Source organism: Sphingopyxis sp. H115 (assembly GCF_001468465.1).
Classification (GTDB): domain Bacteria; phylum Pseudomonadota; class Alphaproteobacteria; order Sphingomonadales; family Sphingomonadaceae; genus Sphingopyxis.
This window is the reverse complement of record NZ_LNSA01000002.1, coordinates 164,205-268,408: the sequence shown is the minus strand read 5'-3', so window position 1 is coordinate 268,408 and position 104,204 is coordinate 164,205. Positions and strand designations below refer to the sequence as shown.

The 104,204-nt window shown below is 65.1% G+C and carries 105 protein-coding genes and 1 pseudogene (1 of these 106 only partly in view); 44 read left to right on the top strand and 62 right to left on the bottom strand.

All coding sequences use genetic code 11. The annotated features are described in order from the left end of the window. Positions 1-56: 56 nt before the first annotated feature. Genes ATE71_RS23000 through ATE71_RS02955 form a run of 3 tightly spaced genes read right to left on the bottom strand, consistent with a single transcriptional unit; the run spans position 57 to position 2,268 of the window. The gene (locus tag ATE71_RS23000; protein WP_268801403.1) at positions 57-182 is read right to left on the bottom strand and encodes a hypothetical protein; all 126 of its coding nucleotides are present in this window, start codon (positions 180-182) and stop codon (positions 57-59) included. Then, positions 179-1,696 carry a PepSY-associated TM helix domain-containing protein gene (locus tag ATE71_RS02960; RefSeq protein WP_082665042.1) on the bottom strand — a complete coding sequence of 506 codons (1,518 nt, stop codon included), beginning with the start codon at positions 1,694-1,696 and terminating at the stop codon, positions 179-181. Before ATE71_RS02960 ends, ATE71_RS23000 begins: the two co-directional genes overlap by 4 nt. Further along, a complete protein-coding gene (locus ATE71_RS02955; protein WP_058801935.1) occupies positions 1,693-2,268 on the bottom strand; it encodes a hypothetical protein in 576 nt (191 codons plus the stop codon). Before ATE71_RS02955 ends, ATE71_RS02960 begins: the two co-directional genes overlap by 4 nt. A gap of 90 nt (positions 2,269-2,358) precedes the next feature. On the opposite strand from ATE71_RS02955, the gene ATE71_RS02950 reads away from it, so the two are divergent. Beyond that, positions 2,359-4,695, top strand: a complete 2,337-nt coding sequence (locus tag ATE71_RS02950; RefSeq protein ID WP_082665041.1) for a TonB-dependent receptor — start codon at positions 2,359-2,361, stop codon at positions 4,693-4,695. Between the two features lie 27 nt (positions 4,696-4,722). Here ATE71_RS02950 and ATE71_RS02945 read toward each other — a convergent pair whose 3' ends face one another. From ATE71_RS02945 to ATE71_RS02935, 3 genes are all read right to left on the bottom strand, one after another. Next, a complete protein-coding gene (locus tag ATE71_RS02945) occupies positions 4,723-5,901 on the bottom strand; it encodes a low temperature requirement protein A (protein WP_058801933.1) in 1,179 nt (392 codons plus the stop codon). Continuing rightward, a complete protein-coding gene (locus tag ATE71_RS02940; protein ID WP_058801932.1) occupies positions 5,898-6,164 on the bottom strand; it encodes a hypothetical protein in 267 nt (88 codons plus the stop codon). The genes ATE71_RS02945 and ATE71_RS02940 overlap by 4 nt, the downstream gene beginning before the upstream one ends. Before the next feature lie 128 nt (positions 6,165-6,292). Further along, positions 6,293-7,066: an SDR family oxidoreductase gene (locus ATE71_RS02935; RefSeq protein ID WP_058801931.1), complete on the bottom strand. Its 774-nt coding sequence runs from the start codon at positions 7,064-7,066 to the stop codon at positions 6,293-6,295. A gap of 121 nt (positions 7,067-7,187) precedes the next feature. Between ATE71_RS02935 and ATE71_RS02930 the strand changes: the two genes are divergently transcribed. Further along, entirely contained in the window at positions 7,188-8,048 is an 861-nt protein-coding gene (locus tag ATE71_RS02930) for a helix-turn-helix transcriptional regulator (protein ID WP_058801930.1), read from the top strand. Positions 8,049-8,066: 18 nt separating this feature from the next. Here the strand turns inward: ATE71_RS02930 and ATE71_RS02925 are convergent, their stop codons facing one another. From ATE71_RS02925 to ATE71_RS02895, 7 genes are all read right to left on the bottom strand, one after another. Then, on the bottom strand, positions 8,067-10,739 hold the full coding sequence (locus ATE71_RS02925; protein ID WP_235587880.1) for a TonB-dependent receptor: 2,673 nt from the start codon (positions 10,737-10,739) through the stop codon (positions 8,067-8,069). 192 nt (positions 10,740-10,931) lie between these two features. Continuing rightward, positions 10,932-13,436 (bottom strand): DNA ligase D, encoded by a 2,505-nt coding sequence (gene ligD, locus ATE71_RS02920; protein WP_058801929.1) that lies wholly within the window; start codon positions 13,434-13,436, stop codon positions 10,932-10,934. Then, positions 13,423-13,920 (bottom strand): MgtC/SapB family protein, encoded by a 498-nt coding sequence (locus ATE71_RS02915; RefSeq protein ID WP_058801928.1) that lies wholly within the window; start codon positions 13,918-13,920, stop codon positions 13,423-13,425. Before ATE71_RS02915 ends, ligD begins: the two co-directional genes overlap by 14 nt. Then, the gene (locus ATE71_RS02910) at positions 13,920-14,795 is read right to left on the bottom strand and encodes a Ku protein (RefSeq protein WP_058801970.1); all 876 of its coding nucleotides are present in this window, start codon (positions 14,793-14,795) and stop codon (positions 13,920-13,922) included. Before ATE71_RS02910 ends, ATE71_RS02915 begins: the two co-directional genes overlap by 1 nt. 121 nt (positions 14,796-14,916) lie before the next feature. Next, positions 14,917-17,109: a TonB-dependent receptor gene (locus ATE71_RS02905; RefSeq protein ID WP_058801927.1), complete on the bottom strand. Its 2,193-nt coding sequence runs from the start codon at positions 17,107-17,109 to the stop codon at positions 14,917-14,919. A 40-nt stretch (positions 17,110-17,149) separates the two neighbouring features. Next, the gene (locus ATE71_RS02900) at positions 17,150-17,329 is read right to left on the bottom strand and encodes a hypothetical protein (protein ID WP_058801926.1); all 180 of its coding nucleotides are present in this window, start codon (positions 17,327-17,329) and stop codon (positions 17,150-17,152) included. Beyond that, positions 17,326-18,492, bottom strand: a complete 1,167-nt coding sequence (locus ATE71_RS02895; protein WP_058801925.1) for a PepSY-associated TM helix domain-containing protein — start codon at positions 18,490-18,492, stop codon at positions 17,326-17,328. Before ATE71_RS02895 ends, ATE71_RS02900 begins: the two co-directional genes overlap by 4 nt. A gap of 223 nt (positions 18,493-18,715) precedes the next feature. Here ATE71_RS02895 and ATE71_RS22390 point away from each other — a divergent pair, with 223 nt between their 5' ends. Further along, positions 18,716-19,177, top strand: coding sequence for a hemerythrin domain-containing protein (locus ATE71_RS22390; protein ID WP_058801924.1), 462 nt, complete (start codon positions 18,716-18,718; stop codon positions 19,175-19,177). Here ATE71_RS22390 and ATE71_RS02885 read toward each other — a convergent pair. Both ATE71_RS02885 and ATE71_RS22690 read right to left on the bottom strand, forming a co-directional pair. After that, entirely contained in the window at positions 19,164-20,798 is a 1,635-nt protein-coding gene (locus ATE71_RS02885) for a ShlB/FhaC/HecB family hemolysin secretion/activation protein (protein ID WP_058801923.1), read from the bottom strand. The genes ATE71_RS22390 and ATE71_RS02885 overlap by 14 nt on opposite strands. Before the next feature lie 8 nt (positions 20,799-20,806). Beyond that, positions 20,807-21,784, bottom strand: a complete 978-nt coding sequence (locus ATE71_RS22690) for a hypothetical protein (RefSeq protein WP_201022916.1) — start codon at positions 21,782-21,784, stop codon at positions 20,807-20,809. 364 nt (positions 21,785-22,148) lie between these two features. Between ATE71_RS22690 and ATE71_RS02875 the strand changes: the two genes are divergently transcribed. Both ATE71_RS02875 and ATE71_RS02870 read left to right on the top strand, forming a co-directional pair. Beyond that, positions 22,149-24,434 carry a TonB-dependent receptor gene (locus ATE71_RS02875; protein ID WP_058801921.1) on the top strand — a complete coding sequence of 762 codons (2,286 nt, stop codon included), beginning with the start codon at positions 22,149-22,151 and terminating at the stop codon, positions 24,432-24,434. Between the two features lie 94 nt (positions 24,435-24,528). Then, positions 24,529-24,798: a DUF3297 family protein gene (locus ATE71_RS02870; protein ID WP_058801969.1), complete on the top strand. Its 270-nt coding sequence runs from the start codon at positions 24,529-24,531 to the stop codon at positions 24,796-24,798. Between the two features lie 142 nt (positions 24,799-24,940). Here the strand turns inward: ATE71_RS02870 and ATE71_RS02865 are convergent, their stop codons facing one another. The 3 genes from ATE71_RS02865 to ATE71_RS02855 all read right to left on the bottom strand — a co-directional run bounded on the left by ATE71_RS02865 (position 24,941) and on the right by ATE71_RS02855 (position 30,057). Beyond that, entirely contained in the window at positions 24,941-25,525 is a 585-nt protein-coding gene (locus ATE71_RS02865; protein ID WP_058801920.1) for a CHAP domain-containing protein, read from the bottom strand. Between the two features lie 164 nt (positions 25,526-25,689). After that, a complete protein-coding gene (locus ATE71_RS02860) occupies positions 25,690-28,044 on the bottom strand; it encodes a putative bifunctional diguanylate cyclase/phosphodiesterase (protein WP_058801919.1) in 2,355 nt (784 codons plus the stop codon). 261 nt (positions 28,045-28,305) lie between these two features. Next, entirely contained in the window at positions 28,306-30,057 is a 1,752-nt protein-coding gene (locus ATE71_RS02855; RefSeq protein WP_058801918.1) for a fatty acyl-AMP ligase, read from the bottom strand. A gap of 181 nt (positions 30,058-30,238) precedes the next feature. Here ATE71_RS02855 and ATE71_RS02850 point away from each other — a divergent pair, with 181 nt between their 5' ends. The 4 genes and pseudogenes from ATE71_RS02850 to ATE71_RS23145 all read left to right on the top strand — a co-directional run. Beyond that, a complete protein-coding gene (locus ATE71_RS02850; protein ID WP_058801917.1) occupies positions 30,239-30,811 on the top strand; it encodes a regulatory protein RecX in 573 nt (190 codons plus the stop codon). A 36-nt stretch (positions 30,812-30,847) separates the two neighbouring features. Next, positions 30,848-31,312 (top strand): DUF192 domain-containing protein, encoded by a 465-nt coding sequence (locus tag ATE71_RS02845; protein WP_152998615.1) that lies wholly within the window; start codon positions 30,848-30,850, stop codon positions 31,310-31,312. Positions 31,313-31,372: 60 nt separating this feature from the next. Beyond that, positions 31,373-31,759: an NADH:ubiquinone oxidoreductase subunit NDUFA12 gene (locus ATE71_RS02840; protein ID WP_058801916.1), complete on the top strand. Its 387-nt coding sequence runs from the start codon at positions 31,373-31,375 to the stop codon at positions 31,757-31,759. Further along, positions 31,731-32,171 (top strand): annotated as a pseudogene (locus ATE71_RS23145) (DUF2155 domain-containing protein); the annotation flags it as partial. The gene ATE71_RS02840 and the pseudogene ATE71_RS23145, both read left to right, overlap by 29 nt. A 35-nt stretch (positions 32,172-32,206) precedes the next feature. On the opposite strand, the gene aat reads toward ATE71_RS23145, so the two are convergent. Both aat and ATE71_RS02830 read right to left on the bottom strand, forming a co-directional pair. Continuing rightward, positions 32,207-32,992, bottom strand: coding sequence for a leucyl/phenylalanyl-tRNA--protein transferase (gene aat / locus ATE71_RS21570; RefSeq protein WP_152998614.1), 786 nt, complete (start codon positions 32,990-32,992; stop codon positions 32,207-32,209). Continuing rightward, on the bottom strand, positions 32,989-33,822 hold the full coding sequence (locus ATE71_RS02830) for a class I SAM-dependent methyltransferase (RefSeq protein WP_058801914.1): 834 nt from the start codon (positions 33,820-33,822) through the stop codon (positions 32,989-32,991). Before ATE71_RS02830 ends, aat begins: the two co-directional genes overlap by 4 nt. 78 nt (positions 33,823-33,900) lie before the next feature. Here ATE71_RS02830 and ATE71_RS02825 point away from each other — a divergent pair, with 78 nt between their 5' ends. Continuing rightward, positions 33,901-34,089 (top strand): hypothetical protein, encoded by a 189-nt coding sequence (locus ATE71_RS02825; RefSeq protein ID WP_058801913.1) that lies wholly within the window; start codon positions 33,901-33,903, stop codon positions 34,087-34,089. A gap of 3 nt (positions 34,090-34,092) precedes the next feature. On the opposite strand, the gene ATE71_RS02820 is transcribed toward ATE71_RS02825, so the two are convergent. The 7 genes from ATE71_RS02820 to ATE71_RS21975 form a co-directional block, all read right to left on the bottom strand. Next, entirely contained in the window at positions 34,093-35,589 is a 1,497-nt protein-coding gene (locus ATE71_RS02820) for a CpaF family protein (protein ID WP_058801912.1), read from the bottom strand. A gap of 193 nt (positions 35,590-35,782) precedes the next feature. Next, the gene (locus tag ATE71_RS02815; RefSeq protein ID WP_058801911.1) at positions 35,783-36,040 is read right to left on the bottom strand and encodes an ATP synthase F1 subunit epsilon; all 258 of its coding nucleotides are present in this window, start codon (positions 36,038-36,040) and stop codon (positions 35,783-35,785) included. Between the two features lie 46 nt (positions 36,041-36,086). Beyond that, entirely contained in the window at positions 36,087-37,622 is a 1,536-nt protein-coding gene (gene atpD / locus ATE71_RS02810; RefSeq protein ID WP_082665039.1) for a F0F1 ATP synthase subunit beta, read from the bottom strand. Between the two features lie 24 nt (positions 37,623-37,646). Then, positions 37,647-38,522 carry a F0F1 ATP synthase subunit gamma gene (locus tag ATE71_RS02805; RefSeq protein ID WP_058801910.1) on the bottom strand — a complete coding sequence of 292 codons (876 nt, stop codon included), beginning with the start codon at positions 38,520-38,522 and terminating at the stop codon, positions 37,647-37,649. Between the two features lie 57 nt (positions 38,523-38,579). Continuing rightward, the gene (gene atpA / locus ATE71_RS02800; RefSeq protein WP_058801909.1) at positions 38,580-40,109 is read right to left on the bottom strand and encodes a F0F1 ATP synthase subunit alpha; all 1,530 of its coding nucleotides are present in this window, start codon (positions 40,107-40,109) and stop codon (positions 38,580-38,582) included. Between the two features lie 38 nt (positions 40,110-40,147). Then, positions 40,148-40,714, bottom strand: coding sequence for a F0F1 ATP synthase subunit delta (locus ATE71_RS02795; RefSeq protein ID WP_058801908.1), 567 nt, complete (start codon positions 40,712-40,714; stop codon positions 40,148-40,150). Positions 40,715-40,841: 127 nt separating this feature from the next. Beyond that, complete coding sequence (locus ATE71_RS21975) at positions 40,842-41,381, bottom strand: hypothetical protein (protein ID WP_152998613.1); 540 nt, start codon at positions 41,379-41,381, stop codon at positions 40,842-40,844. 32 nt (positions 41,382-41,413) lie between these two features. Between ATE71_RS21975 and ATE71_RS02785 the strand changes: the two genes are divergently transcribed. Next, the gene (locus ATE71_RS02785) at positions 41,414-42,091 is read left to right on the top strand and encodes a dienelactone hydrolase family protein (RefSeq protein ID WP_058801906.1); all 678 of its coding nucleotides are present in this window, start codon (positions 41,414-41,416) and stop codon (positions 42,089-42,091) included. 31 nt (positions 42,092-42,122) lie between these two features. Next, a complete protein-coding gene (locus ATE71_RS02780) occupies positions 42,123-42,911 on the top strand; it encodes an alpha/beta hydrolase (protein WP_058801905.1) in 789 nt (262 codons plus the stop codon). A 4-nt stretch (positions 42,912-42,915) separates the two neighbouring features. Here ATE71_RS02780 and ATE71_RS02775 read toward each other — a convergent pair whose 3' ends face one another. After that, positions 42,916-44,454 (bottom strand): S1C family serine protease, encoded by a 1,539-nt coding sequence (locus tag ATE71_RS02775; RefSeq protein ID WP_058801966.1) that lies wholly within the window; start codon positions 44,452-44,454, stop codon positions 42,916-42,918. Between the two features lie 102 nt (positions 44,455-44,556). Between ATE71_RS02775 and ATE71_RS02770 the strand changes: the two genes are divergently transcribed. Next, positions 44,557-45,027: a DUF1203 domain-containing protein gene (locus tag ATE71_RS02770; RefSeq protein WP_058801904.1), complete on the top strand. Its 471-nt coding sequence runs from the start codon at positions 44,557-44,559 to the stop codon at positions 45,025-45,027. Further along, positions 45,024-46,058, top strand: coding sequence for a bifunctional DNA-binding transcriptional regulator/O6-methylguanine-DNA methyltransferase Ada (ada, locus tag ATE71_RS02765; protein ID WP_152998612.1), 1,035 nt, complete (start codon positions 45,024-45,026; stop codon positions 46,056-46,058). The genes ATE71_RS02770 and ada overlap by 4 nt, the downstream gene beginning before the upstream one ends. 63 nt (positions 46,059-46,121) lie before the next feature. Here ada and ATE71_RS02760 read toward each other — a convergent pair whose 3' ends face one another. Then, positions 46,122-47,648, bottom strand: a complete 1,527-nt coding sequence (locus tag ATE71_RS02760) for a tetratricopeptide repeat protein (RefSeq protein WP_160328000.1) — start codon at positions 47,646-47,648, stop codon at positions 46,122-46,124. A 180-nt stretch (positions 47,649-47,828) separates the two neighbouring features. Between ATE71_RS02760 and ATE71_RS02755 the strand changes: the two genes are divergently transcribed. Further along, positions 47,829-48,587 (top strand): isocitrate lyase/PEP mutase family protein, encoded by a 759-nt coding sequence (locus ATE71_RS02755; protein WP_058801902.1) that lies wholly within the window; start codon positions 47,829-47,831, stop codon positions 48,585-48,587. Positions 48,588-48,593: 6 nt separating this feature from the next. On the opposite strand, the gene ATE71_RS02750 is transcribed toward ATE71_RS02755, so the two are convergent. From ATE71_RS02750 to ATE71_RS02740, 3 genes are all read right to left on the bottom strand, one after another. After that, positions 48,594-50,117 (bottom strand): hypothetical protein, encoded by a 1,524-nt coding sequence (locus ATE71_RS02750; RefSeq protein WP_152998611.1) that lies wholly within the window; start codon positions 50,115-50,117, stop codon positions 48,594-48,596. Positions 50,118-50,184: 67 nt separating this feature from the next. Beyond that, a complete protein-coding gene (locus ATE71_RS02745; protein ID WP_058801900.1) occupies positions 50,185-52,353 on the bottom strand; it encodes a primosomal protein N' in 2,169 nt (722 codons plus the stop codon). A gap of 159 nt (positions 52,354-52,512) precedes the next feature. Further along, complete coding sequence (locus ATE71_RS02740) at positions 52,513-52,908, bottom strand: YkvA family protein (RefSeq protein WP_082665038.1); 396 nt, start codon at positions 52,906-52,908, stop codon at positions 52,513-52,515. 23 nt (positions 52,909-52,931) lie between these two features. On the opposite strand from ATE71_RS02740, the gene ATE71_RS02735 reads away from it, so the two are divergent. After that, positions 52,932-53,915 (top strand): dipeptide epimerase, encoded by a 984-nt coding sequence (locus tag ATE71_RS02735; protein WP_058801899.1) that lies wholly within the window; start codon positions 52,932-52,934, stop codon positions 53,913-53,915. On the opposite strand, the gene ATE71_RS02730 is transcribed toward ATE71_RS02735, so the two are convergent. The 3 genes from ATE71_RS02730 to ATE71_RS02720 all read right to left on the bottom strand — a co-directional run bounded on the left by ATE71_RS02730 (position 53,912) and on the right by ATE71_RS02720 (position 55,276). Beyond that, positions 53,912-54,304 (bottom strand): hypothetical protein, encoded by a 393-nt coding sequence (locus tag ATE71_RS02730; protein WP_058801898.1) that lies wholly within the window; start codon positions 54,302-54,304, stop codon positions 53,912-53,914. The two genes, ATE71_RS02735 and ATE71_RS02730, sit on opposite strands and share 4 nt — an antisense overlap. Positions 54,305-54,345: 41 nt before the next feature. Then, positions 54,346-54,810 (bottom strand): pyridoxamine 5'-phosphate oxidase family protein, encoded by a 465-nt coding sequence (locus tag ATE71_RS02725; RefSeq protein ID WP_058801897.1) that lies wholly within the window; start codon positions 54,808-54,810, stop codon positions 54,346-54,348. Positions 54,811-54,880: 70 nt separating this feature from the next. Beyond that, entirely contained in the window at positions 54,881-55,276 is a 396-nt protein-coding gene (locus ATE71_RS02720; protein WP_058801896.1) for a VOC family protein, read from the bottom strand. An 83-nt stretch (positions 55,277-55,359) separates the two neighbouring features. Here ATE71_RS02720 and soxR point away from each other — a divergent pair, with 83 nt between their 5' ends. Next, complete coding sequence (gene soxR, locus ATE71_RS02715) at positions 55,360-55,830, top strand: redox-sensitive transcriptional activator SoxR (protein WP_058801895.1); 471 nt, start codon at positions 55,360-55,362, stop codon at positions 55,828-55,830. 55 nt (positions 55,831-55,885) lie between these two features. Here soxR and ATE71_RS02710 read toward each other — a convergent pair whose 3' ends face one another. From ATE71_RS02710 to ATE71_RS22685, 8 genes are all read right to left on the bottom strand, one after another. Then, entirely contained in the window at positions 55,886-56,176 is a 291-nt protein-coding gene (locus tag ATE71_RS02710) for a putative quinol monooxygenase (protein ID WP_058801894.1), read from the bottom strand. 14 nt (positions 56,177-56,190) lie between these two features. After that, on the bottom strand, positions 56,191-56,775 hold the full coding sequence (locus ATE71_RS02705; RefSeq protein ID WP_058801893.1) for a carboxymuconolactone decarboxylase family protein: 585 nt from the start codon (positions 56,773-56,775) through the stop codon (positions 56,191-56,193). 15 nt (positions 56,776-56,790) lie between these two features. After that, positions 56,791-57,972: an acetyl-CoA C-acyltransferase gene (locus ATE71_RS02700; protein ID WP_058801892.1), complete on the bottom strand. Its 1,182-nt coding sequence runs from the start codon at positions 57,970-57,972 to the stop codon at positions 56,791-56,793. Between the two features lie 65 nt (positions 57,973-58,037). Continuing rightward, complete coding sequence (locus ATE71_RS02695) at positions 58,038-58,496, bottom strand: MaoC family dehydratase (protein WP_058801891.1); 459 nt, start codon at positions 58,494-58,496, stop codon at positions 58,038-58,040. A gap of 78 nt (positions 58,497-58,574) precedes the next feature. Further along, positions 58,575-59,789, bottom strand: a complete 1,215-nt coding sequence (locus ATE71_RS02690; protein ID WP_082665037.1) for a mechanosensitive ion channel family protein — start codon at positions 59,787-59,789, stop codon at positions 58,575-58,577. Positions 59,790-59,815: 26 nt separating this feature from the next. Then, positions 59,816-60,826: a DNA topoisomerase IB gene (locus ATE71_RS02685; protein WP_058801890.1), complete on the bottom strand. Its 1,011-nt coding sequence runs from the start codon at positions 60,824-60,826 to the stop codon at positions 59,816-59,818. An 80-nt stretch (positions 60,827-60,906) separates the two neighbouring features. Then, a complete protein-coding gene (locus ATE71_RS02680; RefSeq protein WP_058801962.1) occupies positions 60,907-62,289 on the bottom strand; it encodes a putative O-glycosylation ligase, exosortase A system-associated in 1,383 nt (460 codons plus the stop codon). After that, on the bottom strand, positions 62,282-62,446 hold the full coding sequence (locus tag ATE71_RS22685; RefSeq protein WP_201022915.1) for a hypothetical protein: 165 nt from the start codon (positions 62,444-62,446) through the stop codon (positions 62,282-62,284). The genes ATE71_RS02680 and ATE71_RS22685 overlap by 8 nt, the downstream gene beginning before the upstream one ends. A gap of 65 nt (positions 62,447-62,511) precedes the next feature. Here ATE71_RS22685 and ATE71_RS02675 point away from each other — a divergent pair, with 65 nt between their 5' ends. Continuing rightward, positions 62,512-63,720, top strand: coding sequence for a TIGR04063 family PEP-CTERM/XrtA system glycosyltransferase (locus ATE71_RS02675; RefSeq protein ID WP_058801961.1), 1,209 nt, complete (start codon positions 62,512-62,514; stop codon positions 63,718-63,720). Positions 63,721-63,806: 86 nt separating this feature from the next. Continuing rightward, on the top strand, positions 63,807-64,610 hold the full coding sequence (locus ATE71_RS02670) for a hypothetical protein (RefSeq protein ID WP_235587878.1): 804 nt from the start codon (positions 63,807-63,809) through the stop codon (positions 64,608-64,610). Here ATE71_RS02670 and ATE71_RS22780 read toward each other — a convergent pair. Beyond that, a complete protein-coding gene (locus ATE71_RS22780) occupies positions 64,607-64,765 on the bottom strand; it encodes a hypothetical protein (RefSeq protein ID WP_235587877.1) in 159 nt (52 codons plus the stop codon). The genes ATE71_RS02670 and ATE71_RS22780 overlap by 4 nt on opposite strands. Before the next feature lie 164 nt (positions 64,766-64,929). Next, positions 64,930-65,208, bottom strand: coding sequence for a hypothetical protein (locus ATE71_RS02660; RefSeq protein ID WP_321164261.1), 279 nt, complete (start codon positions 65,206-65,208; stop codon positions 64,930-64,932). A 121-nt stretch (positions 65,209-65,329) separates the two neighbouring features. On the opposite strand from ATE71_RS02660, the gene ATE71_RS02655 reads away from it, so the two are divergent. After that, positions 65,330-66,004: a helix-turn-helix transcriptional regulator gene (locus ATE71_RS02655; protein WP_058801886.1), complete on the top strand. Its 675-nt coding sequence runs from the start codon at positions 65,330-65,332 to the stop codon at positions 66,002-66,004. A 24-nt stretch (positions 66,005-66,028) separates the two neighbouring features. On the opposite strand, the gene ATE71_RS02650 is transcribed toward ATE71_RS02655, so the two are convergent. Further along, a complete protein-coding gene (locus ATE71_RS02650; RefSeq protein ID WP_058801885.1) occupies positions 66,029-66,334 on the bottom strand; it encodes a hypothetical protein in 306 nt (101 codons plus the stop codon). 178 nt (positions 66,335-66,512) lie between these two features. Between ATE71_RS02650 and ATE71_RS02645 the strand changes: the two genes are divergently transcribed. Further along, positions 66,513-67,799: a methyl-accepting chemotaxis protein gene (locus ATE71_RS02645; RefSeq protein WP_082665036.1), complete on the top strand. Its 1,287-nt coding sequence runs from the start codon at positions 66,513-66,515 to the stop codon at positions 67,797-67,799. Between the two features lie 114 nt (positions 67,800-67,913). Next, on the top strand, positions 67,914-68,639 hold the full coding sequence (gene aqpZ, locus ATE71_RS02640) for an aquaporin Z (protein ID WP_058801884.1): 726 nt from the start codon (positions 67,914-67,916) through the stop codon (positions 68,637-68,639). A gap of 36 nt (positions 68,640-68,675) precedes the next feature. Here aqpZ and galU read toward each other — a convergent pair whose 3' ends face one another. Next, a complete protein-coding gene (gene galU / locus ATE71_RS02635; protein ID WP_058801883.1) occupies positions 68,676-69,539 on the bottom strand; it encodes a UTP--glucose-1-phosphate uridylyltransferase GalU in 864 nt (287 codons plus the stop codon). Positions 69,540-69,637: 98 nt separating this feature from the next. Here galU and ATE71_RS02630 point away from each other — a divergent pair, with 98 nt between their 5' ends. Next, entirely contained in the window at positions 69,638-70,438 is an 801-nt protein-coding gene (locus ATE71_RS02630) for a hypothetical protein (RefSeq protein ID WP_160327999.1), read from the top strand. Positions 70,439-70,450: 12 nt separating this feature from the next. On the opposite strand, the gene ATE71_RS02625 is transcribed toward ATE71_RS02630, so the two are convergent. The 5 genes from ATE71_RS02625 to ATE71_RS02605 form a co-directional block, all read right to left on the bottom strand. Continuing rightward, positions 70,451-70,957 carry an OmpA family protein gene (locus ATE71_RS02625; protein WP_058801881.1) on the bottom strand — a complete coding sequence of 169 codons (507 nt, stop codon included), beginning with the start codon at positions 70,955-70,957 and terminating at the stop codon, positions 70,451-70,453. A 31-nt stretch (positions 70,958-70,988) separates the two neighbouring features. After that, positions 70,989-72,212, bottom strand: coding sequence for a diguanylate cyclase (locus ATE71_RS02620; RefSeq protein ID WP_058801880.1), 1,224 nt, complete (start codon positions 72,210-72,212; stop codon positions 70,989-70,991). After that, positions 72,209-72,697 (bottom strand): YfiR family protein, encoded by a 489-nt coding sequence (locus ATE71_RS02615; RefSeq protein ID WP_235587876.1) that lies wholly within the window; start codon positions 72,695-72,697, stop codon positions 72,209-72,211. Before ATE71_RS02615 ends, ATE71_RS02620 begins: the two co-directional genes overlap by 4 nt. Before the next feature lie 186 nt (positions 72,698-72,883). Further along, positions 72,884-73,420: a peptide-methionine (S)-S-oxide reductase MsrA gene (gene msrA / locus ATE71_RS02610; RefSeq protein ID WP_058801878.1), complete on the bottom strand. Its 537-nt coding sequence runs from the start codon at positions 73,418-73,420 to the stop codon at positions 72,884-72,886. A gap of 52 nt (positions 73,421-73,472) precedes the next feature. Next, complete coding sequence (locus ATE71_RS02605) at positions 73,473-74,351, bottom strand: M48 family metalloprotease (protein WP_160327998.1); 879 nt, start codon at positions 74,349-74,351, stop codon at positions 73,473-73,475. 157 nt (positions 74,352-74,508) lie between these two features. Between ATE71_RS02605 and ATE71_RS02600 the strand changes: the two genes are divergently transcribed. The 4 genes from ATE71_RS02600 to rpsI all read left to right on the top strand — a co-directional run bounded on the left by ATE71_RS02600 (position 74,509) and on the right by rpsI (position 77,514). Beyond that, positions 74,509-75,558 carry a COX15/CtaA family protein gene (locus ATE71_RS02600; protein ID WP_058801876.1) on the top strand — a complete coding sequence of 350 codons (1,050 nt, stop codon included), beginning with the start codon at positions 74,509-74,511 and terminating at the stop codon, positions 75,556-75,558. Beyond that, a complete protein-coding gene (locus ATE71_RS02595; RefSeq protein WP_058801875.1) occupies positions 75,555-76,355 on the top strand; it encodes a hypothetical protein in 801 nt (266 codons plus the stop codon). The genes ATE71_RS02600 and ATE71_RS02595 overlap by 4 nt, the downstream gene beginning before the upstream one ends. 182 nt (positions 76,356-76,537) lie before the next feature. After that, complete coding sequence (gene rplM, locus ATE71_RS02590; RefSeq protein WP_054586551.1) at positions 76,538-77,017, top strand: 50S ribosomal protein L13; 480 nt, start codon at positions 76,538-76,540, stop codon at positions 77,015-77,017. Then, positions 77,017-77,514 carry a 30S ribosomal protein S9 gene (gene rpsI, locus ATE71_RS02585; RefSeq protein WP_058801874.1) on the top strand — a complete coding sequence of 166 codons (498 nt, stop codon included), beginning with the start codon at positions 77,017-77,019 and terminating at the stop codon, positions 77,512-77,514. Before rplM ends, rpsI begins: the two co-directional genes overlap by 1 nt. A 191-nt stretch (positions 77,515-77,705) precedes the next feature. Here the strand turns inward: rpsI and ATE71_RS02580 are convergent, their stop codons facing one another. Genes ATE71_RS02580 through ATE71_RS02565 form a run of 4 tightly spaced genes read right to left on the bottom strand, consistent with a single transcriptional unit; the run spans position 77,706 to position 81,604 of the window. Then, the gene (locus ATE71_RS02580) at positions 77,706-78,752 is read right to left on the bottom strand and encodes a phosphotransferase family protein (RefSeq protein WP_235587875.1); all 1,047 of its coding nucleotides are present in this window, start codon (positions 78,750-78,752) and stop codon (positions 77,706-77,708) included. Continuing rightward, positions 78,749-79,855 (bottom strand): hypothetical protein, encoded by a 1,107-nt coding sequence (locus tag ATE71_RS02575; protein ID WP_058801872.1) that lies wholly within the window; start codon positions 79,853-79,855, stop codon positions 78,749-78,751. Before ATE71_RS02575 ends, ATE71_RS02580 begins: the two co-directional genes overlap by 4 nt. Positions 79,856-79,904: 49 nt before the next feature. Next, positions 79,905-80,753, bottom strand: coding sequence for a metallophosphoesterase family protein (locus ATE71_RS02570; RefSeq protein ID WP_058801871.1), 849 nt, complete (start codon positions 80,751-80,753; stop codon positions 79,905-79,907). Next, entirely contained in the window at positions 80,750-81,604 is an 855-nt protein-coding gene (locus ATE71_RS02565) for a diacylglycerol/lipid kinase family protein (RefSeq protein ID WP_058801870.1), read from the bottom strand. Before ATE71_RS02565 ends, ATE71_RS02570 begins: the two co-directional genes overlap by 4 nt. A gap of 99 nt (positions 81,605-81,703) precedes the next feature. Here ATE71_RS02565 and ATE71_RS02560 point away from each other — a divergent pair, with 99 nt between their 5' ends. The 3 genes from ATE71_RS02560 to ATE71_RS02550 are packed head-to-tail and all read left to right on the top strand — an operon-like array spanning position 81,704 to position 84,182. Further along, on the top strand, positions 81,704-82,630 hold the full coding sequence (locus tag ATE71_RS02560; RefSeq protein WP_058801959.1) for an alpha/beta hydrolase: 927 nt from the start codon (positions 81,704-81,706) through the stop codon (positions 82,628-82,630). Next, positions 82,627-83,421 (top strand): nucleotidyltransferase family protein, encoded by a 795-nt coding sequence (locus ATE71_RS02555; RefSeq protein ID WP_058801869.1) that lies wholly within the window; start codon positions 82,627-82,629, stop codon positions 83,419-83,421. Before ATE71_RS02560 ends, ATE71_RS02555 begins: the two co-directional genes overlap by 4 nt. Further along, complete coding sequence (locus ATE71_RS02550) at positions 83,418-84,182, top strand: sugar phosphate nucleotidyltransferase (protein WP_058801868.1); 765 nt, start codon at positions 83,418-83,420, stop codon at positions 84,180-84,182. The genes ATE71_RS02555 and ATE71_RS02550 overlap by 4 nt, the downstream gene beginning before the upstream one ends. Here ATE71_RS02550 and ATE71_RS02545 read toward each other — a convergent pair. From ATE71_RS02545 to ATE71_RS02525, 5 genes are read right to left on the bottom strand one after another with little or no spacing between them, the layout of a single operon-like run. Continuing rightward, positions 84,170-84,598 carry an HIT family protein gene (locus ATE71_RS02545; protein WP_058801867.1) on the bottom strand — a complete coding sequence of 143 codons (429 nt, stop codon included), beginning with the start codon at positions 84,596-84,598 and terminating at the stop codon, positions 84,170-84,172. The genes ATE71_RS02550 and ATE71_RS02545 overlap by 13 nt on opposite strands. Continuing rightward, on the bottom strand, positions 84,595-85,698 hold the full coding sequence (locus tag ATE71_RS02540; protein ID WP_058801866.1) for a CDP-alcohol phosphatidyltransferase family protein: 1,104 nt from the start codon (positions 85,696-85,698) through the stop codon (positions 84,595-84,597). Before ATE71_RS02540 ends, ATE71_RS02545 begins: the two co-directional genes overlap by 4 nt. Beyond that, the gene (locus ATE71_RS02535) at positions 85,695-86,834 is read right to left on the bottom strand and encodes a hypothetical protein (RefSeq protein ID WP_058801865.1); all 1,140 of its coding nucleotides are present in this window, start codon (positions 86,832-86,834) and stop codon (positions 85,695-85,697) included. Before ATE71_RS02535 ends, ATE71_RS02540 begins: the two co-directional genes overlap by 4 nt. After that, complete coding sequence (locus tag ATE71_RS02530; RefSeq protein ID WP_058801864.1) at positions 86,834-87,553, bottom strand: HAD-IB family phosphatase; 720 nt, start codon at positions 87,551-87,553, stop codon at positions 86,834-86,836. The genes ATE71_RS02535 and ATE71_RS02530 overlap by 1 nt, the downstream gene beginning before the upstream one ends. Then, positions 87,550-89,094, bottom strand: coding sequence for a lipopolysaccharide biosynthesis protein (locus ATE71_RS02525; RefSeq protein WP_058801863.1), 1,545 nt, complete (start codon positions 89,092-89,094; stop codon positions 87,550-87,552). Before ATE71_RS02525 ends, ATE71_RS02530 begins: the two co-directional genes overlap by 4 nt. A 128-nt stretch (positions 89,095-89,222) precedes the next feature. Between ATE71_RS02525 and ATE71_RS02520 the strand changes: the two genes are divergently transcribed. The 4 genes from ATE71_RS02520 to zapE are packed head-to-tail and all read left to right on the top strand — an operon-like array spanning position 89,223 to position 92,606. Next, positions 89,223-90,005 carry a succinate dehydrogenase iron-sulfur subunit gene (locus tag ATE71_RS02520; RefSeq protein WP_058801862.1) on the top strand — a complete coding sequence of 261 codons (783 nt, stop codon included), beginning with the start codon at positions 89,223-89,225 and terminating at the stop codon, positions 90,003-90,005. Continuing rightward, a complete protein-coding gene (locus ATE71_RS02515) occupies positions 90,005-90,982 on the top strand; it encodes an MBL fold metallo-hydrolase (RefSeq protein ID WP_058801861.1) in 978 nt (325 codons plus the stop codon). Before ATE71_RS02520 ends, ATE71_RS02515 begins: the two co-directional genes overlap by 1 nt. Next, a complete protein-coding gene (locus ATE71_RS02510; protein WP_152998607.1) occupies positions 90,979-91,470 on the top strand; it encodes a PaaI family thioesterase in 492 nt (163 codons plus the stop codon). The genes ATE71_RS02515 and ATE71_RS02510 overlap by 4 nt, the downstream gene beginning before the upstream one ends. Further along, a complete protein-coding gene (gene zapE / locus ATE71_RS02505; protein WP_058801860.1) occupies positions 91,467-92,606 on the top strand; it encodes a cell division protein ZapE in 1,140 nt (379 codons plus the stop codon). Before ATE71_RS02510 ends, zapE begins: the two co-directional genes overlap by 4 nt. Here zapE and ATE71_RS02500 read toward each other — a convergent pair. Further along, positions 92,559-93,602, bottom strand: a complete 1,044-nt coding sequence (locus ATE71_RS02500) for a polysaccharide deacetylase family protein (RefSeq protein WP_058801859.1) — start codon at positions 93,600-93,602, stop codon at positions 92,559-92,561. The genes zapE and ATE71_RS02500 overlap by 48 nt on opposite strands. A 41-nt stretch (positions 93,603-93,643) precedes the next feature. Between ATE71_RS02500 and ATE71_RS21965 the strand changes: the two genes are divergently transcribed. From ATE71_RS21965 to ATE71_RS02455, 10 genes are all read left to right on the top strand, one after another. Beyond that, positions 93,644-93,868, top strand: coding sequence for a hypothetical protein (locus tag ATE71_RS21965; RefSeq protein WP_152998606.1), 225 nt, complete (start codon positions 93,644-93,646; stop codon positions 93,866-93,868). Between the two features lie 113 nt (positions 93,869-93,981). Beyond that, positions 93,982-94,944, top strand: coding sequence for a malate dehydrogenase (mdh, locus tag ATE71_RS02495; protein WP_058801858.1), 963 nt, complete (start codon positions 93,982-93,984; stop codon positions 94,942-94,944). Then, positions 94,941-95,222 carry a hypothetical protein gene (locus tag ATE71_RS02490; RefSeq protein ID WP_058801857.1) on the top strand — a complete coding sequence of 94 codons (282 nt, stop codon included), beginning with the start codon at positions 94,941-94,943 and terminating at the stop codon, positions 95,220-95,222. Before mdh ends, ATE71_RS02490 begins: the two co-directional genes overlap by 4 nt. Then, the gene (gene sucD / locus ATE71_RS02485) at positions 95,222-96,112 is read left to right on the top strand and encodes a succinate--CoA ligase subunit alpha (RefSeq protein WP_058801856.1); all 891 of its coding nucleotides are present in this window, start codon (positions 95,222-95,224) and stop codon (positions 96,110-96,112) included. Before ATE71_RS02490 ends, sucD begins: the two co-directional genes overlap by 1 nt. 82 nt (positions 96,113-96,194) lie before the next feature. Continuing rightward, a complete protein-coding gene (locus ATE71_RS02480; RefSeq protein ID WP_058801957.1) occupies positions 96,195-99,017 on the top strand; it encodes a 2-oxoglutarate dehydrogenase E1 component in 2,823 nt (940 codons plus the stop codon). A gap of 33 nt (positions 99,018-99,050) precedes the next feature. Next, complete coding sequence (odhB, locus tag ATE71_RS02475) at positions 99,051-100,289, top strand: 2-oxoglutarate dehydrogenase complex dihydrolipoyllysine-residue succinyltransferase (RefSeq protein ID WP_058801855.1); 1,239 nt, start codon at positions 99,051-99,053, stop codon at positions 100,287-100,289. A gap of 41 nt (positions 100,290-100,330) precedes the next feature. Beyond that, positions 100,331-101,728: a dihydrolipoyl dehydrogenase gene (lpdA, locus tag ATE71_RS02470; protein ID WP_058801854.1), complete on the top strand. Its 1,398-nt coding sequence runs from the start codon at positions 100,331-100,333 to the stop codon at positions 101,726-101,728. A gap of 22 nt (positions 101,729-101,750) precedes the next feature. Beyond that, complete coding sequence (locus tag ATE71_RS02465) at positions 101,751-103,088, top strand: amidohydrolase (RefSeq protein ID WP_058801853.1); 1,338 nt, start codon at positions 101,751-101,753, stop codon at positions 103,086-103,088. Between the two features lie 9 nt (positions 103,089-103,097). After that, a complete protein-coding gene (locus ATE71_RS02460; RefSeq protein WP_268801402.1) occupies positions 103,098-103,718 on the top strand; it encodes a trimeric intracellular cation channel family protein in 621 nt (206 codons plus the stop codon). 36 nt (positions 103,719-103,754) lie between these two features. Then, positions 103,755-104,204, top strand: partial view of an oxygenase MpaB family protein gene (locus ATE71_RS02455; protein ID WP_058801852.1) — the start only. Its footprint extends 879 nt past the window's final position; the window shows 450 of its 1,329 coding nt (coding positions 1-450); the start codon lies at positions 103,755-103,757; its stop codon lies beyond the right edge, outside the window.

The window sequence follows — 104,204 nt, the reverse complement described above, 5'->3', positions numbered from 1 at the left end:
GATTTGGGGGTGGGAGAATGGCGGGAGGTCGGGTGACCATGGACTTTCGCGGCCGCTCAATCTCCCCATGATCGCGGCGCGCGCAGGGGCGAGAGGCCGGCGCTCGCTGCGGCGACCAGATCATCGCCGCTTTCGAGCGAGGCTTCACGGGCGCCCGGCGGGTTCGCACGGGGAATGATCATATCGTCGCGGCCGCTGTCGATTCGGCCGGGCGGCTGCGCGCGCGAAGGCTGGGCACGAGCAGAAGCACGCTGCCCGCGACCAGCACGAGGTTGACGATCCATGCCATCGGGTCGGCGGCGGCGAGGCCTTCGCGCAGCGCCAGGTGAACCGCGACCGCGAGCAGGGTCAGCGTGGCAGTCGCGATGCGGCCGACGCGCGCGAGACTCGGCGCGGCGAGGCGGATCGCGGCGGCGAAAAAGAGGAGGCTGACGGCGAGCCATGTGCCAATCGCGGCGGGCGCGCTTGCGGTCGCGATGGCGGCGACGGTGGCGGCGGCAAAGCCTGCGGGCTGGCCCCATACGGTCGCGGCCCAGGCGCGTTCCCATCGCGGTGCCGGGCGGCCTCTGTCGCGGCGCCGCGCGAGCCAGATGTTGACCCCGCTCGCGGCGAGATAGGTGAGACCGAGCCCGAGCGCGAAATAGATGATCTTGACGATCCCGCCGCCGAACCAGCCGAAATGGAGCTGGCCCATGCCGCCGAGCAAATCTTCGCCGAGATTATTGTCGGCCGCCTTTTGCACATTGTAGAGGCTCGCATCGCGGCGGAAGGCATAGCTGTCGGTGCCTGCCATGCGGTCGGGCTGCTTGACGTTGAACAGCGCGGCGCCGCCTTGCTCGGTCGGATGCTCGGTAAAGATATAGGTGATGCGGCCGCCGTCCTGCGGCAGCTTGGCGAACATGGGCTTGAGGTCGAGCACCGGCGCGGGGCGCGGGTCGTCAACTGGCGGCGGCGGGAAGAAGAGCGCATAGACCTTGTTCGCATCGCCGTTGAACATCGCCATGCCGAGCACCCCGACGATGATCGTCGTGAGGCCGAGGAAAGCGCCGGTGAGCGAGATGATGATGTGAAAGGGCAGCGCCCATACACCGAGCCGGTTGTGGAGATCGGCCTCCTGCAGCCGCTTCGACCCGCCGAGCCGGAGGTGGAAGGCGTCGCGGAAGATACGCGGGTGCGCGAGGATGCCCGAGACGAGCGAGGACAGGAGCGCGACGCCAATCAGCCCGACGAGGAAGACGCCCCAGGTGATGGGGAGGTGGAGGTTGATGTGGAGGCGCGTGATGAACTCGGTCCACGCGAAATCCTGTCCGGCGGCGATCTTGCCCGCCGCGTCGGCGAGAAATTCGCGGTCGGTGTCGGCATCGACGTGGAGGAGGAGGCGCGGGAAGTCGGGCGAGGGAAGCGTGATATAGACATGCTCGACCCCGGGGCCGCCCGCGGCGATCGCGCCAGCGAAGGCGGTCTGCACCGCGTCGGGGCTGGCGGTCGCGAGGTGCGGGCCGGCGGCGCTTTCCCAGCGCTGGAACTCATGCGCAAAGACCGCGATGCTGCCCGACAGGCAGATGAGGTAGATGAGCGCGGCGAAGGCGAGGCCGAGGCTGCTGTGGCCGCGGAGCACCGCGCGAACGAAGCCCGCGGGGATGCGCCCCATCAGATCCTTTTTCTTCGTGGGCTTCGGGGCGGGAGCGGCGGTCATGCGAAGCCCTTCACGATGGCGGCGGTAAAGCTGATAATCGCGACGCCGGTGAGCACGGCGGTCGCGCGGAGGATGCGGTTGTCGGCGAGCGTCCATGCCATGCAGCCGCCCCAGATCAGGGGGACGAGGAGCCCGCCGACGACGAGCCGCGTCTGCTGTTCGCCGGGGACAAGCGCGGCCCAGGCGATGCCGACGCCCATCGCGGCGATCATGCCGATCGGGCCCGCGAGCAGCCAGCGCAAGGTCTCGCGGCCTTTGGTCGTCGCGCGATCGGAGGGTTCGGGGGCGAGGCTTTCGCGCTCGGCGCGCGCTTTCGCCTGGCGGACGGTGTAGTTCGCGGCGACGACGGCAAGCGCGGCGACGGGGACGATCGCGAGCGCGACGAAGGGGCCGCGTGCGGGGCCGAGGAGCCAGGCGGGGAGGATCGTAGCGGCGACGATGAGCAGCCAGCCGAGGGCGACGAGCCCGGTCTGCCGCTGCCTCGCCTGCCACGAGCGGCGGAGCAGCCATGCGCCCGCGCCCGCCGCGACGGCGATCAGCAGCGACGGCAAAAGCGCCGGCGTGTCTTCCATATGTCCCCCTTACGCGTTCAGACACACTATTGACTCGCATTCGCAATAGCAATAGCGGCCCCTCGTTAGCGAAGCGGGGAGCTAAAGACAATGACGAAGAATTTCCGGCCGGTACTGGCCCTGATGCTCGCGGGCGCGGCGATGCCCGTTCATGGCCAAGAGACCGCAATGGCGGCGGCGACGGCCGCCGGTGCCGAAGCGGGCGCTGCGGGCGAGCACAGCGAGATCGTCGTCACCGGCATGAAGTTCGACCGCTCGTTGCAGGACACGCCCGAGAGCGTGAAGGTGTTCACGGCCGAAGAGATCGACCGGCAGAATCTGGTCAGCGTCTACGATCTGATCGACCGCACCGCGAACCTGTCGTCGACCTTTGCCGAATCGGGTTTTAATATCCGCGGCATTTCGAACAAGAATGTCTCGGGCTACGGCTTCGGCAATCTTGCGACCATCTATCTCGACGGGTCGCCTTTGCCGACCGAGGCGGCAGGGGGCGGACCGCTCGACCTGTGGGATCTCGAGCAGGCGGAAATCTTGCGCGGGCCGCAGTCGACTCTACAGGGGCGCAACGCGCTCGCGGGCGCGATCATCCTCAAGACCACCGACCCCAGCTTCGACTGGCGCGGCAAGGCGCGCGCGATGATCACCGACGCCGACGGCGAATATCGCCTTGCCGCTGCGATCGGCGGGCCGATTATCGACGATGTGCTCGCGTTCCGCGTCGCGGGCGAACTGGCTCGCGGGGACGGGTTGATCAAGAACCAGCTGACCGGCGGTCATTATGCGAAGACGGACAGCGAGGTGGTGCGCGCCAAATTGCTGTTCACCCCGGCGGGTGCCGACGGGCTTCAGGTCAAGCTCGCCTACCTCTATGATCGCCATTACGGCAATGATGGGCGCGGCTATGTGTTCAGCGACGTTCCAGGCGCGTGGAGCAACCGTCATGTCGAGGCCAACCGACCGACCTTCACGCGGACGAGCACCGACCTGTTCACCGCCGACCTGTCGCTGCCGCTCGGCAATATCTTCACCTTGTCGTCGGTGAGCACGTACAACCACCTCAAGACCTTTTCGACCTATGACGGCGAATTGCGTCCCGAGGACGAGGCCTATGGCGACTTCGCGACCGACCAGAAGATTTTCAGCCAGGAGGTACGGCTGAACTTCGATACCGGCCCGCTGCAGGGGCTGGTCGGCGGCTATTATTCGCGGCTGAAGAATCCGCGGTCCGATTCGAACAGTACGTTCAGCCTCGATCCCGATGTCGATCTGGGGCTGACGCCGCAGGTCGCGGCGCTGCTCCAGAGCCAGTTCGGGCTGCCGGCCGACCAGGCGCTGGGGCTCGCGCAGCTCGCGCGCAGCTATTACCCGCCGCGCGTCTTCATCTCGTCGGACCAGCGCTATGCGGTCGATATCGAAACGATGGCGCTGTTCGGCGACGCGAGCCTCGAGGTCGCGCCGGGGCTCAAGCTGCTCGTGGGCTTCCGCTACGACCATGAGCGGCAGAAGGTCGCGAACGACAATGTCGTCGTGCTCAATACGGTGCTGCCCGACCCGGCCGCCGCGCCCGACCCGACGCTGGGGCTGATCCTCCAGCAGATCAACGCGCTGCTGCTCCAGACGGTCGCCGATGCGAACAGCGTCGGCCCCGAATCGACGACCACTTACAAGGCGTTCCTGCCCAAGGGCGGGGTGTCGTGGGAGATCGCGCCCGACAAGACATTGAGCGCCATCGTCCAGCGCGGCTATCGCTCGGGCGGCAGCGCGGTCAATCCCGGGCGCGCGACGACGCATGTCTACGATCCCGAATATACGTGGAATTACGAGCTGTCGCTGCGCACCCAATGGTTCGACCGGCGGCTGACCTTCAACGCCAACGCCTTCTACATCGACTGGAAGGACCAGCAGGTCTATGTCCAGCTGTCCGACAATGTCTATGATTATGAGACGCAGAATGCAGGCAGTTCGCGTGTCTGGGGTTTCGAAGTCGAAAGCGATTTCGACGTCACCGATCGCCTCAACATCTATGGCTCGGTCGGCTATGCCAACAGCAAATTCCTCGATTTCGAGACGACGGGCGGGCAGGTGCTCGACCTGTCGGGCTTCGAATTTGCCAATGCGCCCCGCTGGACATGGGCGGCGGGGTTCGACTGGCGTGACCCGTCGGGTTTCAATGCCAACCTCAACGTCAATTATCGCGGCCCGCAGTTCCAGGACATCCGCGACCAGAGCGGCGGCCGCGGCGTGCCGGGCCGCACGCTCGTCAACGCGAAGATCGGGTACGCCAACGAAAATTTCGGCGCCTATCTGGTCGCCACCAATATCTTCGACGACGAATATTACGACTATCAATATGAGAATGGCGGCCGGATGCAGGCATTGTTCGGCGAGCCGCGGATGATCGGGCTGACCTTCGAAGGGCGGTTCTGACCGGCGGGGCGCTGTCGCCGTTGCCGGTCAGCGCCCGCCGACGGGTGGTGCCGTCCGGCGCGCCAGGCGTTCCCAGACCGCGACCGCCGCGAGAAGCAGCGTCGTGCACCATCCCATAACCAGCAGATTGGCATTAAGCCCGACAGGCGCAAGCGCCAGCGCCGCGACGATTCCGGCTAGGTGTGAGGCCGGTATGCGGCCATGGACGACGCGGCGGTAAATCGCGCTACCCGCGAGATAGAGCGTCGGCCCGGCTGCGATCACCAGCACTTGCGGCAGCTTTGCGTGGCCGTCGGGAAGCTCCATCGCGAGATCGTTGCCGACCGCACAGACGATGATACCCGCGACGAGGATCGCGTGGACATAGTTGAACCAGGCGCCGATACGTCCCGGATCGTCCGAGGTCGTGATCTTTGCCGTCGCGTCCTTGCTCGAGGTGCCGAAATAGAGCCACCAGAGCGCGAGCGTGCCGAGGAAGGTTGCGCCGAGCGCCGAGAGGATCGGCGCATTCCACGTTGCGCCCTCCGCCAGCGTCGCGCCGGTCGCGATCAACGTCTCGCCGAGCGCGAGGATCACGAACAGTTGGCAGCGCTCGGCGAGATGGCCGCCCTCGATCGTCCACTCGCTTGTGCGCGATCGCCCGAGCCCCGGAAACGCGAAGCCCGTCATGGGCGCGACATATTCGAGGATCACCGCGATCCCCCAGAGCGCGAGCCTCTGTTCGGGTCCCGCCAGCGCCCCGGCGATCCAGAAACAGGCCGAGACGGCAAACCATGCCGCCATGCGGAGATAATTGGCGGCCAGCGGATTCGATCGATCGAGCGCGAAGACTATGAAGAGCGTACGGCCGAGTTGAAGCGCCACATAGCAGCCGGCAAACACGAGGCTCCGGTTACCAAAGGCATCGGGGATGGCGGCCGACATGATGAGCGCGAACAGCATCAGCAGGAAGAGAAGGCCGCGCATCCACGGATGTTCGGGGTCGAACCAGTTGGTGACCCAGCAGGTATATTGCCAGCCGAGCCAGACCGCGAACCAGAGGATCAGCGTTTCGACCGCGCCGACCAGGCTCAAATGGTGGAGCAAGAGATGGCTGAGCTGGGTGACCGCGAAAACATAGACGAGGTCGAAGAACAATTCTTCGAAGGTCACGCGCGCGTGGTGGCCGCTGCGGTCGCGCAGGATCAACCGGCGGAACGGAGTCATCGCGAGAAGCGCCAGATTGCAACGGCGGCGAGGGCGGCGGGAATCAGGAAGACGATGAACAGGATCGGCAATTCCTCGCGCGCCGAATAGCCGGCCTTTGTCACCCCGACCCACATGTTGAGCAAGGCGACCGCCAACCAGACGGGGATGAAATATTTCGCCGCAAGCGCGAGGTCGGGGCGTGTCCCGCCCCACAAATGGCCGAAGAGCAGGAACAGCCCGAGCAGCACCGCGCCGCCTGTGATGACCAGCAGCATATGCATGACATTTTCCCCTTCGAAATCCGCCCCGGCTTAATCCCGCGCGTTCGCAGCGAAAAGAGGGACGGACGGCGCGGCGGCGCGCCGTCCGTCCGGCTGTCCCGGCCGCGTCGCGGCGGCCGGGGGAGGGGTCATTTGGTCGTGTAGCCGCCGTTGACGAGGATCGTCTGGCCGGTCATCCACCAGCCGTCCGAAACGAGCATGCGGATCCACGGCACGATATCCTCGATGTCGGTGAGCCCGGTCTTCGTGAAGGCCGAGAGCGCCGCCGCCGACTTATGATAGGCCTGTGCGTCGGCTTCTTCGGCGGGATAGAAGAAGGGCGTGTCCATCGGCCCGGGGCCGATCGCGGTGACCGAAATGCCGCGCGCGCCGAACTCCTTCGACGCGGCGCGGGTGAAATGCTCAACTGGCGCCTTGGTCCCCGCATAAGCGGCGTAGAAGGGGGTGTAGGCGCCGAGCAGCGACGTCACGAGCGTGCAGACCTTGCCATTGTCGTTCACATGCTTGCCCGCCTCTTTCAAGAAGAAGAAGGCGGTTTTCGAATTGACTGCGGTCATTTCGTCATATTCGCCCTCGCTGATGTCGGTGAAGGGTTTTTTCAGCACCTTGCCGACGGTGTTGATCGCGATGTCGGGGCGGCCGATCGCGGCGATCATGTCGGCGAACAGCTTTTCGACGGCCGCGGCGGATGTGAGGTCGGCCTGGAATGCCACGGCTTCGGAACCCGCCGCGCGGACCGCGGCGAGCGTGGCTTCGGTTTCGGCGGCCGACGCGGGGCTGTTGTAATGGATCGCGATCGCCTTTGCGCCGTGCGCCGCGAGGTCGCGCGCGATCAGCCCGCCCAGATTCTTGCCGCCCCCGGCGATGAGGACGGTCTTACCCTTGATGCTGTGATCGGCCATTTTGGTCTCCTTGGCTGTTGTTTTTCCAAGGCTAAGCCGCTTTCGCCTTGCCCGCTTTCAAAATCCGGCACAGATTCGGGAAATCGTCATGGCGAGTCGTGGGGGCTTGCAAGGTGGGTGATTGACCGAAGCCGCAACCGTCTGGGATGGCATCCGGCCGCGATCGGGGCGCGACGTCGTCGCCCGGCATCAGGCGCAGATCGGTCGGCTGGGTGTGCTGGCCGCCACCGAAAATCTGGCTTCGCCGACCGACTGGGCCTTTGAAGAAGCGCATCATGTCGTCGTCGTCCATCTCGGCGGGCGGCTCGACCGGATGGATTGCGAATTTTCGGTCGGACCTTCAGGGTCCGTGATGCCGGCACGCGGCGATATATGGATTATCCCGGCCGCGTGCCGCTATGCCGCGCTGGCGCAGGGCGACCGTGCCGAGTTCGTCGAACTGAGCGTGCCGACGGCGCTGCTCGCCGATGCGCCGATGGCGGCGCGCGTGAAGCATCGCGACGATTTCGTCTTTCGCGCGGGCGCACGCCTTGCCGAGCTTGTTTGCCGGTCGGACGACGATCTGGCGCGGATGGCGGCGCACGAGGTCGGCGACGCGCTCGAGCGGCACCTGGGAACGCACTACGGCTATCGCGCGCGGGCGGCGCGCCACCGGGCGCTGTCGGCGTCGGATCGCAACCGGCTGGCCGATGCGGTACGCGGCCAACTCGACGGCGAGCATAGTCTGGCCGCGCTCGCGGCGCTGGTCGGCATGGATATCCGGCGCTTTACCGATGCCTTTCACGACGCCTTCGGCCTGTCGCCCTGGCAATATGTGATGCGCGCGCGGCTCGACGAGGCGGCGCGGCAGCTGTGGCATGGCGCGGAGCCGGTGACCGAGGTGGCGCTGGCGACGGGTTTTGCCTCGCCGAGCCATTTTGCGACCGCCTTTGCGCGGCGCTTCGGGGTGCCGCCGTCGCGCTACCGTGCCGCAGCACGATAGCGCGGGCGGCTCGGTGCGTCAGAACTTCAGGCGCGCTCCGACGTAGAATTGACGGCCGTTGTCATAGATCGCGCGCGGGCGGTCGCGGGTGCCCGAATATTGCTCTATCTTTTCGTTTGTCAGGTTCACCGCGTCGGCGGTGAGCGCGACATTGTCGGTGATGTTGATGCTGACCGACGCGTCGAGCGACGAGAGCGCGGCCTGGTTGAGCGGCGCCGCGCGGTCGATGTCGATGAAGAATTTCGACCGGTAGTTATACGACAGCCGCGCGCTGACGAGGTCGTTTTCGAAATAGCCCGTGAGGTTGAGCGAATGTTTCGAATTGCCCGGGATCGGATCGCCGTTGTTCGCCTTGGCGTCGGAGTAGGTGTAGTTGACCACCGCGCCGAAACCGCCCCAGATCGGGCGCGACACCTGGAATTCGAAGCCCTGGTTGCGCCCGCCGTCGCCGTTGCTGCGCCGGTTGATCTGATAGGGACAGTTGAAAAGGTTCGGATTGGCGCCGCCCGCCGCGACGCAGCCTGCGGGCTCTGACCCCGGCACGAAGACGCTCGGCAGGATTTCGGTCGAGGTCGTGTTGACGATATACGACTGGATATCCTTGTAGAAGGCGGCGAGCGCGACGATCGTCTCGCGGTCGGGATAGAATTCGATCGACAGGTCGTACTGGTTGGCGCGGTAGGGATCGAGGTTCGGATCGCCGCCGCGCCCGGTCAGCAGCGTGCCGTTGAGATCGACGCCGGGGGTGATGTCGACGAAGTCGGGGCGCGTCACCGTCTTGCCCGCCGCGAAGCGCAGCACGACCTGATCCGACAGGTCGACCGACAGGTTCGCGCTCGGCAGGATGTCGGTGTAGGAGCGTTTCGCGCGCGACGGGGTGAAGCCGCCGAACGGGTTGGTGAATTCGGGATCGGTGCCGCCGATGATGAAGCCATTCGAAGTCTGCTTGGTTTCGATCACGCGCACGCCGACATTGCCGCGCCAGCCGTCGCCGCCGAATTTGGCGAGGCCATAGCCCCCCCATGCCTTTTCGTTGATCGAATAGGCGTTGCCGGGGACGAGGAAGCGGTCGTTGCTCGGCGACGTCGACGCGCCATAGATCGCGCGGAGCTTCGCGGGATCGACACGCCAGTAATCGCGCAGCGTGCCGGGAGCGGCGATATTATCGAGGAAGTCGCCGGGCATGCCGCCGCCGGTCGCGAAATCGGCCGAGGTGCACGGCGCGCCGTTGCAGCGAAGCCCGGGCGTGAAGACGCCGCCGTTGGTAGCGAAGCGTTCGGCGACGCGGTCGTGGTCGGTATATTTGAGCCCGAATTTGAGCGCGGTGAGCGGGCCCCATTCGACCTCCTTCTCGACGTCGAAATAGACATATTTCTCTTCATCGTCGTTGGTGACCGACTGGATGCGTCCGAAGTCGGGGCGAATTCCGGCGGGATCGAGCGGATCGGGGTTCGCGAAGCTGACTTCGGGGCGGCCGCTGGTGAGGTCGTAGCTGAAGGCGCCGGGGCCGGCGAATTCGATGAAATTCTCGTTGCTCGTGTCGCCGTTCGCCTTGGTCCAGCCCGCCTTGAAATGGACCGAGAGGCTGTCGGTCGGACGGTAGGTGAGGTCGAAATCGGCCGAGACGGTCTTGGCGACCGCCTGCCGGTCGATCGCGTCGTAAACGACGCCGAAGCCCGTCGTGCCGCCGTTCGCCGAGGCGATGTCCCCCGACACCGCGACGCCGTCCTGCACCACGGCATTGCTGATCGTGCCGCCGCCGGCGAGCGCCTGTTCGCCCCACGCGATATAATTCTGGTTGAAATTGTCGGCGTTGAAACGCGAGTAGAGACCGGTGATGTTGACTTCGAGCTGATCCGACGGGCGGAACTGGATGCCGATATTGGCCCCATAGCGTTCGCGGTCCTGTTCGAACAAGGTCGAGCCGATCAAGGTCGGGACGAGCGCGTCGCCGCCACCGACGGGGAAGGAGCGGTAGCCGAAGATTTCGAGCCCGTCGCGGCGCGTGCGGCGCTTCTGGTAGATCGCACCGACGAGCACGCCGAACGTCTCATCGGCATTTTTCCAGCTGACGAGCCCCGACACCTGCGGATCGACCTTGCCCGAGAGGTCCGAATAGGCCGCCTGTACCGACGCCGAGAGGGTGAGCGGATCGAGGTCGAGCGGATTGCGCGTGATGACGTTGATCGTGCCGCCGACGCCGCCTTCCTCGACGTCGGCCTGCGGGCTCTTGTAAACCTCGAGGCGGCCGATGATCTCGGCGGGCAGGGTGAGATAGTTGAAGCTGCGCGTCGAGGCGACCTGGTCGAGGATGAACCAGTCGGCGGTCGCGACGCTGTGGCCATTGAGGAGGGTCTTGGTGAGGTTCGGCGCGGTACCGCGCAGCGAGACGCGCTCGCCCTCGCCGAACTCGCGGTTGACGACGATGCCGGGGACGCGCTGGAGCGCTTCGGCGACATTCTTGTCGGGGAACTTGCCGACATCCTCGGCGGTGACGACATCGGCGATCACCGACAGGTCGCGCTTGGCGTCGATCGCTTCGCGCAGCGATCCGCGGATGCCAGTGACGACGATTTCGCTCTCGGCTGCAGCGTCTTCGGCGGGCGCGTCGGTCTGCGCCTGCGCGGCGGAAGCGGCCAGCAGCATCGTACCAATGCTCGCCGAAGCAAGCCAATATCGGATATTGGTCATGTCAAATTCCCTCCACATGGATGCCAATCAGCTATATTTGCTGATTTACAACGGAATTTATACGGACCAATTTCAGGGTCAATCTCGCTTCATCGCGAAATATGACCCATTCAAGCTGCCGCATAGCTATTTTTGGTAATATATTGGTTCTGCCAAAATGCTTATTGGCGTTCTAACCAGTTTGGGGGCGACTCAATGGTCGGGAAGGCGCTGGTTTGCGAAGCCCCAACCCTTGAGGTCGGCGTCGGCGGCGCGTTCGAGCAGCGCATCGGCATCGCCGATCGTCCAGTGCCCCGCCTTTTCGATATCGCCCAGCGCATCCCAGCCGACCGGCACCGCGACGGGGGCGTTTTCGCGCGCGCGGACAGAATAGGGCATGATCGCGGTGCTGCCGCGCTGGTTGCGCAGCCAGTCGATGAAGATCTTGCCCTTGCGCTTTGCCTTGCTCATCGTCGCGACATAGCGGTCGGGCTCGGCGAGGCTCAGCGCCTCGGCGAAGCGTTTCGAAAAATCCTTGTGCGCGTCCCAGCTGTGCCCCGGATCCACCGGCACGACGACATGCACGCCCTTGCCGCCCGACAGCATCGCGAAGCTGACGAGCCCGATGTCGGCGAGCTGGCGGCGGATATCGAGCGCGGCCTTCTTGACATCGGCGAAGGCGAGCCCCTCGTCGGGGTCGAGGTCGAACACCATGCGGTCGGGCTTTTCGAGCGCGTCGACATGGCTGGCCCAGCCGTGGAATTCGATCGTCCCCATCTGGATGCAGGAGAGAATGCCGTCGGCATCCTCGACATAGAGATAATCCTCGTGCCCCCCATCCTTCTCCTTGATCGGGACGTGGTGGACATGCTCGCCGAAGCTCCCCGAGTCATGCTTCTGGAAAAAGCATTTCTTCGCGCGTCCTTGCGGACAGCGAACGAGGCTGATCGGGCGGCGCGCCATGTGCGGCAGCATCAGCGGGGCGATCGCGGCATAATAGTCGGCAAGGTCGCCCTTGGTCGCCTTCGCTTCGGGGAAGATGATGCGATCGCGGCTGCTGATCGTCACATCGCTCGCGGGCTCGGGCGCGGGCTGTTTGGTTTCGGAGGTCACCTGTTTGGCCTCCTTGTCGCTGCGCAGGCCCAGAAAGCTCGCGTGGCGGACCGAACCGCTCGCGGTAAATTCGGCGAAGGCGATTTCGGCGACAAGATCGGGCTTGAGCCAATGCGCCTTGCGCGCAGCGGCCATATCGACATCGAGCGGCGGCGTCTTGCGTTCGAGCCGCGCGAATGTCTTCGCGAGCGCGGCCATCGTGTCGGTATCGAAGCCGGTGCCGACATTGCCCTTGTAGACGAGCTCGCCCTTCTCCCGCTGCGCAAGAAGGAGCGAGGCAAAGGGGCGGCCCTTCGCCGACGAGGGGTTCCAGCCGACGATGACGAACTCCTGCCGCCGCGTGCATTTGACCTTCACCCAGCTTTTGTTGCGGCGGCCGACGTAAACGGCGTCGGCGCGCTTCGAGATGATGCCTTCCTGCCCGGCGCCGCACATGGCGGCATAGAGCCTTTCGCCCGCGCCGATGACATGGTCGGCGACCGCGACCGGGGGCTTCGCGTCACGCAAAAGGGCCTCGAGCCTCTCCTTGCGTTCGAGATTGCCGAGTTTGGCGAGCGACTTGCCGTCCGCTTCGAGCAGGTCGAAGGCGAAAAAGTGAAGGTCGGTCGCGTCGTCCTGCGCGCCGTGGCCGCGTTTGAGCACCGCCTGGAGCGAGGAGAAGTCGGGATTGCCGTCCTTGCCATAAGCGACGATTTCGCCGTCGATCAGGCAAGGCGGCAGGTCGAGCGCGGCGATGTGCCGGACGAGCGGGGCGAATTTGTCGGTCCAGTCGAGGCCGTTCCGTGTGTAGACGCGCACGTCCGATCCCGACGCGGCGATTTCGGCGCGGTAGCCGTCGTATTTGATCTCGTGGAACCAGCCGTTGCCCGATGGCACCGCATCCACGAGCGTCGCGAGTTGAAGCGGGCGGAACTTCGGTGGCTTGGCGCGGGACTTGATTTTCGCAACCTTAAGATTGTGCGTAGCGGCCGCCCGCATCTTTTTCGTGAAGGCCGCGCCCTTCGCGCCCTTCAGCGATTGCTCGCCGCCCTCGTCGCCCGCGATCTCGGCCATGGTGCGGCCGGTGAGGATGCTCGTTAGCTGGCGCCCGACGAGGTCGTCGCTGCCGCCGGCGTAGGCATCGTCGACTTTCCGCAGCAGCCAGTTTTCGCGTTTCTCTCCGGGGCGCGGTTTCATGCGGACGAGCAGCCATTCGCCCTTCATTCGCTCGCCGTCGAGAGTGAAATGGAGATGGCCCTTCTCCAGATCCTTTGCGCTTTTGCCCTCGATCGGCGCCCATGTGCCCTTGTCCCACAGCATCACGCTGCCGCCACCATATTCGCCCTTGGGAATCACGCCCTCGAACTCGGCATAGCTTATCGGATGGTCTTCGGTGCGTATCGCGAGGCGCTTGTCGGCGGGGTCGGCGCTCGGTCCCTTGGTCACCGCCCAGCTTTTGAGCACCCCGTCGACCTCGAGCCGGAAGTCGTAATGCAGCCGCGTCGCGTCGTGCTTCTGGACGATGAAGCGGTTGCCTCCTTCCTTCTGAACCTTGCCTGCGGGCTCGGGAGTCAGTTTGAAATCGCGCTTGGCGTTATATTGGGCGAGAGGGTCAGCGCGGGGCATTCCCATCTTCCTTGGGGCCGTCCTCTGCCTCGGGCAGCCAGCGTTCGACGAAGCGCAGCAGGATGAGCAGCATGAGCGCGAGCCCGGCGGCGATGAACACCACGGCGAAATAGCCCGCGCCGCTCGCAATACCGATCGCGGCGGTCAGCCAGATATGCGCGGCGGTGGTGAGGTTGCGCACTTCGCCGCCCTTAACGATGATCAACCCTGCCGCGATGATGCCGATGGCTGCCGCCATGCCCTCGATCACGCGGAGCGGGTCGATCGAGGAATCGGCGCCGCCGAGCTGGTGATAGAGCGCGATCGCAACGATGGTCATCAGCGAGGAACTGAGCGCGACCATCCCGTGGGTGCGAAGCCCGGCGTCGTAACCCTTGAGCTCGCGGTCGAGCCCGAGCAGCAGGCCGACGAGCGTCGCGACGCCGAGGCGCAGCAGCACCTGGACGTCGATCGTTTCCCACCAGAGCGCAGCGTTGAGCTCCATCAGGCGCGCTTCCGCTCGGCGGTCTTTTTCGCCGGGGCCTTTTTCGCGGGCGTCGTCTTCGTCCTGCTTGCCGCCGCCTTTTTCTTGCCGTCGACTGACGCCTTGAGCGCCGCCATCAGGTCGATGACGTTCGATCCGCCGCTCACCGGGCCGGGTTCCTCGACATCCTCGAGCACGCGTTTGCCCTTGGCTTTGGCCTTTTTGGCGATCACGCGCTTGATCGCATCGACATAATGATTGTGATAATCCGACGCGTCGAACTTGCCCGATTTCTTGTCGATCAGCGTTTCGGCGAGGTCGAGCAGGTCGGCGTCGGGTTTGCTATTTCCGACATCGCGGAAATAATTGGCCGCCTTGTTTACCTCGTCGGCGTAGCGCAGCACTTCGAGGACGAGCCCCTTGCCGCACGGACGCAGCCCGACGAGCTGTTCCTGCCCGCGCACCGACAGCTGGCCGAGCCCGACCTTCTTCGTGCGTTTCAGCGCTTCGCGCAGGACGACATAGGCCTCTTCGGCGAGTTCGTCGGCGGGGACGACATAATAGGGCTTGGCATAATAGAGGATGTCGATGTCGCCCGCGTCGACGAACTGGAGCAACTCCAGGGTGCGCTTGCTTTCGAGCTTGACCGCTTCGATCTCTTCCTCGTCGAGCAGGACATAATTGCCCTTCGACATCTCATAGCCCTTGACGATGTCGTCGGTGTCGATCGGCCCGATGCCGGGCACGACCTTTTCATATTTGACCGGCTTGCCGCTCGGTTCGTGGATCTGGCGAAAGCTGATCGCGGCGCCCGATTTGGTCGCGGCGTAGATTTCGACCGGGATCGACACCAGCGCGAGGCGGATCTGTCCCTTCCAATAGGCGCGTGCGGCCATGGCGCTCCCTTTCGCTTTCCCCATTCGGAGTCGGAGTCCAAATGTTCGGCGCCGCGAGGGGTTCCTTATGGCAGGATTGGATATCCTCCCCATGCCTTCGGCACAGGGAGGATGGGAGGGATCAGAAGTCGATCGACGCCGATGCCTTGAAGGTGCGCGGGGTGCCCTGCAGCAGTTGCGTGCCGAAGCTGCTGAACGCCGACGCCCAATAGCGCTTGTTCGCGACATTATCGACGCCGAAGCGCAGCGTCAGCGGCTTGTCGCCGACGACCGCGACATAGCGCGCGCCAAGGTCGAAGCGCGTCCATGAGCCGAGTTCGAGCGTGTTCGCCTGGTCCGCCGACTGCTTGCCGGTATGGACGACCCGGCCGGTCAGCGTCAGCGCCGGTACGAAGGGGAGATCCCATTCGACGTTGGCGTTGGCGGTCCATTCGGGGATGCCCGGTGCGTCATTACCCTGATTGGTGCCGCCCGGCGTCCGGCGCAGCTTCGGATCGTTGACCGCAACGCCGCCGATCAGCCGCAGCCCCTGAACGGGTTCGCCGTCGAGGGTGAATTCGATGCCGCGGTTGCGCTGTACGCCAAAGGGGCCGAAGACCAGCTCGTCGGGCGCCGCCGGATTGACGCGATAATCCGAGTTCGGACGATCGATCTGGAACCAGGCGAGCGCGGCGTTGAAGCGGCCGAAGCGGACCTTGCCGCCGACTTCATATTGCACCGAGGCATAGGGCGGCAGCACTTCGCCGCCGTTGGTCACGATGATGTCGGCGCCGCCACCGGGGTCGGCGACGGCCGGCGGCGCGGTCTGGCCCTGTTCGAGCCCCTCGATCCGGTTGGCGTAGAGCGAGAGCCCCTCGACCGGCTTCACGACCAGGCCGACGACGGGGGTCACGGCGTCCTTTTTGTAGGAACTGGTGAGGTCGCCCGCCTCGACGCCCGGACCGTCGCTATAGGCATAACCCTTGGTCGATATCTGCTGGAGACGGAGGCCGCCGGTCAGCAGGATGCGGTCGCCCCAGAAACCGATCGTGTTCGACGCGAACAGGCTGGCGACGCGCGTGCGGCCGATCGGGAAGGGATCGTCGATGTCGCCGCCGACGAAACCGCTCGCCGGGCGCGGCACATCGACGGGGTCATAGAGATTGTTGGCGAAGGTCCCGGAGAAAAAGTCGAACGCGTTGCGGTTGGTCTGCCAGCTGGCGGCGGCGCCGAAATTGATCTCGTGGCTGATGCCGCCGGCTTCGAGGTTGACGCGAAGCCCGGCCACCGCCGATTCATTATTGTCGGTGCGCGGCACATAGGAACCGCCGCCGCTGCCCGCGCCGGTCACGGGGTCGAGCAGGGTGAAGGAGCTGGTGATCTGGTCCTCGCGCCCGTCGCGCGCGCCGACGCGCGCGTAGAGTAGCGCGTTGTCGGCGATGTCATATTCGACGCTGAGCGAACCGAAGACATCCTCGGTCTCGATCGCGGCCCAGGGCTGGGCATAGTTGACGTCGGCGCGGGGCGGCGCGGGAATGGCGGTGCTCACCGTGATCTTGGGCCGCCAGTTCGACTGGCGCAGCCGCTGGTAATTGACGTTCAGCGAGGCGCGGAAAGCGCCGCCGTCATAATCGACGGTGCCGCCGACCGCGTAGGAGGAATGGAATTCGTCGTCGATGGCGATGTCGCCGCGGCGCGCCAGCCCGTTGATGCGGACGCCCCACGCGTCATCCTCGCCAAAGCGGCGCGCGACATCGAACGAACCGGCAAGTTGCGAATCGCCGACGAAGCCCAGCGTGACGCGCGACAGGTCGCGCTCGGCGCGCTTGGGGATCAGGTTGACGCTGCCGCCAATGCCGCCGCCGCTCGGTGCCGCGCCGTTGAGGAAGGCGCTGGCGCCGTTGATCACCTGCACCGACGAGAAAAGCTCGGGCACGACGAGCTGGCGCGGGGTGATGCCGTAGAGGCCGTCGAAACCGACGTCGTCCGAGCTGAGCGCGAAGCCGCGGATCACGAAGACTTCGCCCGAAATGCCGAAGCCCAGCGTGGTGCGGATCGTCGGGTCGTTCTCCAGCACTTCGCCGAGCGTGTCGGGCTGCTGGTTGAGGATCAGCGCTTCGTTATAGCTGCGGATATTGAACGGGACATCCTCGGCTGCCTTGGTGCCGAAGACGCCGACATTGCCGCCTGCGGTGACTTCGGTCTGGTTGCTCCGCTGCGCGGTGACGAGGATCTCTTCGGCGGTGCTGTCTTGCGCCATGGCCGGCGCGCACAGCGCGAACGCAGCACTCGCGGCGGAGAAGCCAAGCGCGGTACGGATGGTCGGACTGGTCACTGATATTCCCCTTATATGCGCGGCCTATCGCGCGCGTGATTCAGGCGCGGCGGGTACGCATCGCCCAGCCAACAGCCAAAACAGGTACCGAAAGCGCCGCCCACGCCGCGGCATCGCGCAGCCCGTCTCCGGTCAGCGCGACGACGAGCCCTGCGATGCTGACCAGCGCGAGCAGCAGCGGCACCGCGAAGATCGCGCGGAGGCGGCCCCCCTTCTTCATTCGGCGGGGATCAGCGTGCCGCCGCTTTCGACCTCGCGCACCAGCGCGTCGGTGCCGCTGCGTCGCTTGCCTAACCAGAGATAGAGGCCCGAGCCGAGGATGATCATCGTGAAGAGCGTCAGCACCGCCCACAGCAGCTTGAGCGGCAGCCCGCCATAGTCGCCGAAGTGGAGCGGCTGCGACAGTGCGAGCGCCTTCACATACCAGGGCATCGGCCGCGCGTCGGTAAACTCGCCGGTCTCGGCATCGATCAGCGCCGAGGTGAGCAGGCGTTCGGTCAGCGGCGTGTCGCCCTGGAAGAAGACGGCATAATGATGCTTGCTGCTGAACGCACCGCCGGGAAAGGCGATGAACTGCGGGTTGTTGCCAGGGATTTCGCGGCGCGCCGCGGCCATCGCCTTGTCGATCGATCCATAGCGCCCAGGGGCTACCGCGCCCTTGCCGGCATAGGCGCGCGTCATCTCGGCAAGCTCGGTCATTTGCCAATATTGGAAGATCGGTGTCGCGAGCGCGTTGATGACGCCCGTCGCGCCGACGACGGTCATCCACGCGAGCGCGACGATGCCGAGGAGATTATGATAGTCGAGCCATTTGACGCGGCGGCTGCGCGAGGTTCGCAGCGTGCCGAAGTCGAGCTTTTTCATGAAGGGCGCGTAAAGCACGACCCCCGAAACGATCGCGATCACAAAGAGCAGCCCCATCAGCCCGAGGAAGAGCATCCCAGGCAGGCCGAGGAACATGTCGGTGTGGAGCTGGAGCAGGAAGTGCATCACGCCGCTCTCGTCGACGGTCGCGGTCGCCTCGCCGGTCGAGCGGTCGAGGATTTGGATCGTCATATCCTCGGCGGGCGAACCCGGCCGCGGCGCGGTGGTGACCGTCATCGATGGCTGGTCGTTGTCGAACGCCATGAAGACCGGCACCTCGCCGGGGCGCGCCGCGAGCGCCTTTGCGAGCATGTCGTCGAGCGGTTTGAGGCCGGGTGCCTCGCCCGACGATCCGACCCCGGGCAGCCGATAGGCCGGCGCTTGTTCGGTCAGTTCGTCGATTTCATGGTGAAAGATAAGCGGCAGCCCGGTGGCACACAGCATGAGCAGGAATGCGGTGCAGACGATGCTCGTCCATTTGTGGATCAGGAACCATATGCGGATGGTCGCGCGTTGCATGGGCAAAGGTTGCTGCTATTGCGAGGAAAAATCAATAGCGCCCTATGGCCTGACGACCCGATTGACAACCGGTTTCACATCGAAGATTCCATCGTTCGGGCCAGCTACGCTATCAATCGGGCCAACCAGGGCCGGTGCAAGCAAGACGGGTCGATTCACTTTCCTTTCACACCGGGCGGTCTATGATGCGTGTCGAGGGACCGCTCGCATCGCTGGAGCCACTATGCCCTTGAGCCGCGAGATGCAGCGACTGCGCGCCGAACATGCGGCGCTCGTCACGCTGTCGCGGATCATCCTTGCGATGACCGATGCGGCGCATCCCCCCGAGGCAAGCGAACTGGCGTCGGCGCGCGGCGCGCTTCGCGAGGCGCTGGTTCGGCACCTGAAATGCGAGGACTGGATATTATATCCGCGGCTGATGGCGACGGGCGACCCCGGCCTGATGCGGACGACGCGTGCGTTCGAGCTGGAAATGGGAAGCCTGTCGGCGGATTATGTCGCTTATGACGAGATGTGGACCGGCGCGCGGGTGGCGGCGGACTGGCCCGGTTTCTGCCGCGCGACGCGAAGCATATTCGGCCAGCTCACGATGCGGATCGAGCGCGAGGAGCACGAACTCTACCCGCTCGCCGACGCGCTTCACAGCGCCGCTCAGGTGCTGGATCCCGCGGTCAGGGCCGGATAGACAATTTCCAGCTGAGCGCCACGCGCCAGTCCTGGTCGAACCCTGGCACCGGCTGTTTCCATGCATCGGCGAGTTCGAGCCCGATCGTCGCATTTTCGGCATAGGACAGGCGCACCCCGCCGCCCCAGCTGCCGAGGCGGAAATCGGTGCGGGGGATCGTCGTCCGCTCGAGCAGGGTGACTTCGGCATAGTCGGCGAAGGTGTAGATCTCGCTTTTGGCGAACTTGCCGCCGCGCAGCGGCCGCCACGCGATCTCGCCGAAGGTCGCGACGCCGCGGTCGCCGTTGACCAGCCCGTCGTCGAAGGCGCGGCCAAAGCTGGCGCCGCCGACGCTGAAACGTTGCGCGGCGGGCAGGCGGTCGCGCGTCCAGCGTCCCGTCGCCGCGAACCGCACGATCGCCGCCTTGCCGATCGCCTGGTTCGCCTCGACGCTGGCGTCGGCATAGAGGAAGCCCGCCTCGCCCGCGCCGGGATCGACCCGCGCGCCAGCGATGTCGAGCCCCTTGGCGCCGCCGATCCGCGCGCCGATGACGGTGCGGTCCTCGGTGAGGCGGAAGGCCAGGTTGCCGCTCGCAGTCCAGGTTTTTTCGGCGGCGATCGTCGATCCGAACAGCGCATTCTTCGAATCGAGATAGTCGATCCGCGCCGACGCAATCAGATTGCGCCGCGTCGCGCGGATCAGCGGATGGGAGACGCCGGCGCCGGCGCTCCACGCCTCGCCGTCGATCGCCGGGCCTTTCGGACGGGTGCGCAGCGCCGCCGCGGTCAGTTCGAAGCGGGTCCCGTCGGCGCCGATCGGCGTCGAGTGGCTCGCCGCGAGATAAAGCAGGGATTTGAGATTGACCGCCGCGGCGCCGGTCAGCCGGGTTTCGTCGCCGCCGCGAAACAGGCTGGTTCCGCGCGCATTGGCTTCGAGGATCCCGTCGTCGACGAACGGGCTGGTGCGCGTCGTGAAACCGACGCCGATAGTGGGCTTTTTCGCGTCGAGCGCGAGGTCGAGCGCGACCGCGCCGGGCTCGCTGCCGAGCGCGAGCGTCGGGGTGACGGTGACGCCGGGGACGTCGCCGATATTGCCGAGCGCGCGTTCGAAGCGGGCGCGCGGCAAGGGTTGCTGGCTGCGCAGCGGTGCGGCCATTTTTTCGATCAGTGGCGCGGGGCCGCCTTCCTTTTCGCCGCTGAGGGTGACGGCAGCGATATGGCCTTCGGCCGAGGCGACGGTGACAACGCCCTCCGACAAATCCTGCTCGGGAATGACGAGGGTGAAGAGCGCGACGCTCGACCGGTTATAGGCGCGCGTCATCGCGGCGGCGAGTTTGGCAAGATTGTCCGCCGATGCGCGCTTGCCGACAAAGCGCTGCGCCGCGCGGGCGACATTGGCGGGAACGCCGGCGCCGACGAAGCGGATTTCGCGGATCGTCACGTCGGCGCGCGCGCCGAGGTCGACCTTGCCGAAGGACAGGCTGTTGGTTTCGGGATCGGGGAGCGGCTCGCGCTCGCGCGAACCGGGGGCAAGCGGCGGGCGACCGTCGAGCGGCGTTGCCGTCGGCCGGGCGGCGAGCGCCGCGACGGGAAGGAGCAGGGCTCCCGCCGCCGCGGCACAGGCTTTGTGCAGAATGCACATGGGCGGTATCAGTTGCCGCCCTTGGGATTGAGACCGCCAAGCAGCGTTCCGACGGTGTCGGTGACCCCGGAGACGAGCCCAGTCACCGGAAGAGCGGCCGGGTCGCCGGTCGCGCGGCCGCCGGTCAAGCCTCCTGCCGTCCCGTTCGTCACCTGTCCGAGCGCCCCGGTCGCGGTCGTGACGACATTGCTGACGAGCGTCGTTGGCGATCCGGCGGTACCGCCGGGAGTCCCGCCGGCCAGGCCGCCGGTGACGCCGCCGAGGAGATTGCCGCCGGTGCCCGGTTGCAGGGTGACGAGCTGGCCGGCCGATCCGACGCCGACGGTCAGCAGGCTGCCATTCTTCTGGCCGGGCGACAGGATGCTCGCGCCGATCAGCGGCGAGGCATTGGGGCTGCCCAGCGCCGTTGCCTTGCCGATCGTCGCGGTCACGAGTTGGCCGGGGGCGGCGGTGAGGCCGTCGACCAGATATTGCTGGCCGCCTCCGGTCTGGACGAGGGTCACGCCTGTCGCCTTCACGACGCCGATGACGGTGCCGACGAGATTGGTGCCGCCCGGCACCTTGCCGTCTACGGCATTGGCGAGCAGGAGGCCCTTGTCGGCGACGACGTTGACGAGGCCGCCCGTCTTGACCAGCACTCCGCCGATCACGGGATTGACGTTCTGCGGGTCGCCGGTGTTCGCGAGCAGTCCGGTGCCGGCAACGCCGCCGGGACCCACAAGGCCGCCAACCGCGAGGGCGCCTGCATCGCCAAGGGCGAGGCCGCTGCCTGCGGGGCCGGCTGGGCCTGCGGGTCCTGCAGGACCGGCCGGGCCGGTCGCGCCGGTGGGGCCGACCGGACCTGCGGGACCGGTCGCGCCCGTCGCTCCGCCGGGACCGACGCTGCCGACGCGATAGTTGCCCGACGATTCGCAGGCGGCGAGGGTCAGGCATGCCGGGATCAAAAGCAGGCAGGCCGGGCGAAATTCAAGACGAGACAAATGCATTGAAGCTCTCCTTGATTCTGGGGTCCCCCACGAACCATAAGAAAAGCCCGTCAAAAATAGTTCCATTATTTCAATTGATTAATACTAGATAACCATGTTTGAAAGCCATCATGTCAGCCGGGTGACGGCACGTTCGCGCTTGTGGTAATTTTTTCCGCTTAACCCTCTTTTTCGGGATGCCGTGCCCGAATTGCGACAAAAGAGCGCAGCCGCAATGGCCCTCGAGGGGTATTGGCGCTGCCGCCGATCTTTCTTCTTTCCGTCATCGGCGCGTCACGCCTTCGCCGCCGCAAAGCAATATCGCGTCCCTAAAGCCCCCGCGACCCCGGGCCATTTCGGTGCCGGGACAAGGGGATCTCACGCCATGACCTATCAGTTCAGGAACCGCCTGCAGGCCGGGGCCGCCGCGATCGCCATGCTGGCCGCGACGCCGGCCTTTGCCGAAGAGGCCGCGGTCGACGCCGTCGATGCGGCCACCGACGGCGAGGAGATCGTCGTGCTCGGGCGCGGTCAGGCGCGACAGGTGCAGGAACTCGGCGCCGCCGATATCGCGCTCGAAGTGTCGGGGATCAGCCCCTTGAAGGCGATTGACAAGCTGCCGGGGGTCAATTTCCAGGCGGCCGACCCGTTCGGCGCCTATGAATGGTCGGCGCGCATCTCGATCCGCGGTTTTTCGCAGAACCAGCTTGGTTTCACGCTCGACGGCATCCCGCTCGGCGACATGAATTACGGCAACCACAACGGCCTCCACATCAGCCGCGCGATCATCAGTGAAAATGTCGGCCGCGTCGAAGTGGCGCAGGGCGCGGGCTCGCTGGCGGCGGCATCGACGAGCAACCTTGGCGGTACGATCGAATTTTTCTCGCGCGAGCCGGCCGATATGTTCGGGATCGAGGCGTCGGGCACCTATGGCAGCGAAGACACCAAGCGCGCCTTCATCCGCCTCGACAGCGGAGACATCCTGTCGGGCGGACCGCGCCTGTCGCTGAGCTACGCTTGGCAGGATGCCGACAAGTGGAAGGGCGACGGCGTCCAGCGCCAGCACCAGGCCAATGCGCGCATCGTCCAGCCGGTCGGTGACGGCCAGTTCTTCGGTTTCGTCAACTATTCGGATCGCCGCGAGAACGACTATCAGGACATGAGTGCGGACATGATTGGCCGTCTCGGCTACGGCTGGGACAATTATGCGAAAGACTGGGATCTCGCGGTCGAGGTCGCCAAAATCTTCCAGAACCAGGTTGCTCAGAATGGCGGCGCCCCGCTTCCCTATCCGTCGGCGGGGCTTGCCTTTCCCGCACCGGTCGCCACAGTCGACGATGCTTATTATGATGCTGCCGGCCTGCGTAAGGACTGGCTTGCCGGCGTCGGGGTCGATGCGCCGCTGAACGACTATTGGACGATGAAGGTCACCGGCTATTATCACGGCAACGAGGGACGCGGGATTTGGTTCACCCCGTATGTCACCACCCCCGGCGGCGCCCCGATCACGATCCGCACCACCGAATATGAGATCGAACGCTATGGCATCGTCGCCTCCAGCCTGTTCACGCTCGGCGCGAACACGATTGAACTCGGCATGTGGTACGAGGACAACGACTTCAACCAGGCGCGCCGCTTCTATGGCCTTGCCGACACCGCTGGCGCGCCGAGCCGCAGCAGCCTGAAATTCCCGACCGATCCGCTGGCGACCCAATGGGAATTCGATTTCAACACGCAGACGCTGCAATATCATGTGCAGGATACGCTCGACCTTGGCCGCTTCCAGATCAACGCGGGGTGGAAAGGGCTGCGCGTCACCAATAACGCGACACCGGTCGTCAGCGGCGGCCTCGCCTCGGGCCGCACCGAGGCGAAGGACTGGTTCCTGCCGCAGGCGGGTCTGCTCTATCGCCTGAACGACGATAACGAGCTGTTCGCGAGCTATACCGAGAATATGCGCGCGTTCGAATCGTCGGCGACCGGCGGCCCCTTCGCGACGACGCAGGCGGGCTTCGACGCGCTCGACCTGAAGCCCGAGACCTCGACGACCTATGAATTGGGTTTTCGAACCAAGTCGTCGCGCTTCCAGGCGGTGATCGCGGGCTATTATGTCGACTTCAAGGACCGCATCATTGCCTTTGCCAACGGTTCGGGAATCCAGGGCAATCCGGCGATCCTCAGCAATGTCGGCGACGTGCGTTCGTGGGGCGTCGAGGCGGCGGGGACGTATCGCGTCACCCCCGAACTTTCGCTCTTCGCCTCCTACGCCTACAATGATTCCGAATATCAGGACGACGTCGTGACCGCCGCGAATGTCGTGGTGGCGGCGACCGCAGGAAAAACGGTGGTCAATTCGCCCAAGCATCTTGCGAAGGGTGAGGTCACTTGGGACAATGGCGATTTCTTCGCGCGCGTCGGTGCCAATTACACGTCGAAACGCTATTATTCTTATGAGAATGACGCCGAGGTTGGCGGCTTTATCATCGTCGACGCGAGTATCGGATACCGGCTGAACGAGCGCATCTCGATCCAGGCGAATGCGACCAACCTGTTCGACAAGGAATATGTCTCGACGATCGGCACCAACGGCTTTGCCAATAGCGGCGATGCGCAGACGCTGCTCGCTGGCGCGCCGCAGCAATTCTTCGTGACGCTGAAGGCCGGTTTCTAGCTTATGTAGAGCGGGCCGATTCCGTTTCTCAATGATTGACGATCATGGCGCGGTCCAGCTAGGGCCGCGCCATCATTTTTTGGGAAATAAGTTCATGACCGATACGCCCCCCGATCATCTGTCGACCAATCCGCGCTCGCCGCATTTCGACATGGAGGTGCTGCAACGCGGCATCGGAATCCGCTTCAAGGGCAAGGAGCGCACCGACGTCGAGGAATATTCGATCTCTGAAGGCTGGATCCGCGTCGCCGCAGGCAAATCGAAGGACCGTTTCGGCCAGCCGATGACGATCAAGCTGTCGGGGGAGGTCGAGGCCTGGTTCGAAGACAAGGCCGACGAAGGCGAGGCGCCTGCCGCGGATTGACGCTCGCCGTCCCCCGATGTGCTGAGGCATTTCAGGCCCGTCGATCCCCCAAAAATGCGATCCCCCGAAATGGAAACCACCCGGAGCGGCGGGCCGCCCCGAGTGGCTTCGTCGCTCGCCGAGCCCGAGGGGGGGGGGAGGCTCAGTTGCCGAGCGAGGCAACGACCATTTCGAGGCCGTTGCCGGGTTTCCAATCATTTTCTGCCCAGACGGGGGCCTTGAAGCTGGGGGCGGGGTTCGGCGCTCCCGCATCGCCGTTGGCGTAAATGAAGCCCTGCACCGGGTTTGCGCGCAGGCCGAGGTCGGCGATCGGCGCGTACCACACGCGGACCATGCTCCAGTCGCCGGCATCGCTGACATCGACGACGCGCACATTGCGTTCGATCTGGCCGCGGCGGCCGTTGATCGGCGACCAATTGGCATGATCGATCAGGATTTCGCGGTCGTTGACGACCTTTTTCACCACAGCGACATGGCCCATGGGCATGCCGCGGGTGCCGGCGAACGCCATGACCGCGCCTTTGCGCGGCTCGGCGCCGCGTTCATAGCTGCCGGCAGCTTGCGACCACCAGGTCTTGGCATTGCCGCGAATTTCGACGCCGGATTCGGCGCGGGCAAAGGGAACGCATTGCAAATAGTCGCGGGCAGCGGCGGGAACGCTCGCGATCAGGCCGGTGATGGTCATCACGGACGCGACGGCGGCTGCCAGATAGCGACGATAGAACATGAGATGCGACCCCCGATGGCTTGTCTTCAAGCGTTGGAGCGTCTTTGCTATGGCTGGCGCCGACGACCAACCGCCTAGCGACGAATTGCGCCTGTCCTGCGGTGGGTGGGGGAACCTTTTGTTAAGACGTTCAATTCGTCGCCCGGAGCCTTCGCTCCGTCCCGTCAGGCGGCGACGGTCGCGATATCGTCGGGCCGGCGGAACAGGGTTAGCACATCCGAAGCCGGCATCGGGCGCCCATAATAATAGCCTTGGATATTGCTGCATCCGAAGCTGCGAAGCGTCTCGACCTCGAGTTCGGTTTCGGCGCCCTCGGCGGTCGTGGACATGCCGAGGCTGTCGGCGAGTGCGACGACGGCGCGGATGATCGCGATCGATTCGATGCTGCCCTTGGCGGCGCCGACGACGAAGCTGCGATCGACCTTGATTGTCGAGAATTGTGTCTTGCGCAGATAGCCGAGCGACGAATAGCCGGTGCCGAAATCGTCGAGTGACAGCCGTATGCCGAGCCCGATCAGCTGGTCGAGCAGCTGCGCCGCGCCGCCGCCGTCGCGCAGGAATACGCTTTCGGTGACTTCGATCTCGAGCCGCTGCGGCGACAGTCCGCTTTGCGCCAGCGCCGAGACGACGACCGAGGCGAAGCTGGGGTCGGTCAGCTGGTCGGCCGACACGTTGATTGCGACCTTCAGGTTCGAGGGCCATTTCATCGCCTCGCGGCACGCCGTGCGCAAAACCCATTCGCCTATCGGTGAAATCAGGCGCGCATCCTCGGCGAGCGGAATGAACCGGCCGGGCGAGACATTGCCGAGTTTCTGGTTGTTCCAGCGGATCAGCGCCTCGAAGCCGTTGAGCGTGCCGTCGGCGGCGGTCACCACCGGCTGGTAATAAAGTTCGAATTCGCCCCGTTCGAGCGCACCGCGCAGCTCCTGTTCCATCACGCGCCGTTCCTCGGCCTGGGCGTGCAGCGAGGCGACATAGGCGGCGACGACATTGCCGCCCTTGTCCTTCGACTTGTAGAGCGCAAGGTCGGCGTTGCGCGTCAGCGTCTCGACCGTCGCGCCGTCGGTCGGGCCGATCGCGAAACCGACGCTTGCGCCGACGAACAGCTGGTGGTTGTCAACCACATAGGGCCGACTGATCGTCGAGATGATCCGCTGCGCGAGCTCCTCCGCCGTTTCGGCCGAGGGCAAATTATGGAGCACGACGGCAAATTCGTCGCCGCCAAGGCGACCGCACGTCATCCCGCGTTCCATCAGACCCTTGAGCCGCGCGGCGACCTGCGCCAGCAATTTGTCGCCAACGGGGTGGCCCAGCGTATCGTTGACCGCCTTGAACCGATCGAGGTCGATCATCAGCAGCGCGCAGCGCGACTTGGCATCGATTGCCTGAGCGATCGCGCGTCCCAGATCCTCGTTCAGGCTGAGGCGGTTAGGCAAACCGGTTAGGTTGTCGAACCGTGCCATCTTGGCGATCTGTTCGGCGCTCGCACGCTGTTCGGTCACGTCGGAGCCGACGCCCCGAAAGCCGAGAAACTTGCCCGCCTCATCGAGACGGGGCGAGGCGGATAATTCCCACCAGCGCGGGGCGCCGCCGATCGTCACTGGAACGATCAGATTGGAAAAGCTTTCGCGCCGCTTCATCCGTTCGGCCATGTCGTGCAGGCTCTTTGGAAAGAGGCCGGTGTCCCACGCGTCGCCCGACAGCGCCTGGAGCAGCGGAATGCCCTCCAGCCCTTCGGCCGTGCCGCCGAGCGCATAGGCAAGGCGTGGCGAGACGTGGATCAGGCGGCGGCTGTTGTCGGTCTGCCACAACCAGTCGGCGGAGGTTTCCTCGAATTCGCGGAGCAGCAGACTGACCGTTTCGGTCTTTTCGTGCAGCACCTCTTCGGCGCGGCGAAAGCGGATATGGCTTTGCGCGAAACGGACACAAAAGGCGCAGAGCAGCAGTCCGGCGACGAGTGCCACGCCCGCTAGTTGGGGCGCCCCGGCACGGACGAGTGCGACGGCGGCCGACAGGGTAACGGGGCCGATGAACAGCACGCAGGCCAGCGGAACGCTGTGCGCGACGATCGCCAACGTCACCATCATCAGCACGGCGATCGTCCACATCGACAGCACATGGTCGAGCGTCGGGGCCGGCCCCTGTAACCAGAAGGGAGACCCCCAGAGAATTGCCGAATAGAGCGCGTGGCGGGTGCAGAGCCGATATTCTGCGATCCCCGAAAGCTTCGGATCGCCGAGCGGCAGGTCCCGGAACTTGCGATACGACCAGAAGCCGAAAATCAGCGCCGAAACCAGCCAGCCGCCCGCGATCGGCAGCGGCACGCCGAGGATCATGGTGAAGGCCGCGACCAGCGCCATGCCCATGCCCATCACAAGGCGCAGCGAGCCGCGGCCGCGAAGCGGCGCGAGCTGGAGCTGGCGGAGGTTGCCGATGTCTTCGCCCTGCGGGCCCAGCCCCAACAGGGTCCGCGCAGGAATCACTTCGGCAGCTATCGGGTCGGTCAACAGGCTCTTCACCCGCTCCGTTTAGCGCGCGGGTATTACCCGAAGGTAACTAGCGGACTGTTCCGGGGCGAATTTCTGTCCCGACCGGGGACAATATCGGGGTCGGGTGTAATGGCGGTTTTGGGGGTGGTGAGCCGACGTTCCTCCCAACCCTTGTCATTCCCGCGAAAGCGGGAACCCAGTGGCTACGCTAGTTCGCTAGGTTCCCGCTTTCGCGGGAATGACGAAGAAAGGAAATGGCAACTAACGGTCGAAACCGGCCGCGCCCGGCCCTTACGCCGCCATCGCGAAAGGCTGGATTTCTCCGGCCAGATATTGCGCGCGCGCCTTTGACCGGCTCAATTTGCCCGAGCTGGTGCGCGGCAGCGTGCGTGGCGGGATCAGTTCGATCAGGCAGTTCATGCCGGTGATCGCACGCACGCGGTCGCGGATCGTCTCGCGCAGCGCGAGGCGTTCGGTTTCGTCGCTGGTGCGGCACTGGACGAGCACGGCGGGGGTTTCCTCGCCGCCCGGGGTAGTGATCGCAAACGCCGCGATGTCGCCCGACTTGAAACCGGGCAATTGTTCGACCGCCCATTCAATGTCCTGCGGCCAGTGATTTTTGCCGTTGATGATGATCATGTCCTTGGCACGGCCGACGATATAGATGTAACCGTCTGACATATAACCCATATCGCCCGTATCGAGCCAACCGTCCGCCATGCAGGCGGCGGTCGATTCGGGGTCGCGGTAATAGCCGGTCATCAGCGACGGGCCGGTGCACCACACTTTGCCGACGGTCTGGTCGGGCAGGGGATTGCCCGCTTCGTCGCGGACCTCGATGGTCATGTCCTTGACCGCTTTGCCGCAGTTGACGATCGCACGGTAGCGGGTCGGACGGCCGCTGTCGTTCGCGGCGCCCGACAATTCGGTTTCCTCGACCAGTTCGACGACGATGCCTTCGCCCGGCGGCATGATGCTGACCGCGAGCGTCGCTTCGGCAAGGCCATAGCTCGGCAGGAAGGCGCTCGCCTTGAAGCCCGCGTCGGCAAAGGCATCGACGAAGCTCTGCATCACGTCGGGGCGGATCATGTCGGCGCCATTGCCCGCGACGCGCCAGCGCGACAGGTCGAAACGGTCGGCGACATGGCTCTGGCTCGAGATGCGGCGCGCGCAAATGTCGTAGCCGAAGGTCGGCGAATAGCTGAGCGTCGTGCCGCTGTTGCGGCTGATCAGGTCGAGCCAGGCGAGTGGGCGGCGGGCGAAATCCTCGGTCTTGAGATAATCGACCGACACCTGGTTCGCGACGGGCGAAAGCAGGCAGCCGACAAGGCCCATGTCGTGATACCAGGGCAACCAGCTGATGCAGCGGTCGCTGTCCTGAAGCTCCATGCCGTGCGAATGCGCCGAGAGATTGTTGAGCAAGGCGCCATGCGTCACTGCGACGCCGTGCGGAAAGCGCGTCGAGCCGCTACTGTACTGGAGGTAGCAGGTCTCGTCGGTCTTTTGTTCGGGCAGGCCAGCGACGGGGGCGGGGCGTTCGGCAAAGGCGCTCCAGTCGATCGGCGCGACGCCGCGCTGCTCGGCCGCTTCGACTGCCATCGCGGCGATTTCGGGCGGGAAGAACAGCATCTTGGGGTCGCAGCTGGTCAGCTGGACGACGAGCTGGCCGACATAGGAATCGCGGCCGCCGAAACTGGTAGGCAGCGGCAGCGGCACCGGCCAGGCGCCGGCATAGATAGTGCCGAAGAAGAGCGCGGCGAATTCGGGCCCGGTTTCGGCGATCAGCGCGATGCGGTCGTTCGGCTGCACGCCCGCCGCGATCAGGCGGTAAGCGGCCGCCAGCGCGTCGGCCTTGAGCTCGCGATAGGGATAGGGGCGCACAAGCTTGCCACGTGGGTCGTGGAAATTGAGTCCCCGCGAACCCGCGGCGGCATAGTCGAGCGCCTCGCCCACGGTGGCGAAGTCGGAAAAGCGGCGCGGCTGCGCGCATTCGGTCGGCGTCGGCACGAGCGCGTCGGCCGAAACAGTTTCGATATCGGTCATAGGGGCTGCGACATCCCGCGATAGGGGCCGCGCGGCAACAAGCATGTCATCTTTTTGAGCCATGTCAGCGTGCGCGAACCTTATATTATTTGAACAAATCGCCCATTTCCGGGCTTTGATGCCCCGATATGGCGGTGTTGATCGTTCTCAATCGGGCCCGACTGTGGCACAAACATGGCACATGCCCAAGCATCGTGCTCCATCCGACCGTTCCAGAAGACCCCTCGGCGCGGCAAAACTCGACGAGCTGGCGCTCGCCTATGTGGCGCGATTCGCGACGAGCCGGGCGAAGCTGACGCGTTATCTTTCCAGAAAAGTCCGCGAATCCGAATGGATAGATGATGTTGACGCCATGACGGCGTGCGAAGCGATCGCCGACCGGATGGAACGGCTCCGCTATCTCGACGATCGCCAATATGCAACGATGCGCGCGGGGGCGATGACGCGGCGCGGGCTCGGGGTGCGGCGGGTCAAGGCGCAGCTATATGCCGACGGGATCGCCGAGCAGGACAGCAGCGAGGCTATCGAAGCGGCCGCAGGTGTCGCCGCGTCGGCGGCGATTGATTTTGCGCGGCGGCGGCGGTTCGGGCCCTTTGCCGCCCGCGCGATCGACGATCCGAGACTGCGCGAACGGCAAATCGCCGCTTTTTTGCGCGCGGGGCACGGCATCACGATCGCGCGCCGCATCCTTGCCGTCCCGCCGGGGGACGACGCCGCGCTGGCGGCGCTGGACGATGCGGCGGGCCTCGATTAGGGCACGACCAGCCGATGCCGGGATAAGGATTTGCAGATGCGCTTCATGTTGACCGCCCTTGCCCTGTCGCTCGCGCTGCCGATGGCGGCATGCAGCAGCGATCCTGTCGCGCAGGCCGAAACGGCGGCGACGATCCCGCTGACGATCGAAATGGCGGGCAAGGCGCATCGGTTCGACGTCGAGGTCGCGCGTACCGCCGCCGAGCAGGATCGCGGTTTGATGTTCCGTACCGGCCTGCCCGAGCGCGGCGGGATGATCTTTCCCTTCGAGAAGCCGCAGATCGGCAGCTTCTGGATGAAGAACACGCTGATTCCGCTCGATATGATCTTCATTCGCGCCGACGGCAGCATCGACCGTATCGCCGAAAATACCATACCCGAATCGCTCGAACCGGTGGTCAGCGGGGGCGAGGTGAGCGCGGTTCTCGAACTCGCGGGCGGCACCGCGGCCCGGCTCGGTATCGACGAGAGTGCCAAGGTGACGTGGAAAGATACGAAATAGCGGTGCGCCGCGCGGTTTGACGCTTGCGGACCGCGCGCGCTTGCCTGTAAACGCCACGCCATGAGCATCTTGGGCAAGATTTTCACTTGGTGGGACGGCGCAACCGTCGGCACGCTGCTGAACAGCTGGAGTACGGGCGAGAAGGTCGGGGAGGACAGCCTCGGCAACCGCTATTTCCGCGCAAAAAAGGGCGGCCGCCGCTGGGTGATCTATAATGGATCGAACGATGCGAGCCGCGTCCCGCCCGAATGGCACGGTTGGCTGCACGGCACATTCGACGAATTGCCAGCCGACGTCCTGCCCGCACCGCGCGCGTGGGAGAAGGAACCGAGCGCGAACCTGACGGGCAGCGCGGGCGCCTATCGCCCTGCGGGCGCGCTCGAACGCGGCGGTCACCGGGCCGCGGCGACCGGCGACTATGAGGCCTGGCGGCCCGGCGCCGACTGAGCCTGAGTTGAGGCCGCGTCCCCTCCGTATCGCGTTCATGGCGCTGGTCGCGACGACCGCGCTGACGGCGTGCGACCAGACGCCGACCAAAAGCGGCGGCAGCGACAAGGCGCCGCAGGTCGCCAAATCCGAACGCGTGCCGCAGGAAGTCGGCGGGATCGAGGGCGCGACGCCGATGGCCGAGCGCGTCGCCGTCGTCGGCCTGCTCAACAAGCGCAACGGCCTTGTCCGCGAACTCGAGATGAAGCCCGGCGATTCGGCGCGCGTCGGCCGCGCCATCGTCCGGCTGCGCGCGTGCGAACAGACCGCGCCATGGGAAGACCCGCCCGAAACCGGGGCCTTTGTCCAACTGACGGTGCAGGACCAGCGCGACGACAAATGGTATCGCGTCTTTTCGGGCTGGATTTTCCGCGAGCGGCCCGACCGCAACGTGATCGAGCACCCGATCTACGACGTTTTCGTCAAAAGCTGCGCGATGACATATCCGGGCGGCGAGCCCGTCGCGCGGTCGGTGCCTAAATCGGGTGCGGCGCCCAAGGCGTCGAGCGCGCCCCAGTCGCCCGCGACGAACGGCGGCGAAGGCACGGCGACGCCGCCCGCCGCTCCGCCGGTTGTTCCAGCCCCGGCACCCAAGGCGGCGCCGTCGCCTCCCGCCAACACCGAATAGAGCCGCGCGAGATAATCGGCCTGGCGGATCTCGATCGCGCCCAGGCTGGCGAGGTGCGGGGTGATGAATTGACAGTCGAGCAGTTTCCAGCCGCCGGCGATCAGTCGCGCGACGAGATGGGCTAGCGCGACCTTCGACGCGTCGCGCGCACGGCTGACCATCGATTCGCCGAAAAACGCCCGCCCGAGCGTGACGCCGTAGAGGCCGCCCGCCAATTCGCCATCGAGCCAGCACTCGACGCTGTGCGCGTGGCCGATCTGGAACAGGCGGTCGTAACTCGCCTTGATTACGGGATTGATCCACGTCGTCGGCCGGTCGGTCGCGGGCGCGGCGCAGAGCGCGACCATGTCGGCAAAGGCGGTGTCGGTGGTGACGCGGAACCGGTCGGAGACGATTACCTTTTTCAGGCTGTGCGACAGATGGAAGCCGTCGAGCGGCAAGATCGCGCGCAGCCGCGGCTCGACCCAATGGACCGACGGGTCGTCCGCCCCGTCGGCCATCGGGAAAATGCCCTGCGCATAAGCGCTCAGCAGCAGCGCCGGGTCGATGGACTCAAAGTGTTTCAGCTCGCGGGCTTCACAAATTTCAGCGTCATGCGGTCCGATTCGCCGATCGCGATATATTTGGCGCGGTCGGTTTCGCCTTCGCGCAGTACGGGCGGCAACGTCCAGACGCCCTTTTCATAGTCCTTCGTATCCTTGGGATTGGCGTTGATCTCGCTCTTGCCCGCGAGCTTAAAACCCGCGGCCTCGGCAAAGGCGATGATCGAGCTTTCCTTCATATAGCCCGATTTTTCTTCCTTCGCGGCCTCGTCGCCTTCATTCAGCCGATGCTCGACGACGCCGAGCGTGCCGCCGGGTTTGAGCATCGCGAAAATCTGCTTGAACGCGTTCGCGGTGTTGTCGGCGCCGTCGAAGCGCCAGTTGTGGACGTTGCGGAAGGTCAGCACGACGTCGGCGCTGCCATCGGGAACCTTGGGATTGGCGCCCGTGGCCGGGAACTCGGCGAGCTTCAGCGCGCCATAGGTACCCATATCGGCCGCCTGTTTTTCCTTGATCCGGTTAAGTCCGCGCTCCCACGGCGCAGCGACATAGAGGGCGCCGCCGCCGGATTTCGCCAGCGGGGCGAGAATTTCGGTGTACCAGCCGCCGCCGGGCCACAGCTCGACCACCGTGTCGCCAGGCTTCACGCCGAAGAAGGCGAGCGTTTCGGCCGGATGCCGATACGGGTCTCGCGCCAGGTTGGCGGGGGTACGGGTCGGCGCAGCGACCGCAGCGGCGATCGCGTCGCCCGCCTTCGGCGCAGCGGCGTGGCCAGCATGGCCGTCGTGTTGCATCGCGACGGCGGGGGCGGCGATCGCGATGGCGGCACTTGCAACTATCAATAGCGGACGCATATGGGGCACCTCTCTCCAAGGGGATCGTCTCCTTGCGGAGACTTGGGGAAGCCTCTGTTTGCGAAGGGATGCGCGGCAATGCAAGTGTCGATGCTGTCGGTGGCGATTGCGGCCGCAGTGCTATTCGGCGTTGCCGAGATCGCCAACTGGCGCCGCAACAACCGCCGCGATGTCGACGACGTCGGCTTCATGCCGTGGCGCGGAATCGCGCTGGCGGCAGCGGGAGCGGCGCTATTCGCGACGGCGTTCTGGCTGGCCGGACGCTAAACCTTACAGGCAGGCTTCGAGATAGGGCTGGTCGAAGCCGTATTGGCGCGCCTTTTCGAGCGTATAGGGGCGCAGGCCCATCGCACGATATTCGCCGACGATCTTGCCGTCCTTGTCCTCGTCCAGATATTCGAACTTGAACAATTCCTGCGTGACGATGACGTCGCCTTCCATGCCGATCACCTCGGTGACGTTGGTGACGCGGCGCGAACCGTCGCGCAGGCGCTTGATCTGGACGATCAGATCGACCGAGTCGGCGATCTGCTTCGAGATCGCTTCCTTCGGGATCTTGATGTCACCCATGAGAACCATGTTTTCCATGCGGCCGAGGCATTCGCGCGGGCTGTTGCTGTGCAGCGTACACATCGATCCGTCGTGACCCGTGTTCATCGCGGCGAGAAGGTCGAAACATTCGGCGCCGCGAACCTCGCCCATGATGATGCGGTCGGGGCGCATGCGCAGCGCGTTCTTGACGAGGTCGCCCATGTGGATCGCGCCATTGCCCTCGAGGTTCGCGGGGCGCGTTTCGAGCGGCAGCCAGTGCGGCTGTTGCAGGCGAAGTTCGGCGGCGTCCTCGATGGTCAAAACCCGTTCGCCGGGGTCGATCATCTTCGACAGCGCGTTGAGCATCGTCGTCTTGCCCGACCCCGTACCGCCCGAGATGACGATGTTGAAGCGGCTGGCGCCCGCGATCTTCAATGCGGTACACATCTTCTGGCTCATCGCGCCCCACTGGCAGAGCATGTCGAGCGTGATCGGCTTCGCGGAGAATTTACGAATCGAGATTGCGGTGCCGCGAAGCGAGAGCGGCGGCACGATTACGTTGACGCGGCTGCCGTCCTTGAGGCGGGCGTCGGCGAGCGGCGTGGTCTGGTCGACGCGGCGACCGACCATGTTGCAGATGCGCTGGGCGATCTGGAACAGATGCTGTTCGTCGCGGAACTGGATCGGCGCGATGACCAGTTGGCCCTTTTTTTCGATATAGGTCTGGTACGGGCCGTTGACCATGATGTCGCTGATGTCGGGATCGGACAGCAATTCTTCGAGCGGACCGAAGCCAAGCAATTCGTCGACGAGCACCTTTTCGAGCGCGAACTGTTCGCGGCGGTTGAGCGTGATGCGCAGCTCGGCGAGCACTTCGAGGATAATCGGGCGGAATTCCTCGGTCAGCTCGTCCTTGCTCAGCGTCGCTGCGGCCTCGGGATCGACGCGTTCGAGCAGGCGCGGCAGCACTTGTTCCTTGATCTTGTGGACGCTGGCTTCAAAACCTTGCGCCTTTTCGGGCTCCATCGCCTCGGCCGTCGATCGCTGGTTCAGCCGCTCCATCGCTTCTTCTTCGGGCGACAGGTTCGACGGCATCTGCGGGATGTCGACGGGCGGCGGGGTGTCGATGGCAGGGAATTGCGCGCCGCCTGGCACGCCGGGGCCACCCTGCATCGGCTTCGCCACGCCAAAGGCGGGGCGACCAGCGGTTCCGGGTCGGCGTCCGAATGCACTCATTCGCTTTGTCCTGCTTTCCTGTCCTGTCGGAAGTGTCACAGCCGTGGCTGACGAACTCCCATCTAAAAGGGTGAATAAGCCGGAAACTTTGACATTCTCCTAATGCGCGGGGGCGATTGTGAAGCGGGCACAAAAAAGCCCGCATCCAAAGGGGATGCGGGCTTTTTGATCCGGCGCGAACGCGCGGCAGCAATCAGTTTGCGATATGTTCCGCCAGCACGGTCAGGCCCGCTTCGTTAACCTCGGCAAAGCCGCCTTCGACTTCGATCACTTCGGGTTCGGCACCTGCGGTCGTGTAAATGGTCAGCGGTCCGTTGCGGAGCGTCGCCATGAACGGCGCATGGCCTTCGAGCACCGAGAAATCGCCCTCGGTCCCTGGCACGGTGACCATATGGACGTCGGCGGTCCGCTCGAGGCGGGCGGGAGTGACGAGTTCGAACTTCAGGGCCATTGATTTGTCCTCTGACCCCTCCCGCTTGGGGAGGGGTGTAGGTTTGTTACGCGTCTTCGGCGAGCTTGGCGGCCTTGGCGACCGCTTCGTCGATGCCGCCGACCATGTAGAAGGCCGCTTCGGGCAGGTGGTCATATTCGCCGTCGACGACGGCCTTGAACGACTTCACCGTGTCTTCGATGGCGACGAACTTGCCGGGGATGCCGGTGAAGACTTCGGCGACGTGGAACGGCTGCGACAGGAAGCGCTGGATCTTGCGCGCGCGGGCGACGACCAGCTTATCTTCTTCCGACAGTTCGTCCATGCCGAGGATCGCGATGATGTCCTGCAGCGACTTATACTTCTGCAGCGTTTCCTGAACGCGGCGGGCGGTTTCGTAATGCTCCTGGCCGACGGTCGCGGCGGTCAGTACGCGCGAGGTCGAGTCGAGCGGGTCGACCGCGGGATAGATGCCGAGTTCCGAAATCGCGCGGCTCAGCGTCGTCGTCGCGTCCAAGTGAGCGAACGAGGTCGCCGGCGCGGGGTCGGTCAAGTCGTCCGCGGGGACGTAAATGGCCTGCACCGAGGTGATCGAACCCTTGGTGGTCGAGGTGATGCGTTCCTGCAGCGCGCCCATGTCGGTCGACAGCGTCGGCTGGTAGCCCACTGCCGAGGGAATGCGGCCGAGCAGCGCCGACACTTCCGAACCCGCCTGGGTAAAGCGGAAGATGTTGTCGACGAAGAACAGAACGTCCTGGCCTTCCTGGTCGCGGAAATATTCGGCCATGGTGAGGCCCGAGAGCGCAACGCGGGCACGGGCGCCCGGGGGTTCGTTCATCTGGCCGAACACCAGCGCGACCTTCGACCCGTCGGGGGTCGGGTTGCCGTCGGCGTCCTTGGCGATAACGCCGGCGTCGAGGAATTCGTGGTAGAGGTCGTTGCCTTCGCGGGTGCGTTCGCCGACGCCCGCGAACACCGACACGCCGCCGTGGCCCTTGGCGATGTTGTTGATCAGTTCCTGGATCAGCACGGTTTTGCCGACGCCCGCGCCGCCGAACAGGCCGATCTTGCCGCCCTTAGCATAGGGGGCGATCAGGTCGATGACCTTAATGCCGGTGACCAGAATCGCGGCTTCGGTCGACTGGTCGACGAATTCGGGGGCCTTGGCGTGGATCGGCGCGGTCATGCCGGCGTTCACCGGGCCGCGCTCGTCGATCGGGTCGCCGATGACGTTGAGGATGCGGCCGAGCGTCTGCGGGCCGACCGGAACCGAGATCTGCGCGCCGGTGTCGGTCACGGGCTGGCCGCGGGTCAGGCCGTCGGTCGCGTCCATCGCGATCGTGCGGACGGTGTTTTCGCCGAGGTGCTGCGCGACTTCGAGGACAAGGCGGTTGCCATTGTTGTCGGTTTCGAGCGCGTTCAGAATCGCGGGCAGTTCGCCGGTGAACTGGACGTCGACGACGGCGCCGATGACCTGTGCGACGCGGCCCGTTGCGGTGCCGGCGGCGGCGGCCTTGGGCGCAGCAGCCTTCTTCGGCGCAGCAGCCTTGGGCGCGGCGGCCTTCTTGGCGGGGGCCTTCTTTTCAGCGGGAGCGGTTGCCATTGGTTTCTTCCTTGCTTGGATAGCTTACAGCGCTTCGGCGCCGGCAATGATTTCGATGAGTTCGGTGGTGATCGCCGCCTGACGCGTGCGGTTGTAAACGATGGTCAGCTTGTTGATCAGGTCGCCCGCGTTGCGTGTCGCATTGTCCATCGCGGTCATCGACGCGCCCTGTTCGGACGCGGCGTTTTCAAGGAGGCCCTTGAAGATCTGGATGGTGACGTTGCGCGGGAGCAGTTCGGCGAGGATTTCTTCTTCGCCCGGCTCATATTCGACCGCGGCGCCGCTCGACACCGGCGCTTCGGCGGGCGGCGGGACCGGGATCATCTGTTGCCCGGTCGCGATCTGGAGCAGCGCCGAGCGGAACTTCGAATAGAAGAGATGCGCGACGTCGAACGCACCGGCTTCGTAAAGCTCCATCAGCTTCGCCGAGATTTCGCTCGCCTGTTCGAAGCCGATGTCGCGGATGCCGGTGGTTTCATATTGCTCGATGATCTGACCGGGGAAGAGGCGCGCAATCACCGGGCGGCCCTTGCGGCCGACGAGGTAGAAGAGGACTTTCTTGCCCTGCGCCTGCAGTTCGAGCGCCTTGTCGCGCGCCGCCTTGACGATGTTCGAGTTGAACGCGCCCGCAAGGCCGCGGTCGCTGTTGAGCACGACGAGCAGGTGCGTGTCGCTCTTGCCGGTGCCTGCCAGCAGCTTCGGCGCCGAATCCGACGCGCCGACCTTTGACGCGAGGCTCGCGACGACGCCTTCGAGCCGCTCGGCATAGGGGCGCGCGGCTTCGGCCGCGGCCTGCGCTTTGCGCAGCTTGGCGGCGGCGACCATCTTCTTGGCCTTGGTGATCTTCTGGGTCGATTTGACCGAGACGATGCGCCCTTTGAGTTCCTTAAGCGATGCCATTACGGCCCCTCTGGTTCGTCAGCCCGGCGCGGGTGGCCGGGCTCACGGTAACTTGGCTTACGCGAAAATCTTGGCGAAGGCGTCGAGCGCCGCGACCAGGCCCTTCTTGGCGTCGTCGCCAAGGTCCTTGGTGTCGCGGATCGTCTTCAGCACATCGGCATGGTCGCTGCGCAGATAGGCGAGCATCGCCGCTTCGTAGCGCGACACGTCGGTGGTCGCGACATTGTCGAGATAGCCGTTGGTGCCGGCAAAGATCGACGCAGTCTGTTCCTCGAACGGCATAGGCTGGAACTGCGGCTGCTTGAGCAGCTGCGTCAGGCGCGCGCCGCGGTTGAGCAGCTTCTGCGTCGAGGCGTCGAGGTCCGAACCGAACTGGGCAAAGGCTTCCATTTCGCGATACTGCGCGAGCTCGAGCTTGATCGAGCCCGACACCTTCTTCATCGCCTTGGTCTGCGCGGCCGAACCGACGCGGCTCACCGACAGGCCGACGTTGATCGCCGGGCGGATACCCGCGTTGAACAGGTTGGTTTCGAGGAAGATCTGGCCGTCGGTGATCGAAATCACGTTGGTCGGGATGTACGCCGACACGTCGCCCGCCTGCGTTTCGATGATCGGCAGCGCGGTGAGCGAACCCGAACCATTGTCGCTGTTCATCTTTGCCGCGCGCTCGAGCAGGCGGCTGTGGAGATAGAAAACGTCGCCGGGATAGGCTTCGCGGCCCGGCGGACGGCGCAGCAGCAGCGACATCTGGCGGTAAGCGACGGCCTGCTTCGACAGATCGTCATAGACGATCACGGCGTGCATGCCGTTGTCGCGGAAAAACTCGCCCATCGTGCAGCCCGTATAAGGCGCAAGGAACTGCAGCGGCGCCGGTTCCGACGCGGTCGCGGCGACGACGATCGAATATTCCATCGCGCCATTTTCTTCGAGCTGGCGGACGATCTGCGCGACGGTCGAACGCTTCTGGCCGACGGCGACATAGATGCAATAGAGCTTCTTCGACTCATCGTCGCCGGCGTTCGCCTGCTTCTGGTTGATGAAGGTGTCGATCGCGACCGCGGTCTTGCCGGTTTGACGGTCGCCGATGATCAGTTCGCGCTGGCCGCGGCCGACGGGGACGAGCGCGTCGAGCGCCTTCAGGCCGGTCTGGACGGGCTCGTGCACCGAGGTGCGCGGGATGATGCCCGGCGCCTTGACTTCGACGCGCATGCGCTTGTCGGCCTTGATCGGGCCCTTGCCGTCGATCGGGTTGCCGAGGCCATCGACGACGCGGCCGAGCAGGCCCTTGCCGACGGGGACGTCAACGATCGTGCCGGTGCGCTTGACCTGGTCGCCTTCCTTGATCTCGGCGTCGGAGCCGAAGATCACGATACCGACGTTATCGGCTTCGAGGTTCAGGGCCATGCCCTTCACGCCATTGGCGAATTCGACCATTTCACCGGCCTGGACATTGTCGAGGCCGTGGACGCGGGCGATGCCGTCGCCGACCGAGAGCACCGAACCGATTTCGGTGACCGTGGCGTCGGTTCCGAAATTGGCGATCTGGTCCTTGATGACCTTGCTGATTTCAGCGGCGCGGATTTCCATTATTCAGCCTTTCATCGGGGCATTTTGGCGTAGGGCTTTCAGCCCTTCATCGCCTGGGCGAAACTGTTGAGACGGGTACGGATGCTGCCGTCGATCAGCTGGCTACCCAGCTGGACGACGAGGCCGCCAAGGATGGCGGGATCGACGGTCGCGGCGACGGTGACGTTGCGCCCGACACGGGATTTGAGGTTTGCGGTCAGCGCGTTCATCTGCTCGGCGGTGAGCGGGTGCGCGCTGGTGACCTTGGCGGTCACTTCGCCGCGATGGTCGGCGACGATCGCGTCAAAGGCGTCGATCATCTTGGGCAGATCGGCAAGACGGCGGTTCTCGGCAAGGACGCCAAGGAATTTGGCGGTCAGCGAATCGAGCTTCATCGCCTTCGCGACGGCTTCGATGGCATTGGCCGCATCGCTGCGGCCGACGACGGGGCTGGCGATCAGCGCCGACAGATCGGCCGATTCGGCAAGCCCGGCGCGCAGGTCGGACAGGCTTTTCTGAACCACGTCGATCGCATTCGATTCGCGCGCCAGATCGAACAGCGCGCTGGCATAACGGCCCGCGAGGCCCGCCGTGATGTTGCCCTGAATGCCGCCGGAATTCTCCACGCGCGAAAGTCCTTTTCTTCGATCCCGAGGGGGATGGCTGCGCGGATTTGCCCGGCATCCGAAAATGCCCCCCGCTGCAAAGTCGGGGCGCGCGTAGCAACGATTTTGCCGCAATGCAAGGCGGGGGTTAGACGCAGCCCCGTGAGGAAGAGGATGCATTGGCGACCCGGCCCGCGCGGATGGCCGCAAGGGCTTCCCTTGCGGCGTCCGCGGCTTCCTTGTGGTCCCAGTCACCGCCCCGGCCGGCCTTCCGGATTACTGCATTAAACGCGTCGTCGATCGCCTTGGCCTCTTCCGGACGGCAAATGTGTCGGTTCGGCAATTCGACGCCATTCACAAAATAGCCTTTGACGATACAGAAGCGTTCTGTGCCATCTTTCATGCAGTCGAGCGTAGAAGAAACCGGCGCGCAGGAAGTGGCGACTTCGCCGACGGCGTCGTCATTTTGGGGACGGAAAGCCTTTGTGGAAGCGCGATAATCAGTCCAGCAGTCCTTGCCTTTGGCGAGGTCGCATTCGCAGGCTGCGGTTGCTTTGACTTGCAGCGCGCTTGTGTCAGCCCGCTCATGCTTTTTTGCCGGGTTTTGCGAACAGGATGCAGCTAGAGCAATTGTAGCGATTGCGCCGAAGCCTTTTACCCATTGCATGGCGCTTTTGATTGCATCCATCCTGGGTCCGATCAAGGGGAGAAGCTGCCATCATGGGCGAGATGATTCGAATGAGGATGGACGATGGCGCCGAGGTCGCCGTCTATCATGCCGAGGCTGAGGGCGAACGTCGCGGCGGTCTCGTCCTCATCCAGGAAATCTTCGGCGTCACTGACCATATCCGCGACCTGTGCGACGAATATACCGCCGACGGTTATGAGGTGCTCGCCCCCGCGCTGTTCGACCGCGAGCATCCGGGGTTCGAAAGCGACTATTCGGGGCCGCAGTTCGAGCGGGCGGTAGAGCTGGCGCGCGAGCTGCATCCGTTCGATCAGAGCCTGAAGGATGCGCAGACGTGCATCGACGCTTTGAAAGCCAAAGGGCCGGTGTTCATTACGGGCTATTGCTATGGCGGTTCGGTCGCGTGGCGGATGGCGCAGATCAGCGCCGATCTGGCGGCGGCGTCATCCTATTACGGCAGCCTGGTGCCGACGATGTTCAAGGACGACCCTCCGCGCTGCGCCACCATCGCGCATTTCGGCCGCTTCGACGGCGGCATCCCGATGGAGGGGGTTGAGGCGCTGATCGCGAAGGAGCACCCGACCGCGCAAATCTTTGTCTATGAGGCGGGGCATGGCTTCAACAGCGACCGTCGCAAGGATTATCACGAGCCGAGCGCCGATCTGGCGCGCGAGCGCACGCTGATGTTGTTCAAGGCGTGCGGGGGTTGAGGTTCGTGACGGCTGCGACCTGTCGGGGGCGATGAAGCTCGCGGTCAATCTGCTGGTTTTTGTGGCGGTGCTGCTGCTGGTCGCGGTAGCGCTTCTTTATACGCAGCAGCGGCGGATGATCTTTCCCGCGCCTGCCGATCATCCGGCCGCGCCGCCGCCTGGGTTCCGGCTTGTCCAGACCGAGACCGACGACGGATTGCGGCTCACGGCCTTTTATCGCCCGGCAACCAAGAGCAAGAAGACGATCCTCTTCTTCCACGGCAATGGCGACAATCTATCGGGCGCGATTCAGGCGACGCGCGGGCCGGCGGCGGCGGGGCACGGGCTGATGCTTGCCGAATATCGCGGCTATGGCGGCAATCCGGGGTCGCCGAGCGAGAAGGGGCTCTATCGCGACGGCGCGGCGGCGATGCGCTGGCTGGTGGATGCGGGCGTCGATCCGGGGGAGGTCGTTGTCGTCGGCAATTCGATCGGATCGGGTCCCGCAACCGAAATCGCGCTGCACCACGACGTCGCAGCGCTGGTGCTGGTGTCGGGCTTTTCCAGCCTGCCCGACGTGGTGGGCGAGGCGATGCCCTTCGTGCCGCGCGCGCTGGTGCGCGACCGCTTCGACAATGCGGCTAAGCTCGCGCGCGTGCGCGCGCCGGTGTTTCTGATGCACGGCGACGCCGACACGCTGGTGACACCTGCCAATCTTGCGCGGCTACGCGCCGCGCGCCCCGATGCGACGGTGGCGCCGGTGGCGGGGGCTGGGCATGAGCTGGCCTATGGCACGGCGGCGCAGGCGATCCTCACCCAGTGGGTCGAGGGTCTGCGCTGACGGATCAGTCGCCCGCCGCCGCGGCCGCCGCGGCCGATGCCGGCTGGCAGCGATAGACGAGGCGTTCATTGGGGCTGGCGGGCAGCGCGCTGCGGATCGCGTCCTGCTGCGCGGCGAGCCCCGCGAGCGCGTCGGGGTCGGCGGTGCAGCTCTTGAGCGTGACCGCCGCGCGCGTCTCGCGTGCCTTTGCCATCGTTTCGGCATCGAGCAGATATCGGTCGACGCGATAGTCGCGTCCCGCCGAATCGATCGACGCCACGGTCACCGTTGCCTCCTCATTGGGCACGAGGATGCGCTGCCAGCGGTCGTCGGCGCCCCTTGTATATTGGGTGCGGCCGTTGACGCAGCCGTTCTTGCCGATCGTGATCGGCACGTCGGTCGTCGCCGACACGGTGATGCGGCTGCGGTCGGGGCGGATGGTGCAGAGGAAATTGCCTTGCGCGAGCGTGGGCGCGGCGGCGCTTGTCGCCTTGGCGGCTTCTTCGCCGATTTCGGCGTGGGCGTCGGGGCGCGTCACGAACAGCACGGCCGCACCGATCATCAGCACCGCGCCCGCACCGCCGGCGATCTTGGCGTTCCGGATATTCTTCTGGCTATAGAAAAGCAGCGCGGCGCCTGCGGCGAGCGCGCCGATCACGAAGAACACGCCCGCGAGCGCGATACGGTTTTCGCGCGAGGCGAGCGCATCCTCTTCGGCGCGCGCCTGCTTCAATTCGCGGTCGAGCCGGGCGGCGGCTTCCTTCGCGGCGTCGGCCTGTTCGCGCGCGCGCGCCTCGGCCTCAATCGCCGCGCGTTCGCGCGCGTCGGCTTCGGCCATCGACAGGCACGGGGTGCCGACGCTGGCATATTCCTGCCGCGCGTCGGTCAGGAAGCGCGTCAGTTCGCGCCCCGCAATCGCAAAGGCAAAGGGCGAATCACCGTCGTCGGCGCGCGTGATCGCGGTATTGATCCCGGCGATGCGCCCGCACTGGTCGACCAGCGGGCCGCCCGAATTGCCGCGCGATATCTTTGCCGTGTGGATCAGCATTGCAACGCCGTCGACCGCCTGCATGTTCGACATGTTGCCCTCGCTACGCGTCGGGCTGCGCGGGGTGATATAATCATTGGCGCTGCGCGCGGTCGCAAGGTCGACATTGCCCGGATAGCCCAATGCCACGACATCGGCGCCCGAATCGAGCGGGCCGGTGTAGATGGCGGCGGGGGGCAGGCGCCCTTCGGTGATCTCGACGAGCGCGAGGTCGCGCGCGGTGTCGATCGCGACCAGCTTGCCGGCGTAGCTTTTCTGCCCTTCGGACGGGACGACGCCCAGTGCGACATTGCCCGGATATTTGGCGGCCGATTCGACGACATGCGCGTTGGTGACGATCCGCGTCGGCGAGATTGCGATGCCGCTGCCATGACCGAAACCGACGACCTCGCCGTCGACCATCGCGACGGTGACGACGCGCACGACGCTGCGCGACGCGGCGCTGATATCGTCGGCGGCGCGCGCCGGAAGCGAGAGGGCGAAGAGGGCGAGGAGCAGGGTGAGCAGGCGGGTCATGGCGCGCACACTAGTCGCCCGAACTTTGAACGCAAGCATCGGGACGCGGTGCGAATCGCGCTGTGGCATTCGTCCTTCCACCGACGAGAAAGGATGTTTCCAATGACCTATCTGATCGAGGGGCTTTGCCCCGATGCCTTCGACCCGCTGTTTGCGCTTGACGACGCGGGTCTCGCCGCGATCAACGCGCGGCGCGTCACTGCGACCGCTGACCACGGCTTCCCGTGCCGTATCAGCCTCGAGGATGCAAAGGTCGGCGAGGAGCTGATTCTGCTCCATCACACCAGCCACGATGTCGAAACGCCGTATCGCAGCGCTTATGCGATTTACGTCCGGCCGGGCGTGGAAGCTGCGACCTATCGCGACGCACTGCCCCCGGTGTTCGAGGGCCGCCCGATGGCGCTGCGCGCTTTCGACGCAGACGGCATGCTGCGGACCGCAAGGCTGGCGGGGCCGGGCGAGGCCGACGGCGCGATCCGCGACCTGTTCGACGATGAGGGCATCGCCTATATCGATGCGCACAATGCCGCGCACGGTTGCTTTGCCGCGCGCATCGAAAGGGATGCCGCATGAGCCGCGAGCAGATGACCGACGACGATCGCTGGGCTGCGGTGCTGCGCCGCGACCGCGCGCTCGACGGGCGCTTCGTAACCGGCGTGCTGACCACCGGCATCTATTGCCGGCCGAGCTGCGCCGCGCGGCATCCGCTGCGGGAAAATGTGCGCTTTTTCCAGGATGGCGCGGCGGCGCGCGAAACCGGGCTGCGCCCGTGCAAGCGCTGCCTACCCGATGATGTCGCGCGCGACGACCGCGCGGTGATCAAGGCGATCGCGGCGATCAAGGGCAGCGAAGAGCCGCTTGCGCTCGCCGACCTTGCCCGCCGCACCGGCTATTCGCCGACGCATTTCCAGCGCGTATTCACCCGCCACACCGGCCTGTCGCCCGCGGCCTATGCCCGCGCGCTGCGCGAAGAGCGCGCACGGGCTGCGCTGAGCGACGGCAATCGCGTGACCGACGCGATTTACGACGCGGGCTTTTCGGGGCCGTCGCGCTTCTACGAAAATATGGAGGGACGCATGGGCATGACGGCGTCGGCGTGGGTGGGTGGCGGCAAGGGCGCGACGATCCACTGGGCGGTGGTACCGACCAGCCTTGGCGAGATGCTCGTCGCGGCGACCGAAAAGGGTGTGTGCCGCCTGTCGTTCGACGAAGGCCGCGCGGCGCTGGAAAAACGCTTCCCGGCGGCGACGCTGGTCGAAGGGGGCGCGGAATTCGCGGCGTTGCTGAAACAGGTCGTGGAGGCGGTGGAAGCGCCGACGAGCGGCTTCGACCATATTCCAATCGACGTGAAGGGTACCGCCTTTCAGGAAGCGGTGTGGCGCGAGCTGCGCAAGATACCCGCAGGCGAGACGCGCAGCTATGCCGACATCGCCGCAGCCGTAGGCAAGCCCAAGGCGGTTCGCGCGGCGGGGAGCGCCAATGGCGCGAACAATGTCGCGGTGCTGATTCCGTGCCATCGCGTCGTGCGCAGCGACGGGGCGCTCGGCGGCTATGCCTATGGGCTGCCGATCAAGGAAGAATTGCTGAAGCGCGAAGGGCGCTGAGCCGAACAGGCGCCGGGCCGTGCGAAAGGCGGCCCGGCGCCGTCGGTTCGTGACGCGATGCGGTCAGCTGTCTTCCTTGTCCTGGTCAGCAAAGATGCTCGCCATCGTCGCGCGGGCGGCGTCGATCTGCCCGGCGTCGATTTCATCGACCAGCTTGGCGACCTTGTTCGCCTTTTCCTGCTTGTGGCTCGAAAAGGCGAGCGGGGCGAGCACCGACCGGGCCAGCTTGCCCTTGTTTTCGTTGAGCAGCTGGCGGGCGAGGACCATGCGATAGCCATCGTCGTAGGACGAATATTCGAACACGCTTTCGAGCGCGATGATCGCGGGTTCGGGAATCGGCTCCTTCGCTTCGTAGAAGGACATATAATAGCCGATCGCTGCGCGCGGATCCTTGGGGTCGAGGCGGTAGGCCTCGGCAAAGGATTGACGCGCCGTTGCATAAAGCGCCGGGTTCTTCTCTTCGTCCGCGCGCGTCATGAACAGGCCGCCCATCAGGATATGCGCGTCTTGCGATTCGGGATCGAGTGCAAGCGCCCGCTTCAATGCCGTCTCGGCCTTCGCAAACTCCTGCGCGTCGTTATAGGCTTCGGCCGTCATCAATTGCACGGCCAGATTGTCGGGATATTTCGCGTCCATTCCGTCGACATCGTCCGCCACGGAGCGCGCCTCGCGCTCGGTCACACCGCGCTCACTGAGGATATGGGCCGAAATCACGGCCTCTTCGCCGGGCGTAAGGCGACGGAGATCAACCTTGGGCGCGACATAGTTGGTCGGCCGGACGTCGAGTGTCGGGAACGGCCCGCTCTTATATTTGCGCAATTCGCCCTGCAGCTTGTCGAGGTCGCCGAACACACGCCGCGCCGCGGTCAGGCTGTCTTCGCCGGCGTTGAGCGCCTTCAGATATTGCGCGAGCTGGCCCTGCCGTTCCTTGTTGAAGTTCAGATAGTGGGCGATCATCCAGCCGAAGGAATAGGATTGGAAATATTCCTGTCCATCGAGCCGCTTGTTGTGATCGAAGAGGCGCGTCAGGCGGATGCCCGGCAGTTCGAACAGGTCGTCGCCGCGGTGCTGCGGGACATTGCCGACCCGGAAGGCGCCGTTGTCGAGCAGTTCAAGCGTGCCGTAAAGTTCGGCAAAGCCTTCGACATACCAGTGCGGATAGGCGGTGCTGAATTTTTGCAGCATGAAATGATGGACATATTCATGGAACAGCACGCCTTCGGCCGTCAACGCCGTTTTCTGGCGCAATTCCCGCTGGCGCAGATCGCGGCTGAACCGGTTGGTGTCGCTCTCGTCGGCCGGAACGAACGAGACTGCGGCGCCGGCGCGCGGGATATAGAAGCCCGCGACCCCGGCGCTGCCGGCGAGGCGGCCGATGTCGTCGGTGTCGCCGAAGCGATAGACGCGCACCTTGTTCGACCGGCCGATATCCGCCCCCGGAATCGGAAGTCCCTGCATATAGCGCAGCGCATTGTCGAAGCGTTCGAGCCGCGAGGCAAAACGCTCGACATCTTCCTTGCTGCTTTCGGAGGTGATGATGAAATGGCTTGTCTCGGCTTCCCACCATTCGGCGTGGGCTGTGCTGCTCAAGGCAAGGAGCGCAGCGACAAGGCCGCCGCGCAAAGCGGTTCTGAGATATGCGATCATTTGTTTTCCCCGGTAAATTTTCGCAAGGGCGACTATACCGACCGCAGCCGATGCATCAACTGGTTGCGCATGTTCCTATTTCCGCCGTCATCCCCCCAGCGCATCTGATCAGGAGAAGAGAGAATGACCGATAAAATTGCCGCCTTTCGCGCGCTGCACGTCCCCGGCGATCCGCTGATCCTTGTCAACATCTGGGACGCGGGCAGCGCGAAAGCGGTTGCCGCGGCGGGGGCAAGGGCGATCGCGACGGGCAGCTTCGGGGTCGCCGGGGCGCAGGGACGCGCCGATGGCGAAGATTTTCCGATTGCCGACGTGTTCGAGAACCTCGACCGGATCCTTTCGGTCACCGACCTGCCGGTCACGATCGACATGGAATCGGGATATGGAGCCGATGCGGCGGCGGTCGGCGTCTCGGTGGCGCGCGCGAAGGACGCGGGCGCGGCGGGGATCAACATGGAGGACCGGTTGCCGGGCGTGACGGAATTGCTGCCGGTCGCCGAAGCCGCCGCGCGCTATCGTGCCGCCGCCGACACCGGCATTTTCGTCAATGCGCGCTGCGATATGTTCCGCGGGGCGGACGCGGCGAAGGACGGTGATGCGCTGGTCGCGGCGACGCTCAACCGCGCGCGCGCCTACGCCGATGCGGGGGCGGGATCGCTGTTCGTGCCGTTCCTGCTCGATTCGAAATGCATCGGTGCGATCTGCGCAGCGTCGCCGCTGCCGGTCAATATCCTGCGCGGCAAGGGCGGGCCGACGCACAAGGAACTCGCGGGTCTCGGCGTCGCGCGGATCAGCCATGGGCACCAGCCGTGGGCGGCGGCGATGGCTTGGCTCGCTGCGCAGGCCGAGCAGGTGCTGGGCGGCGGCGAACCCGATTATTGACCGGACCTATTCGGCGGCGCCCGGCGCCCGCCTGCCCTCGCGCTGGTCGCGCAGCCGCAGCAACTGTTCAAGGAACGGCCGCGCCTGCGCCCCCATATGCGGATCGAACGCGATCGACTGGGCGAGCCGGATCGCCGAGGTGAATCGTCCGCGGTTGGCGAGCGCGAAGGCATGGGCGACGCGGATCTCGATATTTTCGGGGGCGAGCCGGAACGCCTGTTCGAGCCCGTCGATCGCGATGTCGGGCGGCACCTGGCCCTGATCGACGAAGCTCTGGAAATAGACATAGAGCGGCAGCGGATCGTCGGGATCGGTCCGGTTCGCAAGGGTGATGGGTTCGCGCGCCTTTTGCCAGCCGGCATCGTCATAATCGCCCTTTTCCTCGAGCTCGTGCATCAGCAGTTCGCCGAGCAGGACATTGGCACGGACATGATCGGGGTCGATCGCGATCGCGCGGTCGAGCGCGCTTCGAACCGTGGCGAGGTTGCGGCTTTGCTTGTCGAGCGCCCATTCGGCGGCCGCATATTCGAACCAGACAGCGGCGTCGCCCGCATGGGCCGAGGCCAGCGTCCGAAGGCCGTCGCGGGCGGTGCGGGCATCGTCCGCCGAGCGGGCGTTGAGCCGCGCGAGCCGCAGCGGGATGGCGGCATCCTCGCCGGGGGGCAGTGCGGTCACCGCGATCCGGGTGGGAACGGGGATCGCGTCGCGCGTGACGCGGTAGTTGAGCGGGCGCCGGAGATAGGCGGCGAGATCCTTGTCGAGCTGGTCGAGGTCGCCGAACACCTGGCGCGCCGCCTGTTCGGCTTCGATCCCCGCATTGATCGCACGGGCATAGGCGACGAGTTGCCCGTCCCGCGACGTATCGTGGAACAGCATATGCGTCAAAAGCCAGGCGCGCCCGTAATAGACATCGACCTGACCGACCGTCTTCAGCGAATGGGGGTCGGTCGCCAGAAGCGTCTCGACCGGAATCTGCGGCAATTCGACAAGGCCATATTGTCGGCCATAGGCGGGTTTGCCGATCAGCGCCTTGCCATTCTTGTCGAAATCGATCGTCGAATAATATTCGGCGAACCCCTCGATAATCCACGCCGGATAGGCGCCGGTGCGATAGCGCTTCATGAAATGATGCGCATATTCGTGGAACAGCGTTTCCTGCGACGCCGAGGTGCCGCGCGAGCGCCCGCCATTTTCCCGGTGCGACACCGCGAAGCTGCCGTTGCGATCGGTCCGGTAGAAGCCGACGAAGGACGAGGACCGCGACCCGGTATAGAGCTTTGCGACCTCGCCGGTCGAACCGAGCAAATAGATGGGCAGGCGGTTGGCTTCGCCCTGTTCCTTGACCTCGAGCAGCAGGCGCAGCGCGACGTCGAACCGCTGGAGCGTCGACGCGAATTCGCGCAGCGATTTTTCGCTGCCTTCGCTGTAGATGATGAAACTGTCGGTTTCCGCGCGCATCCAGCGCGCATCGGCCGCAGTTGCGACAAGTGCCGCGACCATTGCGGCCGCCGCTGCCCAAATCCTGATCATGAAAGCTCCCCCGGCTTTATTGTTTCCATGCTGGCAGCGCGGCGCCGAGGTGTAAAGTCCTGCCTTGTCAGACGAAACTATAAGGGTCGATGTCGATCGCGAGCCGCGCCTTGGTCGACCATTCGACGCTGTCCACCCACGCGCGTATCGTTCCTTGCAGGTCGAAGCTGCGCGGGGCGTGGAGCAAGAGGCGGAAGCGGTGCCGGCCGCGCAACATCGCGAGCGGCGCCGGCGCGGGACCGTAGACGGCGAGCCCTTCGGCAACGGGCGCCTTCGCTCCCAGCCGCTGCGCCTGCCCGCGCGCGACCTCGATATCCTCCGACGAGATGACGAGCGCGGCGAAGCGGCCATAGGGCGGCGCGCCGGCAAATTTGCGCGCCGCCGCCTCGGCGGCATAAAAGCCGTCGCGGTCGTTCGCGACGAGCGCCGCCATGACGGGCGCTTGCGGAACGCGCGTCTGGATCAGCACTTCGCCGGGTTTGACCCCGCGCCCGGCGCGCCCCGCGACCTGCGCGATCTGTTGAAAGGTGCGTTCGGAGGCGCGCAAATCGCCGCCGTCGAGTCCGAGGTCGGCGTCGACCACGCCGACGAGCGTGAGGTTAGGGAAATGATAGCCTTTGGTCACGAGCTGCGTCCCGATGATGATGTCGACGAGGCCTCCCTCGACATTGTCAACGAACTCGGCGGCCTTGGCAGGCGACCACAAGGTGTCGCTGGTGACGATCGCGGTGCGCGCTTCGGGAAAACGCAACGCCACCTCGTCGGCGACGCGCTCGACGCCGGGGCCGCACGCAACAAGACTGTCCTCGTCCTCGCATTCGGGGCAGAGCCGCGGCGGCGGCATGACATGGCCGCAATGGTGGCAGGCGAGGCGGTGGACCAGCCGGTGTTCGACCATCCATGCAGTGCAATTGGGGCACTGGATGCGGTGGCCGCAGGTGCGGCAGAGGGTCAGCGGCGCAAAGCCGCGGCGGTTGAGGAAGAGCAGGCTTTGCTCGCCCTTGCTGAGCCGGTCGGCGAGCGCGCCGACTAGCGGCGGGGCGAGCCAGCGGCCGCGGTCGGGTGGGTCTTGCCGCATGTCGATTGCGGCGAGGCCGGGCAAGGTCGCGCCGCCAAAGCGCGCGGGGAGAACGATGTGGCGATAGCGTCCCGCCTCCACCATCGCGAGGCTTTCGAGCGCGGGGGTCGCGCTCGCGAGGACGACCGGCAGCCCCTCGAAATGGCCGCGCATCACTGCGACATCGCGCGCGTGATAATGGACGCCGTCTTCCTGCTTGAAGCTCGTCTCATGCGCCTCGTCGACGACGATCACGCCGAGATTGGCGTAAGGGAGGAACAGCGCCGAACGCGCGCCGACGACGATCTTCGCCTCGCCTGCGGCGATGCTGTGCCAGGCGCGACGGCGTTCGGTCGAGCGCAAGCCGCTGTGCCAGGCGACGGGCTCGCAGCCGAAGCGCGCGGCGAAGCGCGTCAGCATCGGTTCGGTGAGCGCGATTTCGGGGAGGAGGACGAGCGCCTGCTTGCCCGCGTCGATCGCGGCGGCGATCGCCTCCATATAGACTTCGGTCTTGCCCGATCCGGTGACGCCGTCGAGCAGCAGCGTCTCGAACTTGCCGGCCGCGACCGCGCCGCGAAGCTGCCCGGCGGCGGCGCTCTGTTCGTCCGACAGGTCGGGCGGGGCAAAGCCGCTGTCGGGCTCGGGGTAGGGCTGGTCGGCCAAGACGCTCACCGCTTCGAGCGCGCCGGTCTGGACGAGCCCCCGGATCACCGCCTCGCTGACTTCGGCCATCGCGGCGAGTTCGCGCACGATGCCCTGCCGCCGGCCGATCTTTTCTAGCGCGACGGTGCGCTGCGGCGTCATCCGCGCCAGCAGCTCACCCGTGGCGCGATATTCGACGATCGGGCGCCGCGCGTCGGCGAAGGCCGCGCCGGGCAGCACCATACGCAGCACCGATCCCGGCGGTGCCAGATAATAATCGCTCGTCCATTCGACGAGTTTGCGCAGCGGCGCCGGAACGGGCGGCACCGGCACGACCTCGAACAGGTTGCGCAGGCGATTGTCGCCGACGGGTTCGGGCGCGCCGAACGCGCTGTCTTCCCACACCACGCCACCCATCTTGCGCGGGCCGAGCGGCACGACGACGACGCTACCGAGCGGGGCTTCGCTGCCATGGGGCACTCGATAATCGAGCGGCCCGAGGGCGGCGGTGAGCAGGAGGACGCGGGCGCGGGTCATGGGCTGGGCAGGATATAGGGCGGCGGGTAAAATAGGAAAGCGCCTAGGGTTGGGGTGTCGGCCAAGGACCGGAAGTTGCCGCTAGCGCTCCCCCCCTTCCCGTTCCGGGGGAATCGGGAACGTCCGCTCTCCACCCCGGAACCGACGCTCGCTCGGGGGTCAATGCCAGGGCGACGTCCGCACGCTCCAATAGACGATATAGAGCAGCCCCGCCCAGAGCAGCAGGATGAACGCCATGCCGGCCCGGCTCGAAGGGCGTTCGGTTGCGACCTCGGCGTTGGCGTGGAGTTCGGTCCAGAGGGGCGCGGGGATCAGCCGACGCACCGCGAGCAGCCCAAGCGGGACGATGACGAGGTCATCGAGCCAGCCGAGCACCGGAATGAAGTCGGGGATCAGGTCGATCGGCGACAGCGCATAGGCCGCCACCGCGACCGCGAGTATGCGCGCCAGCATCGGCACGCGCGCGTCGCGGGCGGCGAACCATGCGGCGTGCGCTTCGACCGCGAGGCGGTGGCCAAGGTCGCCGATGCGTTCGGAAAGGGATTTGCCGGTCATCGATTGATCATTACTGTCCCCGCATGGCTATCCAACTGAAAAGCGCACGTGTCGAACGCTGGCCGGTGGCCGGAGAGTTCGTCATCAGTCGTGGCGCGAAGACGCATGTCGATGTCGTGGTTGCGGAAATCGAGAGCGACGGGGCGATGGGGCGCGGCGAAGGAACGCCGATCTATTATCTGGGCGAGGGTGCGGCGGGGTGCCGCGACCAGATTTTGCGCGTGGCACCCTTTATCGCCGACATGGACGCGGCGGATGCGCGCGCTGCGGTGCAGGAATTGATGGCGCCCGGCGCGGCGCGCAATGCGCTCGATTGTGCGCTGTGGGACCTCGAGGCGAGACAGCGCGGGCTCAGGTTGTGGCAGCTCGCCGGATGCGACGGCGCACCGACCGCCCGGGTGACGGCCTATACCATTTCGCTCGGCACCCCGGGCGCAATGGCGGAGCAGGCGGCGACCGCGGCGGCCGACGGCTATCGATTGCTCAAGATCAAGCTGACCGGCGAGGGAGACCGGCTGCGCGTTGCCGGGGTCCGCAAGGGGGCGCCCGAGGCGCGGCTGATCGTCGACGCGAACGAAAGCTGGGGCGCGGTCGATATCTTGAGCGAGGCCGAGGCGCTCGCCGACATGGGGGTCGAGATGATCGAACAGCCGGTCCCCGTCGGCGCCGACGCGCTGCTCGATCCCATCTATGCGCCGTTGCCCTTTGTCGCCGACGAAAGCTGCCAGACCGCCGCCGACGTTGCGCGGATCGGGCCATTTTACGACGGGGTGAATATCAAGCTCGATAAGGCGGGCGGGCTGACCGAGGCGCTGAAGATCGCCGATGCCGCCGACGCGGCGGGGCTGTCGATCATGGTCGGATGCATGCTGTCGACCAGCCTCGCGATCGCGCCGGCTTTCGTCCTCGCGCAGCGCGCACGCTGGGTCGATCTCGACGGCCCGGCGCTGCTCGAACGCGACCGCGAGGGCGGCTTCGAGTTTCGCGAAGGGCGGATCGGGATCTAGACGTCCGAATATGGATCGCGGTCGGAAGCCAGAGCGCCAACAGCGGTGAGCAAAAGCGCGGAAATGAAAGTAAAATTGACGCGATACTCACCCACCGAAAGGTTAATTGTAAAGAAAGCGAAGAGCAACCAGGCCCGGGAGATATCTGCCGATCGCAGCCTGCGCGCCGTCAGCAAAAACCAGCCGATGTAATAAGCGATACTGACCAGGAACAAGGGCGCTGCGAACCAACCGAATTGCCCGAAGTCGATTCGACGGTCTGTACCGAACTCAAACTGAAACCACAGCAAAAGAGCATCGACGGAAATGATTAGCGGCAACCAACGACGATATTCGTCGCGGCTCGTCAATCCGGTCCAAGCGTAATGCCTTTCGATCCACGCGCCCATGCCGCCTTCTTAAACGAGCATGGGCGCATGTCCAAGATAGGCTACAACGCCACTTCGGCGTGCTGGCCGAGCTCGCCTTCCTTCATGGTCAGCCCGGTTGCGAGCTTGAACATCCCCTTGATGCCCGGATCGGCGGTCCAGATCTCGGCATTGTCGAGGTCGAAGCGGAGCAGGACGAGCTTGGGGTCGTCCTTGCCGCCTTCATACCAGGCCGCAATGCCGTTGTTCCACAGTCTGTCGAGCACCGCGCGGTCGGTTTCCCGGCGCAGCGTACCCGCGATGCAGGCGAAGAGGTCATGACCTTTCGACGCGAATTGCGCCATCGCGGGTCCGCCGGTGGCAAGGCGGTTGTCGGTCGCGGTGAAGAACCAGAAGGCGCTGTTCGCGTCCTTGTCGAGTTGCGCGTTCATCGGGATGTGGTGGTCGCGTTCGCCGGTTGCGCCGAGCATGACATAGGGGCTGTCGGCCAAGGCTTTCCAAAACTGCTGTTTGATATCGTCGCTCATCGAAAGGCTCCATCTCTATTCTCCCCCCGATGACCCATCAACGCCGCAGCGCCGCACTTGTTGCCCCGGCTCAGCGCTCGCGCGGCTCGGCATAGCTGACGACTTCATATTCGATGCCGTCGGGATCGAAGAAATAGAAGCGGCGGCCGGGTTCGTAAACGCCATGGTTGAAAGGGGTCAGGCCCACCGCCTTCACGCGCATTTCGATCGTGTCGAGATCGTCGACCTGCACCCCGACATGGTTGAGCGGTTCGCCTTTCGGATAACGCGTTTCGGCGTGCTGGCCGTCGGGGCCGGCGTAGAGTGCGACATAGGCGGCATCGCTGCCGAGGTGGATCGTGCGCCCGCCGTCGCGCGCGGGGCCGCGCCAGCGTTCGTGCCAGCCGAAGATCGCCGACAAGATTCCGGCGGTACGATCGGGATCGCTGACCGTCAGATTTACATGCTCGATGAAGGGATGCGTCACCTTGTTTCTCCTGATTCGTGTTGACGCGCGACTTATGAAAGTTCAAGTTAAGTTTAGGTCAAGCGCGAAGAGGAGCGAAGACGATGCACCGGACCGACCTGATCGCGATCGGTGAACTCTCAGCGCGAACCGGCGTCGCGGTGTCGGCGATCCGTTTCTATGAGGCGAAGGGGCTGGTCGAGGCCTTGCGCACGCGCGGGGGGCAGCGACGCTTCCTGCGCGCCGATATTCGCCGCGTGTCCTTCATCCTGATCGCGCAGCAACTGGGTCTGAGCCTCGAGGAGATAGCGGACGAACTGGCGCGGCTGCCCGCCGGGCGAACGCCGAACGGCGCCGACTGGACGCGGATCAGCACCGGATTGAAATCGCGGATCGACGCCCAGATCGCGGCGCTCGAACGGACCCGCGACCTGCTCGGCAATTGTATCGGCTGCGGCTGCCTGTCGCTCAAGAAATGCGGGCTGTATAATCGCGAGGACAAGGCCGCGCAGCGCGGGGCGGGGCCGCGCTATGTGCTGGGCGACCGGTCGGTGGAGATCGCCGAGATCGGCTGATGGGCGACGCCGGGGTTCACATCTATAACGGTAACTATCGGTCGAAACCAGCCGATCAGGCTGCGCTCAGCGTCTCGATCTCGGGCGCACCGGCGAGGCAGGGGCCAAGGCGCGCACCGATGCCGCGGAAATGGTCTGATGCGCGGTGCGCGTCGAGTGCGACCTGATCGTCATAGCATTCTAGAACTTTGTAGACGCCGGTCTCGCCCGTCTTGAACAGGCGGTAATAGCTGTTGCCCGCCTCGTTGGCATTCACCGCAGCGGCCAGTTCGGCGAAAACGCCTTCGAATTCGGCTTCCTTGCCGGACTGGACGCGCAGCGTCGCGATCACACCGATGGCACTCATATATCTCTCCCTTGTCAGGCTTTCAGATCGGGGTCGACGTCCCAGCCGTCCTCGACCTGGATGCCGAAGCTGTTCAATATCATCGAAACCTGCGTGTACTGGCCGACGGTCATGACGAGGTCCATGCGGCCCTTGTCGCCGATCGGCGCGAGTGCGGACCAGCTGGCGTCGGTCACGAAATGGTTGGTGGTAAGCTCGTCGGTCGCGCAGAGCATCGCGCGGTCGATATCGCTCCAGCCATCGGCGTCGGGACCGATCTTGATCCGCGCAATCTCGTCTTCGGAAAGTCCGCAATCGAGCCCGATGCGCTTATGCTGCGTCCACTCATAGCCCGAGCGGCAGTTATAGCCGGTGCGCAGGATGACGAGTTCGCGGTCGCGGGGTGAAAGCGCATTACGCTTCGACAGGATATAATTGCCCCAGCCAAGGAACGCGGTCAGCGCCTTTGGTGCGTGGGCGAGTGTGCGGAAGATGTTGAGGATCTTGCCGCCCCCGACCTTGCCCCCATCGGAAGCAAGGAAGGGTTCGAGCGCCGCGCGCTGGTCGGCATCGAGTCGATCCAGGTCGACCGGCTCGATGCGCGGAGCGTCGAGTCTCATTAACGGGGCCGCAAATCAGAAGACCTCGAACAGGCCCGCTGCGCCCTGGCCGCCACCGATGCACATGGTGACCACGGCATATTTGACGCCGCGGCGCTTGCCCTCGATCAGCGCGTGGCCGACGCAGCGCGCGCCGGTCATGCCGAACGGGTGGCCGATCGAGATCGAGCCGCCATTGACGTTGAGCAGCTCGTTCGGGATGCCAAGCTTGTCGCGGCAATAGAGCACCTGCACCGCGAAGGCTTCGTTGAGTTCCCACAGGCCGATGTCGTCCATCTTGAGCTCGAAGCGTTCGAGCAGCTTGGGGATGGCGAACACCGGGCCGATGCCCATTTCGTCGGGCTCGGTGCCCGCGACCGCCATGCCGACATAACGGCCCAGCGGCTGGAGGCCCTTCTTTTCGGCAACCTTGGCTTCCATCACGACGCACGCCGAGGCGCCGTCGGCGAGCTGGCTGGCGTTGCCCGCGGTGATCGTGTGGCCTTCGCCCATCACCGGCTTCAGGCTCGCGAGCCCTTCGAGCGTGGTGTCGGGACGGTTGCACTCGTCCTTGTCGGCGACGACGTCCTTGAAGCTGACTTCCTTGGTTTCCTTGTTCACGACGGCCATGGTCGCGGGGCAGGCGACGATTTCGTCGTCATATTTGCCTGCGGCCTGGGCGGCGGCGGTGCGCTGCTGCGACTGGAGCGAATATTCGTCCTGAACTTCGCGACTGATGTTGTAGCGCTTCGCCACGACCTCGGCGGTGCCGATCATCGGCATGTAGGTGTCCTTGTGCATCGCGATCAGCTCGGCGTCGGTCTCGATGAACACCTTGCCGCTGCCGCTGACCTTCGAGATCGACTCGATCCCGCCGGCGACTGCGATGTCCTGGCGATCGACGATGATCTGCTTTGCGGCGGTCGCGATCGTCATCAGGCCGGAGGAGCATTGGCGGTCGATCGACATGCCGGGAACGGTGACGGGCAGGCCCGAACGCAGTGCGATCAGCCGCGCGACGTTCATCGTTTGCGATCCCTGCTGCATCGCCGCGCCGAACACGACATCGTCGATCTCGCCGCCTTCGATTCCGGCGCGCTCGACCGCGGCGCGGACCGCGTGCGCGCCCAGCGTCGGAGCGAGGGTGTTGTTGAACGAACCGCGCGCCGCCTTGGTCAGCGGGGTACGGGCGGTGGAGACGATAACGGCGTCACGCATGATAGAAGTCCTTCTTTCTGAATCCGGTTATCTTAACGGGGGAGGTCGGCCGGTAATATTATGCTTTAGACGAAGAACTGGCTGATCCATTCGGCGATCAGCGCAGGCTTTTCCTCGCCTTCGATCTCTATCGTCACTTCGTTGGTCTGCTGCCACTGGCCGGGGCGCTTTTCTTCGAGTTCGAGCAGTTTTACATGGCTGCGCACGCGCTTGCCCGAGCGCACCGGGGCGAGGAAGCGGACTTTGTTGCCGCCATAGTTCACGCCCATCTTGACACCCGCGATCTTCGGGCCGTCTGTCTTTTGGCCGAGCATCGGGATCAGCGACAGCGTCAAAAAGCCGTGGGCAATGGTGCCGCCGAAGGGCGTGAGCTTGGCCTTTTCCTCGTCGATATGGATGAACTGATGGTCGCCCGTCGCGTCGGCGAATTTGTTGATCATGTCCTGATCGACGAGCACCCATTCGGATGTGCCCAGATGCTCACCGACCTTGGCTTGCAGATCCTGCGGCGTGATGGTGGCCATATCTGATCCCCTCCAATACTGGTTCGGGGCGCGTTCTAGGCCTCTCTTGCCGCGTTGCACAAGGGCCAAGGGCTTTGGCTAAGGCGCCGTAGCGTCAGCCTTCGGTGGCTTTGGCGTCTTCATCGTGACGCTTTCGGCATAGGGCAGAATCATCGTTCCGTCGGGCGCCGCGGTGAAGGTGGTTTGGGTCGGATAGGCGAAGTCGTAGCCCGCCTTCGTCAGTTCGTCGAAAACGCGGATGCCGACCGCGGTCCGCGCCGCGATCACCTCGTTATAATCGTCGCTGTGGATATCGGCGACGAGTTCGAAATCGAGGCTCGAGGCGCCGAAGCCGATGAAGCTCGAGCGGATGAACTCATGTTTTTCGGCTTCGACCTGCGCTTGGAGCAGCGCCGGTAGCGCGCGCAGCATGGCGGGGGTCGTCTGATAGACCACGCCGATCGCGAACTGCACGCGGCGACGGTGGAGATGGGCGTAGTTGGTGATTTCCTTCGACAGCAAATTGGTGTTCGAAATCACGAGCAGCTCGCCGTTCACTGACCGAAGATGCGTACTTTTGAGCCCGATCCGCTCGACGGTCGCGATGCTGTTGTCATATTTGATCGTCTCGCCGACGCGGAACGGCCGGTCGAAGATGATCGAAAGCGAGGCGAAGAGGTCTGAGAAAATGCCCTGCGCGGCCAGGCCGATCGCGATGCCGCCGATGCCGAGACCGGCGATCAGGCCGGTGACGTTGACGCCCATATTGTCGAGGATGACGATCGCGGCGACCGCAAACAGCGCGACGCTAATGAGCAGCCGGATGATACCCATCGCGTTCGACAGCGTTTCATTATGCCCCTCCGCCGCGCGGCGCTGGATCAGCCCGAGGACGATTTCGCGCGCCCAGATCGCGACCTGTAGGACTACCGCGACTGTGAAGACGAACTGGAGGATGTTCATGATCAGCGCGGGGGGCTGCGCATAGCCTGCGACCAGACGGATGGCGATAATCGCGAGCACGACCGACTTGGTCTTGTGGATCACGCGGCCCACGATGTCGGTCAGCGTGAATTGGCCCGGGGCCGCCTGCGCGCGCTTCAGTGCGAAGGTGCGCACCATTGAGAGGAAGAGGTAGATGAGCAGACCCGCGCCGATCGCGATGCCGATCTGGAGCCAGTGACCGTTCACCCAGGCGACGCTGGCGTCCCACCACATGCGCAAATCCTCGATCGGGTTGCTCGGAGGCGGGCTTTTGGTGGCGGGAGCCTTGGCGGCGGCGGTCGTGGCGGCGGTCAGGATAGAGAAAGTCATGGGGGCCTTTGGGGTCCTCTTGCAAGTCAGGCGGAGCGGAGCAACGCCGCGGCATCGGGCGCGCGTTCCAGATAGGTCAAAAAACCGCGTTCGTAACGCGAAAGATATCGGGTCGCGCGCGGCAGCTTGCCGGCGGCGGCGGCAAAGTCGCCGCGTTCCTGCGCCGCGGCGATCATCGCAGGGTGGATATAGGCTTTGCGCGCGATAGCCGGCGTGTTGCCAAGGCGGTCCGCGACATGTTCGAGCATCGCTTTCAGCATCGGCGGATCGGCCGCCTCGTAAAGGAAGGCGAAGGCCTCGACGCTCGCCGACCAGGTGCGGAAATGCTTGGCGCTGAATTCGTCGCCCATCGCCTCGCGGATATAGGCGTTCACATCGTCGGACGCGACCGAGCAGAGCCCGCCTTCATCCTCATATTGGAAAAGATTCTGGCCGGGCAGGTCCTGCAGCCGCCGGATCAGCGTCGTCAGGCTGCGATCGCTGATGATGACCTCGCGCTTCGCCCCGCCCTTGGCGACATATTTGAGGCGGAGCGTCTTGCCCGACAGGCTAGCGTGGCGTTGGCGCAGGGTCGTCGCGCCGAAGCTGTTGTTGGCCGCGACATATTGTTCGTTCCCGATGCGCAGCGCCGCGAGATCGAGAAGGCGCACGACCGCCGCGACGACGCGTTCGGAACAAAGCGTCCGCCGTTTCAGATCGTCGGCAAGGCGTGCGCGAAGAAGCGGTAGCGCGTGGCCGAACGCTGCGCAGCGATCATATTTGTCGGCCTCGCGCGCCATGCGAAACTCGGGGTGGTAGCGATATTGCTTGCGCCCGCGCGCGTCATAGCCGGTTGCGAGGATGTGGCCATTCGGTGCGGGGCAGAACCAGGCGTCCTCATAAGCGGGCGGGAGCGCGATCGCGTTGAGACGGTCGATTTCGTCGCGATCGCGGATCACCTTTCCCTTCGCATCGTGGTAGCGCCAGCCGACGCCCGAGCGTTCGCGGCTGATGCCGGGCAGATTGTCGTCGACATGAACAAGGCGCGGGGCGGGCATGCTGCAATAGCGTCCGGGCCGGGCGGATAGTTCCCGCTTCGGTGCCATCGCCGCCTTTGACCGGCCGACGATAAGGGCGATCAGTTCGGAGCGGGCACCGGATGGCGCGCCGGAACCTGTGCGGGACGCGCGGTCAGCGGGCGCCACCCCGCTTCCTGTTCGCGGCGGCGGCAATAGGTCGAAAGCCCCATTTCGAGCGCCAGCATCATATAGATGAAGGGTTGGAAGGCGATGCCAACGAAAAGCGACCCGACCATGTAGACGACATGGCCGTGCTGGAGCGCGGTCGCCAACGGCGCGATCCATTGTTCCTCGGCGCGCCGGGTCTTGAGGTAGCGCCGCCTGATCCGTTCCATCTGCACCAGCCCCACCGCGTGCAGCAAGAGCCATAGCGCAAGGCCGGGATATCCCTGCTCGCCCAGCATTTCGAAATAGCTCGAATGATAGGCGCGCGAATGTTCCTCATAGACCGTCGCTTCGGCATTTTGCGGTGCGTCGGGATCATAGGCGCTCGCCGCCCGTTCGACGCGGACGCTGTTCTGGATATAGGCTTCGAACCCGCCGCCGAACGGATTCTCCTTCGCATAGTCCCATGTCCACATCCACACGGCGACGCGTGTCGAGGCCGACTGGTCGGATTTGTGATCGCGGATCGTTTCCATGCGCTCGGTAAAGCTTTGGGGCAGGAAGGGGATCGCCGCGAAGGCGAGCAGCCCGGCTCCCGCGATATAGAGGAGGCGGTGTTTTACCGCGCGGAGCGACAGGATGGCGAGCACGGCAAGGCAGACGAGCCCGGTGCGCGCTTGCGTACCCACGGGCAGCAACATGCACGCAAAGCAGAGCGCGAAACAAAAGAGCGAGACGCGCCAGTCGGGCGGAAATATCGTGCCGTGGCGCCGGTACCACAGGATCAGCGGGATGATCGCGATGCCGACGGTCGACATGATCGACCCTTCGTACAAGCCGTAGTTTTCGTTGAGCAGCAACTGGAGCGTGCCGTAGCCGCCGCCGCCGGCAGCGGTCTTGAGTCCCCCGGCGATCGCGATCGACGCCGCCGACAGCAGCATGATCAGCGTCAGCGATTCGATGCGAAGCTTGGTGCGCAGGGTCAGCGGCAGGAAGATCGCCCAGACCAGCGCCTTCCATACCCAGCTCCATTTGTCCGCTGCCTCGACCGGGAAGTCGGCCTGGATCGTCGTCATCCAGCAATAGAAGAGCAACGCGATCAACAGGAATTGACGCCCCGACCATCTTGTGTCGCGCTTGTCGTCGACTGCCAGCCAGCCGACGATTGCGAGCCCGAACACGATCAGCGAGATCGGGATCGAGTTGATGAGGAAATAGCTCAAACGCTGCGGTGCGACGATGTCGATATAGCAAAAGCACAGCACGAACAGGAACGGCTTGCGGAAACCGACCCCGATGAAGGCGAAGAGAAAGGCGACGAACGCAATGTCACGCATCGCCGCGGACATCCTCTTCGGCGCGTTCGGCATCGCGGCGCTGCTGCCACAGCAGGCGTGGGCTGACCTCGCGGTCGAGATCGTCGCGATAGAGCAGGCGCCACAACGCGATCGCCATCAGGACGTGCGTCAGGCCAATGGAAAAATTGTCGACCATGTCCGCTCCCGCTACGCGATCGGGGTTGACGCCGCGTTAAGGCTTGTATGTCAATGCGCTGGTCAATGACCCGCATCTTGCACATCCTCGATCATAGCTTGCCCGCGCACAGCGGCTACACCTTTCGCACGCGCGCGCTGATGAAGGCGCAGCTCGCGAAAGGCTGGGCGGTCGGGGGGGTCACCGGCGTTCGCCACCCCGAACCTGGCGTGGACGGCGAGACGGTCGACGGGCTGACCTTTTTCCGTACGCCGGCGATCGCGCCGGCGCGCGCGCCGATCCGCGAATGGCGCGAAATCGGGGCGCTGGCAAAGCGCGTCGAGACGCTGGCGAAGGAATGGAAACCCGACGTGCTGCATGCCCATTCGCCGGTGCTCGACGGGCTCGCGGCGCTGCGCGTTGGCAAAAAACTTGGCATCCCGGTCATCTATGAAATCCGCGCTTTCTGGGAGGATGCGGCGGTCGGTAATGGAACCGGCCGCGAAGGCAGCCTGCGTTACCGGCTGACAAGGCGGCTTGAAACCCACGTGGCCAGATCGGCCGATGCGGTGGCGGTGATTTGCGAAGGGTTGCGCGGCGACCTGATCGCACGCGGTATCGATCCCGCCAAGATCATCGTCTCGCCGAACGGCGTCGACCTCGACCTGTTCGGCGATCCTGCGCCGCGTGACGATGCGCTGGCCGCGACCCTGGGCCTTGCGCCCGACGACGCCGTGATCGGCTATATCGGCAGTTTTTACGATTATGAGGGAATCGACGACCTGATCGCGGCGATGCCCGCGCTTGCGGCGGCAGAGCCGAAGGCGCGGCTCCTGCTCGTGGGCGGTGGGCCGATGGAAGCGGCGCTGAAGGCGCAGGCCGCTGCCTCCCCGGCGGCGGCGCAGATATGCTTCGTCGGCCGTGTCCCGCACGAGGAGGTCGAGCGTTATTATTCGCTGATCGACATTCTCGCCTATCCGCGCAAGAAGATGCGGCTGACCGATCTCGTCACGCCGCTGAAGCCGCTCGAGGCGATGGCACAGGGCAAGCTGGTTGCCGCGTCCGACGTCGGCGGCCACCGCGAACTGATCGAAGACGATGTTACCGGCAGCCTGTTCGCCCCCGACGACCCCGCGGCCATCGCGGGCGCCCTTGCGGCGTTGCTCGGAAATCGGACAATCTGGCCCGAACGACGGCGGACAGCGCGTATATTTGTCGAAAAGCATCGTAACTGGTCATCAAACATTTTACGTTACGAGCCGGTTTACCAGCGATTGCTGCGCGGCACCGCCTGATGCAGTTTGTCGAGGATATTGGGCCCCCGGCGGGCCGCACGGATTTGGACGGTATGGACGAGAGCAGCGAAAATTCTGGCAGGGCCATGGCGACCGCGCTGCTGCGTGCGCTCCGCCCCGCGATACCGGCGGTGATCGGCGCGGCGGCGCTGACCTTCCTGTTCGCGGCGGTGATGCCGATGTCGTGGGTCGCGGGGATCAGCTGGAATCTCTATCTCGATCGCCTGTCCGATTTTTTCGTTCCGCCGGTGGGCAACGCCGCGCGCCTGACGCTGGCCTTTGGTATGGCCGGGATCGCTGCGGTCTTTGCAGGGCTGGTGGCTTTGCTGATCGCGAAACCCGAGGCGGCCGGCCTGTCGTCGCTGCGCCGGCGTTTCCGGTCCGGCGGCGATAATGCGGCGAGCGACGACGAGGGCCTTAATATTCTGGCGCGCCGCCGCCGCGTCGACCGGCACCCCGACGACGCCCCACGTCCGCCGATTCGCGCGGGCCGCGACCTGCCTGCGGGCGGGCTCGGTCCCCTTCGCGCGAACGCAAACGACGAGGCGGTGGAGGTCGATCCGGCACCGGTCCTGTCGGACGCCGACGTCGTCGACGAACTCGTCCTTGCCGACCTTGCGCCCGTCGAAGCAATGGAACCCGGCGAAGAGCCGTGGTTGCAACCCGCCGAAATCGCGCCGCGGGCGATGCCGGAACCGACCGACCATTCGCTTGGCGCGATGGTTGCGCGTCTGGAAGCCGGTCTCGCGCGGCGGCGGCAGGCGCCCGTTGCCGCGACGGCCGCCATCCCCGTTCCCGAGAATGTTGCCGACGGGGCCCCCGAGGTCGATTTCGCCCTGGAGGCCGCGCTCGGCACGCTCCAACGGATGACTCGGCAAGCGGTCGGCTAATCCTCGACGGTCAATATTTCGATCCCGAGCACGTCGGGACCGGCGCCGCATTCGACCGCGATATCGGCAACGATGTGACCGGGCAGCATCCATTCGATCGCGGACAGCCGATCGTGCAGCGCGGCGCGCGTCGCCGCAGCATCGCCAAATGCCAAGACGCATGGGAAAAGGTGGCGCGCCCCCACGAAACTGGCGCTCGCCCATGGCCTGAAAGTCGAAGCGCCGAGCGCCGCGCCTTGGGGGAGTTCGCGCGCTAGCAGCCTGCGAAGGCGGCGGTGCGGGCATCCCGGCCGCAGCGGCCGCGCGGGTGACCATCGCATCATGCGCGTGCGTCCTTCCCGGTCCTACGGAAGGCGCGCGAGCGGCGATCGCCTTGCGGAACGACACGCCCGGCATGATGATCGGCGCGCCATTTGTTCATGAAATGTTCCGTACGACAGGTCACGCCGAGCCCGGGTTCGCGCCCGCTGCGCAGGTCGCTGACCAGACGTGGGTCGTGCACCGCCGCGCGTCCGAATACGCTGGGGGGCATGGAGGATTCTTTCAGAAAGACCTCGATCCGTTGTAACAGGCTGCGCTCCATATTTTCCTCCGTCACCGCGCTCGATACCGGGCGACTCACCCGATAGGATATTTCCTATTTGATGTTGATTTTCCTACTTGTCTAGGAAAAATCCTACTGCTAGAGACGAAATAGGAAGGGCCAGCCGTTCACGACCATGACCGATTCTATCGAGGACCCGCGCGCCGCGCTTGATCGCCTCCTGATCGAAAAGGGGATCGATTATGCGCGTCTGTCCGAAGTGATCGGACGCAATCCGGCCTATATCCAGCAATATATCAAGCGCGGTTCGCCGCGTCGGCTTGCCGAACAGGATCGCGCGCGTATCGCGGCGTACCTCGGCGTGTCCGAAGCGATGCTGGGCGGCCCGGTCCAGCGCGTCGCAACCCCGGCGCGCGGACGCGGTTCCGGTGCCGTCATGATCCTTGTGCCCAAGCTCGCAATCGGCGCGTCGGCGGGCGCGGGGGCAAGCGTCGATGGCGAACCGGTCGAGGGCGAAGTGGCGTTCGATCCCCGATGGCTGCGCGAACTCGGCGCCGACCCGCGCGCGCTCAGCATCATCCGCGTCGAGGGCGATTCGATGGCGCCCACGCTCGACGACGGCGACGATATCCTGGTCGATGGCAGCGATGCGGCGGCGCGGCTGCGCGACGGCATCTATGTGCTGCGCATGGACGATGTGCTGATGGTGAAGCGCGTCGCGCGCGCCCCCGGGCAGGGGCGCATTTCGGTGATCAGCGACAATCCCCATTATCGCAGCTGGGACGACCTGCCGATGGGAGCGGTGCAACTTGTCGGGCGGGTGGTCTGGACCGGCCGGCGGGTGCGGTAACCACTCAGGGTTCTGTCCCTCGCCCTATCGCGGCGTGGCCATCTCCGCTTCGATCTCATGGTCCAGCACTTCGGCGCGCCGGCATTGTTCGGCGTTGCCGTGCCGACATTTTTCGGCGGCCTTGTCGCGATCGCGCGACAGCTTGCCGAGGCGCTCCTCGCGCTTGCGCAACTCGCGGCCACGATTGCGGTCGGCCTCGTCCTGGCTTGTGGTCGACCAGTCGGCGACCTGGCCGACGGCCTTCACGGGAGCGGTGACGACCGTCTTGACCGCGCTGACGCAACCCGAAAGCAGGGGGATAGTCAGCGCAGCGACAATGATGACACGCATTTTATTCTCCCTCGCTGACGGCGCCTCATCGCATAGCCGGGGCGCCGTGAACAGAAGATTGCGATAGACGGCCCGTCGTTTTGGCCATTGTCACAGCTCTGAAACAATTGGTTAAATTTGCCTTTACTATCCTGGTCTAGGTCGGGGCACCCGATCCTCCGCGCCGTGAAGAGACAAGATGAGCCCCGTCGACCTAGTTCTCGCCCCGACATCCGGCCATTCGGCTGCCATTGGCGTCGATGCGCAATTGTCCGACGTGATCGATGCCTTTCGGGCGGACCCCGATTTGCGCATCCTCGCGGTGCTCGATTCCGGTCGCGTGCCGGTCGGGATCGTCCGCGAACAGCGGATTCGCGAACTTCTGTTCTGCCCCTATTGGTTTTCGCTGATGCAGAATCCGACGATCGGCGGCTCGATCGCGTCGATGATCGAACCCTGCCTGACCGCCGATGTTTCCGAAACGACGGCGAACCTGCTGCGCATGGTGTCCGATTCGAAACGCCATGAGGGGCTGGTCCTCGTCGACGGCGGACGCTTTGTCGAAACGCTCGACGGGGCGCAACTGGCGCGGCTTGCGATGCTGCGCGAGGTGGAAGTGGCGCAGGACCGAGCCGCGCGCGCGGCGCGGGTCGACGATGCAGGGTACCGGTTCCAGCAGGACATCGCCGCGCTGACCGCGACGCTTTCCGACATGGCGCGCGAGGTCGAGGGCGTGGCGCTCAAATTGTCGGCGCGCGCGCAGCAGACCGGGCGCGATGCGGTTTCGGTCGCGGGCGCGACGGCGCAGACCTTGACTGGCCTGCGCGAACTCGGTGATCGCGGGCAAGCGCTGGCCGGATCGATGGCGCAGATCGTGGAGGATGGTGCGCGCGCCCGCGCGGTCCGGCACGAGGCGCATCTGAAGGTGAAGCAGGCCGGCGAACGCGCAGCGGCGCTGAAGGCCGCGAGCCAGTCGATCGAACAAATGCTGCGGCTGATCATCGACATGGCGAGCCGCACCAACATGCTGGCGCTCAACGCCGGCATCGAGGCCGCGCATGCGGGCGATGCCGGGCGCGGCTTTGCCGTCGTCGCGGCAGAGGTGAAGTCGCTCGCCAGCCAGACGCGGGTCGCGGCGAGCGATATCACCCCCTATGTGAACCGGATCCGCGACATCGTCGAACAGGTCGCCGCCGGTTTTGCCGAGGTGGAGCGCGCGATTGATGCGAATAACGGTTTTTCGGACGCCATCGACCAGGCGGTCGACGGACAAAGCGCGACGACGCTGGTGATCGCAAGCTATGTCGAGCAGGCAGTATCCGCGGGGCGCGAGGTCGACCAGCGTGTCCAGCATATCAGCCGCGGCGCCAATGCGGTGGGCGAAGGCGCCGAATCACTTGGGCGTCTGTCCGCCGGGCTGACGCAGGCCGCGACATCGCTGCACCAGCGCGCGCGCCAATTCGTCGAGGCGGTCGCGGTCGCCTGACCGATTTTCTCATGAAACCCTGTCCCAATTCAACGGCTTGTCGCAAAATTGCGTCGTGCTAGGATGGTGGCGCGCCGGAGGCGTCGATGGCCGCCGGCGGGGAGGAGGGTCACCATGACGAATATCCAAAAGGGTCTGGCCGAGTTCATCGGCACATTCTGGCTTGTCTTCGGCGGCTGCGGCAGCGCGGTCCTCGCCGCGGCTTTCCCCGACGTCGGGATCGGTTTGCTGGGCGTTTCGCTCGCCTTTGGCCTCACCGTGGTCACGATGGCCTATGCGATCGGGCATATTTCGGGTTGCCACCTGAACCCGGCCGTAACCGTCGGCTTGTGGGCGGGCGGGCGTTTCGACGCGCGCGACATCCCGCTTTATGTCGCTGCGCAGGTGTTTGGTGCGATCGTGGCGGCTTTCCTGCTTTTCTACGTTGCCAGCGGCAATCCCGCCTATGACCTTGCGGCGAACGGTCTTGCGGCCAACGGCTTCGATGCCGGTTCGCCTGGCGGCTACGATGTCATTTCGGCGCTAACAATCGAAATCCTGCTCACCGCTTTCTTCTTGTGGATCATCATGGGGTCGACCGACGGCCGCGCGCCTGCGGGTTTTGCGCCGATCGCAATCGGTCTGGCGTTGACGCTGATCCATCTCATCTCGATCCCGGTGACCAACACCTCGGTCAATCCGGCGCGGAGCACCGGTCCCGCGCTCGTCGTCGGCGGCCTCGCGTTCCAGCAATTGTGGCTGTTCTGGGTCGCGCCGATCGTCGGCGGACTGATCGGCGGGGTGCTTTACAAGACGCTCGGCGCCGACAGTTTCCCGAAACCGAATATCGAAGGCGAATGACCGTCGGTCCGGCGGGGGCTTCAGCCTCCGCCGGTCCTATTTGAGCAGGTCGACCGCAAAGGCGCGGACGTCGGCCGCCATGTCGGGGCGCTCGAGCGCGACGGCCAGATTGGCCTGGATATAGCCGGCCTTCGATCCGCAGTCATAACGAGCGCCGTCGAAGGTCACGGCGTGGAAGGGCTGCGTCCCGATCATCGTCGCCATCGCGTCGGTAAGCTGAATCTCGCCCCCCGCGCCCTTTTCCTGCCGTTCGAGGACGCGCATCACTTCGGGTTGCAGGATATAGCGGCCTGAGATGATGAGATTCGATGGGGCATTTTCGGCCTTGGGCTTCTCGACCAGTCCCTTCACTTCGGTCAGCGCGCCGTCGCGCGCGCCTGGCGCGATGACGCCATAGCTCGAGACCTGCTCGTGCGGAACTTCGAGGACGGAGATCAGGTTTCCGCCGACCTGGGTGTAGGCATCGACCATCTGTCTCATGCAGCCGGGCGATCCGTGCATGAATTCGTCGGGCAGGAAGATTGCAAAGGGTTCGTCGCCGACGATATCGCGCGCGCACCAGATCGCGTGGCCCAGGCCGAGCGGTTCCTGCTGGCGAACATAGGCGCAGTTGCCGGGGCCAAGCCGCGTCGGTTCGAGCACGCTCAGATCCTTGCCGCGTTCGGACATTGTCTTTTCGAGTTCGAACGCGACGTCGAAATGATCCTCGATCGCGCTCTTGCCGCGTCCGGTGACGAAGATCATCTGCTCGATCCCCGCTTCGCGCGCTTCGTCGACCGCATATTGGATCAACGGCCGGTCGACGACGGGCAGCATCTCCTTGGGGATCGCCTTGGTCGCGGGGAGGAAGCGGGTGCCGAGACCGGCGACGGGAAATACGGCTTTGCGGATCGGTTTCATGCGCGGGACTTAGCCGCGAATTTGTTGCGTGGAAAGGCGCCGAAAAATCATTGCGTGGCAATGCCGTTCAAGCGAAGTTGACGCATCGCGTCGACCATATGGCCGACCAAATGGGGGATCACATGCGTTTTCTCGCTGTTGCCGGCCTTGCCGCCGCGCTTTCCATATCGACCGCGCCGTCGGCCATGGTGCTTGCCGCAGCGCCAGTCGGCGCCACTGAAGCCCATCGGGCTGCGGCCCTCGACCTTGCGCGGCTGATCAACGAATCGAACCAGCTCGAAAAGCAGGTCGACAGGATGCTTGCTGGTATCGCGGCGCAAGGTTTTTCATCCGATCCGAACTTGATCGCGCTTCAGCAGGAATATCCCGGTGCCGACAGGATATTCGTCGATGCGATGCGGCCGATCATGATGAGCGAGCTCGCACTGATGATGCCGGAGTACAATCAGGCCATCGCCGATTTCTTCTTCGACCGTTTTACCCAGGCGGAGATAGGTGAACTGGCTGTTTTCTGGCGTTCGGATGCGGGCCAGGCCCTGCTGCGGTCGGTTTCGAGCAACGTCGATTTCGCTGCGACGGCGAAGGAGGTCGTGGCGCAGATGGAGAATGAGGGGCCGTTCGCCATCAGCCGCGAAGCCGTCGATGCCGACAAGAAGAAGGCGGTCGCCAGCGGCGTGAATGCCTTGGTCTCTCAACATCGGGTCGCGGTCATGCGCTTTGGCCTGACGCCTGTAGGGCGCAAGATGGCGAAGTTCGTCGAACAGAAGAATGAGATCGACCAGAAATGGGCCAACCGTGCGGTGTCGCCGGAAGCCGAGGCGCGGATCGAGCGCGAAGTCGGTGGGGCGCTGCTCGCCTTTATCGAAGAAGAGGACCGAAAACGCGCCGCCGCGCAATGAGGCCGCGGACGATCATTGTGGTTGCGGCGCGACGATCACGACGACGCGGCGGTTGTCTTGGCGTCCCTCGGGCGTCGCATTGCTTGACAGCGGCAGCGTTTCGCCGCGGCCGACAATCTGGTCCGCCGTAAAGCGCATGCCATTGGCCTGCATCGGCCCCGCGACCGCCTGCGCGCGGGCTTGCGACAAGGTCAGGTTATAGGCCGAGGTCCCGGTCGAATCGGTGTGACCCTCAACCCGGGCGGTGGTGATGCCCACCGAAACCAGCTTGGCTGCGATGTCGCCGATCCGTTGCTGCTGCTCGGCGGGCAGGGCGCTTTCATTGGAAGGAAAGAGCAGCCGTTCGGGCATGCTCAACGCCCAGCCCAGATCGGTTTCGACGAAACCCTGCGACTGGAGCGCCGCGATTTGCGCCGGGGTGAACCCGGCGGGCGCCGGCATGCTCTGGCAGGCCGCGAGCAACGCCGCGAAGGCGGCGACGAGGAAATGGCGAATCTTTTGGGGTAAGGGGGCAGTCACGGGGGTCACTCCACTTTTTCATGCACTCAAGTCATCGAGAACGGTGGCTCATCTTGTCGGCGTACATTGCGGCGTCGGCCGCGGTCAGCAGGGCGATTGCGTCGTCGCCATTGTCGGGGAAGGTCGCGACGCCGACGCTGACGGCCGGGCGATAGGATTCGCCGCCGGGCAGCAGGATCGGTTCGGCGACACTCGTCCGGATGCGGGCTGCAAGCCCGTCGGTGCGTGTTTCATCGTCCAGTTCGACGATAACGACGAATTCGTCGCCGCCGATGCGTGCGGCGAAATCGTCCTTGCGCAAGGTTTCCTTGATTCGCGCCGACAGCGCGACCAGCACGACGTCGCCGGCAGCATGGCCGAAATTGTCGTTCGCCGCCTTGAAATTGTCGGCATCGATAAACAGCAGGGCAAAACGGGCACCGCGCGTTTCCGCTGCCTGGATACGCTGCCCCAATTGTTCATCGAACGCGGCGCGATTCGGCATTTCGGTCAGCGTGTCGTGCGAGGCCCGGTGCGCGAGCATCGCCCGCTCGCTTTCCATATGGCCCTGCCAGCCCTGCAATTCGTCGAGCAGCGCGTTGATGTCGCCGCCCAACCGGTCGAGTTCGGCGATTCCGAGCGGCTGGACGCGCTTGTCGAAGCGGCGATGCAGGCGGACGTCATGCGCGACGGTGGCGATTTCGTTGAGCGGCTTGACGAGCTCATATTCGAACCGCCGCGCGAGGAATATCGTGCCCAATGCGGTGACGAGAAGGCAGCCGAGCCCTGCGAGCAGGCCGATGCGGACATAGTCGATCAAGGTCGAGCTGTCGCCCCACACCTCGATCGTCCCGATGATCGATCCGTTGCGCTGGACGGTCACCGCGAAGGGTCGCGGAAAGAAGACACGAGTAAGAATCGGCGCCGGGTCGGCGGCCGGCGATGTCCATTGCGTGAGCGGCCGGCCGACATCGTCGAGTACGCGCAATCGCGCGATGCCGGGGATATGTGTCAGCGGCTCGAGCCCTTCGCGGACCGCCACGGGGTCGTTGAAGACCAGCGCCGGTTCGACGCCATACGCACCGAGCCGGGCCGCCAATTCCATGTTCCGGTCGGCGTAGCCGCGCAGCGCGGTGACCCCGGCAAGCAGGATGGTAAGCCCCGAGAGCGCGACCGCAAACAGGGTGATGCCGAAGTGAAAGCGCGACAGCAGCTTCTGGAGCGTCGTACGGGCACCGATACGTTCGACGGGTCGGTTGGCTGCGGGGCCGGTCATGACGCGCCCCCGCCGATCCGCAACACGCGCGGATCGATCCGCAATGGCCCGCGGCCGATCGCGTCGAGATTGACCGAGAAGCTGACGCTGGCGGGCCTGTTCTGCAAGCAGAACATTGCGCCATAGATGCACGCGGCATCGTCGTCGGTAATCGTCAGGATGGGACGGCCGCGGACCCAGGCGATCAATTGGCGGCGATCGGCGACCGGCATCCGACCGAGGAACAATATGTCGCAATCGGTTCGCAGCATAGCCGCGTCGGCCGACACGCGGCGAACGACCACCGATCCGGTACCGGGGACATCGGGAGCCATGCGTTCGGTCAGTCGCGGCGACCCGACCAAGCACATCAGCCGGCTGGTCGTGGCCGACCCGTCGGGCCAGCGGGCATAGCTGACGATTCCGCCGACCATGCGGTTGACGGCACGCGCCATGCCGTCGACGTTGTCCTCGACAATCGTCTGGCTTGCGGCCTGGACCGACATCTGGGGCGTTGTGGTCAACGCACCGATCAGAAACAGCGATGCCAGCACGCGGCAGCGACCCCCAACTGCGTTTCAGGGGCATCCTGCCCCAACGAAGCGGCGTCCGCTAGACAAAACGACTGGAAAGTCAATGAAAAGTGACGTCATGCGGCCATATTGCAACAGTCGCTCGACGGCGTCTTTTTCCTATCCGGCGCGTAATCGATCGCCGAAGCCCTTGCGCAATTTGGCGAGCTTGGGCGGAATGACTGCCATGCAATAGGGATTGCGCTGACCTTCGCCTTCCCAATAGGCTTGGTGATAATCCTCCGCCGGATACCAGTCCGATGCGCTTTCTATCGTCGTGACGATCGGTGCGGGCCAATCGGCGGCTGCGCGGTCGATGCCGGCGCGCGCCGCATCGGCCTGTGCGGCATCGAGCGGAAACAGCGCGCTGCGATATTGCGTTCCGACATCGTTTCCCTGGCGGTTGAGCGTCGTCGGATCGTGCGTCGCGAAATGGACGTCGAGCAGGTCGTCATAGGAGATGACCGCGGGATCGAAGGTGATGCGGATCGCCTCCGCGTGGCCGGTTTCGCCACCGCACACCTGTTTGTAGGTCGGGTTGGCGACATGGCCGCCGATATAACCGCTTTCGACCGCTTCGACCCCCGCGAGCGACTGGAACACGGCTTCGGTGCACCAGAAGCAGCCTCCGGCGAAAATGGCGGTCTCACGGGTCATGGGTCGATCCTTGTTCGGGAGTGAATATTCCCAAAATAGGATGCGCCGGGCATCATTCCAAGGGCGGTAGCGCGTCGATCAGCGGCGGGCGCGCCGCCGGACGGGCGGTGCGCGATGCGCGCATCGCCGCGATCTCCGATTCGATCGCGGCGATCCGTTCGCTGCGCGGCGGGTGCGTCGCCGCACGCATGAGCGGGCGCTTGTGCCGGTTCCAGAACCGGATCGCGGCCGCAGGATCATAGCCTGCATCGGCCATCAGCCATACCGCCAGTCGGTCGGCTTCGAGTTCGGTCGCGCGAACCCGTGCCGCCGAGCGGTCGCCGGCAAGATATTCGCGATGACGAAGAATATTATGGGCAAGTTCGTGCGCGACGACGGCGGCGAGTTCATCGTCATCGACAATCGACCGGGCGAGCTTTAGGGTCATGCGGACCAATATCCCGTTCGCTGCGGCCTGTACGCCGTCAAGCTCGACTCGGAAGGCGCTGGCGCAGCCCGATGCCGGCGCCATGACGTAGAGGCGTCCAGCGGCGTCGGTGACCGTCCACTCGGCGGCCGGGTCGAGCGTGTAGAGCTTTGCGATCGCCGTATCGATCCGGATCGTCGAACCGGTACTCGCCGCCGCGATCGGGTCGCCGTTTATCGCGGCAATCCGGGTACCTCTGGTCAGTCCGGCGCGATCCGCGGGGGAGCCGGGGGCGATGGCGGCAACATATGCCTCGTCACCGTCTCCATAAGTTCTGCGCGCTGCGGCGCGGTCGCCGCGCTCGAATTGGCGGAGGTCGCCGAGGATCCATCCGGGTTGCGGCACGACTTGGGGACACCAGCGCGCGCCCGCAGTGGTCAGTCGATAGCCGACGGTGGCAAGGCGCGTCTCCTGATCGGCGAGCCCGGAATAATAATCGGCACCGCTGCTTGCGGAGGCGGCCACCGGAGACATGGCAAGCAGCAGGACGGCGGACAGGGATCGAACGGGTCGCGGCATCGCGGCGACTTATCAATGTCCGGCTTTCGGGGCCATGAATTTCCCCCAAACGATGATTGCCTGCCCTTGCCTATCGCCCGCCAAGCGCCGATAGGGCGGGGCGATGACGCACGATCCCGTTCCGCCTGTCCCATCCCGCGAAAATGCTCGTCCCGCCGCGCTCGCGCGCTGGCTCTGGGCGGTCGCACTCCTCGTGATCGTCGTGGTAGGGGTCGGCGGGATCACGCGCCTGACCGAGTCCGGGCTCTCGATCACCGAATGGCGCCCCGTTTCGGGCGTGATCCCGCCGACCACCGAAGCCGGCTGGGTCGCGGAGTTCGAGAAATACAAACGCATACCGGAATATAAGGAAATCAACGTCGGCATGACGCTGGCCGGGTTCAAGGCTATTTTCTTCTGGGAGTGGCTGCACCGCATCCTCGGCCGACTGGTCGGCATGGCGCTGGTCGTGCCGTTGATTTGGTATGCCTGGCGGCGCGCCATCCCGGCAGGCTATGGATTGCGCCTATTTGCGCTTGCCGCGCTGGTCGGGCTGCAAGGGGCGATTGGCTGGTGGATGGTCGCGTCGGGGCTCGAATATCGGACCGACGTCAGCCATTTCCGCCTTGCAACCCATTTGCTGACCGCGCTGTTTCTGCTTGCCGGACTCGTCTGGACCGCCCGCGACCTCGGCGCGCTGGCGCGGAGCCCCGCATTGCGCCCGGCGCGTCTGACCGGTCCGGCCATGGGTGTCGTCGCAATCCTGTTTGTCCAGCTGCTGCTGGGGGCATGGGTCGCGGGGCTGAACGCCGGCTATGTCGCGAACAGCTGGCCGTTGATGAACGATCATTTCGTGCCCGAGGGGATCGACTGGACTGGAGGCGCATGGCTCGCGCTGACCAACGACCCCTTCCTCCTCCATTTCCTGCATCGCTGGTGGTCGTGGATCGCGGCCGGGGCGTTGCTGCTGCTTGCGCGGACGTTGGCGCGGCGCGGCGCCCGCGGCGAAGCGCGGCTGCTGGTCGCGGCCGTCACGGCGCAGATGCTGCTCGGTATCTGGACCGTCGTGTCGGGGGTTTCGATGTGGGTCGCGGTGATGCACCAGGTCACGGGCGCGATCCTCGTCGCGGTTGCGGCGGCGGCGCTGCATCGATTGGGCCGCGGGGCGGCATGACCGCGGCGGGCGCCTTGTTCGGCGCGCTGTTGCTGCTTGCGGCCCAACCCTTGCCAACGGGCGATGCCGCTCCGACGGCGATGACCCATTTCCACTTCGCCCCGCCGGTCGATCGGCCGATGACCTATCGCGTGACGACGCGCCGGATCGACCGCGACGGGGTGCTGATCAATTTTGCGCTCGTCTATGCCTTGCAATGGGAGCGGCTGGGACGTGGTTACAGGCTTCGGGCCGTGCTGCAGCGGATCGATTCCGACGCCCGGCAGGAGGTGACGCGCGCGCTGACCTTGATGCTGGAACCGCTGGTCGGCCAGGAAATCTCCTACCTCGTGGCGCCCGATGGTGGCCGTGTCGATCTGGTCGATCCCGATGGTTTGTGGGAGCGGGTGACGGCGCGGATCGAGGCTGCGGGCACCGAAGGCGGGCGGAGCGAAGCCAGGCAACTCGCGCAGATCGTCGCCGCGCTTCCCGAGGCCGAGCGCGATCGGTTGGCAACGGCCGACATTCGCGCGCTGATCGCGCCCGCCAACGGGGCCATTCCCGTCGCGACACAGGGTGCCGGCGCAAGCGTTTCGATGCGGCACGATGGTTCGCGCCAGACCTTTGCCAAGGTCGAACGCGAATCGGCCGCCGTCGGCGCTACCGCCCGGCCGCTGGAAATCGACAATCTGTGGACCGTAGATGCCGCGACCGGGCTGGTTGTCAGCGAGCATCGGCAAAGCTGGATCGTCGAACCGGATGGCAACGGGCGGAGGCTTGTCGAGGAGCGTGTACGGGCGCTCGAAACCGGGCCCTGATTGTCAGGGTATCATAATACCCGTCAGCAAAGCCGCGCGATGCTTGACTTTCGATGCCGATTTCGTCATTGGCCCGCTCCGAAGCGCCGCTGCGTCCGTCCGGACAGGCGGCGCGGTTTGTTTTGGGGCGCCCGGTGCGGTTATCGGGATGGCTCTGGTCCATATCTGTCAAGGAGCGTGCCATGAAGGCGCTGACCAAGACGACCGTTTCGGCGAACGCCGCCACGGTCGAAAAGAAATGGGTGCTGATCGACGCCGAAGGCCTTGTCGTGGGCCGCGTTGCATCGATCATCGCCAATATCCTGCGCGGCAAGCACAAGCCGTCGTTCACCCCGCACGTCGATTGCGGTGACAATGTCATCGTCATCAACGCCGAGAAGGTGGCGTTCACCGGTAACAAGCTGCAGGACAAGCGTTACTACAAGCACACCGGCTATGCCGGCGGCATCAAGGAAACGAGCCCGGCGAAGATTCTCGAAGGCCGTTTCCCCGAGCGCGTGCTCGAAAAGGCTGTCGAGCGCATGATCCCGCGCGGCCCGCTCGGTCGCCAGCAGATGCGCAACCTGCGCATCTTCGCCGGTACCGAACATCCGCATGAAGGGCAGAACCCCGAAGTGATCGACGTCGCTTCGATGAACCGCAAGAACAAGGTGGGTGCATAATGGCTGACGAACAGACCATGACCGATCTCAAGGACCTGGGCGGCGCCGTCGAAGGCACCGTCGCCGCGCCGGTCTCGACCGCGCCGCTGCGCGAAAAGATCGTCGACAAGCAGGGCCGCGCCTATGCGACCGGTCGCCGCAAGGACGCCGTCGCCCGCGTGTGGCTCAAGCCCGGCACGGGCAAGATCACGATCAACGGCCGCGACCAGGAAGTCTATCTCGCGCGTCCGACGCTGCGCCTTGTCATCAACCAGCCCTTCGGCCTGACCGAACGCGTTGGCCAGTATGACGTGATCGCAACCGTCAAGGGCGGCGGCCTATCGGGTCAGGCGGGCGCCGTGCTGCACGGCATTGCGCAGGCGCTGACCCGTTTCGAACCGGCGCTTCGCGGCCCGGTCAAGGCGGCTGGCTTCCTGACCCGCGACAGCCGCGCGGTCGAGCGTAAGAAGTACGGCAAGGCCAAGGCCCGCCGCAGCTTCCAGTTCTCGAAGCGCTAAGATTTTTCCGCCGACGGGTGGAGAAGGAAAGGGCGGTCCGGCAACGGGCCGCCCTTTTTCGCGTCGGCTTTGGGGTAGGGTCGGGATCTCGCCGGTGCGCTATTCCGTCAGGTAGATATCCCGGCCTTCGCCGGGATGACGATGAAACAAAGGCCGGCCGACGTCCGCAACCGGTCGTTAGCGTCCATTCCCTACAGCAACCCCAAACTCCCCAGCACGAGCGCCTGCCGCGCCGGTCGTTCGGCCATCACCGCGAACATCTCATCGCCTCTTGTCGTGCGCTCGACGCTCATCGAGGCGAAGACAGCCATGAAATAGCCGCTGAGCGCGCCGACCCGATAGTCGGTCCACAGGCCGGCAGCGTCGGGGGCAATGCCGCGCCGTTCGAGCGCCGCGATCCAGTGGTCGAACGCCGGTCGGTCTGCCGCCGCGCGCTCGAACGGGTCGGCGATGCTGGTCCCGACGAGATAGGCGAGGTCGGTCGCGCCGCTGCCGCGCCCCAACGTCTGCCAGTCGACGAGCCAGCAGCTCTCGCCATCGGGCGCGAAGAGGATATTGTCGATGCGCAGGTCGCCATGGACGATCGTCCGCGCCGAGCCCTGCCGCGCGAGATAGGCGTCGAGCCGCTCGATGATCCCCGCGCCGAGGTCGAGCACCGCGGGTTCGAGCCGCGTCGCATAGCGTTCGCGAAAGCCGGCGTAGAGATGCGGAAACAGCGCGCGGATCACGTCGCCATTATCGCGCGCAAGCCAAGGCAGGTCGTCGAGCCGCGGATCGTCCCAGAGCAGCGCGTGCAGCCGGGCGGCGGCGTCGATGCACGGAACGAGTCCAGCGAGCCCCAGCCCCGCCAGCTGGTCGCCCTGCCGCGCGGGCGCGAGATCGGCGAGGATGAGGATGAAATCGACGTCGTCCTCGGCAATTTCGGCATGGTAACAAGCGGGCGCGGCGACCCCGCTCCCGGCGGCGAGCTCGCGATACCAGCTCACTTCCTTGACATAGGTACCGGTCAGCTTCGCGATATGGCGGCTGGCCTCGTCGTGGCTCGGGCATTTGGCGACGACCGTAGCGGGCGCACCCACATCGCGTGTCCAGTCGAGCGTCAGGCGATAACTGTCGCACATCTGCCCGGTGCCGACCTTGGCGACCGTGAAGCCCCGTAGCGCTTCGGCATCCTGCCCCAGCGCCTTCGCCAGCCACGCCGGCGACATCGCCTCGGGCGAGGTGGGGAAGCTCGTCAAGGGGCGGGGTCCATCAGGCCGTTAAGGCCGGAGGGCGCGTGCGGCCCGACGAACAATTGTTCGATTATGCCGATGCCGCGATGGGTGGTGCCGCCGTCGACGAGCTCGGCGGTCGCCAGCGCCTGGATATGCATCGCCAGCGGATTGCCCCAGCCGCGCTCGGCCTCGGCAAGCGTGTCGTGCTCCACCGCGAGGTCGGGGCCATGGTCGAGGCCATGGCCCCATACAGGATGCGTGTAACCGAGGCCGCTCATTGCGAAGACCGGGCCGCTCGGGGTGAGCGTCAGCGCGCATCCGTGTCCCAGATCGGCAGTCATCTGCGCGACGCGGCGCGTGCCCGGGACCCATTGGATTGCGAAATTAGCGTCGGCGAAATGCCGCTCGGTGCCGTCCTCGCTGCTCTCGCTGTCGCGGGCGATCACGCCGCGGCGGTTCCACGGGCTTCCTGCGCCATCGTCGTTGCTGTGGAAGAAGAGCGAGCGGTCTTGGAAGTTGCACGGTGTCCACAGCCAGAAGAACTGGTTGAAATTGCCCTCGGGCGGCGGCTGCGGTTCGCTCGCCCCGACGGGACGCACGCCCCAGCTGCGGTCGCGCGTCCCGCTCCAGCCGTCGCCAAGCTCGACGCGCTCGCCATCGACCGACAGCCACCCCGACCAGCTGCCGTTCTGGGTCATGCGCGTATAATCCATGAACAGGCGCGTTCCGTTGCGGCGGGTGAAGCGCGGTTCTTCAATCGGAAAATGGCGGTTCTTGAAGCGCAGCTCGCCCTCGAGTGGGCCATCGTTCGGCGAGATATGGAGCGTTAGCATCTGGAGCGGGATGTCGATGTCAAGAATGATCGGGCCGACCGACAAGTTGAGCCGCTCGCCGCCCGACCGGCGGCTGCCTCGCAGATTATATTGGACACCGCCCGAGATGACGCAGAAGCTCGCGTCGACGATGCCGAGCTGCGGATAGAATCCCATCGCCGCGGCGAAAAAGACCGACCCGTCGGGGCTATAGCCGTTGAAGAAATAGCGGTCGTAGAAGTTGCGGTCGGTCCCGGCGAACGCGATCGGTTCGCTGGTCTGGTGCAACGGAAAATCGTCGCCTCTGGTCAGCATATGTCCTCATCCCGTTTTTTCTTGCAACGTAACGGGATGCGGCGCGGCGTCAATGCACCGGCGGATCGATCGGCGGCACTGCGGCGACCGGGGCGACCGGCTCGCCCGGCTCGCGCGGAGGCAGTGCGTCGGCCGGTACATCGGTGATCTGCATGTCGTGCGTCGGGACGTGATCGAGGTTCCGCACGCGCACATCGATTCCCGCGCCATCGACGATAAGGTCGTTGAAGCTCGGCGGGGTAGAACGGATGCGCTGCGATAGCGTACCCGCGCCGATCATGCGGATCGGGCCTGCGGCGGTCGTCTTTTTCAGGTCGAAGGCATCGTGGACGTGACCCGTCAACACCGCTGCTACACCACGCTTCGCCAGCGCCGACAGCGCATGTTCTCCACCGCGCGTCAACGCACGTCCTTTCGTTCCGGCCTCGACCAAAGGGTGATGCGCGGTTACCAAAACCGTCGTGCCCCCGGGCAGCATGTCGATCGCCGCCAGCGTCTTTTCGAGCGCCGCGGCCGTGACCCATCCTTTCGACCAGTCGAGCCGCCATTGCGCGCGCGCCGTCGTCTTCAATGGCACCACCGCGACCCCGGGGAGGTCGATTTCGCGCTCGACAAGGCGCTCGATCCCGCGAATGCGGCGATAGGGAAAGAAGAATCGCTCGACGGGGTTGAAATAAGGCAGGTCGTGATTGCCTACCTCGACGGTCACGGGCACGTCGAGCGCGCCGATCCAGTCGCATGCCGCAGCGAATTCGCGGCTGCGCGCGCGCATCGTGAGGTCACCCGTGATCAGCACGGCATCGGGACTCTCGCGCTGCACGCAGTCGGTGAACCAGGCGAGCGCCGCACGATCCTCCAAACCAAAATGCAGGTCGCTGATGTGAAAGAGCCGCGTCATGCCGTGGCGCGCGTTACGATGAAGGCGACCGGCGCGGGGGCGATGGAGACGGTGACGCGCGCGCTTCCCTCGGTCGATTCGCCGTCCATCAACAGACCGAGCGGTTCGGCCGAAACGATCGTCGCGCTGGGCCGCGTGGCGAGCTCTTCGCTGGGACCGTCACGAAAATCGCCGCCAATCCAAGCGATAGCGTGCCGGAGCAGCAGGGTGGGTGTATCGGCCAGCAGGCCGTCGATCATGATGCCGTCGGCCGAAGGCGTCATGCTGATCGCCTGAAAGGCGCGGTCATCGCCTTCGAGATGCACCGCTTCGCCGCCCATGCTTTGTTCGAAAGCTTCGGGGACGAGCGCGGCGGCGCCCGCGATGTCGCGCTGGCGCACCTGCTCGCGCACTTCCGCCCAGATCGTCGTCGGCCCCGCAATCATGTTAACCATCGCACGGCCTGCAGGACATTCGACCGTCGGCGGATATTCGCGCCTGCAGCGCCCGGCAAGCGCGTCCGCCAGAATTTCCTCGAGCGGGCGGTCGCCGTGGAGCCGTTTCGACAAAAGGTTGAGCGTGCCCCCGGGAAGCACTAGCAGCGTCCCGCCCCACCCAGCCAGCGCGGCCACGGCGGCATTGATCGTGCCGTCGCCGGTCCAGACGATCGCAGTGTCGATGCCGTCCGCTTCGAGCCGGGAGCGGGTCGGAAGCGCGTCGTCGGGCAAGCAGAAGTGCGCGACGATCGGAGATCCGGCATCGCTACAAAGCGCAGCGATCTGCTCAGCTCGTTCTTCGTCGTAGCTCCCGCTCTGGTTGTTGCAGACAAGCGCGGGGCGGGCGGGGCGATAGGTCATGGGCTCGATACGCATGACATGGGAAAAGGTAACCGATGTTGTACGCTTGTTACGAGCGCGGGCGCACTGTAGGGCGCGGACCTTATGACGGGGCGCGAAGTCAAGGGACAACGGTTGATCAAAATCCTATTCGTGCTGCTGCTGCTCGTGCTGCTGTTCGGCGGCGGCGCCAAGATGATCGTCGCAGGCGGCGCCAAATCGCTCAACATGGCCGACAAATTGCTTGGGCAGGGCGATGGCGCCCGGCTACTGCTCGCCGACCAAACCTATGGCCGGGGTCCGCGTCAGTCGCTCGATATCTGGGTTCCCGACAATCTCCGCGAGGGGGATCGGTTGCCTGTCATCGTCTTCTTCTACGGCGGCGGCTGGGACAGCGGCGAACGGGGCAGCTACGGGTTCGCCGGGCGAGCGCTGGCACGGGAGGGCTTTGTCGTCGTGATCCCCGACTACCGGCTGGTACCCAAGGCGCATTGGCCCGATTTTATCGAAGATAGTGCCGCGGCGACCGCGTGGACGCACGAGCATATCGGAGGACTTGGCGGCGACCCCGACCGCATCGCGCTGATGGGCCATTCTGCGGGCGCCTATAATGCCGCAATGCTCGCGCTCGACCCGCAATGGCTGCGGGCTGCGAAGAGCGACCCCTCAATCATCCGCGGCGTGGTCGGGCTGGCGGGACCCTATGATTTCCTGCCGTTCGAAAAAGGCGGCCGGGGCGACCGGGCGATGGGGAAAGTCAGGCCCGCCGAACGGACGCAGCCTATCCATTTCGCGCGCGGCGATGCGCCGCCGCTGTGGCTTGCGACCGGCGACGAGGACGAGGTGGTGCGCCCGCGCAATAGCCAGAATCTTGCTGCGGCGATCGAGCGTGCGGGCGGCTCGGCCGCGCTGCGCATCTATCCGGGCATGGGACATACGGGCATCGTTATGGCGCTTGCCGCGCCGTTCCGAAACCGCGGGCCGGTGCTTGACGAGGCGGCCGATTTCCTACGCGGCGTCACGGCGCGGCGGGTCGCGCCCCCCGCCAAGGCCGCACAATGAAAGAGCCGATTCCGGCGATTATCCTCGCGGGTAGCCGCCCCGGCCCCGATCCGTTGCTGACGGGTAGCGGCGTATCGACCAAGGCGATGCTGCCGATCGCGGGGCAGGCAATGCTCGTTCATGCCGTGGCGGCGCTCCGCGCATCGTCCGACGTCGGCGCGATCACGATCCTCGCGCAGAACAGCGCGGGACTCGCCGCCGAACCGGAGCTGGCGGGCTTTGCCGATCTGCATTTCGTCGATTCGGGACAAGGAATCAGCAGCTCGCTCGCCGCCGCGCTGCCGCCGGGCGACGATCCACTGCTTGTCACGACCGCCGACAATGTGCTGCTGACGCCGACGATGGTCGCCGAGTTCCTGCGCGGCGCCGACGACAGCGACGTTGCGGTGGCGATGGTCGAACGCGAGGTTCTGCTCGCGCGCTATCCGCAGTCGAAGCGTACCTGGCTTAAATTTCGCGGCGGTTGGTGGTCGGGCGCGAACATGTTTTGGCTTCGTGGACGCCGCGTGCTGCCGTTGCTCGATTTTTGGGGGCGTATCGAACGCGACCGCAAGAAAGGGCTGAAGATCATTGCGGCTTTCGGACCGTGGTTGCTTGTCTGTGCGCTGCTTCGCCTCTTCACGATCCAGCAGGGAATCGCGCGCGCCGGACTCCGGTTCGGGCTGACGGCGAAGGTCGTGCCGATGTCCGAGCCCGAGGCGTGCATCGACGCCGACAAGCCCGCCGATATCGAGCTGATCGAAGCGATATTTGCCGCGCGCCGCGAAGCGGCTATAGGCCAGCCGCTATGAGCATCGACAAAGCCATTATCCTGTCGGCGGGGCAGGGCTCGCGCCTTCTGCCGCTGACCCGCGACGTTCCCAAATGCCTGATCGAGTTCAACGGCCGCAGCCTGATCAGCTGGCAGGTCGCGGCACTCGTCGCGAACGGGATCAAGGACATTGTTGTCGTTACGGGTTTTCGCACCGAGCGCGTCGAGGATCATGCGCTCCAGCTCTATCGCGACACCGGCGCGCGTATCCGCACTTTGTTCAATCCCTTTTTCCAGGTCGCCGACAATTTGGGCACCTGCTGGATCGCGCGCGAGGAGATGGACCGCGATTTCATCATCCTCAACGGCGACACCATCGTCTCGGACGAAATCGTGTCGAAGCTAATCGCGGGCGCGAACGAGGCGATCAACGTCACTGTCGACGTCAAACCCGACTATGACGACGACGACATGAAGGTGAACCGCGACGCCGAGGGGCGGCTGCACCATATCGGCAAGCGGCTGCTGCCCCCGGACACCAATGCCGAATCGATCGGCATGCTCGCCTTCGTGGGCGACGGTCCGTCGATCTTCCGCAACCAGGTTGACCAGATGATGCGCACCCCCGACGGGGTTGAACGCTGGTATCTGCGCGCAATCGACATCATCGCGAAGGGCAACCGCGTCGGCACCGTATCGATCGAAGGGCTCGAATGGCAGGAAGTCGACTTCCCGCAGGACGTCGACGCCGCCGACGCGCTCACCGCGAAATGGGCCGAGGAAGGCCGTTACGCGAAATAGGGTTTGAGCCAGCCGGTGAGCGCCGCGACCTGTGCGTCGCCCAGCTTGACCGCGTGTCCGAGGTCGGGCTGCGCCGGCCAGCCGGCATCGGCGACTGTCAGCCCCGCGCCCGAACGTTCGCCGTCGTAGCGTGGCAGAACGTGGAAATGGACGTGCGGATCGACCATCATCAGCATCAGATAGTTGATCTTGGCATAACCGACCGCCTGGCCCAGCGCGGCTTCGATCGCAGTGGTCGCGACCTTGAGTTCGGCATGCGCTTCGGCGGGCAGGTCGCCGAACGCCGTTGCGTCGGACTTTGCCGCGAGCACGAGCGCGCCGAGCGTCGGCTGCGCCGGACGCAGCAGCACGACCCAGTGATCGTATTCAGCGACCAGCGTCGCGGGGTGGCCGAATTTCGCGATGGTTTCGTTCATGCTTCTTCCATCCAGCTGGTGATCGGGTAGCCCGAACGCTTGACGGCATAGGCCTGCACCAGCCGCACCGCATGGACGATCAGCGAGATGACCGTCCACCACGCCACCGCGATCAGGCCGATGTCGGGGCGTCCGGCGAGCGTTGCGAAAAAGAGGATCGCGAAGTTCGGATTGCGCCGCGCGGTGACCAGGCGAAACTGGCTGTCGAACCGTTGCCAGACATGGATGTCCATGCCGAAATCCTTGATGAATAACCCCTCGATCACGCGCTGGAGTATGTAGCCCGCGACGACTGCGATCATCACCCAAAGAAAGGTCTGACCGGACAGCGCAAGGCCCCAGGTGCCAAGCCCGACGCCCCAGAAATACCACCAGAAGGGCGGATGGATCAGGTCGACGCCATGATCGGCGACATTGCCCCATTTCGACGAGGTGATCGTGCAGCGCGCGAGCTTCCCATCGACCGTGTCGAGCACCATGAAGACGAAGCCCGCGAGCATGCCGGTCCAGTAGTGACCGTAAGCAAAGAGGTAGGTGGCATAGACGCAAAGCGCGGCGCCGATTGCGGTGACCATGTTCGGGGTCATGCCGATGCTCGCGGCGCCGCGCGTCAGCCAAAAGGCCAGCTCCGGCCAGAGATATTTCGTCAGGGCGTCGGTGACGCCCTTATAGGCGCCGAAATAGCTTTTCCGTTCGATTTGGCGCCGCGTCTCGGGGGTTAGCCGCTGCACGAACGGGCAATCGAGCTTGCGCAGCTGGCGGTTATAAATTTGCGGGTTGGCGCGATAATCGATGATCGTCAACGCGCCGCGATGGCTCGCCATATCCTCGGGACGCAAACCACCCGTCAGATGCGCCATTACAAGCGCATCGCCGTCCATCAGAACCGTGTTGGGCAGCGTCACGATATGGCGCAGCCAGACCGGGTCGAAGACATAGTCGAGGTTGGCGTAGAGATGCGCGCTCGATGGCGGAGAGGCGTCGGGCAAGCCCTCCGCGCGGGCCAGCCGACGCAGGCGTTCGGCATTGGACATGCCCCAAAGCGGCGTCGGATTGTCGCCAATCGGTGTCAGGGCGGGCAAGGCGGGGGTATCGATCATTGGCCGCTCTTATCCTTCCCGGCGCCCATTGCAAGGAAGCGCGAGATCGCCTCGGCGCCGCGCCGCGCCGCGCCGGTGGGATCGCCGCCGATCGATTCGGCCAGCCTGTCGCATTGCGCGGCCGAATAGAGCGTGTGCCGTGCGGGCGCCTGGTCGAGTGCGTCCGGCAATTGGGTCAGGTCGTCCAGAACATCTCCCAGCGTCCAGAAAAGATAATCGGGATCGCCGACCCAGTTGACGCGATGCGCATTGAGGAACAGGCACGGCCGCGGGGTACCGAGGAATTCGTAAACCTGGCTGCTGACGTCGCCAAGATAGATATCGGCGCCACTCGTATAGCTCATGTCGAAGAGCCGGTCGGATTGCAGGTCGACCAATATCTTGTCGGCTATGGCGAGCCGTTCCACCGCTTCGCGCGCGGCGTCGCCGGCTTCCGCAAACAGTCGGACATGCGGCGCGACCACCAGATTATATCGGTCCTGCGCGGCGAACCAGCCGATGATATCGCGACCGAACCGATCCCATGACGACAGTCCGCGATGGAAATGCGGTGCGTAAAGGACGGTAGGGCGATCGTTGTCGAACAGGGGTTCGCGGGTTTTTTGCAATCGCTTCATAAGGTCGAGCTTTACATAGCCGTTGACCGCATAATGGCCCGGGCGGATCGTTCCCGCTTCGAGCAGACGCTGTTCGCTTTTTTCCCCCGCGACCAGCACGAAATCGAAATGCCGGTCGCGCGGGTCGAGCATGATCGCGCGATCGCCGGCGCCGTGTGGCGTGAAGATCAGACGCGTCCGCCGCGAAAGAAAGTGGCGGATCGCGGTGGTGGTTCGTTCGGGAACCACGATCGCGTCGAATTGACGCAGGAAGCGCAGCGCCCCGAACAGGATCGGCAAGCGCGGGTGGCGAATGAGCGCGCGGTCGCGCAGCCAGCGGCTGATCCCCCTTTGGCCGAGCAGCGTCACGCGGGGGACGAAACCAGGGTAAGCGTGGGCCACTTGATCGACCATGCGCAAATGGTCCGCGCCCGCGACCGCCACGTCGATCTGATGGCCGTCGGCCGCCATTTCGGCGGCAATGGGAAGAGCGTGGAAGATCTGGTGGGGTTCGCCGATGAACAGGAAAAGGATGCGCATTATCGGGCCCCAATCACCGCGTCCGCCGTGGCGTCCTCGAAATCCGCGTTCCGCCAGCCATGCAGCGCCGCGCGCCGGATGAATTTTTCGCCGCGCCCGATCAGCCAGGCTTCATTTGCGAGCGCAAAGGTCGGTGCGTCGCTGGCATGGTCCGAATAGGCGCGAATATGGACGGTGCCTGTTCCGACATTGGCCGCGAGCCATTCGGCGACGCGCCGCGCCTTTTCTTCGCCATAGCAGTTGGGCCCGTCGAGCTCGGCCAGCCAGTTTCCCGCAGCATCGCGGCGGTGCCGCGACGCGACGATCGCATCGAAATCGAGCGCGTCGGCGATCGCGGTGGCATAAAATTCGGGTGCAGCCGTCGCCATGAGCAGGCGATAGCCCTCGGCACGGTCGTGCGCGATGCACGCGGCGGCGCCCGGGGGCACATCGCGCGGAACGCGCCATGCGGCAAAATGCGCTGCCAGCCTTTCGGCGCGAGCCGGCGATATCGCGGAACCGAGCATCAGGCGGATGGCCGCCGGCTTGAACCGGTCGCGTCCGTAGAGGCGGAGCGCATAGCCGATCATCAGGGCGGCCAGCGCGGGCAGCAGCAGCAGGCGCCACGGCTTATCACGCCACGCCGCCCAAAACAGGAACAGGGTGAAGGTCGGTTTGCGCAACACTGTCCGGTCCAGATCATAGATCGCAATGCGTGCTGACGGCGCTGTGTCGGTCATGTGCCGTCACCTCCCACCAGTCGCAATCGGCGACCGGTCTTGCCCAGCGAGGCACGATCGGCGAATGGCAAGGCGAAGCGCATCGCCAGCCAGACCGAAGCGATGGCGATCAGCACGATCAGCGGCAGCGAAAAAATATCGGGCAGTCGGTCGGCCAGGATCGCTAGAGCCCCGGCGGCCAAGGTGATCGCGCCGGCGCGCATGGCTACCGCAGGGAACTGGGCGTCGAACGGGTGAAGCTTGTCGGTGACCGCAAGCTGGAGCATCGGAATGCCCGCCATCGCGACGACCCCGATCGCGGTGGCCAAGGTAACGCCGGTCAGCGGGTCGAGATGGCCAACGATCAGCCACCCGGCACCCACTGCAAGGCCGACGCCGAAGATGCTGGCGGTCAGTTGCTGGCTGAAGGCGGCGACGACTTGCAGCACCGGGGCGGCGATACCGAGGACGGCCTCTGCGGCGCGGGCAAAAAGCAGGATGACGAGGGCCGCCTGCGCGGCCTGTGCCTGCTCGCCGAACAGCCCGAGCAGCGACGCGCTGCCGGCGGCAAGGACCGCGGCGAGCGGGAGGGTGATCGCCGAGATCAGCCGCGTCGCATAGGCATAGATGTCAGCGACCTGGCGCCGGTCTTCGCGTTCGGCGCTCGCGGCGAGGGGCGCCATGACATAGACAAAGGCGATTCTGACAAGCTGGACGACGCTCGACAATTTGCGCGCGATAGTGAACAGCCCCGCGGCGGCGGCCCCCGCCGCGCCCGGCAGCAGCAGGTTGAGGACCAGCGCTGGCGCGTCGCCAAACAGCCGTGCGATGATATTCGACGGCAAGATCGACAGCCCTGCCCAAAAGGTGTTGCGCGCGGTTTCGGTCGCCCGGGGTACGCGCCACAGGTCGGCAAAATTATAATAGCGGGCGAGCAGTCGGACACAGAGGATCGCCGTGATCGCCAGCGAACAGAGATGTGCGATGAACAGGCCTTTCAGCCCCAGTCCGCCCGCGAAGAACAGGCCCGCGAATATCAGCCGGATCACCTGTTCCCAAACGATCCGCAGGCGGATTTCGGCGCCGAACACCATGCGCGCGCGCAGCGCCGACGTCGCGATTTCGACAAAGGCCCACAGTGGCAGCGCCCACACAAAAATCTGGATCGCAGGCGTGACGAGCGCGCGATCCTTTTCCGCCACGTTGAGCAGTGGGCCAAGCTCGGCGGCAAACAGCGCGATCAGCGCCGCGACGATCAGGCAGGGGCCGACGCCAAAGATTATTGCGGTGCGCAGCGCGGCCGCCGCCTCGGCGTCGCTGGCCGATTGCGGCACGGTGCGCTGCATCGCGCTGGTCATCCCGGTGTCGAAGATATTTTCGAGCAGGTTGATCGTCGCCCACAGCACGGCATAGAGGCCATAGCCCGCGAGGCCGAACATCAGCACATAAAGGGGCTGCGCGACGATCTCCACAACCGCGCCGAGCCGCGCCAGCACGGTCGTGCCGAGCCCGCGCGCGACGCTGCGGCTGGTAACGGCGGGTTGGGCGGCGTCTTCGCTCATCGCTGCGCACCTAGCGGCTCGTCCGCCGCGCCGCCAGCGGCTTTCGCGCGTTCTGCGCGTCTTGACCCCCTTGCCGCCCACGCCAATCGGGTCTAGGCAGCGCGCAATTGCATAGGGAACCTCGCGATATGGCTCAATTCGTCCTGCCCAAGAACAGCCGCCCGCAAAAGACGGGCAAGGTCCACAAGGCCGAGGGCGCCACGGCAGTAAAGAAATTCAAGGTCTATCGCTACGATCCCGACAGCGGCCAGAATCCGCGCTTCGACACCTTCGAGATCGACACCGAAAAATGCGGTCCGATGGTGCTCGATGCGCTCATCAAGATGAAGAGCGAGCAGGATTCGACGCTGACTTTCCGCCGGTCGTGCCGCGAAGGGATTTGCGGCAGCTGTTCGATGAACATGAATGGCAAGAACGGCCTCGCCTGCACCACCGCGATCGAGGATCTGAAGGGCGACGTCACGATCACCCCGTTGCCGGCGATGGATGTGATCAAGGATCTCGTTCCCGACTTCACCCATTTCTACGCACAATATGCGTCGATCGAGCCCTGGCTGAAGACCAAGACGACGACGCCGAGCGGCAAGGAACGGCTCCAGTCGCCCGAGGAGCGCGAAAAGCTCGACGGCCTCTATGAGTGCATCCTTTGCGCCTGCTGCTCGACAAGCTGCCCGAGCTATTGGTGGAACAGCGACAAGTTCCTCGGCCCCGCGATCCTGCTTCAGGCCTATCGCTGGCTTGCCGACAGCCGCGACGAGATGACGGGCGAGCGGCTCGACGAACTCGAGGATCCGTTCCGCCTCTATCGCTGCCACACGATCATGAATTGCGCCAATGCCTGCCCCAAGGGGCTGAGCCCGGCGCGCGCGATCGCCGAGATCAAGAAGCTGGAAGCCGAGCGGCACGTCTGATGCGCAGCGCGCTGGCGGCACTCGCTGCGCTGGCGCTCGTATCCTGCGCGTCGACGATCGATCCCGGGCCCGTTTCGGAATTGCCCGGCGCCGTTGCGCTTGGCGATGCGACCTGGCTCGTGCCGGGCGGGTTCGAGCCGGGGCGTTCGCCCGACGGAAACAGCGTCATCCTTAGAGGGACGGCGGGCGCGGTGCTCGTCGATACGGGGCGTCATGCCAGCCATAGCGAATCCGTCGACCGGGCTCTTGGCGCGCTTGACCTGCCGCTCGCCGCGATCGTCAACACGCACTGGCATCTCGACCATGTCAGCGGCAATCTGCCGCTCAAGGCGGCGCATCCCGATGCGCGCGTCTACGGGACCTCGGCGATCGACGGCGCGCTCACCGGCTTTCTTGCGACCAGCGCGGCGGTGTCGCGCAAGGCCCTCGCCGCGGGTCGGATTCCCGCCGCGGCGCTTCCCGATGTCGAGGGCGATCTGGAAACGATTGCGCGCGGGCCCGAGCTCCAGCCCGATATCGTCATCGACACGCCACACGATATCGTCTTCGCCGGCCGTGCCCTGTCGGTGCGTATCGCCCGTCATGCAGCGACCGAGCGCGACCTATGGATTTACGATGCAGCGGCCCGGCGCGCGATCGTCGGCGACCTTGTCACGCTTCCTGTGCCCTTTCTCGACACCGCCTGCCCCGAAGGCTGGCTGGAGGCGCTGGGCGACGTCGCACGATCGGGGGCGAAACAGATCGTTCCGGGGCACGGCCCGGTCATGGATCGGCATGGTTTTGCGCGCTGGCATGTGGCCTTTCGCGATTTTATCGCTTGCGCGCGCGGGACGGGCACGCTTGAGAGCTGTTCGGCGGGCTGGGTTTCCGGCGCCGCCGAATGGATCGGCCAGGACGGCGCCCGCGCCACGGCGATGGCCGATCATTATGGCGAGCTGATACGCTCGAAGAAATTGGACGGATATTGCAGGGCATGAACGACGGGATCGAGGAGCCGAAGCGCCGCGACCATTTCAGCGCCGAGGAACTGGACGGCGGCTGGATGAGCTGGGACCTCAAGGACCCGACACGCTTCAACGCCTTCATCGAACCGCTGACGGTTCGTGTCGAGACGCCGACCGAAGACGGGCGCCCGCGCGCCCGCGTTCGCATGCTCCCCGAACGCAAGCACAGCAATCTCGGCGACAATGTCCATGGCGCGGTGACCCTTGCCCTCGTCGACATCGCGCTGTTCGCGGCGTCGCATCAGTTCGGATCGCTCAACGCGGGTCATTCGGTCACGCTCGACCTGTCGACGCAATTCGTCGGGGCGGGACGGGTCGGCGAACCGCTCGACGCCCTGGTCGAACTGGTGCGCGAAACCGGCCGGCTGATCTTCTTGCGCGGGCTGGTCGTACAGGGCGAGGGCGACGGCCATATCGTGCTGAGCTTTGCCGGGACGATCCGCAAGGCAAGCACTAAGTGACGACCGTCCTTGCCGACTATGACGCGCTCGTCGCGGCGGGCGAGCTCAAGCCCGATGCCGAGCAACGCAGCGCGGCGGTGCGGCTGAACCAGTTGCAGCAGGATCTTGAGGCGGCACCGCCACGTGGTAGCCTGCTGTGGCGGATCGCCGGCCGCAAGCCCGAGAGCCCGCGCGGCGTCTATCTGTGGGGTGCGGTCGGACGCGGCAAGTCGATGCTGATGGACCTCTTCTACGACCGGCTGCACATCCAGCGAAAGAAGCGCGTCCATTTCCATGCCTTCATGCTCGACGTCCATGCGCGGATGCGAGAGGTGCGGAAGAGCGAAAGCGGAGACCCGATCCCGCTCGTTGCCGAGGCGCTCGCCGAGAATGTCCGCTGCCTCGCCTTCGACGAAATGGTCGTGAACAACAGCGCCGATGCGATGATCCTGTCGCGCCTGTTTACCGCGCTGATCGACCGCGGACTGACGATGGTCGCGACATCGAACCGGCCGCCGCAGGATCTCTACAAGGACGGACTCAACCGCGAACATTTCCTGCCCTTCATCGCGCTGGTCGAGGATCGGCTGGACGTGATGGGTCTCAACGGCCCGACCGATTATCGGCGCGACCGGCTGGGCGACGGCGCGCGCTGGTTCGTACCCGCCGACGATGCCGCCAGCGCGGCGCTGTCCGCTGCCTTCTTCCGCCTGACCGACTATCCGCCCGAGGATCGCGCCAATGTGCCCACGCTCGATCTCGACGTCGGCGGCGGGCGCACATTGCATGTGCCGAAAGCGTTGAAGGGCGTTGCTGTGTTTTCGTTCAAGAAATTGTGCGGAGAGGCGCGCGGGGCGTCGGATTATCTAGCGGTCGCGCGGCATTTCCACACTGTCATCCTCGTCGGCATCCCGCGCATGGGGCCGGAGAACCGCAACGAGGCGGCGCGCTTCGTGACGCTGATCGACGCGCTTTACGAATATAAGGTCAAGCTGCTGGCAAGCGCGGCGGCGGCGCCCGACCAGCTCTATGTCGCAGGCGACGGGGCGTTCGAATTCGAGCGCACGGCGAGCCGGCTCGCCGAGATGCAGTCGGACGATTATCTCGCGCTAGGCCATGGCCAGGAGGATGCCGCCGGCAATCTTCCCCCAGCGTGACGTGTTGGCGGTGACATATGCGAGGCTGCGGACGTAGCGCACCTCGTGGGCCAGATGTCCCGCTGCCTGTTCGGCAGTCCGGCGCAGAGTCCGCAGGGGGCGCGGTTCGGGCAGCCTGATCGATCCCGGTCGCGGCGGCGGGGCGGGCAGGTCGGCGAAGCCGCCACTGGATATACGGCGATCGGCGGCCACCGCCTGGCAAAGCGCCTCCATCCGTGCGATCGCGAGGCGGTTGGCGACGGCGCGGTCGCGGCTCAAAAGCTCGAAACTATGGCTGAAGGCGGAGAATTGGATCGCCCCGCTCGCGGCCGCATGATCGAGCGCGTCGCGCATTTCTTCTTCGGACATCGCGCAAAGCTGCGCCGGCCGAAAGCTGTCGGCGCGATCCATGAGGCCGCTGACGGGCACTTCGCAAACGCCATGGTGAATCCGCATCCCGATGTTCCCCGGGTCGAGCACGATGTCGCAGCCCCGGCCGACATAGGCGCCGTTGAAGCTGCTGTCATAAGCGAAGCCAAGCGCGGCGAGCGCGCGCAGCGTGTCGTCGTTGGCGCCGAAATTGCCGGCGCGAAAAGCGACGGGATCGGGCGCGCCCGCGCGCACCAGCATGTCAGCGGCAAGCCCGATGAGCTTTTTCTGCGCGCCGAGCGGGAAGTCGCCGATGTTGCGCCCGTTCAGGCGCCCGACGGGGTTGAAGCGCGCGAAGGCGAGCCATTCGGTGTGGATGTGCAGTTGGACCTCGTGCCCGCGCGCGACGATCGGGGCGACGATGTCGCGGACGATCGATGGCCCATGGACAAGCGCGGGCATCGGATCGACGAAGAAAACGCCGGTCAGGCCATAGCGTTCGAGCATATCCATCTGGAAATGGATACCGAAATCGCCGTCGCGGCAGCGGCCGAGGATCGAGCTTTCGAAATTGGCGCGCGCGTCATGGCCCCGTTGATAGAGGCCCGCCGACAATTCGGTGTCGAAGCTGATGATCGCGCGCGTCACGCTTTGCGCGTAACAAAGTGGAGATAAGGGAGGGTTAATGGATGATTGCGCCGCGCCGCAGCCGTCGCGGCGGCGCAATATCCCATCCTTTGGTGCAGCTTTACGACCGGCCGGTCGCAGGAGACTATATGATCGTCCACGCGCATGGCAGCGAAGCCAGTATCGCCAACAAGCCGGAATGTCGCTGGCGCGCGAGCCGTTATTGTTATTGCGAACTATTATCAAAAAAAGGCGGTTTTTCGTCCTTTTGGCGGTTGTTTCGTTAAGGGAATCGGCGTAGGGGCGTCGCCAGTCTTGGGACCGGAGCGGAGCTTTAGCCCGTGCTCCCGCCGGTCTGTGAACCAATTGCCGGGCTTGCCAGAAGGGAGTGCCGCGCGCCATGGGACGCAAGAAGATCGCATTGATCGGAGCCGGGAATATCGGCGGAACGCTGGCGCTGCTCGCCGCGCAGAAGGAACTCGGCGATGTCGTCCTGTTCGACGTGGTCGAAGGCGTGCCGCAGGGCAAGGCGCTCGACCTGTCGCAGGTCGGCCCGATCGCGGGCTTCGATGCCAAGATCATCGGCTCGAACGATTATAAGGACATCGCGGGCGCCGACGTCATCATCGTCACCGCGGGTGTCGCGCGCAAGCCGGGCATGAGCCGCGACGACCTGCTCGGCATCAACCTGAAGGTCATGAAGGCCGTCGGCGAGGGCATCAAGGCGAACGCCCCCGACGCGTTCGTTATCTGCATCACCAACCCGCTCGACGCCATGGTCTGGGCGCTGCGCGAATTCTCGGGGCTCCCGCACAACAAGGTCGTCGGCATGGCCGGCGTGCTCGACTCGGCACGCTTCAGCCACTTCATCGCCGACGAATTCGAGGTGTCGGTGAAGGATGTGAACACCTTCGTGCTCGGCGGCCATGGCGACACGATGGTCCCCGTCGTCCGCTATTCGACGGTCAACGGCATCCCCGTTCCCGACCTCGTGAAGATGGGCCTGTCGAGCCAGGAAAAGGTCGACGCGATCGTCAAGCGCACGCGCGGCGGCGGTGGCGAAATCGTCGCGCTGCTCGGCACCGGTTCGGCCTTTTATGCGCCGGCAGCGTCGGGAATCGCGATGGCCGAAGCCTATCTGGGCGACCAGAAGCGCATCCTTCCCTGTGCGGCCTATGTCGACGGCCAGTACGGCGTCGATGGCCTCTATGTCGGTGTGCCGGTGATGATCGGCGCGAACGGTGTCGAGAAGATCGTCGAAATCGAACTCGACGAGGCCGACAAGGCCGGCCTGCAGGTCTCGGTCGACGCGGTCAAGGAACTGCTCGACGCGTGCAAGAATCTGGATCCGTCGCTGGCGTGAATCTGACGGACGGCCTTTTCCTGATCGTCTGCGTACTCGTTGGAGCTGCGCCGGGGTTCGTTGCACTCCGTTTCACGAATGGGAAAAGGTCGCTGTTGGTGGTTCTTTCTTGGTTCCTGCTGTCTGCTGCGCTGCTGTGGTCGGTGGGATTAGGGCCTCACGGATTCATATTGTTCGCTTTTATGCCGTTCTGGTTTGGTTGCTTTGTCAGTTTTATGGCGACACTTTTCCGGCTGCATTCAGAAACCAACGCGCTTTTGGATAGGAAGCAAAATTAATGTCCATTCTCATTGACAAGAATACCAAGGTCATCACGCAAGGGATGACCGGTGCCACCGGCACCTTCCACACCGAACAGGCGCTTGCCTATGGCACGCAGATGGTCGGCGGCGTGACGCCGGGTAAGGGCGGCACGACGCACATCGGCTTGCCGATGTTCAACACCGTCGAGGAAGCGAAGCATGCGACGGGCGCGACCGCGTCGGTCATCTATGTGCCGCCGCCGTTCGCCGCCGATTCGATCCTCGAAGCGATCGATGCCGAGGTCGAGCTGATCGTCTGCATCACCGAAGGCATTCCGGTGCTCGACATGGTCAAGGTGAAGCGTGCGCTCTCGGGCTCGAAATCGCGCCTGATCGGCCCGAACTGCCCCGGCGTGCTGACCCCCGAAGAGTGCAAGATCGGCATCATGCCGGGCAACATCTTCAAAAAGGGCAGCGTCGGCGTCGTCTCGCGCTCGGGTACGCTGACCTATGAAGCCGTGTTCCAGACCTCGAACGTCGGGCTGGGCCAGACGACCGCGGTCGGGATTGGCGGCGACCCGGTCAACGGCACCAACTTCATCGATGTGCTCGAACTCTTCCTGGCGGACGAAGCGACCAAGTCGATCATCATGATCGGCGAGATCGGCGGCGACGCCGAGGAACAGGCCGCTCAGTTCCTGATCGACGAGGCCAAGCGCGGCCGCAAGAAGCCGATGGCCGGCTTCATCGCGGGCCGCACCGCGCCTCCGGGCCGCCGCATGGGCCATGCCGGGGCGATCGTGTCGGGCGGCAAGGGCGACGCCGAAAGCAAGATCGCGGCGATGGAAGCCGCCGGCATCAAGGTGTCGGCGAGCCCGTCGGAACTCGGCACGACGCTCGCCGAGGTGCTCAAGGAACGCGTCTGACCGGACGGCCCGCCGGCACCCTTTGCCGGCGGGCCTGTGCTCCCCATATAAGACCCACCCCTACCTCCCCGTGGAAAAGCAGATGAACCTCGAACGACAAAGCTTCGACATCGACGAGCCGCAGGCCGGCCCCAGCTGGGCGCCGAAGAACTGGCCGCTGATCGACAGCGACGACCTGACCGCCGCGCTCGATCCGCAGCAGATGCAGGTCGCCGTGAAGGCCGCCGCGGCCAAGGCAGGTGCCGCGCTGTCGAACGCCGAAGTCGAGCGCGCCGCCGACGATTCGATCCGCGCGATGATGCTGATCCGCACCTATCGCGTGCGCGGCCATCTCGCTGCCAATCTCGATCCGCTCGGCCTCAGCCAGCGCGAGCTGCCCGCCGACCTGACCCCTGAATATCACGGTTTCATCGGCGCCGATCTGGATCGCCCGGTTTACATCGGCGGGACGCTCGGCCTCGAAAAGGCGACCATTCGCGAGATCGTCGCGATCCTGCGCGCCAATTATTGCGGCAATGTCGGCCTCGAATATATGCACATCGCCGATCTGAAGGAGCGCCAGTTCCTGCAGGAACGGATGGAAGGCGCCGACAAGATCATCGAATTTTCGGTCGAGGGCAAACGCGCCATCCTGAACAAGGTGATCGAGGCCGAGGAGTGGGAAAAATTCCTCGCCAAAAAATATGTCGGGACCAAGCGATTCGGCCTCGACGGCGGCGAGAGCATGATTCCCGCGATGGAAGCGATCATCAAATATGGCGGCCAATATGGCGTGCGCGAAATCGTGTACGGCATGGCGCACCGCGGGCGGCTCAACATGCTCGCGAACGTCATGGCGAAGCCGTACAAGATCATCTTCCACGAATTCGCCGGCGGCAGCGCCAACCCCGACGACATCGGCGGCTCGGGCGACGTCAAATATCACCTCGGCACCTCGACCGACCGCGAGTTCGGCGGCGCGTCGGTGCATATGTCGCTCGTCCCCAACCCCTCGCACCTCGAGGCGGTCGATCCGGTCGTGCTTGGCAAGGTGCGCGCGCAGCAGGTGGTGCGCGACGATCTTCAAAAGCACGAGCAGGTGCTGCCGGTGCTGATCCACGGCGACGCGGCCTTTGCTGGGCAGGGAATCGTCTGGGAATGCCTCGGTTTTTCGGGCATTCGCGGCTACAACACCGGCGGCTGCATTCACTTCATCGTCAACAACCAGATCGGTTTCACGACCAGCCCGCAATTCGCGCGCTCGTCGCCCTATCCGTCGGATGTGGCAAAGGGCGTGATGGCGCCGATCCTGCACGTCAACGGCGACGATCCTGAAGCGGTGACCTTCGCGTGCAAGCTCGCGATCGATTTCCGCCAGCAGTTCAAGCGCGATGTCGTGATCGATATGTGGTGTTACCGCCGCTTTGGCCACAATGAGGGCGACGAGCCTTCGTTCACCCAGCCTTTGATGTACGCCAGCATCCGGAAGCATCCGCCGGTGTCGCAGCTGTGCGCCGCGAAGCTCGAAGGCGAAGGAGTAATCGACGCGGGCTGGGCCGATGCGCGCCGCGCCGAATTCGCCGCGCGGCTCGAAGGAGATTTCGAGGCGGCGAAGAGCTACAAGCCGAACAAGGCCGACTGGTTCGCGGGCCGCTGGTCGGGGCTTCACGCCCCCGCCGACCCCGAAAATGCGCGTCGCAACATCGCGACCGGCGTGTCCGAAAAACTGTTCGACGCGATTGGCCGCACGCTGACGACGATCCCCGCCGACGTCGAGGTGCACAAGACGCTGCGCCGCGTGATTGACGCGCGGGGCGCCATGTTCGCGAACAAGGACGACGGCGAAGTGTTCGACTGGGCAACCGCCGAAAGTCTTGCCTTCGGGACGCTGCTTAGCGAAGGCTATCAGGTGCGCCTGTCGGGACAGGATTCGGGCCGCGGGACGTTCAGCCAGCGCCACGCCGTCTGGGTCGACCAGAAGAGCGAGGAAAAATATGTCCCGCTGACGACCGTCCCGCACGGCCGGTTCGAGGTGCTCGACAGTCCGCTCTCCGAATATGGCGTGCTCGGCTTCGAATATGGCTATGCGATGGCCGATCCGAAGAGCCTCGTTCTCTGGGAAGCGCAGTTCGGCGACTTCGCCAATGGTGCGCAGATCATGATCGACCAGTTCATCGCGTCGGGCGAGGCGAAATGGCTGCGCGCCAACGGCCTCGTGATGCTGCTCCCCCATGGCTATGAGGGGCAAGGGCCGGAGCATAGCTCGGCGCGCCTCGAACGTTTCCTCCAGCTTTGCGCGGGCGACAATATCCAGGTGTGCAATATTTCGACCCCGTCGAACTATTTCCACGTCCTGCGCCGCCAGATGCTGCGTCCGTTCCGCAAGCCGCTGATCATCATGACGCCCAAATCGCTGCTGCGTCACAAGCTGGCGGTGTCGCAGCGCTCGGATTTCATCGGCGACGCGCATTTCCGTCGCATCATGTCGGACCGCACCCCGCCCGCAGACAAGGACATCAAGCGCGTCGTGCTCTGTTCGGGGAAGGTCGGTTACGACCTGATGGAAGCGCGCGATGCCGCTGGCCTCGCCGATACCACGGTGATTCGCATCGAGCAGCTATACCCGTTCCCCGGCGAGCCGCTGGCGGTGCGCCTGAAGCGCATGCCGAAGCTTGAAGAGGTGGTCTGGGCGCAGGAGGAGCCGCGCAACAACGGCGCCTGGTTCTTCGTCAATGAGCTGATCGAGGACGCGCTGACCGAAGCGGGCAAGACGGGCATGCGGCCGCGCTATGCCGGCCGCGCCGCCGCGGCCTCGCCCGCGACCGGCCTGATGAGCCGCCACCAGACCGAACAGTCGGCGCTCGTCGCCGATGCGCTCGGCCTGTCGGTTCGCGCCGAAATCCGCCGCGCCAAGAACAAAGCCTGAGCCCCAAGCTTAAGTCCCCAAGGAACTGCACCTATGAGCACCGAAGTCAAAGTCCCCACGCTGGGCGAAAGCGTTACCGAAGCGACGATCGGCGAATGGCTGAAAAAGCCCGGTGAGGCCGTCGCGCTCGACGAGCCCATCGCCAGCCTCGAAACCGACAAGGTTGCGGTCGAAGTGCCGTCCCCCGTCGCGGGCGTGATGGGCCAGCAGCTCGCCGCGGTCGGCGACACGGTCAATGTCGGCGCGACGATCGCGACGGTCGAAGCCGGCGGCGCTGCCGCTGCGCCGGCGCCTGCCGCCGCTGCACCCGCGCCCGCCAAGGCTGAAGCCGCCGCGCCTGCGCCCGCGACGACCGCTCCGGCTGCCGATGGCGTCGACACCGTGACGACCATGTCGCCCGCCGTCCGCCGCCTCGTGCTCGAGCATGGCGTCGATCCGACGAAGATCCAGGGCAGCGGCAAGGACGGCCGTCTGACCAAGGAAGATGTGCTCGCCGCCGCCAACAGCGCGCCGACTGCTCCGGCTCCGGCGCCCGCCGCTGCGCCGGCCCCGGCTGCCAGCGCCGCGCCGGGCCGCCAGGAAGAACGCGTCAAGATGACCCGCTTGCGCCAGACGATCGCCAAGCGGCTGAAGGCGGCGCAGGATACCGCGGCGATGCTGACGACCTTCAACGACGTCGACATGTCGGCGGTGATCGAGGCGCGCGGCCGCTACAAGGATCTGTTCGAAAAGAAGCATGGCGTGCGCCTGGGCTTCATGGGCTTTTTCACCAAGGCGGCTTGCCTGGCCCTGAAGGACATTCCGGCGGTCAACGGCCGGATCGACGGCGACGAGATCGTCTATAACAATTATATGGACATCTCGGTCGCGGTGAGCGGCCCGAGCGGCCTCGTCGTGCCCGTGATCCGCAACGCCGAAACGCTGAGCTTCGCCGACATCGAAAAGACGATCGGCGATTTCGGCAAGCGTGCCAAGGATGGCACGTTGACGATGGACGACATGACCGGCGGCACCTTCACCATTTCGAACGGCGGCGTTTTCGGGTCGCTGATGTCGACCCCGATCATCAACCCGCCGCAATCGGCGGTGCTTGGCCTGCATCGTATCGAGGACCGCCCGGTTGTGGTGAATGGCGAAGTCGTCGTCCGTCCGATGATGTATCTGGCGCTCAGCTATGACCATCGCCTGATCGATGGCCGCGAAGCGGTGACCTTCCTCAAGACGATCAAGGAAGCGATCGAGGATCCGACGCGCCTGCTGATCGATCTCTGAGGATATTTCTCCCCGTCCCCCGAGGGGTAAAGGAACGATAAATGGCTGATTACGACTACGACGTCCTTGTTATCGGTGCCGGCCCCGGCGGTTATGTCGCGGCGATCCGCGCGGCGCAGCTGGGCCTCAAGACCGCGTGCGCCGAAGGGCGCGCGACGCTGGGGGGCACCTGCCTCAACGTGGGCTGCATCCCGTCGAAGGCGATGCTCCACGCGTCCGAATATTTCGAGGCGGCTGCGGGCGGCGCGATGGCGGCGATGGGCATCAAGGTAAAGCCCGAACTCGACCTCGGCACCATGCACGGCCAGCGCAAGGACGCGGTGAAGGGTCTGACCGGCGGCATCGAATTCCTGTTCAAGAAGAACAAGGTCGACTGGCTGAAGGGCTATGCGCAGTTCACGTCGAACGACAGCGTCGAAGTCGCCGGCAAGACCTATCGCGCCAAGAATATCATTATCGCGACCGGATCGTCGGTGACCCCCCTTCCCGGCGTCGAAGTCGATAACGACAAGCAGATCATCGTCGATTCGACCGGCGCGCTCGAACTCGCGAAGGTTCCCGGCCATATGGTCGTGATCGGCGGGGGCGTGATCGGGCTCGAACTCGGCAGCGTGTGGCGCCGCCTCGGCGCCAAGGTCACTGTCGTCGAGTTCCTCGACCAGATCCTGCCCGGCATGGACGGCGACGTCCGCAAGGAAGCGAACAAGATCTTCAAGAAGCAGGGCATCGAATTCAAGCTCAAGACCAAGGTGACCAAGGCCGACGTCAAGGGCAAGAAGGCGGTGCTGACGCTCGAATCCGCTGCCGGCGGCGATGCTGAAACGCTCGAAGCCGATGTCGTTCTCGTGTCGATCGGCCGACGCCCGAACACCGATGGTCTCGGCCTCGACAAGGCCGGCCTCGCGGTCAACCAGCGCGGCCAGATCGAAACCGACCATGATTTCGCGACGCAGGTTCCTGGCATCTGGGCGATCGGCGACGTGGTCCCCGGCCCGATGCTCGCGCACAAGGCCGAGGACGAAGGCATCGCTTGCGCCGAAAATATTGCCGGGCTGACGGGCATCGTGAATCACGACGTCATCCCATCGGTTGTCTATACTTGGCCCGAAATCGCGGGCGTGGGCCTGACCGAAGAGGCAGCGAAGGAAAAGGGCGAGGTCAAGGTCGGCAAGTTCCCGATGCTCGCGAACAGCCGCGCCAAGACCAATCACGAGCCCGATGGCTTCGTGAAAGTTATCGCCGATGCCAAGACCGACCGCGTGCTCGGCGTCTGGTGTATCGCGAGCGTCGCGGGCACGATGATCGCGCAGGCCGCGCAGGCGATGGAATTCGGCGCGACGTCCGAAGACATCGCCTACACCTGCCATGCGCACCCGACGCATAGCGAGGCGATCAAGGAAGCCGCAATGGCGGTGACGGGCAAGCCGATCCACGTCTGACGAACAAATGGGGGAGAGTATCATGGCGAAGCATTGGCTCTGGGGAGCGGCTTCGCTGGCCCTCTCCCTCATCGCGTCCGGCGCACAGGCGGCGCCCGATATAACGGCCGCCAACGCACGGCTGACCGCACTGCTCGACAAGAATTACCCCGCCTTGGAAGATATCTACAAGGACCTGCATCTGCATCCCGAACTCGGGATGCAGGAGGTCCGCACTGCGGGTATCCTGGCGGCGCATCTGCGCGCAGCGGGCTTTGCCGTGACCGAGAAGGTCGGCGGCACCGGCGTCGTCGCGATCCTCAAAAATGGCGAGGGGCCGACGATCCTCGTGCGCGCCGACATGGACGCACTGCCGATGGAGGAAAAGACCGGGCTTGCCTGGGCGAGCAGGGCGCGCGCGACCTATGAGGGCAAGGATGTGCCGGTGATGCACGCGTGCGGCCACGACACGCATGTCGCCTATCTGGTCGGCGTCGCGCAGGCCTTGAATGCGATGCGCGATAGCTGGTCGGGCACCGTCATGCTGATCGGCCAGCCCGCCGAGGAACCGCTCATCGGCGCGCGCGCGATGCTCGACGATGGCTTGTTCACGCGCTTCCCGAAACCCGACTACGGTTTTGCTGCGCATGTCACCAATCTTCCGGCCGGCGTCGTCGCGATCAAGGCGGGGGCTTCGTCGTCGGCATCGGACAGCTATTCGATCACCTTCCACGGCCGCGGCGGCCATGGCTCGATGCCCGCGGCGACGATCGACCCGATCCCGATCGCCGCGCGCTTCGTCACCGATACGCAGGTCGTGATCAGCCGCGAGAAGGACCCGGCCGCGTTCGGCGTGCTGACGATTGGTGCGATCAATGCGGGCAGCGCCCCCAACATCATCCCCGACAGCGCGGAGGTGAAGGTCAACCTGCGCTCACAATCTCCCGACGTGCGAAAGTTGCTTCAGGACGGCACCGCGCGCGTCGCCAAGTCAGCCGCTGCGATGGGCGGGGCGCCCGAGCCCACGATCCGCTATCTCGGCGGGACGGGCATCATGACGAACGACCCCGTGATGGCCAAGGCTGCGGTCGCGGCGCTGACGCCAGCTTTCGGCAAAGGACTGGTCTTCGCGCCTGAAAGCGCGACGCCGATGTCGGGCAGCGAAGATTATTCCGAATTCGTCGATGCGGGGGTGCCCTCGCTCTTCTTTGGCATCGGCGGTTACGATCCCGCCGTGCTCGCCGATCTGAAGGCAAAGGGCGAACCCGCGCCGACGAACCATTCACCCTTCTTCGCGCCCGAAGCTGAGCCCGCGATCCGGGGCGCTGTGACCGCTATCGTCCTGTCGATCGTCGGCGGTGTGCGCCCGGCGGCGAAATAGGCTCCGGCCTTGTTCGAACTCGACAATGCGCTGATCGTCCGCCTGCTCGACCTGATCGGCATCGGTGTCTTCGCGCTCTCCGGCGCATTGATGGCGGTACGGCTGCGCCAGACGCTGGTGACCGCCGCCTTCTTTGCGCTGGTGACCGGCGTCGGCGGCGGCAGCGTGCGCGACCTCTTGATCGGCGCGCCTGTCTTCTGGGTGCAGGACGGCGCGATCGCCGCGGTGTGCATCGCGATCGCGCTCGTCGTCTGGCTCACGCCCGAACGCTGGTGGCAGGGGCAATTGCTCGAATGGGCCGACGCAGTCGGTCTTGCCGCCTACGCCGTGTTCGGTACCGCCAAGGCACTGGCGTGGGGTGTGCCGCCCGCGCCTGCGCTGCTGATGGGCGTCATCACAGGGTGTGTCGGCGGCACGATCCGCGATGTCCTTGCCGGCGTTCCCTCGATCATCGTGCGGCCCGAAATCTATGTCACCGCCGCGGCGCTCGCGTCGGGGTTGTTCTTGTTGCTGCAATGGCTCGGGACGGGGACTCCGATCGCGGCTGTCGTCGGAGCAGTCGCGGGTTTCATCCTGCGCGGCGCGGCAATCCACTGGTCGCTCGCGCTGCCGACCTATCGCGGGCAATAGGCTTGCCAAATCACGAAACTGTGGCAATTTCGCCTTATGAACAGCGATGTCAGCACTATTGCCCGCCGGGTACGTGAGCAGGCGGACGCCTTGCCGGAGCTGTTCGGCGGTTTCAATTTCGACAAGGCGCCCGAGCGCTGGGCGCCCGAAACCGACGCCGTGAGCGAATTGAGCCGCGTCCGCAGCATCGACCGCGCCGACTATCTGGGCGACCCCGACCTGCTCGCCCGTATCCGCGAATATACAATGCTCGGCGACCGCACGGGTGACGCCTATGCCGCGCTGATGCCGCGCTACGGCTTTCAGCGCACCGTCGCGATGCTTGTCGACGCGTGCGACAAGGGGATCGAGACGGTCGAGGACGCACCGCCGGAACTCGTCGCACTGATCCGCGAGATGGAGCAGAAGCCCGACTGGCTCGACATGGAGCTGGTCGAGGAAGGCGCCGCCTATGAGCGTAATGCGACCGCCAACCTGTCACCCTTC

Bases quoted from the DNA above. Each gene is read 5' to 3' on its own strand.
- ATE71_RS02830 (WP_058801914.1), bottom strand. From the start codon at position 33,822: ATGCGTCCGCTATTGATAGTTGCAAGTGCCGCCATCGCGATCGCCGCC.
- ATE71_RS02570 (WP_058801871.1), bottom strand. From the start codon at position 80,753: ATGACGCGGCTCTTTCACATCAGCGACCTGCATTTTGGTTTGGAGGAT.
- mdh (WP_058801858.1), top strand. From the start codon at position 93,982: ATGGGACGCAAGAAGATCGCATTGATCGGAGCCGGGAATATCGGCGGA.
- ATE71_RS02895 (WP_058801925.1), bottom strand. From the start codon at position 18,492: ATGCAACGCGCGACCATCCGCATATGGTTCCTGATCCACAAATGGACG.
- ATE71_RS02600 (WP_058801876.1), top strand. From the start codon at position 74,509: ATGACGCACGATCCCGTTCCGCCTGTCCCATCCCGCGAAAATGCTCGT.
- ATE71_RS02670 (WP_235587878.1), top strand. From the start codon at position 63,807: ATGGCGACCGCGCTGCTGCGTGCGCTCCGCCCCGCGATACCGGCGGTG.
- ATE71_RS02820 (WP_058801912.1), bottom strand. From the start codon at position 35,589: ATGAGTGCATTCGGACGCCGACCCGGAACCGCTGGTCGCCCCGCCTTT.
- ATE71_RS02935 (WP_058801931.1), bottom strand. From the start codon at position 7,066: ATGGCCGATCACAGCATCAAGGGTAAGACCGTCCTCATCGCCGGGGGC.
- ATE71_RS02530 (WP_058801864.1), bottom strand. From the start codon at position 87,553: ATGACCGACACAGCGCCGTCAGCACGCATTGCGATCTATGATCTGGAC.
- ATE71_RS22690 (WP_201022916.1), bottom strand. From the start codon at position 21,784: ATGCATTTGTCTCGTCTTGAATTTCGCCCGGCCTGCCTGCTTTTGATC.
- ATE71_RS02465 (WP_058801853.1), top strand. From the start codon at position 101,751: ATGGCGAAGCATTGGCTCTGGGGAGCGGCTTCGCTGGCCCTCTCCCTC.
- ATE71_RS02545 (WP_058801867.1), bottom strand. From the start codon at position 84,598: ATGAACGAAACCATCGCGAAATTCGGCCACCCCGCGACGCTGGTCGCT.
- ATE71_RS02730 (WP_058801898.1), bottom strand. From the start codon at position 54,304: ATGGGCGCGTGGATCGAAAGGCATTACGCTTGGACCGGATTGACGAGC.
- ATE71_RS02910 (WP_058801970.1), bottom strand. From the start codon at position 14,795: ATGGCCGCACGCGCCTATTGGAAGGGACAGATCCGCCTCGCGCTGGTG.
- ATE71_RS02675 (WP_058801961.1), top strand. From the start codon at position 62,512: ATGACCCGCATCTTGCACATCCTCGATCATAGCTTGCCCGCGCACAGC.
- ATE71_RS02725 (WP_058801897.1), bottom strand. From the start codon at position 54,810: ATGAGCGACGATATCAAACAGCAGTTTTGGAAAGCCTTGGCCGACAGC.
- ATE71_RS02645 (WP_082665036.1), top strand. From the start codon at position 66,513: ATGAGCCCCGTCGACCTAGTTCTCGCCCCGACATCCGGCCATTCGGCT.
- ATE71_RS02915 (WP_058801928.1), bottom strand. From the start codon at position 13,920: ATGGAGCTCAACGCTGCGCTCTGGTGGGAAACGATCGACGTCCAGGTG.
- ATE71_RS02770 (WP_058801904.1), top strand. From the start codon at position 44,557: ATGACCTATCTGATCGAGGGGCTTTGCCCCGATGCCTTCGACCCGCTG.
- ATE71_RS02650 (WP_058801885.1), bottom strand. From the start codon at position 66,334: ATGCGTGTCATCATTGTCGCTGCGCTGACTATCCCCCTGCTTTCGGGT.
- ATE71_RS02815 (WP_058801911.1), bottom strand. From the start codon at position 36,040: ATGGCCCTGAAGTTCGAACTCGTCACTCCCGCCCGCCTCGAGCGGACC.
- ATE71_RS02740 (WP_082665038.1), bottom strand. From the start codon at position 52,908: ATGACCGGCAAATCCCTTTCCGAACGCATCGGCGACCTTGGCCACCGC.
- ATE71_RS02925 (WP_235587880.1), bottom strand. From the start codon at position 10,739: ATGACCAATATCCGATATTGGCTTGCTTCGGCGAGCATTGGTACGATG.
- ATE71_RS02840 (WP_058801916.1), top strand. From the start codon at position 31,373: ATGAGCATCTTGGGCAAGATTTTCACTTGGTGGGACGGCGCAACCGTC.
- ATE71_RS02535 (WP_058801865.1), bottom strand. From the start codon at position 86,834: ATGCGCATCCTTTTCCTGTTCATCGGCGAACCCCACCAGATCTTCCAC.
- ATE71_RS02825 (WP_058801913.1), top strand. From the start codon at position 33,901: ATGCAAGTGTCGATGCTGTCGGTGGCGATTGCGGCCGCAGTGCTATTC.
- ATE71_RS23000 (WP_268801403.1), bottom strand. From the start codon at position 182: ATGATCATTCCCCGTGCGAACCCGCCGGGCGCCCGTGAAGCCTCGCTC.
- ATE71_RS02785 (WP_058801906.1), top strand. From the start codon at position 41,414: ATGGGCGAGATGATTCGAATGAGGATGGACGATGGCGCCGAGGTCGCC.
- ATE71_RS02865 (WP_058801920.1), bottom strand. From the start codon at position 25,525: ATGTTCTATCGTCGCTATCTGGCAGCCGCCGTCGCGTCCGTGATGACC.
- ATE71_RS02555 (WP_058801869.1), top strand. From the start codon at position 82,627: ATGAAAGAGCCGATTCCGGCGATTATCCTCGCGGGTAGCCGCCCCGGC.
- lpdA (WP_058801854.1), top strand. From the start codon at position 100,331: ATGGCTGATTACGACTACGACGTCCTTGTTATCGGTGCCGGCCCCGGC.
- ATE71_RS02850 (WP_058801917.1), top strand. From the start codon at position 30,239: ATGCCCAAGCATCGTGCTCCATCCGACCGTTCCAGAAGACCCCTCGGC.
- ATE71_RS02550 (WP_058801868.1), top strand. From the start codon at position 83,418: ATGAGCATCGACAAAGCCATTATCCTGTCGGCGGGGCAGGGCTCGCGC.
- ATE71_RS02945 (WP_058801933.1), bottom strand. From the start codon at position 5,901: ATGACTCCGTTCCGCCGGTTGATCCTGCGCGACCGCAGCGGCCACCAC.
- msrA (WP_058801878.1), bottom strand. From the start codon at position 73,420: ATGACCCGTGAGACCGCCATTTTCGCCGGAGGCTGCTTCTGGTGCACC.
- ATE71_RS02955 (WP_058801935.1), bottom strand. From the start codon at position 2,268: ATGGAAGACACGCCGGCGCTTTTGCCGTCGCTGCTGATCGCCGTCGCG.
- ATE71_RS02655 (WP_058801886.1), top strand. From the start codon at position 65,330: ATGACCGATTCTATCGAGGACCCGCGCGCCGCGCTTGATCGCCTCCTG.
- ATE71_RS02700 (WP_058801892.1), bottom strand. From the start codon at position 57,972: ATGCGTGACGCCGTTATCGTCTCCACCGCCCGTACCCCGCTGACCAAG.
- ATE71_RS22685 (WP_201022915.1), bottom strand. From the start codon at position 62,446: ATGGTCGACAATTTTTCCATTGGCCTGACGCACGTCCTGATGGCGATC.
- ATE71_RS02940 (WP_058801932.1), bottom strand. From the start codon at position 6,164: ATGCATATGCTGCTGGTCATCACAGGCGGCGCGGTGCTGCTCGGGCTG.
- ATE71_RS02525 (WP_058801863.1), bottom strand. From the start codon at position 89,094: ATGAGCGAAGACGCCGCCCAACCCGCCGTTACCAGCCGCAGCGTCGCG.
- ATE71_RS21975 (WP_152998613.1), bottom strand. From the start codon at position 41,381: ATGGATGCAATCAAAAGCGCCATGCAATGGGTAAAAGGCTTCGGCGCA.
- ATE71_RS02680 (WP_058801962.1), bottom strand. From the start codon at position 62,289: ATGCGTGACATTGCGTTCGTCGCCTTTCTCTTCGCCTTCATCGGGGTC.
- ATE71_RS02735 (WP_058801899.1), top strand. From the start codon at position 52,932: ATGGCTATCCAACTGAAAAGCGCACGTGTCGAACGCTGGCCGGTGGCC.
- aqpZ (WP_058801884.1), top strand. From the start codon at position 67,914: ATGACGAATATCCAAAAGGGTCTGGCCGAGTTCATCGGCACATTCTGG.
- ATE71_RS02510 (WP_152998607.1), top strand. From the start codon at position 90,979: ATGAACGACGGGATCGAGGAGCCGAAGCGCCGCGACCATTTCAGCGCC.
- ATE71_RS02595 (WP_058801875.1), top strand. From the start codon at position 75,555: ATGACCGCGGCGGGCGCCTTGTTCGGCGCGCTGTTGCTGCTTGCGGCC.
- ATE71_RS22390 (WP_058801924.1), top strand. From the start codon at position 18,716: ATGCCCTTGAGCCGCGAGATGCAGCGACTGCGCGCCGAACATGCGGCG.
- galU (WP_058801883.1), bottom strand. From the start codon at position 69,539: ATGAAACCGATCCGCAAAGCCGTATTTCCCGTCGCCGGTCTCGGCACC.
- ATE71_RS02775 (WP_058801966.1), bottom strand. From the start codon at position 44,454: ATGACCCGCCTGCTCACCCTGCTCCTCGCCCTCTTCGCCCTCTCGCTT.
- ATE71_RS21965 (WP_152998606.1), top strand. From the start codon at position 93,644: ATGATTGCGCCGCGCCGCAGCCGTCGCGGCGGCGCAATATCCCATCCT.
- ATE71_RS02520 (WP_058801862.1), top strand. From the start codon at position 89,223: ATGGCTCAATTCGTCCTGCCCAAGAACAGCCGCCCGCAAAAGACGGGC.
- sucD (WP_058801856.1), top strand. From the start codon at position 95,222: ATGTCCATTCTCATTGACAAGAATACCAAGGTCATCACGCAAGGGATG.
- ligD (WP_058801929.1), bottom strand. From the start codon at position 13,436: ATGCCCCGCGCTGACCCTCTCGCCCAATATAACGCCAAGCGCGATTTC.
- ATE71_RS02615 (WP_235587876.1), bottom strand. From the start codon at position 72,697: ATGTCGGTCCAGGCCGCAAGCCAGACGATTGTCGAGGACAACGTCGAC.
- ATE71_RS02805 (WP_058801910.1), bottom strand. From the start codon at position 38,522: ATGGCATCGCTTAAGGAACTCAAAGGGCGCATCGTCTCGGTCAAATCG.
- ATE71_RS02900 (WP_058801926.1), bottom strand. From the start codon at position 17,329: ATGAAGAAGGGGGGCCGCCTCCGCGCGATCTTCGCGGTGCCGCTGCTG.
- ATE71_RS02710 (WP_058801894.1), bottom strand. From the start codon at position 56,176: ATGAGTGCCATCGGTGTGATCGCGACGCTGCGCGTCCAGTCCGGCAAG.
- ATE71_RS02870 (WP_058801969.1), top strand. From the start codon at position 24,529: ATGACCGATACGCCCCCCGATCATCTGTCGACCAATCCGCGCTCGCCG.
- ATE71_RS02750 (WP_152998611.1), bottom strand. From the start codon at position 50,117: ATGATCAGGATTTGGGCAGCGGCGGCCGCAATGGTCGCGGCACTTGTC.
- atpA (WP_058801909.1), bottom strand. From the start codon at position 40,109: ATGGAAATCCGCGCCGCTGAAATCAGCAAGGTCATCAAGGACCAGATC.
- odhB (WP_058801855.1), top strand. From the start codon at position 99,051: ATGAGCACCGAAGTCAAAGTCCCCACGCTGGGCGAAAGCGTTACCGAA.
- ATE71_RS02480 (WP_058801957.1), top strand. From the start codon at position 96,195: ATGAACCTCGAACGACAAAGCTTCGACATCGACGAGCCGCAGGCCGGC.
- ATE71_RS02960 (WP_082665042.1), bottom strand. From the start codon at position 1,696: ATGACCGCCGCTCCCGCCCCGAAGCCCACGAAGAAAAAGGATCTGATG.
- ATE71_RS02855 (WP_058801918.1), bottom strand. From the start codon at position 30,057: ATGACCGATATCGAAACTGTTTCGGCCGACGCGCTCGTGCCGACGCCG.
- ATE71_RS02705 (WP_058801893.1), bottom strand. From the start codon at position 56,775: ATGAGACTCGACGCTCCGCGCATCGAGCCGGTCGACCTGGATCGACTC.
- ATE71_RS02620 (WP_058801880.1), bottom strand. From the start codon at position 72,212: ATGACCGGCCCCGCAGCCAACCGACCCGTCGAACGTATCGGTGCCCGT.
- ATE71_RS02540 (WP_058801866.1), bottom strand. From the start codon at position 85,698: ATGATCGATACCCCCGCCTTGCCCGCCCTGACACCGATTGGCGACAAT.
- ATE71_RS02845 (WP_152998615.1), top strand. From the start codon at position 30,848: ATGCGCTTCATGTTGACCGCCCTTGCCCTGTCGCTCGCGCTGCCGATG.
- ATE71_RS02695 (WP_058801891.1), bottom strand. From the start codon at position 58,496: ATGGCCACCATCACGCCGCAGGATCTGCAAGCCAAGGTCGGTGAGCAT.
- ATE71_RS02690 (WP_082665037.1), bottom strand. From the start codon at position 59,789: ATGACTTTCTCTATCCTGACCGCCGCCACGACCGCCGCCGCCAAGGCT.
- ATE71_RS02780 (WP_058801905.1), top strand. From the start codon at position 42,123: ATGAAGCTCGCGGTCAATCTGCTGGTTTTTGTGGCGGTGCTGCTGCTG.
- atpD (WP_082665039.1), bottom strand. From the start codon at position 37,622: ATGGCAACCGCTCCCGCTGAAAAGAAGGCCCCCGCCAAGAAGGCCGCC.
- ATE71_RS02885 (WP_058801923.1), bottom strand. From the start codon at position 20,798: ATGTGCATTCTGCACAAAGCCTGTGCCGCGGCGGCGGGAGCCCTGCTC.
- ATE71_RS02755 (WP_058801902.1), top strand. From the start codon at position 47,829: ATGACCGATAAAATTGCCGCCTTTCGCGCGCTGCACGTCCCCGGCGAT.
- ada (WP_152998612.1), top strand. From the start codon at position 45,024: ATGAGCCGCGAGCAGATGACCGACGACGATCGCTGGGCTGCGGTGCTG.
- ATE71_RS02685 (WP_058801890.1), bottom strand. From the start codon at position 60,826: ATGCCCGCCCCGCGCCTTGTTCATGTCGACGACAATCTGCCCGGCATC.
- ATE71_RS02515 (WP_058801861.1), top strand. From the start codon at position 90,005: ATGCGCAGCGCGCTGGCGGCACTCGCTGCGCTGGCGCTCGTATCCTGC.
- ATE71_RS02950 (WP_082665041.1), top strand. From the start codon at position 2,359: ATGACGAAGAATTTCCGGCCGGTACTGGCCCTGATGCTCGCGGGCGCG.
- ATE71_RS02745 (WP_058801900.1), bottom strand. From the start codon at position 52,353: ATGACCCGCGCCCGCGTCCTCCTGCTCACCGCCGCCCTCGGGCCGCTC.
- ATE71_RS02575 (WP_058801872.1), bottom strand. From the start codon at position 79,855: ATGCTGACCAGAGGCGACGATTTTCCGTTGCACCAGACCAGCGAACCG.
- rpsI (WP_058801874.1), top strand. From the start codon at position 77,017: ATGGCTGACGAACAGACCATGACCGATCTCAAGGACCTGGGCGGCGCC.
- ATE71_RS02565 (WP_058801870.1), bottom strand. From the start codon at position 81,604: ATGCGTATCGAGCCCATGACCTATCGCCCCGCCCGCCCCGCGCTTGTC.
- ATE71_RS02630 (WP_160327999.1), top strand. From the start codon at position 69,638: ATGGCCGACCAAATGGGGGATCACATGCGTTTTCTCGCTGTTGCCGGC.
- soxR (WP_058801895.1), top strand. From the start codon at position 55,360: ATGCACCGGACCGACCTGATCGCGATCGGTGAACTCTCAGCGCGAACC.
- ATE71_RS02875 (WP_058801921.1), top strand. From the start codon at position 22,149: ATGACCTATCAGTTCAGGAACCGCCTGCAGGCCGGGGCCGCCGCGATC.
- rplM (WP_054586551.1), top strand. From the start codon at position 76,538: ATGAAGGCGCTGACCAAGACGACCGTTTCGGCGAACGCCGCCACGGTC.